General features: G+C 71.4%; 79 protein-coding genes, 3 pseudogenes and 1 riboswitch. Of the genes and pseudogenes, 43 read left to right on the top strand and 39 right to left on the bottom strand.

Annotation, left to right across the window (positions count from 1 at the left end; translation table 11 throughout):
• Window positions 1–81: 81 nt before the first annotated feature.
• On the bottom strand, window positions 82–285 hold the full coding sequence (locus tag ABZ532_RS19350) for a cold-shock protein (protein WP_210586179.1): 204 nt from the start codon (window positions 283–285) through the stop codon (window positions 82–84).
• A gap of 434 nt (window positions 286–719) precedes the next feature.
• Complete coding sequence (locus tag ABZ532_RS19345) at window positions 720–1,805, bottom strand: helix-turn-helix domain-containing protein (protein ID WP_361284646.1); 1,086 nt, start codon at window positions 1,803–1,805, stop codon at window positions 720–722.
• Window positions 1,806–1,904: 99 nt separating this feature from the next.
• Between ABZ532_RS19345 and ABZ532_RS19340 the strand changes: the two genes are divergently transcribed.
• The 4 genes from ABZ532_RS19340 to ABZ532_RS19325 all read left to right on the top strand — a co-directional run bounded on the left by ABZ532_RS19340 (window position 1,905) and on the right by ABZ532_RS19325 (window position 8,095).
• Window positions 1,905–3,146, top strand: coding sequence for an MFS transporter (locus tag ABZ532_RS19340; protein ID WP_361284643.1), 1,242 nt, complete (start codon window positions 1,905–1,907; stop codon window positions 3,144–3,146).
• Window positions 3,147–3,253: 107 nt separating this feature from the next.
• Window positions 3,254–4,012, top strand: coding sequence for a DUF817 domain-containing protein (locus tag ABZ532_RS19335; RefSeq protein ID WP_361284640.1), 759 nt, complete (start codon window positions 3,254–3,256; stop codon window positions 4,010–4,012).
• A 763-nt stretch (window positions 4,013–4,775) separates the two neighbouring features.
• Window positions 4,776–6,884 carry a bifunctional polysaccharide deacetylase/glycosyltransferase family 2 protein gene (locus ABZ532_RS19330; protein WP_361284637.1) on the top strand — a complete coding sequence of 703 codons (2,109 nt, stop codon included), beginning with the start codon at window positions 4,776–4,778 and terminating at the stop codon, window positions 6,882–6,884.
• Window positions 6,881–8,095 (top strand): LCP family protein, encoded by a 1,215-nt coding sequence (locus ABZ532_RS19325; RefSeq protein ID WP_361284634.1) that lies wholly within the window; start codon window positions 6,881–6,883, stop codon window positions 8,093–8,095. Before ABZ532_RS19330 ends, ABZ532_RS19325 begins: the two co-directional genes overlap by 4 nt.
• A gap of 117 nt (window positions 8,096–8,212) precedes the next feature.
• Here ABZ532_RS19325 and ABZ532_RS19320 read toward each other — a convergent pair whose 3' ends face one another.
• The 7 genes from ABZ532_RS19320 to ABZ532_RS19290 form a co-directional block, all read right to left on the bottom strand.
• Window positions 8,213–11,230 (bottom strand): hypothetical protein, encoded by a 3,018-nt coding sequence (locus ABZ532_RS19320; protein ID WP_361284631.1) that lies wholly within the window; start codon window positions 11,228–11,230, stop codon window positions 8,213–8,215.
• Window positions 11,230–13,092 carry an HSP90 family protein gene (locus tag ABZ532_RS19315; RefSeq protein WP_361284628.1) on the bottom strand — a complete coding sequence of 621 codons (1,863 nt, stop codon included), beginning with the start codon at window positions 13,090–13,092 and terminating at the stop codon, window positions 11,230–11,232. The genes ABZ532_RS19320 and ABZ532_RS19315 overlap by 1 nt, the downstream gene beginning before the upstream one ends.
• A gap of 113 nt (window positions 13,093–13,205) precedes the next feature.
• A complete protein-coding gene (locus tag ABZ532_RS19310) occupies window positions 13,206–14,183 on the bottom strand; it encodes a hypothetical protein (RefSeq protein ID WP_361284625.1) in 978 nt (325 codons plus the stop codon).
• A 68-nt stretch (window positions 14,184–14,251) separates the two neighbouring features.
• Window positions 14,252–14,938, bottom strand: a complete 687-nt coding sequence (locus tag ABZ532_RS19305) for a TIGR02679 domain-containing protein (RefSeq protein ID WP_361284622.1) — start codon at window positions 14,936–14,938, stop codon at window positions 14,252–14,254.
• Window positions 14,929–15,132 carry a hypothetical protein gene (locus ABZ532_RS19300; protein WP_361284619.1) on the bottom strand — a complete coding sequence of 68 codons (204 nt, stop codon included), beginning with the start codon at window positions 15,130–15,132 and terminating at the stop codon, window positions 14,929–14,931. The genes ABZ532_RS19305 and ABZ532_RS19300 overlap by 10 nt, the downstream gene beginning before the upstream one ends.
• Window positions 15,133–15,155: 23 nt before the next feature.
• On the bottom strand, window positions 15,156–16,781 hold the full coding sequence (locus tag ABZ532_RS19295; protein WP_361284616.1) for an SbcC/MukB-like Walker B domain-containing protein: 1,626 nt from the start codon (window positions 16,779–16,781) through the stop codon (window positions 15,156–15,158).
• Window positions 16,782–16,979: 198 nt separating this feature from the next.
• Complete coding sequence (locus tag ABZ532_RS19290) at window positions 16,980–17,402, bottom strand: YjbQ family protein (RefSeq protein WP_361284613.1); 423 nt, start codon at window positions 17,400–17,402, stop codon at window positions 16,980–16,982.
• A 54-nt stretch (window positions 17,403–17,456) separates the two neighbouring features.
• Between ABZ532_RS19290 and ABZ532_RS19285 the strand changes: the two genes are divergently transcribed.
• Entirely contained in the window at window positions 17,457–18,557 is a 1,101-nt protein-coding gene (locus tag ABZ532_RS19285; protein ID WP_361284610.1) for an NAD(P)-binding domain-containing protein, read from the top strand.
• Window positions 18,558–18,570: 13 nt separating this feature from the next.
• Here ABZ532_RS19285 and ABZ532_RS19280 read toward each other — a convergent pair whose 3' ends face one another.
• On the bottom strand, window positions 18,571–20,409 hold the full coding sequence (locus ABZ532_RS19280) for an ABC transporter ATP-binding protein (RefSeq protein WP_361284607.1): 1,839 nt from the start codon (window positions 20,407–20,409) through the stop codon (window positions 18,571–18,573).
• 139 nt (window positions 20,410–20,548) lie between these two features.
• On the opposite strand from ABZ532_RS19280, the gene ABZ532_RS19275 reads away from it, so the two are divergent.
• The 3 genes from ABZ532_RS19275 (at window position 20,549) to ABZ532_RS19265 (ending at window position 24,802) form a co-directional block, all read left to right on the top strand.
• Window positions 20,549–20,983, top strand: coding sequence for a MarR family transcriptional regulator (locus ABZ532_RS19275; RefSeq protein ID WP_361284604.1), 435 nt, complete (start codon window positions 20,549–20,551; stop codon window positions 20,981–20,983).
• 196 nt (window positions 20,984–21,179) lie between these two features.
• Complete coding sequence (locus ABZ532_RS19270; protein ID WP_361284601.1) at window positions 21,180–23,024, top strand: ABC transporter ATP-binding protein; 1,845 nt, start codon at window positions 21,180–21,182, stop codon at window positions 23,022–23,024.
• Window positions 23,021–24,802 carry an ABC transporter ATP-binding protein gene (locus tag ABZ532_RS19265; protein WP_361284598.1) on the top strand — a complete coding sequence of 594 codons (1,782 nt, stop codon included), beginning with the start codon at window positions 23,021–23,023 and terminating at the stop codon, window positions 24,800–24,802. Before ABZ532_RS19270 ends, ABZ532_RS19265 begins: the two co-directional genes overlap by 4 nt.
• Window positions 24,803–25,012: 210 nt before the next feature.
• On the opposite strand, the gene ABZ532_RS19260 is transcribed toward ABZ532_RS19265, so the two are convergent.
• On the bottom strand, window positions 25,013–25,804 hold the full coding sequence (locus tag ABZ532_RS19260; protein WP_361284595.1) for a metal-dependent hydrolase: 792 nt from the start codon (window positions 25,802–25,804) through the stop codon (window positions 25,013–25,015).
• Between the two features lie 121 nt (window positions 25,805–25,925).
• On the opposite strand from ABZ532_RS19260, the gene ABZ532_RS19255 reads away from it, so the two are divergent.
• Window positions 25,926–28,439: a DUF3516 domain-containing protein gene (locus tag ABZ532_RS19255; RefSeq protein ID WP_361284592.1), complete on the top strand. Its 2,514-nt coding sequence runs from the start codon at window positions 25,926–25,928 to the stop codon at window positions 28,437–28,439.
• Between the two features lie 78 nt (window positions 28,440–28,517).
• Window positions 28,518–29,003, top strand: coding sequence for a glutathione peroxidase (locus ABZ532_RS19250; protein WP_361284589.1), 486 nt, complete (start codon window positions 28,518–28,520; stop codon window positions 29,001–29,003).
• A 69-nt stretch (window positions 29,004–29,072) separates the two neighbouring features.
• Here the strand turns inward: ABZ532_RS19250 and ABZ532_RS19245 are convergent, their stop codons facing one another.
• On the bottom strand, window positions 29,073–30,305 hold the full coding sequence (locus ABZ532_RS19245; RefSeq protein ID WP_361284586.1) for an acyl-CoA dehydrogenase family protein: 1,233 nt from the start codon (window positions 30,303–30,305) through the stop codon (window positions 29,073–29,075).
• Window positions 30,306–30,493: 188 nt separating this feature from the next.
• On the opposite strand from ABZ532_RS19245, the gene ABZ532_RS19240 reads away from it, so the two are divergent.
• Window positions 30,494–31,150 carry a TetR family transcriptional regulator gene (locus ABZ532_RS19240; protein WP_361284583.1) on the top strand — a complete coding sequence of 219 codons (657 nt, stop codon included), beginning with the start codon at window positions 30,494–30,496 and terminating at the stop codon, window positions 31,148–31,150.
• Between the two features lie 40 nt (window positions 31,151–31,190).
• On the opposite strand, the gene def is transcribed toward ABZ532_RS19240, so the two are convergent.
• Window positions 31,191–31,757 carry a peptide deformylase gene (gene def / locus ABZ532_RS19235; protein ID WP_361284580.1) on the bottom strand — a complete coding sequence of 189 codons (567 nt, stop codon included), beginning with the start codon at window positions 31,755–31,757 and terminating at the stop codon, window positions 31,191–31,193.
• A 138-nt stretch (window positions 31,758–31,895) separates the two neighbouring features.
• Between def and ABZ532_RS19230 the strand changes: the two genes are divergently transcribed.
• The 5 genes from ABZ532_RS19230 (at window position 31,896) to ABZ532_RS19210 (ending at window position 36,521) form a co-directional block, all read left to right on the top strand.
• Complete coding sequence (locus tag ABZ532_RS19230) at window positions 31,896–33,143, top strand: MurT ligase domain-containing protein (protein WP_361284577.1); 1,248 nt, start codon at window positions 31,896–31,898, stop codon at window positions 33,141–33,143.
• 46 nt (window positions 33,144–33,189) lie between these two features.
• The gene (locus ABZ532_RS19225; protein ID WP_361284574.1) at window positions 33,190–33,918 is read left to right on the top strand and encodes a glutamine amidotransferase; all 729 of its coding nucleotides are present in this window, start codon (window positions 33,190–33,192) and stop codon (window positions 33,916–33,918) included.
• Window positions 33,919–34,117: 199 nt separating this feature from the next.
• Window positions 34,118–35,143: a 6-phosphofructokinase gene (locus tag ABZ532_RS19220; protein ID WP_361284571.1), complete on the top strand. Its 1,026-nt coding sequence runs from the start codon at window positions 34,118–34,120 to the stop codon at window positions 35,141–35,143.
• Between the two features lie 137 nt (window positions 35,144–35,280).
• On the top strand, window positions 35,281–36,252 hold the full coding sequence (locus tag ABZ532_RS19215; RefSeq protein ID WP_361284568.1) for a cytochrome c oxidase assembly protein: 972 nt from the start codon (window positions 35,281–35,283) through the stop codon (window positions 36,250–36,252).
• Window positions 36,253–36,362: 110 nt separating this feature from the next.
• On the top strand, window positions 36,363–36,521 hold the full coding sequence (locus tag ABZ532_RS19210; protein WP_361284565.1) for a hypothetical protein: 159 nt from the start codon (window positions 36,363–36,365) through the stop codon (window positions 36,519–36,521).
• Between the two features lie 4 nt (window positions 36,522–36,525).
• Here the strand turns inward: ABZ532_RS19210 and ABZ532_RS19205 are convergent, their stop codons facing one another.
• The 3 genes from ABZ532_RS19205 to ABZ532_RS19195 form a co-directional block, all read right to left on the bottom strand.
• The gene (locus tag ABZ532_RS19205) at window positions 36,526–37,893 is read right to left on the bottom strand and encodes a polysialyltransferase family glycosyltransferase (protein WP_361284562.1); all 1,368 of its coding nucleotides are present in this window, start codon (window positions 37,891–37,893) and stop codon (window positions 36,526–36,528) included.
• 3 nt (window positions 37,894–37,896) lie between these two features.
• Window positions 37,897–38,862, bottom strand: coding sequence for a glycosyltransferase family 2 protein (locus ABZ532_RS19200; protein WP_361284559.1), 966 nt, complete (start codon window positions 38,860–38,862; stop codon window positions 37,897–37,899).
• Window positions 38,863–38,962: 100 nt separating this feature from the next.
• Window positions 38,963–41,464: a YfhO family protein gene (locus tag ABZ532_RS19195; protein WP_361284556.1), complete on the bottom strand. Its 2,502-nt coding sequence runs from the start codon at window positions 41,462–41,464 to the stop codon at window positions 38,963–38,965.
• 333 nt (window positions 41,465–41,797) lie between these two features.
• On the opposite strand from ABZ532_RS19195, the gene ABZ532_RS19190 reads away from it, so the two are divergent.
• Window positions 41,798–42,517, top strand: coding sequence for a lysophospholipid acyltransferase family protein (locus ABZ532_RS19190; RefSeq protein ID WP_361284553.1), 720 nt, complete (start codon window positions 41,798–41,800; stop codon window positions 42,515–42,517).
• A gap of 27 nt (window positions 42,518–42,544) precedes the next feature.
• Here ABZ532_RS19190 and ABZ532_RS19185 read toward each other — a convergent pair whose 3' ends face one another.
• The 7 genes from ABZ532_RS19185 to ABZ532_RS19155 form a co-directional block, all read right to left on the bottom strand.
• A complete protein-coding gene (locus tag ABZ532_RS19185) occupies window positions 42,545–43,288 on the bottom strand; it encodes an urease accessory protein UreD (RefSeq protein ID WP_361284551.1) in 744 nt (247 codons plus the stop codon).
• Window positions 43,285–43,974, bottom strand: a complete 690-nt coding sequence (gene ureG / locus ABZ532_RS19180; protein WP_361284548.1) for an urease accessory protein UreG — start codon at window positions 43,972–43,974, stop codon at window positions 43,285–43,287. Before ureG ends, ABZ532_RS19185 begins: the two co-directional genes overlap by 4 nt.
• 21 nt (window positions 43,975–43,995) lie before the next feature.
• On the bottom strand, window positions 43,996–44,685 hold the full coding sequence (locus tag ABZ532_RS19175) for an urease accessory UreF family protein (protein ID WP_361284545.1): 690 nt from the start codon (window positions 44,683–44,685) through the stop codon (window positions 43,996–43,998).
• 20 nt (window positions 44,686–44,705) lie between these two features.
• Entirely contained in the window at window positions 44,706–46,490 is a 1,785-nt protein-coding gene (locus ABZ532_RS19170) for an urease subunit alpha (protein WP_361284542.1), read from the bottom strand.
• Window positions 46,483–46,794: an urease subunit beta gene (locus ABZ532_RS19165; RefSeq protein WP_361284539.1), complete on the bottom strand. Its 312-nt coding sequence runs from the start codon at window positions 46,792–46,794 to the stop codon at window positions 46,483–46,485. Before ABZ532_RS19165 ends, ABZ532_RS19170 begins: the two co-directional genes overlap by 8 nt.
• Window positions 46,795–46,809: 15 nt before the next feature.
• A complete protein-coding gene (locus ABZ532_RS19160) occupies window positions 46,810–47,112 on the bottom strand; it encodes an urease subunit gamma (RefSeq protein ID WP_361284536.1) in 303 nt (100 codons plus the stop codon).
• Window positions 47,113–47,253: 141 nt separating this feature from the next.
• Window positions 47,254–47,526, bottom strand: coding sequence for a hypothetical protein (locus ABZ532_RS19155; protein WP_361284777.1), 273 nt, complete (start codon window positions 47,524–47,526; stop codon window positions 47,254–47,256).
• A 45-nt stretch (window positions 47,527–47,571) separates the two neighbouring features.
• Here ABZ532_RS19155 and ABZ532_RS19150 point away from each other — a divergent pair.
• Window positions 47,572–48,117: pseudogene (locus tag ABZ532_RS19150) on the top strand (ABC transporter permease); the annotation flags it as partial.
• Between the two features lie 89 nt (window positions 48,118–48,206).
• Here ABZ532_RS19150 and ABZ532_RS19145 read toward each other — a convergent pair.
• A complete protein-coding gene (locus ABZ532_RS19145) occupies window positions 48,207–48,500 on the bottom strand; it encodes a type II toxin-antitoxin system Phd/YefM family antitoxin (protein WP_361284533.1) in 294 nt (97 codons plus the stop codon).
• A 56-nt stretch (window positions 48,501–48,556) separates the two neighbouring features.
• Here ABZ532_RS19145 and ABZ532_RS19140 point away from each other — a divergent pair, with 56 nt between their 5' ends.
• The 4 genes from ABZ532_RS19140 (at window position 48,557) to ABZ532_RS19125 (ending at window position 51,149) form a co-directional block, all read left to right on the top strand.
• The gene (locus ABZ532_RS19140; RefSeq protein WP_361284530.1) at window positions 48,557–49,192 is read left to right on the top strand and encodes an ATP-dependent Clp protease proteolytic subunit; all 636 of its coding nucleotides are present in this window, start codon (window positions 48,557–48,559) and stop codon (window positions 49,190–49,192) included.
• 7 nt (window positions 49,193–49,199) lie between these two features.
• Complete coding sequence (locus ABZ532_RS19135; protein ID WP_361284527.1) at window positions 49,200–49,508, top strand: hypothetical protein; 309 nt, start codon at window positions 49,200–49,202, stop codon at window positions 49,506–49,508.
• 338 nt (window positions 49,509–49,846) lie between these two features.
• Window positions 49,847–50,004: riboswitch (cyclic di-AMP (ydaO/yuaA leader) on the top strand.
• A 2-nt stretch (window positions 50,005–50,006) separates the two neighbouring features.
• Entirely contained in the window at window positions 50,007–50,483 is a 477-nt protein-coding gene (locus tag ABZ532_RS19130) for a C40 family peptidase (protein ID WP_361284524.1), read from the top strand.
• A gap of 78 nt (window positions 50,484–50,561) precedes the next feature.
• On the top strand, window positions 50,562–51,149 hold the full coding sequence (locus ABZ532_RS19125) for a DUF6328 family protein (RefSeq protein ID WP_361284521.1): 588 nt from the start codon (window positions 50,562–50,564) through the stop codon (window positions 51,147–51,149).
• 4 nt (window positions 51,150–51,153) lie between these two features.
• Here the strand turns inward: ABZ532_RS19125 and ABZ532_RS19120 are convergent, their stop codons facing one another.
• The gene (locus ABZ532_RS19120) at window positions 51,154–52,299 is read right to left on the bottom strand and encodes an 8-amino-7-oxononanoate synthase (protein ID WP_361284756.1); all 1,146 of its coding nucleotides are present in this window, start codon (window positions 52,297–52,299) and stop codon (window positions 51,154–51,156) included.
• A 157-nt stretch (window positions 52,300–52,456) separates the two neighbouring features.
• Between ABZ532_RS19120 and bioB the strand changes: the two genes are divergently transcribed.
• The 5 genes from bioB to ABZ532_RS19095 all read left to right on the top strand — a co-directional run bounded on the left by bioB (window position 52,457) and on the right by ABZ532_RS19095 (window position 56,902).
• Window positions 52,457–53,689: a biotin synthase BioB gene (gene bioB / locus ABZ532_RS19115; protein WP_361284518.1), complete on the top strand. Its 1,233-nt coding sequence runs from the start codon at window positions 52,457–52,459 to the stop codon at window positions 53,687–53,689.
• Window positions 53,682–55,007, top strand: coding sequence for an adenosylmethionine--8-amino-7-oxononanoate transaminase (locus ABZ532_RS19110; RefSeq protein WP_361284515.1), 1,326 nt, complete (start codon window positions 53,682–53,684; stop codon window positions 55,005–55,007). Before bioB ends, ABZ532_RS19110 begins: the two co-directional genes overlap by 8 nt.
• Before the next feature lie 47 nt (window positions 55,008–55,054).
• Window positions 55,055–55,771 (top strand): dethiobiotin synthase, encoded by a 717-nt coding sequence (bioD, locus tag ABZ532_RS19105; RefSeq protein WP_361284512.1) that lies wholly within the window; start codon window positions 55,055–55,057, stop codon window positions 55,769–55,771.
• Window positions 55,772–55,775: 4 nt separating this feature from the next.
• Window positions 55,776–56,129, top strand: a complete 354-nt coding sequence (locus ABZ532_RS19100; RefSeq protein WP_361284509.1) for a VOC family protein — start codon at window positions 55,776–55,778, stop codon at window positions 56,127–56,129.
• A 65-nt stretch (window positions 56,130–56,194) separates the two neighbouring features.
• Window positions 56,195–56,902: a class I SAM-dependent methyltransferase gene (locus tag ABZ532_RS19095; RefSeq protein WP_361284506.1), complete on the top strand. Its 708-nt coding sequence runs from the start codon at window positions 56,195–56,197 to the stop codon at window positions 56,900–56,902.
• Window positions 56,903–56,945: 43 nt separating this feature from the next.
• Here the strand turns inward: ABZ532_RS19095 and ABZ532_RS19090 are convergent, their stop codons facing one another.
• Both ABZ532_RS19090 and ABZ532_RS19085 read right to left on the bottom strand, forming a co-directional pair.
• The gene (locus tag ABZ532_RS19090; RefSeq protein ID WP_361284503.1) at window positions 56,946–57,317 is read right to left on the bottom strand and encodes a fic family toxin-antitoxin system, toxin component; all 372 of its coding nucleotides are present in this window, start codon (window positions 57,315–57,317) and stop codon (window positions 56,946–56,948) included.
• Window positions 57,314–57,568, bottom strand: coding sequence for a toxin-antitoxin system HicB family antitoxin (locus tag ABZ532_RS19085; protein WP_361284500.1), 255 nt, complete (start codon window positions 57,566–57,568; stop codon window positions 57,314–57,316). Before ABZ532_RS19085 ends, ABZ532_RS19090 begins: the two co-directional genes overlap by 4 nt.
• A gap of 150 nt (window positions 57,569–57,718) precedes the next feature.
• Here ABZ532_RS19085 and ABZ532_RS19080 point away from each other — a divergent pair, with 150 nt between their 5' ends.
• From ABZ532_RS19080 to ABZ532_RS19070, 3 genes are all read left to right on the top strand, one after another.
• A complete protein-coding gene (locus ABZ532_RS19080; protein ID WP_361284497.1) occupies window positions 57,719–58,147 on the top strand; it encodes a GNAT family N-acetyltransferase in 429 nt (142 codons plus the stop codon).
• Window positions 58,148–58,344: 197 nt separating this feature from the next.
• The gene (locus ABZ532_RS19075; protein WP_361284494.1) at window positions 58,345–59,742 is read left to right on the top strand and encodes a hemolysin family protein; all 1,398 of its coding nucleotides are present in this window, start codon (window positions 58,345–58,347) and stop codon (window positions 59,740–59,742) included.
• Window positions 59,739–60,761 carry a hemolysin family protein gene (locus ABZ532_RS19070; RefSeq protein WP_361284491.1) on the top strand — a complete coding sequence of 341 codons (1,023 nt, stop codon included), beginning with the start codon at window positions 59,739–59,741 and terminating at the stop codon, window positions 60,759–60,761. The genes ABZ532_RS19075 and ABZ532_RS19070 overlap by 4 nt, the downstream gene beginning before the upstream one ends.
• Here ABZ532_RS19070 and ABZ532_RS19065 read toward each other — a convergent pair.
• A complete protein-coding gene (locus ABZ532_RS19065) occupies window positions 60,749–61,006 on the bottom strand; it encodes a holin (protein ID WP_361284488.1) in 258 nt (85 codons plus the stop codon). The genes ABZ532_RS19070 and ABZ532_RS19065 overlap by 13 nt on opposite strands.
• A gap of 107 nt (window positions 61,007–61,113) precedes the next feature.
• Here ABZ532_RS19065 and ABZ532_RS19060 point away from each other — a divergent pair, with 107 nt between their 5' ends.
• The 4 genes from ABZ532_RS19060 to ABZ532_RS19045 all read left to right on the top strand — a co-directional run bounded on the left by ABZ532_RS19060 (window position 61,114) and on the right by ABZ532_RS19045 (window position 65,518).
• On the top strand, window positions 61,114–61,950 hold the full coding sequence (locus tag ABZ532_RS19060; RefSeq protein WP_361284485.1) for an SGNH/GDSL hydrolase family protein: 837 nt from the start codon (window positions 61,114–61,116) through the stop codon (window positions 61,948–61,950).
• 59 nt (window positions 61,951–62,009) lie between these two features.
• Window positions 62,010–63,443: an adenylosuccinate lyase gene (gene purB, locus ABZ532_RS19055; protein WP_361284482.1), complete on the top strand. Its 1,434-nt coding sequence runs from the start codon at window positions 62,010–62,012 to the stop codon at window positions 63,441–63,443.
• 62 nt (window positions 63,444–63,505) lie between these two features.
• Window positions 63,506–64,009, top strand: coding sequence for a G/U mismatch-specific DNA glycosylase (gene mug / locus ABZ532_RS19050; RefSeq protein ID WP_361284479.1), 504 nt, complete (start codon window positions 63,506–63,508; stop codon window positions 64,007–64,009).
• 102 nt (window positions 64,010–64,111) lie between these two features.
• Window positions 64,112–65,518: a pyridoxal-dependent decarboxylase gene (locus ABZ532_RS19045; protein WP_361284476.1), complete on the top strand. Its 1,407-nt coding sequence runs from the start codon at window positions 64,112–64,114 to the stop codon at window positions 65,516–65,518.
• Window positions 65,519–65,525: 7 nt separating this feature from the next.
• Here the strand turns inward: ABZ532_RS19045 and ABZ532_RS19040 are convergent, their stop codons facing one another.
• Window positions 65,526–65,966: a hypothetical protein gene (locus ABZ532_RS19040; protein WP_361284473.1), complete on the bottom strand. Its 441-nt coding sequence runs from the start codon at window positions 65,964–65,966 to the stop codon at window positions 65,526–65,528.
• 102 nt (window positions 65,967–66,068) lie between these two features.
• Here ABZ532_RS19040 and ABZ532_RS19035 point away from each other — a divergent pair, with 102 nt between their 5' ends.
• Window positions 66,069–67,235, top strand: coding sequence for an ROK family protein (locus ABZ532_RS19035; protein WP_361284470.1), 1,167 nt, complete (start codon window positions 66,069–66,071; stop codon window positions 67,233–67,235).
• Window positions 67,236–67,256: 21 nt separating this feature from the next.
• On the opposite strand, the gene ABZ532_RS19030 is transcribed toward ABZ532_RS19035, so the two are convergent.
• Together ABZ532_RS19030 and sigJ are read right to left on the bottom strand one after the other, a co-directional pair.
• Entirely contained in the window at window positions 67,257–67,973 is a 717-nt protein-coding gene (locus ABZ532_RS19030; RefSeq protein ID WP_361284467.1) for a GntR family transcriptional regulator, read from the bottom strand.
• Window positions 67,974–68,142: 169 nt separating this feature from the next.
• Entirely contained in the window at window positions 68,143–69,021 is an 879-nt protein-coding gene (gene sigJ / locus ABZ532_RS19025) for an RNA polymerase sigma factor SigJ (protein WP_361284464.1), read from the bottom strand.
• Window positions 69,022–69,121: 100 nt separating this feature from the next.
• Here sigJ and ABZ532_RS19020 point away from each other — a divergent pair, with 100 nt between their 5' ends.
• Both ABZ532_RS19020 and ABZ532_RS19015 read left to right on the top strand, forming a co-directional pair.
• On the top strand, window positions 69,122–69,952 hold the full coding sequence (locus ABZ532_RS19020; RefSeq protein WP_361284461.1) for an alpha/beta fold hydrolase: 831 nt from the start codon (window positions 69,122–69,124) through the stop codon (window positions 69,950–69,952).
• A gap of 367 nt (window positions 69,953–70,319) precedes the next feature.
• Window positions 70,320–71,789: a GNAT family N-acetyltransferase gene (locus ABZ532_RS19015; protein ID WP_361284458.1), complete on the top strand. Its 1,470-nt coding sequence runs from the start codon at window positions 70,320–70,322 to the stop codon at window positions 71,787–71,789.
• Here ABZ532_RS19015 and ABZ532_RS19010 read toward each other — a convergent pair.
• The gene (locus tag ABZ532_RS19010; protein ID WP_361284455.1) at window positions 71,674–72,936 is read right to left on the bottom strand and encodes a PLP-dependent transferase; all 1,263 of its coding nucleotides are present in this window, start codon (window positions 72,934–72,936) and stop codon (window positions 71,674–71,676) included. The two genes, ABZ532_RS19015 and ABZ532_RS19010, sit on opposite strands and share 116 nt — an antisense overlap.
• 59 nt (window positions 72,937–72,995) lie before the next feature.
• On the opposite strand from ABZ532_RS19010, the gene ABZ532_RS19005 reads away from it, so the two are divergent.
• Window positions 72,996–73,478, top strand: a complete 483-nt coding sequence (locus ABZ532_RS19005; RefSeq protein WP_361284452.1) for an Lrp/AsnC family transcriptional regulator — start codon at window positions 72,996–72,998, stop codon at window positions 73,476–73,478.
• Between the two features lie 85 nt (window positions 73,479–73,563).
• Complete coding sequence (locus ABZ532_RS19000; RefSeq protein WP_361284449.1) at window positions 73,564–75,342, top strand: DUF885 domain-containing protein; 1,779 nt, start codon at window positions 73,564–73,566, stop codon at window positions 75,340–75,342.
• A 65-nt stretch (window positions 75,343–75,407) separates the two neighbouring features.
• Here the strand turns inward: ABZ532_RS19000 and ABZ532_RS18995 are convergent.
• Window positions 75,408–75,662 (bottom strand): annotated as a pseudogene (locus tag ABZ532_RS18995) (rhodanese-like domain-containing protein); the annotation flags it as partial.
• Window positions 75,663–75,679: 17 nt separating this feature from the next.
• Here ABZ532_RS18995 and ABZ532_RS18990 point away from each other — a divergent pair.
• Window positions 75,680–75,868 (top strand): annotated as a pseudogene (locus tag ABZ532_RS18990) (hypothetical protein); the annotation flags it as partial.
• On the opposite strand, the gene ABZ532_RS18985 reads toward ABZ532_RS18990, so the two are convergent.
• From ABZ532_RS18985 to ABZ532_RS18975, 3 genes are all read right to left on the bottom strand, one after another.
• Window positions 75,813–78,965 carry an SMC family ATPase gene (locus ABZ532_RS18985; RefSeq protein ID WP_361284446.1) on the bottom strand — a complete coding sequence of 1,051 codons (3,153 nt, stop codon included), beginning with the start codon at window positions 78,963–78,965 and terminating at the stop codon, window positions 75,813–75,815. The pseudogene ABZ532_RS18990 and the gene ABZ532_RS18985 sit on opposite strands and share 56 nt — an antisense overlap.
• On the bottom strand, window positions 78,962–80,128 hold the full coding sequence (locus tag ABZ532_RS18980) for an exonuclease SbcCD subunit D (RefSeq protein ID WP_361284443.1): 1,167 nt from the start codon (window positions 80,126–80,128) through the stop codon (window positions 78,962–78,964). The genes ABZ532_RS18985 and ABZ532_RS18980 overlap by 4 nt, the downstream gene beginning before the upstream one ends.
• 126 nt (window positions 80,129–80,254) lie before the next feature.
• Complete coding sequence (locus tag ABZ532_RS18975) at window positions 80,255–80,881, bottom strand: YigZ family protein (protein ID WP_361284440.1); 627 nt, start codon at window positions 80,879–80,881, stop codon at window positions 80,255–80,257.
• A gap of 77 nt (window positions 80,882–80,958) precedes the next feature.
• On the opposite strand from ABZ532_RS18975, the gene ABZ532_RS18970 reads away from it, so the two are divergent.
• Window positions 80,959–81,372 carry a CoA-binding protein gene (locus ABZ532_RS18970; RefSeq protein WP_361284437.1) on the top strand — a complete coding sequence of 138 codons (414 nt, stop codon included), beginning with the start codon at window positions 80,959–80,961 and terminating at the stop codon, window positions 81,370–81,372.
• Window positions 81,373–81,390: 18 nt separating this feature from the next.
• On the opposite strand, the gene ABZ532_RS18965 is transcribed toward ABZ532_RS18970, so the two are convergent.
• Window positions 81,391–81,963 (bottom strand): XRE family transcriptional regulator, encoded by a 573-nt coding sequence (locus tag ABZ532_RS18965; protein ID WP_361284434.1) that lies wholly within the window; start codon window positions 81,961–81,963, stop codon window positions 81,391–81,393.
• Between the two features lie 93 nt (window positions 81,964–82,056).
• Here ABZ532_RS18965 and ABZ532_RS18960 point away from each other — a divergent pair, with 93 nt between their 5' ends.
• A complete protein-coding gene (locus tag ABZ532_RS18960; RefSeq protein ID WP_361284431.1) occupies window positions 82,057–82,923 on the top strand; it encodes a DMT family transporter in 867 nt (288 codons plus the stop codon).
• An 80-nt stretch (window positions 82,924–83,003) separates the two neighbouring features.
• Here the strand turns inward: ABZ532_RS18960 and ABZ532_RS18955 are convergent, their stop codons facing one another.
• Window positions 83,004–83,759, bottom strand: a complete 756-nt coding sequence (locus tag ABZ532_RS18955; protein ID WP_361284428.1) for an acyltransferase — start codon at window positions 83,757–83,759, stop codon at window positions 83,004–83,006.
• 111 nt (window positions 83,760–83,870) lie between these two features.
• Between ABZ532_RS18955 and ABZ532_RS18950 the strand changes: the two genes are divergently transcribed.
• Window positions 83,871–85,097 carry an aromatic acid exporter family protein gene (locus ABZ532_RS18950; RefSeq protein WP_361284425.1) on the top strand — a complete coding sequence of 409 codons (1,227 nt, stop codon included), beginning with the start codon at window positions 83,871–83,873 and terminating at the stop codon, window positions 85,095–85,097.
• Between the two features lie 102 nt (window positions 85,098–85,199).
• Here ABZ532_RS18950 and ABZ532_RS18945 read toward each other — a convergent pair whose 3' ends face one another.
• The gene (locus ABZ532_RS18945) at window positions 85,200–85,373 is read right to left on the bottom strand and encodes a CsbD family protein (protein ID WP_361284422.1); all 174 of its coding nucleotides are present in this window, start codon (window positions 85,371–85,373) and stop codon (window positions 85,200–85,202) included.
• Window positions 85,374–85,586 lie beyond the last annotated feature (213 nt).

Below are 85,586 nucleotides of genomic sequence, written 5' to 3'. Positions count from 1 at the left end.
TAATTACATCAAAAAAAAAACCCCCCCCCTGGGGGGCCCCCCCCGCCGGGGGGGGCCCCAGCTACGTCCTACGCTTCAGCGTCAGGCGGGGGTGATGTTCTCCGCCTGCGGGCCCTTCTGACCCTGCGTGACATCGAAGTTCACCTTCTGGCCTTCCTGAAGCTCACGGAAGCCCTGAGTGGCGATGTTCGAGTAGTGAGCGAAGACGTCGGGGCCGCCGCCGTCCTGCTCGATGAAGCCGAAGCCCTTTTCCGCGTTGAACCACTTGACGGTGCCAGTAGCCATGCCATATCTCCTTCGGGGCAGTACCCAGGGGATCACACCGTGTGAACCCTTGCGTTGCCACAATGAGCCCCGTCCGGATAAGCACCGGATATACAAAAGCACCCGGTGGCATGCAGCCACCGAGGCACTTGAAGTTTCGGGAACCACAACTGCAACTGCTGCTGATTTTAGCACGACACATACACCCGCACTACCTTTCGCTGGCAGTACAGGATCAGCGGGGCATACCTGCGCGAACCCAAATACACGCGAAGGTTAATTTTCAGATCGTACAAGGTGCGGCTGCGGGATGCCGTCCGCGCCCCTTCCTCCTCGGTGGCCCGTGCTCGGGCGCCCGACCGGGGGCCCGGCCGCTTTCGGAGGTTCACCGGGTCGGCCGATGCGGCGAGGCCTGCGTTCGCCCGCGTGGATTCGCCCGCTTGGTTCGGAGCCGCTCAGCGCAGTACGGCCGCCAGCAGGTCGGTTCCCAGTGCCGTCACGTCCGGCAGATTGACCGTGTACCGCACGTAACGGCCGTGTCGGCGGGCTGTGAGCAGACCCGCGCGACGCAGGACGGCGAGGTGCCGGGAAGCCTCCGGTGGTGAGAGTTCCCAGGTATGGGCCAGCTCACGGGTGGTGTGCGGGCCACGGGCCAGGGTGCGCAGCAGGCGCAGCCGTACCGGATGTGCGAGTGCCTCCAGCCGGAGGGTGACCGTTTCCAGCGATACCGGCTGCGACGGACTCGGCTCGGCCACGGGGTACTGCACCACCGGCTGCCACCCGGGCGCGTGGACCGCCACCAGGTGCGGGCGGCCGAAGACGCTGGGGATGAAGGTGACCCCGGCACCGTGGGCGGTGGTCGCCTTGTCCTGCAGCTTGTCCACGATGATGCAGGCACCGTCCGGTGCCAGGCTGACCGCGCCGGAGACCGAGGCGAGCGCCGGCCCGATGCCCTGGCGCTTCAGCAGGTCGTTCTTCAGGCGCAGGTCGGTTGCCAGTCGCACGGCCACCCCGGCCCAGGCGGCGTCGAAGAATGCTTCGGCGCACTGTTCGAGCGTGTGGCGCACCCGCGTTCGCACACTGGCCGGATCTGCGAGCAGCCGTTCCGCGAAGGCCTCTTGCCGCGCGCCGCGGGCCAGGGCCAGATCCAGGGCCCTCTCGCGCGCGGTCGCGTCGGTGAGCGGCGACGGCGCGGCGAAGTGGACCCGGTTGCTGCCGCACGTCGTGACGAGCGCGGCGGTCACATACGTCTCGTCGTCGATCCGGTCCACGTCGTCCAACTCCTCGGCGAGCGTGGGCCGAGGCCGGGCGGGGATCAGAAAGTCGGCTTGTGAGGAACGCCAGAGGAACTCCGCCTCGCGCAACCGCTCGGCGAGCTCCGGCCGCAGCCCGGCCCAGACGTCCGCGGCCCATCCGGCGAGCTGCGGATGATGCCCGGGTTCGGCCAGAACGTGCAGCATCGCGGTCAGCTCGGCCAGCGGGGAGGCGGCGAACCGCAGTCGTCCGGACGGCAGGCCGCTGATGTCGATCCTCAACGTCACCCCCTCATCATCACCCACCGGATGGCCGACGACGGCGTCGGTTGACGGTGTCCGTCAACCGACGTCGTCCCCACCACGGTCGAACGCACCGTTGGCGCCATGGCATCCACCACCAAGATCCAGCCGCGCGCCCTCGTCCGTGCCGCAGGAGGCCCCCGCTATGCCGTCGCCCTGGCTGTGGACGCGCTCGGCACCGGGCTGCTGCGGCCGTTTCTGCTGCTTTACGGGGTGACCGTGCTGAGGTTGTCCGCGCCGGTCACCGGCATCGCCATGACGGTCGGTGTCATCGCGGGCCTGGCGTGCATGCCCGCAGTGGGCCGATGGCTCGACCGGGGCGCGCGCAGCACGGTAGTGGCGGCGTCGATGCTGGTGCGGGTGCTGGGCGTGGCGCTGCTGCTGGCCACCCCGGCGGGGAACGTGTGGCTGTTCGCGACGGCGGCCCTCTTCCTCGGCATCGGCAATCAGGCATGGCCGGCCGCCCACGCAGCCCTCGTGGCCACGGTCGCCCACGGCAGGGCACGCGACGCCGCTCTCGCGGGAGGCCGCGCCCTGCGCAACGCCGGGCTGGGCGCGGGTGCGCTCCTCGCGACCGCATGCCTGGCGGGTGGCACCGCCGCACTGCAGGCGCTGGCAGCCGTCACCGGGCTCGCGTATCTCGCCGCGGCTGCCCTGGCGTGGTCGGTCCACCTGCACGCGCGTCCGGCAGCCCTCGCGACCAGGGACGGGAGCGAAGGGCCCGCACCACGGATGCGCGCGCTGCTGGCCGCCAACGTGGTCTACGTCTTCTGCCTCAACGTCCCCGAAATCGCGCTCCCTCTGGTCCTGGTGACTCAGTTGCACGCATCCCCGGTGTGGTCGGCAGCCATCTTCGTGGCCAACACGGTGCTGGTGGTCACTCTGCAGGTGCCGGTCACCGTCCTCATGTCCCGTTTCCCCCGGCGCACCGTGCTGGCGTTCGCCGGGGTGGTTCTCACCGTCTCCTACCTGGGCTTCCTCGCGGCCGCCTCACTGGGGCACGGCTGGGGCGCCCCGGCCGTCGCCGCGGTGTCCGTGGTCTGCACCATCGGCGAGATCGTCTATGCCGGAAGCGCCACGGCGCTCGTCACCGCGCTCGCCCCGGCGCATGCCCTGGGCCGCACCCTCGCCCGTTTCGAACTCTCCTCGGGCTTCGGCCTCGCCGTCTCCCCGGCGGCCATCACCGCTCTCACACCCCACGGCCCAGCCGCCCTCTGGGGCAGCCTCGCCACTGCGACGCTCCTCTCCGCCTCCGCGGTCGCCGGTGAAAAGGACCGGGGAGCACGGCTCAGCGGTGACTGCCACCGGGCCCGAGCGGACTCGTGAGCTCGGCGATCGCGCTGCCGACGGCCCGGCCCACGGCGGGCGACCTGGATCGTCGCCGCGTACGAGACCGCGCAACCTCTCACGGGCCCGGGTACGTCTGTCCCGGCATGGCCGCGTTCACCGCCCCCGCACGTCAACTGCTGATCTTCACCCGACTCCAGACGAGGTGCTGCGCCTTCGCTGCCGCGCTGCTCTCGGGCGTGGCGCTGTCAGCACTGCTGCCACAGCTGCCCGTCGCCAGATACGACCTGTTGCTCGGCTACGGCCTACTGCTCACGCTCATCTTCCGCATGAGCGGATGGGAGAGCGGACGGGATCTCGCCGTCATCGCCGTATGCCACGCGATCGGGCTGGCCTTCGAACTGGTCAAGGTCTCCCTCGGCTCGTGGAGCTACCCCGAACCGGCGGTGTTCAAGGTCGCCGGCGTGCCCTTGTACGGGGGATTCCTCTACGCCGCGGTGGGCAGCTACGTCTGCCGGGCCTGGCGCCTGCTCGACCTCGAACTGACCGGCTACCGCCCACGGGCCACGGCTGCAGTGGCAGCCGCCGTCTACGCGAACTTCTTCACCCACCACTGGCTGCCCGATTTCCGCTGGCCGCTCGCGGTGCTGCTCGGGTGCGTCACCTTCGGCACATGGGTGAGCTTCCGGGTGGGCGACGCCCGCTACCGGATGCCCCTGGCGCTCTCCTTCGCGCTGATCGGCCTCTTCCTGTGGCTCGCCGAGAACATCGCCACGTATCTGGGAGCGTGGAGCTACCCTCATCAGCTTCACGGATGGCAGCCCGTCGGTATCGACAAGTTCGGCGCGTGGTCGCTCCTGATCAGCGTCACCGTCGTGCTGGTGGCCATGGTCCGGCGCAGGTGAGACCCCCGGCAGTGCCCTTTTCCCCTACTACGGCGGCGCCTGCCGGCACACTTCCGTGAACATCCGTGGACAGCCGTGGACCCGGCAGCCGGACGACCAGGCGGTCTCCTGGATGAGGACGTCCGGCGTGCGGGCCAGATCAACCGACGGTGCCACGAAGCCGCTTGCGGAGGGGCGTCCGCTGTTTCCCTGATGTTGCCGGACGGTGCCCGGAACACAGAAAAGGAAAGAGCCTGATCGGGTTCTGTGCAGATTCGCGGGACGTTCCGTGCTGTGATTCATCCCCGCCGGCCCCTCTGCGGGGCAGTATTCCCGTTCCCGCTACGGTTCCTGCTCGTCAAGGCCCCCCTTCAGCCGGTGAAGTGGCCGTGCTGACAAGCTTATGAATCTAATTAGACTCACCCCCCATGTATCTCACCCCCCACGGTAAGACGCAGATCGAGCAGAGTAACCGCCCCATATTCATCGAACGCTCAGGAAAACGAAGGCAGGTGCTGCGGTGCACGGCAGTAGCTCTCGGTGGCGCCTGCGGGGCCTACTTGGTGTTCGCTGCGATCATCATGGCCGGACTCTGGCAACCCACCGGACAGCAGCCACCCGGCACCGGCGTTCGGCTCCCCGCGGCCCCGGCAGGCCACCAGGCAGGATCGGGGGCAGTGGAACGCTCCGGGAGCAGCCGGCCGCCGTCTCCTCCACCGGCAGCCCCTCCATCCCGACCACAGAGCGGCGCCACCTCGCCTGATCCGGACGAGGTCACGCCCGGATGACACCCCGGCACGCATTGCGCCGTCCCCCACGCGGGCACTGGGTGCTGTTGATCCTCATCCTCACCGTCGTCGTGGTCACCCTCCTCTTCGAGGGGTGGACCACACACGAGGTCGACGCCGCGCGGACCAAACGCCCCTGCGCCGAACCCATCCCGCGCAGCGCGGACACCGGACGCCCCGTGCTGAGGTTCGGCGACGCCGGTGTCGAGACGGCCGCCATGCCGCCGGGCACGGCGGCCCTCACCTTCAACGGCGGACCGGATCCGGTGTGGACACCACGCCTGCTGGACCTGCTGACCGAGCACAAGGCACACGCCACGTTCTTCGTGTACGGCAAACAGGCCGCGCAGTACCCGGACCTGGTCCGCCGTATCCGCGCCGAGGGACACGAGATCGGTTCCTACACCTACACCGGAGGCGATCTGGGAGCGGCTTCCCGTCCCCGTGCCCGTATGGAACTGGGCTTCACACAGACGGTACTGGCGGGCGTGACGGGTGAGCACACCCGGTTGCTGCGGCTGCCCCACACCACCACGGCGGACACCCTGTGCGGCGCCGAGTGGCCGGCCGCCCGCCGCGCGGCGGGCCAGGGCTACCTCATCGTGGCCGCCGACCGGATGAACCGGAAGGCCGCCGAGGGCGTGGTACGCCAGTACAGCCACACCGACCTCGGCTTCCGGGAAGCGCGGTCGCTGCTGCGCAACCCCCGGGTGGAACGGTTCACCACCGTGTCGGAGGGGCTCGGGCAGCCCGAGTCCACCAGCCGGGCGCCGCTCGCCGAGCGGCTGAAGGGCAGGGGGCTCACGCACGTCCAGGACCTGGGACGGGCCTTCTCCCGTGGCATGGCATGGGCGTTGGTCGTGGCGGGCGCGCTGGGTCTGCTGCGCCTGGCGATGCTCGTCTGGTTCGCGCGGGTCCATGTGCGCCGACGCGGCAGGCTTCGGCAGGGCAGCCCCCGTTTGCGCGCGGTGACGGCTCCGGTGACCGTCCTGGTGCCCGCGCACAACGAGGAGGCGGGAATCGCCGCCACCGTCCACTCACTGCTCGCCTCCACCTACACGTGCCTTGAGATCGTCGTGATCGACGACGGTTCGACGGACGGCACGGCGGCGGCGGTCGCCGCCGTCGACGATCCGCGGGTGATGCTCGTACGCCAGTCAAACACCGGAAAGCCGGGAGCCCTGAACACCGGGCTCGCCTACGCGTCGCACGACATCGTGGTGATGGTCGACGCGGACACCGTGCTGGAACCGGATGCCATCCACCATCTCGTCCAGCCACTGGCCCATCCCGCGATCGGGGCGGTCAGCGGCAACACGAAGGTGGGCAACCGCCGTCATCTGCTGGGCAAGTGGCAGCACCTGGAGTACGTGCTCGGGTTCAATCTCGACCGGCGCATGTTCGAGGTGCTGGAATGCATGCCGACCGTGCCCGGTGCCATCGGCGCGTTCCGCCGGGATGCGCTGCTGGGCGTCGGCGGGGTGAGCGACGAGACACTCGCCGAGGACACCGATCTGACGATGGCTCTGTGGCGCGCCGGATGGCGTGTCGTCTACGAGGAGTCGGCCGTCGCGTGGACCGAGGTCCCGCACACGATGAGGCAGTTGTGGCGGCAGCGCTACCGCTGGTGCTACGGCACACTCCAGTCGATGTGGAAGCACCGCCGGGCCGTCACCGAGCTCGGCACGGCAGGTCGGTTCGGCCGGCGAGGGCTCAGCTACCTGGGGCTCTTCCAGGTCGTCCTGCCGCTGTTCGCGCCCGTCGTGGACGTCTTCGCGCTGTACGGCGTGTGCTTCCGCGACCCGTCCGAGGCGATCGTCGTCTGGCTGGCGTTCCTCGTGGTCCAGATGGGCACGGCGGGGTATGCACTCCGGCTGGACGGCGAGAAGCTGCGGGCCCTGTGGTCGCTGCCGCTACAGCTGTTCGTCTACCGGCAGATGCTGTATCTGGTCGTCCTCCACTCGGTGATGACGGCGCTGCTCGGCAGCCGTCTCAAGTGGCACCGCATGGACCGCACCGGCAGCGCCGATCCGTACCGGCTCGACGATCTGCCGTCGGCCGATCGCGTCCTGGCACTCGACAACGCGAAGGGAGAGCTGCGATGACCCACCCGTTCGACCACACCGGCGGCGCTCCGGACCCCTGGAACGGACAGCTCGGCCCGCTCGGCCCCGACCGGCCCGCCGGCCGCCCCGTACCGGACGCGCACGTGACGCTGGACGCAGACGTGCTGGTGCCCGACGCGCGGGCGGCTCCCGTGCGGCGAGAGGCGTACGGCTGGCGTGGGACCACACCGCGGCCGCTGCGCCGTTCCCGCGCCCGGCCGCGTCGCGGGCGCCGGGCGGTACGCACCGTGCTCGCGCTGGCGACCACCCTGCTGCTGACGGCGTGCGGTACGTACGCCTGGGCGGAGACCGAGCTGAACCGGGGCGTTGACCTAGGCCGATTCGGCCACGGCCGTGCGTCGGGAGAGGGCACGAACTACCTGATCGTCGGCTCCGACAGCCGGGAGGGCCTCTCGGATTCGGATGTCCGCGACCTGCGCGCGGGTGGCGGCGGCGGGCGGCGCACGGACTCGATCATCGTGCTGCACACCGGTGCCCAGGGCGCGGTCATGCTCAGCCTGCCGCGCGACTCGTGGGTGACGATCCCGGGCTTCCACGATCCGGCGACCGGGAAGCAGGTGCCGCCGGCCAAGGACAAGCTGAACGCGGCGTTCGCGTACGGCGGACCGGAACTGCTGGCGCACACCATCGAGCACAACACCGGGATCCGCATCGACCACTACGCGGAGATTGGTTTCGCCGGATTCGTGAAGGTCGTGGACGCGATCGGCGGGGTGCGGTTCTGTCTGGACCGGGACGTCAAGGACGAGAAGTCGGGCGCGGACCTGCGCAGCGGCTGCCGGACGCTGAACGGCAGGCAGTCGCTGGCGTTCGTCCGCCAACGCCACCAGGAGGCCGAGGGCGATCTGGGGCGTTCGCGCAACCAGCAGCGGTTCCTCTCGGCGCTGGCGGACAAGGCGGCCACGTCCAGGACCTTCCTGAACCCGTCGCAGGTGTACCCGGCGCTGGCCGCCGGACTCGACACACTCGTGGTGGACCGGGACATGGACCTGCGGCAGCTGGTGCGTATGTTCCGTGACCTGCGGGGCCCCGGCGGCACGGCGAAACAGGTGACCATGCCGGTGGACGCGGTGGGCCTCCCCACCGCGAAGGGCAACGTCATCCGCTGGGACGCGGATCGCGCCGCACTGCTGTTCCAGCAGGTACGCGAGGACCGGCCGGTGACGGTGCCGGGCGGCCGGGGGGACTGAACAGCTGCGTCCTCTCGTGATCGTCGCGATCGATCCACCGGATAAGGCACGCCGTCCGCAGGCTCTGACGTCGCGTCAATCGTCCCAGGGCCCCGGGGCGATTGACGCGACGTCGACTCAACGGCCTTCCGTCAGCCGCGACATGTAGTCCTGCCGCAGCGCGTCGAGGATCTGCGCTGCCTCCGAGAGGCCGGCCTTCCGGCAGCGTGCCGCCGCCGTCGTCAGCCGGGCGATGGCCTCCTTGAACCGGCGCAGCGCGTTGCCCTCGATCAGCGCGGCGATCCGGACCGCCTCGGCACGCGCCGACTCGCCCTCCTCGCCTCCCTGTTCGTGGGCGGCGATTGCGGCCTCCGTCTCGGCCAGGGCCTCCTCGAACCGCTCCGCCTCCGCCAGGACGCGGCCCCGGCGGTAGTGGACGGTGCCCCGCTCGAACCAGGGCACGAAGCCCTCCGTACCTTCCGGCACGGATGCCGCCAGCGCGTCTGCCTCGGCGAGATGCTTCAGCGCCGTCTCCACGCCTTCCAAGCCCTGCGCCTTCATGACCAGACGCGCGAACTCGCACATCATGTGCATGAGCAGGGACGGGTTCGGCGCCTGCGCGTGCGCCGCCAAGGCCCGCTCGTACGCCGTGCCCGCCGCGTCCCAGCGGTCCGCCAGCGCCAGCGCGATGGCCGTGTCAGCGGTCACCAAGGTCTGGATAGGGGCGTCGTCCTCCCAGCCGGAGACGGCGTCCGCCAGCCGCAGGAACTCCTCGGCCGACGGCAGGAACTCCTCCAGTTCCCGCAACCCGCGCGCCAGCATCAGCCGAGCCTGGGCGACCATCCGCTCGTCGAGCGCGGCCGCCGCCTCCTCGGCGACCAGCGACTCCAGGACCGCGACCGCGTCGGCCTGCTGGCCCGTCCGCATCAGGACGTCGACCAGTTGCAGCCGCACGTCCGCCGCCTCGTCGGACGCTCCGGACTGATCGAACCGCACGGCCGCCTCCGACAGGTGGCGCACCGCGCCCGCGTGGTCGCCCATGTGCGAGACCGCGTGGCCGAGCATCGCGTACGTCGCCGCCATCGGGAAGTCCACGTCGTCGTAGCGCACCGCGTCCGCGATCGCCTGGTGCAGCAGGTCTACCGCCTCCTGCGGTCGCTCCTGTGCCATCAGGATCTGGGCGAGCAGGGCGCGCGGGCGTGAACCGCGCCACGGCCGCTCGGCGGCCTCCAGGTCCTTCAGCGCGGCGCGCAGCCCCTCCTCGGCGCGCACGAGGTCGCCGTGGCGGCCGGCCACGTCCGCGACGAACTGCCGTGCGTTGGCGACCTGGTGAGGGGCGGACAGCCGCTCCGCCTCGGTGTGCAGGGCCTGGACGCACGCCTCGAAGCGCTCGACGGCGCCTGGGGAGGCATCCCGACCGCTGCGGCCCAGCACCCGGTAGGCCGCGTACGTGCGCGCGTAGTACACCGTGAGGTACGCCAGCTTGCGCTCCAGCTCCAGGTCGCCGCCGGCGGCCGCCTCGGCCGCCCCGAGGGCCTCGCCCGTGAACGGAACCTCGGTGCACAGTCGTCCGGCCTCGCGGAGGAGTCCGTCGAGGGCGTCCCGGATCCCGTTGGAGTCCAGCCGCTCGGCTCCCCCGGCCGGCTCGGCGTCCCCGTCGGCCGACGGGTTCGTCCAGGCGAGGGCGCGGGCACGCATGGACAGCGCCTGCCACGGCATGCCGAGCCGCTCGTACAGCTCCGCGGCCTGGCGCGCCTCCACGGTGGCCTCGTCGTCGCGGTCCGCCATCGTCAGCTCGCCCGCCCGCTGCTCGGCGAGTTCCGCCCGCAGCAGCTCCTGCGGGCCGAGCACGTCGTCGTGCACCGCGCTGCCGTCGGCCAGACGCCCGGCGATCCGGGTCCACAGCCGGGCGTCCCCGGGGTGACCCGCTCTCGCCAGCCGCCGTGCCTCACGCACCAGGGTCACGAAGTCCTCGGGGGGCGCGACGGCCGCGGGAGCCGCGGTGGCGGGAGCCGTGACCGGCGCAGCCGCGGCCGTCGCCGGGCGGGTGACGGACGTCCTCAGGCCCAGCGGCAGCGGCGCGTCGAGCAGCGGACGCTGCGACAGACGCTCCCGGCGACGGTCCCCGACCGCCGTCGTGCCGTTGCGGGCGTCGAACGCCGCCGTCAGCCGTTCCGCCTCGGCGCGGACGTGCGCGAGCAGTTCGTCCGCCGTCCAGCTCCGTCCCGGCGGGCCCGCGACGCCCGTGTCGGCATGCCCGTCCTCCACGATCCGGGCAAGCAGCAGCTCGATGCCGGTCAGGAAGTCCAAATGGGCCAGCGGAGCGCTGGTCGCCTCGAACAGCGGCCGGTTCTCGGCGAGGATCTCCAGGCCGCGGCCCTCGTTGCGGGACAGCACGCAGAACTCCAGGTGCCGGCCGACCCAGGCCTGCATGCCGGTCTTACCGCGGACCTGGCGGTAGCCAGTCAGGTGGTGCGAGCGGGCCTCGTCGAGCCGGCCGGAGCGCAGTAGCGCCCCAAGCGCCAGCGCCTGGCTCATCTGCGGCTCCTCGGTGCAGCCGATCGCGTCGTCGAGGACCGGCCGCAGCGTTTCGAGCGCCCCGGCGTCGTCGCCCCCGTTCATCCGATGCGCGGCCAGGTGCCGGGTCTCGCACGCCTCGCAGTCGCTCAGCTCGGTACGCGGACGGGTGACCCACAGGTCGTACGCGTCCGCCACCCCGACGCCCGTGTGGACGGCGACGTGGTAGCGCATCGCGGCCACCGGCTGCATGCCGTGCTCGGCCTTCTCGTACCGGCTGCGCATCTCGTCGATCCAGCCGCGGATCGAGGCCAGCGGCACCTCGGGAACGTCGAGCAGCGAGGTCGCCACCCACTTGAAGCGCCAGTAGACCTGGTGGGCCTCCCACTCGCTGAATTCCTCGGGAGACTCGTCCCACAACTTCAGCAGTCGGCCGAAGACGACCGGCGACTTGCGGTTCTCGCCGGTGAACTCGTACGCCGACATGAGCTCCAGCAGAGCGGTGACCAGGACGTCCGGCTTCTCGAACTGACCGGCCGCTTCGACGAGTTCTTCGGCGGTGACGGTGCGCTGCGGACCGTGCGGGCGGTCGTGGTTCTCACGCAGTGCCTCGATCACGGCCTCGGGGGTGTCCAGCATCAGATGTCCTTCCGGGGCCCGGAGCCGTCCGCGTCCGTGCCGGGGTTGTGCATGGCGTGGGTGAGCAGGCCGATGAAGGCCCGGTTCAGCAGGGCGCTCTCGCTCGCCTTCAGCGGGCGGCGGCTGAGCAGCAGGGCCTGCCCGTACAGCGCCTCGGCGGTGGTGACGGCCAGACCGCGCTCGGAGATCGTGATCGCCTGGCGCACCAGCGGGTTGAGGTGGTTCAGGACCAACTGGGCGCGCGGCGTCTCGCGCCGCAGAGAGCCCAGGATGTCGGCCCACAGACCGTCGCTCTCCGCGGCGAGGCTCGACCGGGTCCGCTCGTGGCGCGCCTCCCGGTTGTCGAGCAGCAATGCCGGGGCGGTCACCGGCTGGAAGTCGCGCAACACGACGTCGCAGTCGTGCACGCCGATCGTCTCCCGGGCGACGAGCAGGAATGCCGCCGCACGCAGTTCGGCCGTCGGGTCCACCGCGTCCAGATGTGCGGTGACCGTGGCCGGGTCGATGTCGCTCACGGAGGTGCCGGGACGGATCTCCGGCAGCCGGTGCACGAGATCGCGGTCGTAGGTGTAGCCGCCGTTGACCACGCCCAGGCCGGCCGCCGCGGCGATCGGGGCGATCTGTCGGAATTCCTCCACACTGCGGGTGACCAGCAGCGTCGGGTGCGTACGTGCGAACTCCTCCAGCGTGACGTTGCCGTCGGTGGTCTCGAACGGCAGCCACGGCAGCACCACCCGCAGCAGTTCGTCGTCGTAGCGCGCCAGCGCCTTCACCGCGAGGTGGTGGGTGTCGATGAACCGGTGCAACAGCGCGGGGTCCCTGGCCGCGAGCCCGGTGAGCCAGTCGCGGATCCGGTCGCCCAGGGCATCCCGTACGGCGGACAGCGTGCCGTCCTCGTACAGCGACTCGCGCGAGGCCGTCGGTCGCAGGCTCGTGGTGTCGACCACGCAGCGCACGAAGAACGCCCAGTCCGGCAGCAGCTCGGGCGCCTGGTCGGTGAGCAGCATGCCCTTCAGGTGCACCCGGTGACCGGCGCGCTGCGCCGGGCTCACGGCCGTCGGCAGCACATACGCGACACCGCGCAGCCCGGCCGCCGGAAGGTCCAGCTCGATGGTGTCGAGCGGGGTGAAGTCGAACCGGTCGCGGCAGTACGCGGTCAGCGCCTCGCGGTGGGCGAGCGGTGAGCGGTGGGTCTGCTCCCAGGGCGGCGTGTCGTTGATCCGCTCCTTGTCGCCGTGCGGGTCCACGACAGTGACCTCGTGCCGCAGCAGGCTGCCGTAATGCCGGGCCAGGTCCACGACCCGCCGCGGGCTCGTCCACTCGGCGTTGTCGGCCCGGGGGACGAGCCGCACGGTGGTGCCGGGCTCCGGCACGGCCGAGGGTGGCAGCGTACGGATCGTGTACCGGCCGTCGGAGTGACCGCGCCACTCGACCGCGGGCGCCGCAGGGTCGGCCGCCGACCGGCTCAGCACGGTGATCTCGTCGGCGACGACGAAGCACGCGAGAAGACCGATGCCGAACTGGCCGATGAACTCGCCGCGGGCGGAATCGAGTCCGGCGCCGTCCAGGTCGCCTTCGGCGGTCCGCTTGGAGCTGCGGCCGATGGTGGCGAGGAAACGGTGGACGTCGGCCTCGGTCAGTCCGATGCCGGTGTCCGTGACGGTGAGCGTGTCACCGGTGCGCACGGTGATCCTGCCGGGAGCCTCCGGGGCGACGGCCTGACGGGCGGTGATGGCGTCCACGGCGTTCTGCAGCAGCTCGCGCAGATAGACGCGGGGACTCGAGTAGAGGTGGTGGGAGAGCAGGTCGACCAGGCCGCGCAGGTCGACCTGGAAGGTGTGGGCGGTCTCAGAAGGGGACACCGGACGGAATCCTTCACTGGCGCGCCCGCGCCGGCGAACGGCACGGGCGGGAAAACGGGCGAAAGGGGGCAGGGGCGGGCGTGGCGCTCGTCTCGGCGTACACGCCCAGCGGGTCAGCGCCCGGCGGCCGAGCGGTGCTTGCGGTAGGCCGCGACGGGGTCGGAGCCGTTCAGGTAGTCCCACGGGGACTCCGTGACCCGCCCCTGCGTGGCCTGGAAGCACTCCCGCGCGGAGGCCCGGTCCCCGGCCAGCGAGAACGCCATCGCGAAGCTGTTCAGCAGCCCCAGCCAGGAACCCTCCTGTACGAAGTCCGGATGCCGGTACGAGTGGTCCGCCGCCTGCCTCAGCGACTCCGCCACCTCGGGCCGGCGCATGTACGCGGCGTCAGGGCCCGAGTCGAGCGACAGCCACTCCTCGACGTGCGCGTCCGGCACCAGCCGGCCCAGCGGCGTGCCGCCAGGAGCCTTGAACACGGACTCGCGGGCGAACGCGTGCATCTCCTCGTGCGACCCGCCCCACTTCTTGCAGATCTGCTGCAACTGCTGCGTGTGCGCCCCCAGGTGGTACGGGTCCCGGCGCACGGTCGCCTCGAACCGGCGGCGCGCCGTGACCTGCCCGACCTGCAGACCGCGCCCAGTGACTTGGAGGACGTACCAGGGTGAGGTCCAGCCCGGCTCGAGCTCGGCAGCCTCGTACAGCCACTCCTCGGCCTGGCGCAGCCGGGAGTGGAAGACCTCGAACTGCTCGCGCGAGACGTCCTTCGCGCGCGCCGACGTCCGGGCCTCCCAGCCCCAGCTGACGTAACGGATGCCCGCGACGGTCAGCGCCAGCGCCGACTCGGGCTCCGTCTTCAGCACGTCGCCGATCCACCGCTCGACGCCGGCCGTGTCGCCGACGGCCCACAGGAGCTGCGTACGGTTCTGGTTCCCCGGTCGCGCCTCCAACAGGCCCCGCACGGCGGCCCAGTCCGCCGCGGCGGCCGCCTCGCGCACCCCCGCCACGTCCGGATCGCTGGAGTCCTTCTCCAGCCGCGCCCCCGGCCGGCCGGTCCATCGTCCCAGCGTGAGCCCCCGATCACGGAGCAACGCCATAGTCCCCACCCCTTGGTGTCTCTCACAGGGAGGCAAGTGATCAGCCCCCCTCGTGGAGGTAGTGACTATCACGCGCGACCGACATTCGCACATCCGTTTGGTGGCGCCGGGCCGCGCGCCCGATCCAGAAGAGGTGGCCGGCGCAGAGGAAACCCAACGCGACGCTCGCACCATGGGTCACCAGGTTCGCGGTCGGCGCGATGCCGGGGGTGCGGAAGTTCCGCCTTATCGGGCCGTGGTGCGGCGCCCATCCCTGGCGGAAGGACGGGAACCCGGTCACGGCCTTCGAAACGGCCCGCGCCACGGCCGCGAAGCTGTAGCTGGTCCCGTACGAGTGCCTCAAGTGGTGTGTACGCCCGATCCCAGGCGGCTTCCTGCTCGGCCCTGATCTGGGCGAGCGGGGTGACGGGGCCGGTGAGCGCCGTGACGGCGGCGGCGAGGCCGTCCGGACTGATGCCCGACCGGCGCAGCACGGCGTCGACGGCCTCCAGCCGTACGGTGAGGGAACGGCCACCACCTGGTGGTCGGGCAAGCAGCCGTTCGACCGCGGATCGCTGCCCCGGAGTGGGGGTGGCCAGGGAGACGGCACCCGTCAGGGATTGCCCGGCCACGAGCCGTCCGCGCACTCGCTCCACGAGCCACTCGAGTTCCGGCACGCCCAACAGGCGGCGCAGTCGGGGGTCATCGAGTGCGGCGCGAGTGACCGCCTCCGGTACGGCACCGGGCGCCGCGTGCCCGTCGTGTGTCAGCTCCACTGTGGCTCCTGTTCCGGCCTGCCCGCCGCGTCCGGTGCCGGGTGCCGCACGGGGTCGTCGCGGCGCTGTCGTCTTGTGCCGTCCCACTCCCAGCGGGTGACGAGGACCGCTGCCAACTCGTCGATCCGGGACGGCTGGGCGACGGCGATGCCGGGGACCTGTGGATCGCAGGCCCACTCCCGTTCGCTGGTCATCACCACGTCGAGGTCGAACGCGCTCAGCAGGCCGAGGCCTTGGCCCGCGAGTCGTCGTCAACGCCCGCGAACGCCTCGTCCAGGGTGACCAGGCGGGGCGCGTGCGGGCTGCCCGCGCTGGCGTAGTGCGAGGAGGCGGCGGCGAACAGCGGCACGGAGACGGCGAGGACGCGTTCGCCACCGGAGGCGGGGCCGGTGGCCGGGACCCAGCGCCCGTGCTGGTGGCGTTCGACGCCGAACTCGTGCCAGGAGCGGTAGTCGAGCGCGGCGGTGAGGTGTTCGAGCCAGCTGCCCGAGCCGCCGTCGGACTGCTGGCGGGCGATCTGGGCCTGGAGGAGCTCGCCGACCGCCATACGCTCCTCGGCGGTCCAGGCGTCGGCGGACTGGCGCAACCGCTCGCGGGCCTGGGCGAGTCCGGGCGGGGCCTTACGCGAGAGCCGCCACACCAGCCGGAGTCTCATACCGGTGGAAGTGGGGCGGTCCTCCGGCTCGGTGTTCATGTCCCGCACCTGGCGCTCAGCCGCACCGATGAGTTCCTGGAGGGTGCCTGCGACCTCGGTGATCAGGTGGGTTTCGAGGATCTCGCGTTCGTGCGCGGACAGGATGCGGGTCAGCTCGCCGACCTCCTTGGCGAGTGCTTCGGCGAGTTCGGGTACGGCCCGGTCGCGGCCCTGGTACACGATGTCGACGACCACGCCGTCCACGACCATGCGGGCGGAGGCGCTGTGCCCGTGCCGGGACAGGGTGTCCTGCAGAGTCTTGAGTTCTTCGCTGAGCCGACGCTGGACGCGTTCCCAGGCGGCGTCCGTGTCGTCGACCGACGAGAGGCCCGTCTCGATGGTGCGGGCGAGCGCGATGGCCGGCGTGGCAGCCCAGGGGCCGTCGTCCAGGGCGGGGATCGCGAGATCGGGCAGCGCGACCGCCACCAGGTGGGTGGCTGTGAAGCGCTGGAGCGCGGCGATGGCCTCCGCGCGCGCCGACGACTTCCGTGAGGTCCTTCTCCAACTGCTCGATCCGCCCCTCGGCACGGCCGGCCTCCCGGCCCGCCTCCGCGTGACGCCGTTGGGCGGTCGTCTGGTCGGCCTGGCAGATCCGCTGTGCCTCGGCGGCCTCGGCGAGAGCCGTTCGAGTTCGGCGACGGCCGCTCCGACGGTGGAGCGCAAGGTCTGGTGGTGCTCGTCCGCAGCTGCCGCCTCACGTTCCGCGTCTTCGGCCCGCTGGGCGAGGTCGATGGCCCGCCGCTCCGCGTCGCTTGCCTCGGCGTGCTCGTCGTCCACCTGACGTGCGGCCTCGCCTTGTTCGCGTACCGCGGGCCACAGGGCGGCCAGGTCGGCGGCGAAGGAGCCGAGGGCGTGACGCACGGCGGTGAGTCCGGCCCGGTCTGCGGGCAGCCTCAGATCGGTGGCGGTCTCGGTGAGCTCGGTGGCGGCACTCTCGGCTCGCCCGGCCGTCTCGACCACCTCGGCGGCGCGCTCCTCACGCCGCGTGCGGGCCTTGCGTACGGTGTCGATGGCGGCGCTCACGAGCGCGTGTGCCCGGGTGAGCGGCGACTCGTCGGGTACGGAGGCGAGTTCGGCATCGAGTGAGCGACGGCGGGCTGTGATCGCTTCGGATCGGGCCGCGGCGGCTTGCGACTCCTCGCGCAGCAAATCGAGTTCGATACCGAGCGCGGCGACGCGGGCCCCTGACGGTCATCGTCGGCCATTCCCCCCCCAGGCGCTGCCCCCACCGGCAAGGACCCAAAGGACCGGGCTGGTTCACGCCGTCGCGATCACTGCGAAAGAGGAGCGACGCTGAACCGCTTGGTGCGGCCGGATATCCCGCCTACAGTCCCGCAGTACCTGCCGCTACCCGAGAAACGACAATCGAACCTGACGCTCCGGATTGTCCCTGTTCGTATCCACGAGGCACACGGACTGCCAGGTGCCGAGCTCCAGGCGTCCGCCGACGACGGGCAGCGTGGCGTATGGGGGCACGATCGCCGGCAGGACGTGGTCGCGGCCGTGGCCCGGGCTGCCGTGGCGGTGCCGATAGCGGTCGTCGGCGGGGAGCAGGTCGTGGAGCACGGCGAGCAGGTCCTCGTCACTGCCCGAGCCGGTCTCCAGTACCGCGACTCCAGCGGTTGCATGGGGCACAAAAACATTCAGCAGGCCGTCGCGGCCGGCAGCCGCCTCGTCGAGGAAGATCTGGCAGTCACGGGTCAGATCGGTCACGGTCTCGGTCGCGCCCGTGGAGAGGCTCAGGACTGTGGTGGTGAAGGCTGTAGGCATAAGGGCATCGTCCCGTGCGGGAAGATCCTGGGCACCCCCACAGTTAGTGGAAGCGTGAACAACTTTGGGGAGCAAGGCGCCGCGCGAGCCGTCGACGTGGTGGTCATCGGTGCCGGACAGGCCGGTCTCTCCGGCGCCTACCACCTGCGGCGCGTCGGGCTGCGCCCGGATGAGGACTTCGTGGTCCTCGACCACGCTCCGAAGCCGGGTGGCGCCTGGCAGTTCCGCTGGGACTCGCTCACCTATGCCAAGGTTCACGGGATGCACGCGCTTCCCGGCATGGAGCTGGTCGGCGCCGATGGGGGCCGCCCGTCGTCCGAGGTCATCGGCGACTACTTCGCCCAGTATGAGCGGACCTTCGATCTTCGGGTGCACCGCCCTGTGGACGTGCGCGCGGTGCGTGACGGCGAGGGCGATCGACTGCTGGTGGAGTCGTCGGAGGGTGTGTACGCCACCCGCGCGCTCATCAATGCCACCGGCACCTGGGACCGCCCCTTCTGGCCGCGCTACGCCGGTCAGGAGACCTTCCGGGGGCGCCAGCTGCACACCTCGGACTACCCGGGGCCCGAGGCCTTCGCCGGGCTGCGGGTGGTCGTGGTGGGCGGGGGCGCGTCGGGTACCCAGCATCTGATGGAGATCGCGGAGTTCGCCGCGGAAACCACCTGGGTGACGCGGCGCCCCCCGGTCTTCCGTGAGGGCCCTTTCGGCGAGGTCCAGGGACGCGCGGCGGTCGCCATGGTGGAGGAACGGGTGCGGCGTGGGCTGCCTCCGCTGAGTGTGGTCTCCGTGACCGGACTGCCGCTGAACGATGCGATCAGGCAAGCGCGCGCCGAGGGGGTGCTGGACCGGCGGCCGATGTTCGATCGGATCATCCCGACCGGTGTGGCCTGGGACGACGGGCGCAAGGTCGACGCGGACGTGATCCTCTGGGCCACGGGCTTCCGTGCCGCGATCGACCATCTGGCCCCGCTCAAACTGCGCGAGCCCGGAGGCGGTGTCGCCGTGGACGGCACCCGCGCGGTGCATGACGAGCGCGTTCATCTGGTCGGCTACGGTCCTTCGGCTTCGACCATCGGCGCCAATCGCGCGGGCCGGGCGGCGGTACGTGATATCCAGCGGCTGCTGGATCGTGAACCGGCCGCGATGCCGCTCTAGGACTCGCTCGGCCTCAGGCCGTGGCCACCGCTGTGGCCGGTTCCGCATCCCGCCGCACCAGCGCCGCATAGCGCCCGTCCTGGTCCATCAGCTCGGTGTGGCTTCCGCGTTCCGCGATCCGGCCCCCGTCCAGTACGACGATCTCGTCGGCATCCCGCACCGTCGACAGCCGGTGGGCGATGGTGATGGTGGTCCGTCCGGCCGAGAGGGCGTCGATGGCCTGCTGCACCGCGTGCTCGGTACGGGTGTCGAGGGCGCTGGTCGCCTCGTCCAGGATGAGCACCGGTGGGTCGCGCAGGATGGTGCGCGCGATGGCGAGGCGCTGCTTCTCGCCGCCCGAGAAGCGGTAGCCGCGTTCGCCGACGAGGGTGTCATAGCCCTCGGGCAGCGACGCGATGTGGTCATGGATCTGGGCCGCACGCGCCGCCGTCTCTATCTCCTCGTCCGTGGCATCGGGTTTGGCGAAGCGTAGGTTGTCGCCGACGGACGCATGGAAGAGATAAGTCTCCTGGGAGACCACGCCCACCGCCTCAGCGAGGGTGTCGAAGGCCAGTTCGCGTACGTCGACGCCGTCGAGGGTGACCCTGCCACCGGTGACGTCGTACAGCCTCGGCACCAGATAGCTGAGCGTGGACTTCCCGGAGCCGGTCGGTCCGACTACGGCCAGGGTGCCACCGGCCGGAACGGTGAGATCGATCCCGCCGAGCGTCGGCTCGCGCTTGGCGTCGTAGCCGAATTCGACCTGCTCGAAGTGCACTTCGCCGCGCACCTTCTCCAGCCGGACCGGCTGGTCGGGCTCGGTGATGTCCACCGGAAGATCGAGGTACTCGAAGATCCGCTGGAAGAGCGCGAGTGAGGTCTGTATCTGCACACCGGTGGACAGCAGGCTCACGGCCGGACGGAACAAGCCCTGCTGGAGTGAGACGAAGGCGACGAGGGTGCCGAGGGAGATCGCCGCTCCCCCGCCCTGGAGGGTCAGTCCCGCCGCCCAGTACAACAGCGCGGGCATGGCGGCCATGACGATACCGATGGTGGACATCCGCCATCGTCCGGCCATGCTGGAGCGGACCTCCAGATCGACCAGTCGCTCGGACTCATCGGCGAACGAGCGGGTCAGCGAGTCGGCACGGCCCATGGTGCGGCCGAGCAGGATCCCGCTCACCGACAGCGATTCGGTGACCGTGGCGGCCATGGTGGCCATCTGCTTCTGCCGCTGTGTGGTGATGGTCTTGCGCTCCCGCCCGACCCTGCGGCTGATCGCGACGAACGCCGGGAGGAGGACGAGCGAGACGGCGGTGAGCCGCCAGTCGAGTGCGAGCATCGCGACGATCGTGGCGACCACGGCGGTGAGGTTGGACACCAGCGAGGTGGCGGTGGAAGTGACCGTCGCCTGCATGCCGCCGATGTCGTTGGCGATGCGGGACTGGACCTCTCCGGTGCGCGTCCTGGTGAAGAAGGCCAGAGGCATTCTCTGGAGTTGGGCATAGACGCCCGTGCGCAGGTCATGCATGACGCGCTGGCCGACGGTCGTCGAGATCAGCGTCTGGAGGACGCCGAAGACGCTCGTCGTGACGGCGGTGAGGATCATGCCGAGGGCGAGCAGCGAGAGCAGACCGGTACGGCCCTGCGGGATCGCGGTGTCGAGGATTTCGCGGAGCAGGAAGGGCGAGGCGACGGAGACGAGAGACGAGGCGCCGACGAGCAGACCGACGAGGGCCAGCCTGCTGCGGTACGGCCTGAAGAGGCGCAGGATGCGCCGGAGCTCCGCGGGCCGGCGCTCCGGAGACGCGGTGGGTGAGGGATCGACGGGGCGGTCGGATGGTGTCCACGAAGGATCGTCGTGAGGGCGCATGGGCTCCTTCCGGAGGCTGTTCACAAAGGGTGCACCGACGGCATGAGCAAAGGCGGGGCATGATCGCCGCGCCACATGGGGAGCATAGCTCATTGTTACCTATGCTCACAATGAACCAGGTCCTGATAGTGTTTCCCGCATGAGCACCCCCGTGCCCGCCCCCGACGCGGACGGCCTGCTGGCCGAGCAGTTGCTGCGGCTGACCCGACGGCTCCACCGGATCCAGAAGCGGCATCTGGAGCCGGTCGGCATCACCCCGGCGCAGTCCCGGCTGCTGCGGGTACTCGCCCACTACGAGGGAGCGCCCCGGATGGCGGACCTCGCCGACCGCCTCGAGGTCGTCCCGCGCGCGGTGACCACGCTGGTGGACGGTCTCGAGTCGAGCGGCCGGGTGCGCCGCGTCCAGGATCCGGCCAACCGCCGCGTCGTACGCGTCGAGCTGACCGAGCTCGGGCGCGTCACACTCAGGGAGCTGCGCAGCGCCAGGCGAGCGGCGGCGGAGGACATCCTGGCCCCGCTGGACGCCGAACAGCGCGAGACACTCGGCGGGCTGCTGTCCGCGCTGGTGTCGTGACGGCCCCCGTCCGCCCAGGCAGCCCCGGCGCATAGACGATCAGCCCTCCGGGCACCAGCCCCGCGCCGCTGACCGGCGCGGGCCCGGCCGGTTCTGCGCCGAGGCCGGAGGAAGCGGAAAAATCGGTTGCCCCGCGTCACCGCGGCGAGCGAGCCTTGCAGGCCCGAGCCGGTTTTTCCGAACGATCTGGGATGTCATGCAGATTCGCGACCTTCCGTACGCCGATCCAGGCTCACCGGATGTCCGCTCCGGCCTCAGGTTCCTCATCTGGCTCGGGCGCGGGCAGCTCGGCGGGCAACTCCGCGCGCTCGCGTGGGGCCTGGTGCACTTCGGCGCCGTGATGACCCTTCCGTACGGCGTCGGCTTCGCCGTGCAGGCCGTGGTCGAGCGCTCCGGCGGCGGGCTCGCCCTGGCGGGCGGGCTGATCGCGGTAGCCGCGGTCGCCATCGCCCTGGGTGACACGCTGCTGCACCGTGCCGCGGTCACCAACTGGATCACCGCGGCCGCCCGGACACAGCAACTGCTGGCCCGGAGGACCGCCGACCTGGGCTCCGCGCTCACCACACGGGTCGCGGCCGGTGAGGTCGTCGCGGTGTCCACCGGCGACGTGGAGAAGATCGGCTGGTTCGTGGAGGCGTTCTCACGCTTCCTCGCCGCGGCTCTGACCATCGTCGTGATGGTGGTCGGACTGCTCTTCTACCAGCCGGAGCTCGGCCTTCTGGTGGCGGTCGGGGTTCCTGTGCTGGCCCTCGGTGTGCTGCTGCTGCTGCCCCGTGCCACGCGGCTCGCCGATGTGCAGCGCGAGAAGGCGGGCCGGGCCACCGAGCTGGCTTCCGACACCGTCGCGGGGCTCCGGGTGCTGCGCGGAGTCGGCGGCGAGGAGCTGTTTCTCACGCGCTACCGGCGCGCTTCCCAGGAGGTGCGCAGGGCGGCCGTGCGCAGCTCCCGTATGTGGTCGCTGATCAGCGCGCTCCAGGTACTGCTGCCGGGGGTGCTGCTCATCTGGGTGGTCTGGTACGGCATCGGGCTGGTGTCCGCGGGCCGGATCGAGGTCGGTGAACTCGTCGCCGTCTACAGCGCGGTGATGCTGCTGTCGTATCCCCTGCGCCCCTTCGAGGAGGTCGCCATGGCCTACAGCTTCTCGCAGCCGTCGGCGCGACGGGCGGCGAGGGTGCTGTCGCTGGAGCGGCCGACGGGCGGTTCGGCACAGGTGTCCGGTGACCTGCCGGGCGGCGACCTGTACGACCCGTACAGCCGGCTGCTCGCCCCCGCCGGAGTGCTGACGGCCGTCGTGTGCGGGGACCCGGACGCGGCGGGGCGGCTGGCCGAGCGTCTCGGCGGCCATCCCGCGGACGCCGGTGGACTTCCGTCCGTGCTGCTCGGCGGGGCCGCACTGGACGACTTGCCGCGTGACACCGCTCGCACGGCGGTGCTCGTGCAGGACAAGGACCCGGTGCTGCTGTCGGGAAGCCTGGCCGAACTGCTCGATGTGCCGTCGTCCGGTACGGTCTCGGCGACCGCGGCGCTGACCGCCGCCGAATGCGGTGATGTGCTGGACGCCCTGGCCCAGGCTTCACTCGACGGGGATCCGATGGCCGCGCCCATCACCGAGCGCGGACGCTCGCTCTCCGGCGGGCAGCGGCAACGCCTGGCGCTGGCCCGGTCGCTGATCACGGACCCGGAGGTGCTGGTGCTCGACGAGCCCACATCGGCCGTCGACTCGCATACCGAGGCGCGGGTCGCCGTTGGCGTACGGGCGCTGCGTGCGGGGCGTACGACGGTCGTGTTCACCTCGTCGCCGCTGCTGCTCGACCGGGCGGACCGGGTGGTCCTGGTCCTCGACGGCGAGGTCGCGGCCGTGGGTGCGCACCGCGAGTTGTTGCTCAGGGAGCCCCGCTACCGCGAGGTGGTGACCCGGGAATCCGATGAATCCGCCGACGCCACCGGTGTTCCCGCCCCCGGGCGGTTCACCGAAGCGCCGTCCGAGCGACCTTCCGATGATCTGACCGACGCCGCAGTCGACCTCGAGGAGACCGCATGATCGGCGTGCCACCGCCGGAGTACGATCCGGCCGCACCCCGTGAGGCGACCACGCTTCCGGTGGGGACGCCCGCCACGGTACGCGCCTATGTGCGCGAGCTGCTGCGCCGGCACCGGGGCGCCTTCACCTTGCTGATCGCCGTCAACACGGTCGCCGTCGTGGCCTCGATGACCGGTCCCTGGCTGCTCGGCACCCTCGTTCAGCAGGTGGCCGACGGGGCGCGCGAGATCCCTCTCGAGCGCACGGTGGCCCTGTTCGCCGTGGCGCTGCTCGTGCAGGCCGTGTTCGTACGGCTGGTGCGGCTGCGCGGCGCGATGCTCGGCGAGCAGATGCTGGCGGATCTGCGCGAGGACTTTCTCGTACGGTCGGTCGGCCTGCCTCCCGGTGTGCTGGAGCGAGCCGGTACGGGCGATCTGCTGTCGCGTATCACCACCGATATCGATCGTCTGGGCGACGCGATGCGCGAGGCCGTGCCACAGCTGACCATCGCGGTGTTCTGGGCGGTGCTGCTGCTCGGCGGGTTGACGGTGACCGCCCCGCCGCTGGCGCCCGCGGTACTGCTGGCCGTGCCGCTGCTGGTGGTCGGGTGCCGCTGGTACTTCAAGCGGGCGCCCAGGGCCTACCGTTCGGAGGCCGCCGGATACGCGGCGGTGGCGGCCGCGCTCGCCGAGACCGTCGACGCGGGCAGGACGGTGGAGGCCCACCGCCTCGGGCCCGGCCGGGTCGCGCTGTCGGAGAAGCGCATCAAGGAGTGGACGGCCTGGGAGCGGTACACCCTCTGGCTGCGGTCCGTGCTGTTCCCCGTCATCAACTTCACGCACATGACGGTGCTCGGTTCGGTGCTGCTGATCGGCGGGGTGTTCGTGCTCCAGGGCTGGATCGGCGTCGGGCAGCTCACCACGGCCGCGCTGATCGCGCAGATGATGGTCGATCCGGTGAACCTGATCCTGCGCTGGTACGACGAGTTGCAGGTGGCCCAGGTGTCGCTGGCCAGGCTGGTGGGCGTACGCGAGATCGAGCCGGACGCGGGTGACGCGGCGGTACGGCCCGAGGGGCGCGTGGTGAGCGCGGACGAGGTGCGCTTCGGCTACCGCGAGGGTGTCGATGTGCTGCACCAGGTCTCGATGCGGGTGCCGCCCGGTACCCGGGTGGCGCTGGTCGGGCCGTCCGGTGCGGGCAAGTCGACGCTGGGCAGGCTGCTCGCGGGGATCTACGCCCCGCGGACCGGCCGGGTCACCCTCGGCGACGCCGAGCTCTCCCGGATGCCCGCGGAGCGGGTACGGGAGCATGTGGCGCTGGTGAACCAGGAGCACCATGTCTTCGTCGGCGCGATGCGTGACAACCTCCGGCTGGCCCGCGCGGACGCCGAGGACACCGAACTGTGGGCGGCTCTCGGTGCGGTGGACGCGGACGGCTGGGCGCGGGCCCTCGACGACGGCCTCGACACCGAGGTCGGCTCCGGCGGCCTCGCGCTGACTCCGGCGCAGGCCCAGCAGATCGCCCTGGCCCGCCTGGTGCTCGCCGACCCGCACACCCTGGTGCTGGACGAGGCGACCTCGCTGCTCGACCCGCGTGCCGCCCGCCATCTGGAGCGCTCACTGGCCCGGGTGCTCGACGGTCGTACGGTCGTGGCCATCGCCCACCGGCTGCACACGGCGCACGACGCCGATGTCATCGCCGTGGTGGAACAGGGGCGGATCAGCGAACTGGGCAGCCACAGCGAGCTGGTGGCTGCGGGCGGGGCGTATGCGGCGCTGTGGAGGTCCTGGCACGGATAGGTCCTGCCCGGGCGACCTCTGCGACGAGCCCGCTGCGTCAGATGCATGAGGCCTCCCCGGCCATCCGGGGCCGTACTCCGGCGGCTCCGACAACGCAGCGTGGGAGAGACCACCCCGCGAAGCCAGGGGGAGCGCCACAGCCGGCGTCGAGGGCCCGAGAAGGTCGCCAGGACAGGACCCAGGACCCAGGAGGTGGGCCCTGGGTCAGGCTCAGATGAAGTTGAGCGCCGCCGCTCCGCCCACCCCTCCGAGCAGCATGAACACCGGCATGAGGACCTTGAGCTCGACCCAGCTGCCGGCGCGGAAGCGCATGGCCTTCGGCGGGCCCACCTGGTACCAGCGCTTGTTGCCGACGGGGATCGGCCACAGGATCGGGCAGCCCGACACGGTGATCGCATCCCCGATGTCGTGCACCAGGGCGCCGAGGACCACCGGCAGACCCAGCCAGACGTACTCCTGGCCTGGGCCGGTGAACAGCCAGTCCGCTCCGTTGCCGGGCTGGTCCAGGATGCCCGCGAGGATCCAGGCGCTGGTCGCGCCGAGCAGCCACACCAGCACATCGCTGGAGACCCGGGCGGCCCGCCACAGCAGGCCCTCCACGGCGAGCACCAGATGGACGAAGAGGATGGCGAGGACGGCCCAGCGGCCACCGGCCATGGCCAGCGCAGATGTGCCGCCGCCGATCAGCACGGCCCAGAGCCAGGTGTGGGTGAGCGTGCGGTGGCCGCCTGTCCTGCGCTTGTCGCCCGGCTTCTTCGTCGCCTTGTAGACCGCGTACGAGAGCTTGTCGACGACCTCGCACAGCCCGCGCGAGACCGGTCCGAAGGCCCGGGAGATCGTAGCCGCCTTGTGGTCGAGGTCGGGCGCTAGTGCCGCACCCGCGCAGATCAGCGCTCCGACGACGAGCACGGGCCACGGCATGGCATGGCCCGCGGCGGCGGTCGCCGCACCCACCCCCAGCCAGGCCGCTGCCCCGGACAGGGAGTGCGCCGGTCCCATCATGCTCGTTCCCGCCCCATCTGCTGTTGTCGTCCACCCCAGTTGACGGCACAGCGTAGCGGTAGCGATCTTCCGGCCGGCAGCCGGTTCCCTGTCAGGGCCGGAAGCCAGGCAAGATGGGGGCGTGACCCTTATCGATCAGCTGCCGCAGGATGCCGACCCCGATGCCCTCTTCGAGGCCTTCTCGTCATGGGCCGAGGGCCGGGGGATCTCGCTCTACCCGGCTCAGGAGGAAGCGCTGATCGAAGTGGTCTCCGGGGCGAACGTGATCCTCTCCACACCGACCGGCTCCGGGAAGAGCCTGGTCGCGGCGGGGGCGCACTTCGCGGCGCTGGCCCGTGACGAGGTCACCTTCTACACCGCGCCGATCAAGGCCCTGGTCTCGGAGAAGTTCTTCGATCTGTGCAAGCTCTTCGGCACGGAGAACGTGGGCATGCTCACCGGCGACGCCTCCGTGAACGCGGACGCCCCCGTGATCTGCTGCACCGCCGAAGTACTGGCCTCCATCGCGCTCCGTGACGGCAAGGCCGCGGACATCGGCCAGGTCGTGATGGACGAGTTCCACTTCTACGCCGAGGCGGACCGCGGCTGGGCGTGGCAGATCCCGCTGTTGGAACTGCCTCAGGCCCAGTTCGTGCTGATGTCGGCGACGCTCGGCGACGTCTCGATGTTCGAGAAGGACCTGACCCGCCGCACCGGCCGGGAGACGTCCGTGGTGCGCTCGGCGACCCGGCCGGTGCCGCTGTCGTACGAGTACCGCACGACGCCGATCACCGAGACGCTGACCGAGTTGCTGGAGACCAGGCAGGCGCCGGTCTACATCGTGCACTTCACCCAGGCCCAGGCGGTCGAGCGGGCGCAGTCGCTGATGAGCATCAACATGTGCACCCGCGAGGAGAAGGACCAGATCGCGGAGCTGATCGGCAACTTCCGCTTCACCACCAAGTTCGGCCGCAATCTCTCGCGCTATGTACGGCACGGCATCGGCGTCCATCACGCCGGCATGCTGCCCAAGTACCGGCGTCTGGTCGAGAAGCTGGCGCAGGCCGGTCTGCTGAAGGTCATCTGCGGTACGGACACCCTGGGCGTGGGGGTCAATGTGCCGATCCGCACCGTGTTGTTCACCGCGCTGACCAAGTACGACGGCACCCGGGTCCGGGTGCTGCGCTCGCGTGAGTTCCATCAGATCGCCGGCCGCGCGGGCCGGGCCGGCTTCGACACCGCCGGTTTCGTGGTCGCTCAGGCCCCCGAGCATGTGATCGAGAACGAGAAGGCCCTGGCCAAGGCGGGCGACGACCCGAAGAAGAAGCGCAAGGTGGTCCGCAAGAAGGCCCCCGAGGGCTTCGTCGGCTGGTCCCAGAGCTCCTTCGAGAAGCTGATCGCCTCCGACCCGGAGCCGCTGACCTCGCGTTTCAAGGTCACCCACGCGATGCTGCTGTCGGTGATCGCCCGGCCCGGCAACGCCTTCGAGGCCATGCGCGAGCTGCTGGAGGACAACCACGAGCCGCGCAAGCAGCAGCTGCGGCACATCCGCCGGGCCATCGCGATCTACCGCTCCCTGCTGGACGGCGGGATCGTGGAGCGGCTCGGGACCCCGGACGCTCAGGGCCGTATCGTGCGGCTGACGGTCGACTTCCAGCAGGACTTCGCGCTCAACCAGGCGCTGTCCACGTTCGCGCTCGCCGCCTTCGACCTGCTCGACCCCGAATCTCCGTCGTACGCGCTCGACATGGTGTCCGTCGTGGAGTCGACCCTGGACGATCCGCGCCAGATCCTGGCCGCCCAGCAGAACAAGGCACGCGGCGAGGCCGTCGGCGCGATGAAGGCGGACGGGGTCGAGTACGAGGAGCGGATGGAGCGGCTCCAGGAGATCTCCTATCCGAAGCCGCTCGAAGAGCTGCTGTGGCACGCGTACAACGTCTACCGGAAGTCGCATCCCTGGGTGGGCGACCACCCGGTGTCGCCGAAGTCCGTGATCCGCGACATGTACGAACGGGCGCTGACGTTCACCGAGTTCACGTCCGTCTACGAGCTGGCCCGCACCGAGGGCATCGTGCTGCGCTATCTCGCGAGCGCGTACAAGGCCCTGGACCACACGATCCCGGACGATCTGAAGACCGAGGATCTGGAGGACCTGATCGCCTGGCTGGGCGAGATGGTGCGGCAGGTCGACTCCAGCCTGCTGGACGAGTGGGAGCAGCTGGCCAACCCCGAGGTGGAGACCGCCGAGCAGGCTCAGGAGAAGGCCGACCAGGTCAAGCCGGTCACCGCCAATGCCCGTGCCTTCCGGGTGCTGGTGCGCAACGCGATGTTCCGCCGGGTGGAGCTGGCGGCGCTCGACCAGGTCGCCGAGCTGGGCGGGATGGACGCCGAATCGGGCTGGGACGAGGATGCCTGGGGCGAGGCGATGGACGCGTACTGGGACGAGTACGACGATCTGGGCACCGGTCCTGACGCGCGGGGACCGAAGCTGCTCTCCATCGAGGAGGACCCCCGGCACGGTCTGTGGCGGGTCCGCCAGACCTTCGCCGATCCGAACGGCGATCATGACTGGGGCATCAGCGCGGAGGTCGATCTGGCGGCGTCCGACGAGGAGGGCAGGGCCGTGGTCCGGGTCACGTCCGTCGGTCAGCTCTGACCGTGCGCCGGGTCGCTTGGGTGCTGTGCGAGCAGGCGTGCGAGAGTGGCGCGGAAGACCGTCACCGAGGAGAGACTGATGACTCTGCACGACATTCCCCTGCGCACCCTGAGCGGCGAGCCCACCTCTCTGGCCGCGTACGCGGACAAGGCGGTGCTGCTGGTCAATGTGGCGTCGAAGTGTGGTCTGACGCCGCAGTACGAGGGGCTTGAGCGGTTGCAGCAGCAGTACGGCGACCGTGGTTTCACGGTGCTGGGTGTGCCGTGCAACCAGTTCATGGGCCAGGAGCCGGGGAGCGCGGAGGAGATCCAGACCTTCTGCTCGACCACGTACGGGGTCTCGTTCCCGCTGCTGGAGAAGACGGATGTGAACGGCGACGGCCGCCACCCGCTGTACGCGGAGCTGACGAAGGCCGCGGACGCCGATGGCGAGGCGGGCGACGTGCAGTGGAACTTCGAGAAGTTCCTGATCTCGCCCAAGGGCGAGGTCACCCGTTTCCGGCCGCGTACGGAGCCGGAGGCCCCGGAGGTCGTGGCCGCCATCGAGGCGCAGCTGGGCGCCTGACGGCAGTAACGAGGTGCGGGGTACGTCAGCTGCCGTACCCCGCACCTCGCGTATGGCCCGCGTGTATGCCTATCGGATGGGCATGCCCGCGAGGGTGCGGGCGATCACCAGGCGCTGGATCTCGCTCGTGCCCTCGAAGATGGTGTAGATCGCGCTGTCGCGGTGCATGCGCTCCACCGGGTATTCGCGGGTGAAGCCGTTGCCGCCGAGGATCTGGACGGCCTGGGCGGTGACCTTCTTGGCGACCTCGCTGGCGAAGAGCTTGGACATCGAGCCCTCGGCCGCCGTGAAGGGCTTGCCGCTCACCGCCATCCAGGAGGCGCGCCAGACCAGCAGCCGGGCGGCGTCGATCTGGGTGCGCATGTCGGCGAGCTGGAAGGCGACGCCCTGGTTGTCGATGATCGGGCGGCCGAACTGCTCGCGGTTCTTCGCGTAGTCGAGCGCGTAGTCGTACGCGGCCCGTGCCGTGCCGACGGCCATGGCGCCGACGGCCGGGCGGGAGGCCTCGAAGGTGGCCATGGCGGCGTTCTTGACCCTCTCACCGGCGTTGCCCGCCCTGGCCCGCTCGTGGGCGCGGGCGAGGCGCTCGTCGAGCTTCTCCTTGCCGCCGAGCAGGCAGCTGCCGGGGACGCGGACGTTCTCCAGGACGACCTCGGCGGTGTGCGAGGCGCGGATGCCGTGCTTCTTGAACTTCTGGCCCTGGGACAGTCCGGGGGTGTTCGGGGGGATGATGAAGGAGGCGTGGCCCTTGCTGCCGAGCTCCGGGTCGACCACGGCCACGACGACATGGACGTTGGCGATTCCGCCGTTGGTCGCCCAGGTCTTGGTGCCGTCCAGCACCCACTCGTCCTTGGCCTCGTCGTAGACAGCGCGGGTGCGCATCGAGCCCACGTCGGATCCGGCGTCGGGTTCGGACGAGCAGAAGGCGGCGAGCTTGACGTCGTCGACGTCCCCGTACATCTGCGGGATCCAGGTGCCGATCTGCTCCTCGGTGCCGTTGGCGAGCACTCCGACGGCGGCGAGTCCGGTGCCGACGATGGACAGGGCGATACCCGCGTCTCCCCAGAAGAGCTCCTCCATGGCCACGGGGACGCCGAGGCCGGTGGGGTCGAAGTACTGCTGGGCGTAGAAGTCCAGGGAGTAGATGCCCACCTTGGCGGCCTCCTGGATGACCGGCCAGGGGGTTTCCTCGCGCTCGTCCCACTCGGCGGCCGCCGGGCGGATCACATCCCGGGCGAAGCCGTGCAACCAGTCACGGACCTGCTTCTGCTCGTCGTTGAGATCGAGCGCGAACTCGCTCATAGTCCCCTCCTGATGTGCACCGGCCCGCGTGCTGCCAGCCGTGCCGCAAGCGACGTTACTAACGGTAACAACAGTCTGTTACCGCCGGGTAAGCGCTGTCAACCGGAACCAGCGCGTCGACGGCGCATCCCTGCGGAGTGTTACTTTGCGCAGGCCTCACGGAACACGCACGGGCGGGGAGAACCACTATGGACAGCACCACTCAGCAGGCCGATCAGCAGCGGTCGGCGGAACAGCGGCGGCGCGAGCTGCTCGAAGCCGCGGACCGGGTGGTGCTCCGGGACGGGCCAGGCGCCTCGATGAACGCGATCGCGGCGGAGGCCGGGATCACCAAGCCGATCCTCTACCGTCACTTCGGCGACAAGAGCGGGCTCTACCGGGCCCTCGCCAAGCGTCACACCGACGCCCTGCTGGAGGCTCTGCGCGCCGCGGCCGACGCGCCAGCGGACCGGCGCGGGCGGGTCGAGAACACCATCGACACCTATCTCGCGACGATCGAGGCGAGGCCCCAGGTCTACCGCTTCCTGATGCACCCGGCCGAGGACTCCAGCGCCGCCGAGCAGTCCGCGCGCGGCTTCGACATCGGCCGCCACTCCGCGCCTCTGCTGCGCCGCCTCGGCGAGGAGCTGGGCAAGCTCATCGAGGACCGCGTGGACCTCGGGCCCGGCGGCAGCGAGCTGGCCAGGGTCTGGGGACACGGGATCGTCGGCATGATGCACGGGGCCGGCGACTGGTGGCTCGGCGAACGACCCTGCTCCCGCACCCAGCTCGTGACCAGCCTGGTCGACCTTCTCTGGGGGCGGCTCGCCGAGGTGGAGGACCGCGGCGCGGGTACCGGGCTCTGAGCCCCGGTCCGCCGGGAGGCCGGGCCGGCCTCCCGGCGGACTACGTCAGACTCCCGGGAAGCACCCGGCCCCGTGCCCACGGCGCCCGCCGCACCGCCCTCAGGGCGCGGCTGCGGCGCAGACCCGTCACATGGTCCAGGTAGATGCCGCCCTCGAGGTGATCGCACTCGTGCTGGAGGCAGCGGGCGAAAAAGCCCGTGCCTTCCACCCGCACGGGATCCCCGTCCATCGTGACGCCCTCGACGACGGCGTGGTCGAAACGGGGTGTGCCCGCCTCGACACCGGGCAGCGAGAGACAGCCCTCGGGTCCTCTCACCGTCACCCCGTCGGCCGTGACGAGTCGCGGATTCACCACATGGCCGAGGTGGCGGACGTCCTCGTCGTCCGGGCAGTCGTAGACGAACACCCGCAGGGGCACGCCGACTTGGTTCGCCGCGAGGCCAACGCCCTGGAAGGCGTACATCGTGGCGAACATGTCCTCGACGAGCGCCGCGAGCGACGGGCCGAAGTCCGTGACGGGCTCGCACGGGGTGTGCAGCACTGGCTCCCCGAGCAAGGTCATGGCTCGCAGGAGTCCGGAACTGCCGGGGATCGAACGCTTTGGCATGGCGGCAAGCCTACTTTCCGCACCGCCCTGGGCCCTCTCCCCCGGTGACCTCCTGGTTTCGCCGTGGAGCCGGGGTGCGGGCCGTCGGCCGGATCTCGATAGGCTGATGTCCGACCGACGCAAGGAGGATCTAGGACGATGGCAGGACACCCTGGCAACGCAGAGCCACTGTCACCGCGCGCCAAGCTGGCCGTGACGGCAGGCAAGGCCGCAGCGGCGGTGTCGCGCGCGGCGGGACGCGGCAGCGGATCGGTGATCGGCGGCCGGGTGGCGCTCAAGCTCGACCCGGATCTGCTGAGCCGACTGGCCCAGCACCTCGACGTCATCCTGGTGTCGGCGACGAACGGAAAGACCACGACCACCCGACTGATCGCCGAGGCGCTGCGCGCCAGCGGACCGGTGGTCTCCAACGCGCTGGGCGCGAACATGCCCGCGGGCATCACCTCCGCGCTCGCCGGTGGCTCCGACGCCCGGTACGCCGTGATCGAGGTCGACGAGAAGTACCTGGCGGGTGTCGCCCGGGACACCACCCCCAAGGCCATCGCCCTGCTCAACCTGTCCCGGGACCAGCTCGACCGGGCCGCCGAGACCCGGATGCTGGCCGAGAAGTGGCGTGAGGGCCTGTCCGGCAGCAAGGCCGTGGTCATCGCCAACGCCGACGACCCGCTCGTCGTATGGGCCGCCTCCTCCTCCCCCACCGTGGTCTGGGTGGCCGCCGGTCAGGAGTGGAAGGACGACGCCTGGTCCTGCCCATCGTGCGGCGGTGTGATGCAGCGCCCCGGCGACGACTGGTTCTGCGGCGAGTGCGGCTTCCGCCGCCCCGCCGTGAGCTGGGCGCTCCGCGGGGACCACGTCCTCGACCCGCACGGCTCCGCCTGGCCGATCCACCTCCAGCTCCCGGGCCGCGCCAACAAGGCCAACGCCGCCACCTCCGCCGCCGTGGCGGCCGTCTTCGGTGTGCCACCGCAGATCGCCCTCGAGCGCATGTACCAGGTGCAGGCCGTCGCCGGCCGCTACGACGTGGTCTCCTTCCTGGGCCGTGACGTACGGCTGCTGCTGGCGAAGAACCCGGCCGGCTGGCTGGAGACCTTCTCGCTGATCGACCCGCCGCCGACACCGGTGATCCTCTCCGTCAACGCCCGCGGCGCCGACGGCACCGACACCTCCTGGCTGTGGGACGTCGACTACACCCGGCTCGCCGGTCACCCGATCTTCGTGATCGGCGACCGCAGACTCGACCTGGCCGTACGCCTCGAGGTCGCCGGACTGGACTTCCGGGTCTGCGACACCCTCGACGCCGCCGTGCAGGCCGCACCGCCCGGACGGATCGAGCTCATCGCCAACTACACCGCCTTCCAGGACGTCCGCCGCCGTGTCGGCAACTGACCCCCACTGACCGCGGACACCGCAGAGGATGCAGAGGAACACGAGCATGAGCGACAGCAGCCTGCGCCTGGTGTGGGTCTACCCGGACCTGCTCAGCACGTACGGGGACCAGGGCAATGCCCTGGTCGTGGAGCGTCGCGCCCGGCAGCGCGGACTCGACGTCACACGCGTGGACGTCCGCAGCGATCAGCCGGTACCGACCTCCGGCGACATCTATCTGATCGGCGGCGGCGAGGACCGGCCGCAGCGGCTCGCGGCGGAGCGGCTGCGCCGCGACGGCGGGCTCAGCCGCGCCGCCGCCAACGGTGCGATCATCTTCTCGGTCTGCGCCGGCTACCAGATCCTGGGCCATGAGTTCATCAACGACCTGGGCCAGCGCGAGCCCGGTCTCGGTCTGCTCGATGTCGTGTCGACCCGCGGCGAGGGCGAGCGCTGCGTCGGTGACGTCCTGGGAGACATCGACCCGCGGCTCGGCCTGCCCCAGCTCACCGGGTTCGAGAACCACCAGGGCATCACCCATCTCGGCCCCTCGGCCCGGCCGTTCGCCCGCACCGTGCTCGGCAAGGGCAACGGCACCGGAGACGGCACCGAGGGCGCGTACAACGACACCGTCTTCGGCACGTACATGCACGGTCCGGTGATGGCCCGCAATCCGCATATCGCGGACCTGCTGCTGAAGCTGGCCCTCGACGTGAACGCGCTGCCGCCGACCGACGACCGCTGGTACGAGGCACTGCGCAGCGAGCGGATTCTCGCTGCGACCCAGCCCTCCTGAGCGCTCCTCTGAGCGGCACACATCACGAATGGAAACGAACGGCCCGGCGCTCATCCGCCGGGCCGTTCGCACATCTGCGCCGGTGTCCACTGGGCGGACTTCCGGTTCGGCTCAAGGGGTCCCGCGCCGGTAGGGTGGCGGAGATCCCACCGGACGACGTGGTCCGGGAGTCAGCCCACGTTGCAAAGGTGTTCGGGCTATGCGCATTGGTGTCCTCACCTCCGGCGGCGACTGCCCCGGTCTGAACGCGGTGATCCGTTCCGTCGTGCACCGCGCGGTCGTCGACCACGGCGACGAGGTCATCGGTTTCCACGACGGCTGGAAGGGCCTGCTGGAGGCCGACTACCGCAAGCTCGACCTCGATGCGGTAGCCGGCATCCTGGCGCGCGGCGGAACCATACTCGGCTCATCGCGCGTCCAGCCCGCGCACCTGGTCGACGGTGTCGAGCGCGCCAAGGGCCATATCGCCGAGCTCGGCCTCGACGCGATCATCCCGATCGGCGGCGAGGGCACACTGAAGGCCGCCAACCTGCTCTCCGAGGCGGGGCTGCCGATCGTGGGCGTGCCGAAGACCATCGACAACGACATCGCCTCCACCGACGTGACCTTCGGTTTCGACACGGCCGTGGGTGTCGCGACCGAGGCCCTGGACCGGCTGAAGACCACGGCCGAGTCGCACCAGCGGGTGCTGATCGTCGAGGTCATGGGCCGGCACACCGGCTGGATCGCCCTGCACTCCGGTATGGCGGCGGGCGCACACGCGATCGTGGTTCCCGAGCGTCCCTTCGACATCGACGAGCTGACGAAGCGGGTCGGTGAGCGCTTCGAGGCGGGCAAGCGGTTCGCGATCGTCGTGGTCGCCGAAGGCGCCAAGCCGCGCGCCGGCTCCATGGAGTTCGACGAGGGCGGCAAGGACGTGTACGGCCACGAGCGCTTCGCGGGTGTCGCCCGGCAGCTCTCCGTCGAGCTGGAGGACCGGCTCGGCAAGGAGGCACGGGCGGTGATCCTCGGGCATGTGCAGCGCGGTGGCACGCCGACCGCCTACGACCGTGTCCTCGCGACCCGCTTCGGCTGGCACGCCGTGGAGGCCGCGCACCGCGGCGAGTTCGGCATGATGACGGCCCTGCGCGGTACGGACATCACGATGGTGCCGCTCGCGCGGGCCGTCGAGACGCTCAAGACCGTGCCGGACGAGCGCTACGCCGAGGCCGAGTGCGTCCTGTGACGCGGCTGCCGGTCGGCTGATCGGCCCGAGTGACCACGGATATCCACGGAACCGCCCCCGGCCGCAGCTGCGGCCGGGGGCGGTTCTAGTCTGGTGCGGACAACAAGCGCGAATCGGGACGCTCCAGGAGTACACAGATGGATCACAGCGGGCACGGCGGCGGCCATGGCGAGCACGGTATGCCGATGGACCTCCCGCCGTTCACGCTGGGGCGTGGGCTGGAGCTGTCCGCAGATCCGGTCTTCCTTATCGGCTGCCTGCTCGCCCTCGGACTGTACGGCTGGGGCGTCGTCCGGCTGGTGCGCCGTGGTGACGCCTGGCCGGTGGGCCGCACGGTCGCGTTCGCCATCGGCGTGCTGAGCATCGCCCTGGTGATGTGCACCAAGCTGAACGACTACGGCATGCTGATGTTCAGCGTGCACATGGTGCAGCACATGGTGATCAGCATGCTCTCGCCGATCCTGCTGCTGCTCGGCGCCCCGATGACCCTGGCGCTGCGTGCCCTGCCGGTGGCCGGGCGGGGGGCCAAGGGGCCGCGTGAGCTGCTGCTGGCGCTGCTGCACAGCCGCTACATGCGGATCGTCACGCACCCCGCGTTCACGATCCCCATGTTCATCGCGAGCCTGTACGGGCTGTACTTCACCCCGCTGTTCGACTTCCTGATGGGTTCCAGGGCCGGGCACATCGCGATGATGGTCCACTTCCTGGCGGTAGGTCTGATCTTCTTCTGGCCGATCATGGGCATCGACCCGGGTCCGAACCGTCCCGGCTACGTGATGCGGATGCTCGAGCTGTTCGCGGGCATGCCGTTCCACGCGTTCTTCGGCATCGCGCTGATGATGGCGAGCGAGCCGATGGTGCGGACGTACGCGGATCCCCCGGCGAGCCTCGCGATCAGCGCGATCTCCGACCAGAACGCGGCGGGCGGGATCGCGTGGGCCTTCAGTGAGATCCCGTCCGTGCTGGTGCTGATCGCGCTGGTGTACCAGTGGTACCGCTCCGAGCAGCGTCAGGCGGTGCGCACGGACCGCGCGGCCGACCGCGACGGCGACAAGGAGCTGGAGGCGTACAACGCGTATCTCGCCTCGCTCCAGGCGCGGGGGCGCTGAGCTCCCCGGCCCGGTGCGGTCCGGATCGCCGTGCCGGAGAGTGGCGCGGTGCCCGTTCCAGGGGTCACGATGGCTGCACGGCCACAGCGCCGGCCTGGAGGAGGACGCGTATGTCCGGATCCACTAAGACGATGGGTGTGCTCACCGTCATCAGCCTGGTCGTCATCACGGGCTACACGGTCGCGCTCGGCAGCAACGGCTGGCTGTGGTTCGCCTGGGTCGTGCTCGGTCTGGTCACCCTCGGGCTGCTGGCATCCAAACCGACCTAGGCCGTCAGCCGCGTCTGTCGCGCACCATGCTCCCGCGCAGCCGGGAGCCCGGAGACGGTGCCGTGCCACCGGGCAGCCCCAACTCGGTCAGCCGGTCGCCCGGGAAGTAGCGGGAGGCGCAGCCCGCGTCGCCGGCGGCGGTGAGCAGTGCGGCGGTCTCGTCTCGCAACAAGGGGTGGGTTTGCGGCTGCATACCGTAGCCGACCGCCCGCACCAGTGGCCCCAGGGTGGACGGCGCGGCTCCAGGCACCGCCGGGGCGGCGCATTCAAGGTCGGGCACCAGGTGGTCCACGACGACCAGCGGAATCCGGTTGCTGTTCGCGTAGGGCGCCAGCCGCTCCAGGACCGTCGAGGTGCCCACGCGTGCGATGGGGATGCCGTAGTAGGCGGATGCGGTGAGCATCGCCGTGGAGAAGCAGCCGACGACCAGGCCGGGGCGGCAGCGCTCGTAGAGGGTCTCGGCGAGCAGCTGACCGTGCAGGACGGTCAGCTGCACCCCGGCCGCCGCCGCGGCCTCGCTCAGCCCCAGTGAGTAGCGGGCGGGCGCGGTCGGGTGCGGTTTGAAGGCCACCGACCGGTGTCCCGCCGCCGCCGCGCCCCGCAGCATCCGGGTGTGCAGGTGCTCCTCTTCGTCCGCCGTGAGGATGCCCAGAGCTGCGAGGTACTGACCCAGCATCAGGGCGGTAGGGGCGGCCTCGACGGCCTTTGTCACCTGGGGGTCGTCGGCGGCGCTCACGGCGATCTCGGCCAGCACCGCACGGAAGGCGCCGTCGGGTACGAGCTCGGCCGGGACGTCGTACTCGGACAGCAGCAGCGGGCGCAGCCCGGGGACGAGATCGAGGTGCAGCAGCCGCTGGATTCGGCAGGCGATGGACTGCGGGACCTCGGAGCGGGTCGGGCCGTAGCTCATCAGCCCGTCGGCGTAGACCTGCACGGGGCTGTCGGCGAAGATGGCGGCCAGCGCCTTGGCGGGGTTGACCTGGATGGATTCGACGATCAGCTCGACCGGACCGCTGCCGAGCCTCCAGGCGGTGCGCAGTGCCCGCTGCCACAGAGGGGTCTCGTCCGGGCGGGGACCCCAGGTGGCGGGATGGTTGGGGCGGATGGTGCGGTTCCATTCGATCACCGTGTCGAAGCGGCCCGCGATCCGTTCGTAGCCGGCCATGGTGTCGAGCCGCGGAGCGGTCTCCGGGATCTCGGCGTTGTTCGAGACCAGGAGGATCCGCCGGATGGTTCCCGGTGCGGCGCCGGACCGGCTGGAGGGGCCGGGCCGTCCGAACTGGCCGACGTCGATCGCCGCGGCCAGGGTGGCCGCGCCGTAGAGCGTCGACACCTGGAAGATCTGCGTCCTCGTGTGCTCCCGCGTGCCCATGGGTCAGGCGGTCCTTCCCGTGTCGCGCAGGCGCCGCAGCAACGTGCTCCGCTTGGTGTCCATCGTCGCCAGGGTCTGGTCGAGCACCTGCTGGGGCATCCGCCGCAGCGCGTCGGCGACGTCGTGCCGCAGGCGCTTGGCGACGGCGGCCTCGTACCGGTCCGACTTGTTCGTATGGAAGGCGATCATGGCGCAGTAGGTCCGCACCGCCTTGGGCATGAACCGGTCGGATTCGGGGTCCGCGGCGACTTCTTCGAGCAGCAGGTCGTAGGAGGGGATGAAGTCGAGCTGGCGGTTGTCCGGGATCTGCGTCAGGGAGGTCGCGACTCCGCGCCGGTAGAACGCGCCGTGCAGGGCCAGGGCCGCGTACGTCCGCGCCGTGAGGTGGAGCCGCCAGATCCACAGTCGGTCTTCCGCGGTGCGGAGTCCGGTCTCGAATCGCGATCGGCCGTTTCCGAAGAGCCGACCGCTGTAGATTCCGAACGGGACGAAGGGATAGTCCACCATCGTCACCATGCCGGCGGGTGCGATTCCGTCCCGTGGATCCATCACCACGTGGCGCTGCCGGGCCGGGGCATAGCGGATCTGCCGGGTCCTTCCGGTGGCCAGCACATGGTCGGTCCGTGCGAAGTCACAGCCCAGCTCCTCGATTCCGGCCACCATGGCGCGCAGATGGCCAGGGGCGTACCAGTCGTCTCCGTCGAGGAAGGTGAGGTAGTCGCCGGTGGCAGCGTCGATTCCGGTGTTGCGCGCCTGGGCCACGCCTCTGTTCGTTTCGTGGCGGATCACCCTGGCGCCCGGAATCCGCTTGCTCCAGTGGTCGAGCACATCCGGTGTGGCGTCGGTCGAGCAGTCGTCGACGAGCAGGAACTCGAATTCCGGGTCCGCGTTGCGCGCGAGGCTGCGCATGGTGTCGGGAGCATAAGCGCCGACATTGTGGAGCGGCACGACGACGGACAGTTTCGGCACACGCAATCCCAACACTCGGGCGGTTCTTCGCCGCACCGTATCCACCCTGATATCCGGTCGAGCGATGCGGATTTGCACTCCAGGTGAACTCTTGTCGTCCTCAGGAGAAACCCGTGTCGGCTCGTCGTCTGCGCGTTCGCGCGATGGCCGCGAGGACCGCGAGGACCGCCAGGGACGCGGCGCCGATCGCGCCGCCCAGCCGCAGCCCCGGGGGCCGGAAAGTGCAGCCGACCGATGCCGACTTGCCGTCGAGGGAGACGGCGAGCAGCCCGAGGTGGCCGCGCGCGGGCACCGGTTCGGCATGGCCCGCGGCGCAGGTCCAGCCGGAGATCCGCGGTACGGCGAAGACGGCGGTCCCGGTGCTGCCGGGTGGCAGTTCGGCGGTGAGGCCGTGCCCCGTGGTGCGTACGGCGGTGGCTCCGGTCTCCGTCAGATTCCGTACGGCCGCGTCGAGGCGCTTCTGGTCGAGGCAGCCGATCGGTTCTCCGGGCAGCCGGAGCGCGCCCTTGCCGGGATTCCGGGGGCGGAGCTCGATGCGCAGCGCGCCGGATGCGGGGACGGTGCCGAGTGGCTGCATGGCGGCTCGTACGGCAGGGGGTTTCCCGTCGAACTCGACCGGCCGCTGCCCTTCGAGTGCGGCCGTGCCCTGGTACTCAGGTGCCCAGAAGTAGGCACGGCTGCCCGCGGGGCAGCCGGCGCCGAGGGTGGCTGCCGTGGCTCCCTCGCCCCGTGTGACGTCGCGGGGCATGTCGTACACGTCGGCGCCGAGCAGCAGTTCCTGGTTGACGAAGGCGGAGTCCCCGAGCTGTGCGCCGTGCTCCCGTAGCCGGAGCCCGGGTCGTACGGTGACCAGGGGCGGTACGGGGCTGCGTGTGGAGGTGACGGTGGCCGTGGGGGGTTCGTCCATCCGCACCGGGGCCGTGGGGGTGGAGTGCACGCGGGCGCCGATGGAGAAGATCGCGTCGGTCACGGGATTGTCCAGGCCGACCGGGTGCCGTCCCTTCGCGTAGTAGCCGAAGCCCAGGGACGACAGGGTGCGGGAGTAGCCGTCCGACGTCAGGCTGCTGTAGTAGTCGGCGCCCTGACCCCCCACCAGCAGGACGTCGTTGCCACCCGGGACCTCGCCGGGTTCGGTCCGGTACCGCGGCCAGTCCGCCCTGCGCGCGGTCTCCTGTGCCACGGCCTGGTGCCAGGGACCGATCCGCGGCGCCCAGGAGACCTCTCGTAGCTGCTGCTTCTCGATACGCGCGCCCGTGACCGCAGCCTCGCCCGCCTGTGCGGCGACAAGGAGGGTGACGGCCAGGACCGGCAGCGCCCGGCCGGCGGCGGTGTGGCGCCCGTTGAGCAGGACGGCGGCGGCAGCCGTCGCCGCGAGCAGCACCGCGGCGGTGAGCGCGGGGTAGGTCCACCGGTCGGTGTCGGCGCTCCCCCGGGTCAGGACCACCACGAGGGCGAGCGCCCCGCAGGCCCAGAGCAGCGCGGGCGCCCGGGGCAGGCCCTGCGCCGTGGACAGCCAGGCGGCGATGAGCAGCAGTCCGCAGAGTACGAAGGTCTGCCGGTAGGGGATGCCGTTGGGCGATGCTCCCGCGTGCCACAGCAGATGGGTGGGCTCCCACTGGAGCGACATCGCCACAAGGCAGATCGCGCAGGCCCAGACCGCTCGGACGCGTGGAGCCAGGGCGCGGTTGAACGGCAGGGTCAGTGCCAGCAGCAGGGCCGGGGTCCCGATGTAGAGGGCGGGGGTCGCCACGCTCGCTGTCGCCGGCAGCAGCCTGACCAGCACCTCGGTCCAGGGGACGGGTGCGAAGGCCACCTCGGGTGTGGGGTCGGCGACGCGGGTGGCGGCGTAGACCACCGTGACCACCGGGGCGGCGAGGCCGACGCCGATGAGCACCGTGCGTGCGGCGCGAAGGAGTCCGGCGAGCCGCTCGCGGCCCGGCTCGTCGGAGGTGAGCACCCGGACGGCGAGCACGATCGCCGCCCCGATGGTGGCCATGTACGCGGTGTAGAAGTTGGCGGTCCATGCGAGCGCCACGACCAGCGGCCCGAGCAACGGCCGGCGCCCGCCGCGCGCCCATTCGCCGACGAGGCAGAGCAGGGGGAACGCGAGCAGGCCGTCCAGCCACATCGGCACGGTGGCACCGTAGTTGAAGGTCCAGCCGCTGACGGCGTACGCCGCGCCGAGCACGGCTGCGACCGGCGGCGGTCCGTCGCCGCGGAGTCTCAGCAGCAGGGCGGCCATCGCGGCACCTGCCGCGCTGACCTTGGCGGCGGTGATGACGTAGAGGGCCAGCTCGATGCGGTCCGCCGGGAACAGCACGACCAGCAGGGCGAAGGGGCTGCCGAGGTAGGTGCCGAAGTCTCCGAGGAAGTTGGAGCCGTAGCCCGAGGTCCAGTTGAGGAACAGATCGCCGTCGGCGTCGCCGAGCAGCAGCCTGCGCCAGTAGGCGTGGTACGACAGGTACTGCTGGCCGAGGTCGACGGTGTTGCGGGTAGCCGGACCGAAGGGCCGGCTGCCGGCCAGCAGCCCGCTCAGGCAGAAAACCACACCGGAGAGCAGCGCGGCACCCGCCACCGCTCGTGCGGTGCCGCGTCCGCGCACGGCTGTGTCCTTTCCGGACCTCGGGCGCCCCTCCGAGCTCCGCGTACGCGCTTCGCCCCGGGCAGGCACGGCGTCGGTTGCAGGGGGCACTCGTCCTCCGGGGCAGGTGGCGCTGGGGGGTGGCAAGGGGCCGGGTCGTCCGGGCCATTAGGGCCGAGCCGGGCGACCCGTCTCCGATCACCAGGAGGATCCGGGACATACCGGAGGTGAATTCGGGGTACCGCGCCCACGAGGAGTGTCATCACTCGGGGGACCTCGTCGGCTCAGGGACGGGACGTCGGGCTGTTGTGCGAGGCGCCCCGGAGCCGAGCCGGTCAGAGTTGGGAGCGCCCCGTGTTCTACTACGTGCTCAAATATGTCGTCCTGGGCCCGCTGCTGCGGCTGCTGTTCCGGCCCCGGATCGAGGGCCTTGAGCATGTCCCTGCCGACGGGGCGGCGATCGTCGCAGGCAACCACCTGTCGTTCTCGGACCATTTCCTGATGCCGGCCATCATCCGACGCCGTATCACCTTCCTCGCCAAGGCCGAGTACTTCACGGGTCCGGGCGTCAAAGGCAGGCTGACCGCGGCGTTCTTCCGCAGCGCGGGTCAGATCCCGGTGGACCGGTCGGGCAAGGAAGCCGGTCAGGCGGCAATCCGCGAGGGGCTCGGGGTGCTGGGGCGCGGCGAGTTGCTGGGCATCTACCCCGAGGGCACCCGCTCGCACGACGGGCGGCTGTACAAGGGCAAGGTCGGTGTCGCGGTGATGGCGCTCAGGGCGCGGGTGCCGGTGGTCCCGTGTGCGATGGTCGGCACGTTCGAGGTCCAGCCGCCGGGACAGAAGCTGCCGAAGATCAAGCGGGTGACCATCCGTTTCGGGGAGCCGCTGGACTTCTCGCGCTACGAGGGCTTGGAGGACGAGAAGTCGGTGCTGCGTGCAGTGACCGACGAGATCATGTACGAGATCCTCGCCCTGTCGCGACAGGAGTACGTGGACGAGTACGCGGCCACCGTGAAGGCCGAGGAGGCCGCCGCGCAGAAGCAGGGCAGGCGGTTCCCCCGGTTGCGGCGCTGAGCAAGGGCTCCCCCGCCGGGCAGGCGGTCAGATGCTGCCGCAGCCATGGAGCGCGGCGTCGAGCGTCCGGCGCAGCGCGAGGGCGTCCGGCGCCACGGCGGTGACGAGCGCGGCGGGCCCCGCGAGCGGGGTGAGCACCGCGGTCTCCGCGAGTTGCCGCGGCCGTACCGGGTGCTTCTCGAACTCGGGGTCCACGATGAGGAGTTGCCCGACCGCGCGGTGGCCGCCGAGCACGGCCGGGCCGTCCCAGCCATCGGGGGCGGCCGGTCCGTAGGACAGTTCCTGGTCGAGCAGAGGGCGCTCGGCGCGGTGCACGGTGAGCCGGGTGGTGAGACTGCCGGTGTCCTCCGCGTGGCGTCCGAGGATCTGCTCCTCGCGCAGCACCAGGCGCGCGGTATGGGCGAGCCGCACCAGGGTGCGCATCCGCAGCTCGCTCCCCCGGGCGCTGATCAGCGGCTCGGGCAGCCAGCGCAGCTCGGCGTCGTCGCCCACGTCCAGCGTGATGCCGTAGTCGGCCGGTGCGGGCGTGGGGCCGGGCAGGGCGACGGTCGCCGCGGCGGAGTCCACGTACAGCCGGGCCCCTTCGCGGACGTCCGCCTCGATGGCCAGCCGGTCGCCGCCGAGCGGTGCGCTCATCGCCCCGACGACGGTGACTCGGGTGTGCGCTCCATCCGCCCGGGTGCGGCGCAGCGCGAGCGGCCCCGCGCTCTCGAGTACGGGCAGCCCGCCGTCGCGGGTCGCGACGATCCGTGCGGTGGCGTGGACGGTCACGCGGCGGCGTTCCAGGCGGAGAGCCGCGCACGCACCCATTCGGCGACGGGGCCGACGCCGTCCTCACCGGTCAGGGAGGTGAAGGCGACGGGGAGTTCGCCGCGCTGCTCCTTGGCGTCGCGGGCCATGCGTCCGAGGTCGGAGCCGACGTAGGGGGCCAGGTCGGTCTTGTTGACCACGAGGAGATCGGCGGTGGTGACACCGGGGCCGCCCTTGCGGGGGATGTCGTCGCCGCCGGCCACGTCGATGACGAAGACCTGGGCGTCGACCAGGCCCTTGGAGAAGGTGGCCGTGAGGTTGTCGCCACCGGACTCGACGAGGATCAGATCCAGGGGGCCGACCCCGTCCTCCAGGTCCTCCACCGCTTCGAGGTTGGCGGAGATGTCGTCGCGGATGGCGGTGTGCGGGCAGGCCCCGGTCTCGACGGCCTGGATCCGCTCGGGCGGCAGCACCGCGTTGCGCAGCAGGAACTCGGCATCCTCGCGGGTGTAGATGTCGTTGGTGACGACCGCGATGGAGAACTGGTCGCGCAGGGCGCGGCAGAGGGCGGCGACGGTGGCGGTCTTGCCGGAGCCGACGGGCCCGCCGAGGCCGATCCGCAGGGCACGCAGGGTGCCGTCGGGGCGCAGGGCGCCGGCGCTCACGGCCGACGGGCCGAGGTGGTCGTGGTCGTGGTCGAGGTGCATGGGGGGCGGCTCCTTTGGGTGCTATGAGGCGAAGAGGCGTACGGACCAGGCCGCGTGCTGCTCGGCGGTGACGTCGAGCAGGGGCGCCGAGGCCGCCGGCAGCTCGTCGATCCCCTTCGCGGCGGCGGCCGTGGCGCGGTCCGCGACCTGGTCCATGGCCGGTGCGAGGCGGGCGAGTACACCGGTGGCCTCGAAGGGATCCAGGCCGAGCAGGCGTACGGCGGCCGACGCGGATGCGCTGACCGTCTCGTACACGGCGCAGTACGCGGCGTCGCGTTCGGTCAGTCCCGCGGAGCGGGCGGTGAGTCCGAGCACCACCGGCTGGTGTGCGCCCTTGGGACGTGCGGCGGCGAGTGCGTCGAGCTCGGGCGACGGCCAGACGGCCCGGGCCGCCCGCATCAGCTGGCGGCCGAGTCTGCGGGCGGTGGTGCGCAGTGCCGGTGAGGCTGTGCGGGCGTCGGCTGCGGCGTCCAGGGCGAGCGCGTCGACACCGGCCGCCGCGGCCGCGGCGAGTGCGGCGGCGGTCAGGCCGGTGGTGTGCAGCCTGCCGTGGCAGAAGGCGCCGAGCCCGGCGGCGTCCCGGATCCGGCCGGCCTTGACGGCCGCCTCCACACCACCGGAGTGGGCGTGCCCGCCCGCCGGGAAACGGCCGTCCGCGAGGATGAGCAGGGCGGCGCGGGCGGACCCGGCGGAGCCCGTGCGGCTGTTCACGTCGTGCGTCTGCGGGGGCATCAGAACAGGAAGTAGCGCTGGGACATGGGCAGTTCCTCCGCAGGTGCTGGTTCGACGGCTTCGCCGTCGATCGTCACCGTGAAGGTGTCGGCGTCGACCTCGACGCGCGGCAGGGCGTCGTTCTCCCGCATGTCCGCCTTGGTCACCCGGCGGGTGCTGCGGATCGGGGTGAAGCGCTTGCCCAGGCCGAGGCGCCCCGGAAGGTCGTCCTCGATCGCCTGCCCGGTGGTGAAGTTGACGGAGTTGGTTGCCGGGGCTCGTCCGGTGGCGCCGAACATGGGGCGTGGCAGCACCGGTTGAGGTGTCGGAATCGACGCGTTGGCGTCTCCCATCTGGGCGTAGGCGATCTGACCGCCCTTGATGACGAGCTGTGGCTTGACGCCGAAGAAGGCGGGCTCCCAGAGGACCAGATCGGCGAGCTTGCCCGGCTCGACCGAACCGATCTCGTGGTCCATGCCCTGAGCGACAGCCGGGTTGATGGTGTATTTGGCGACATAGCGACGGGCCCGGAGATTGTCGGCGCGGCCGTCGCCGGGCAGCGCGCCCCGGCGCAGCTTCATCACGTGCGCGGTCTGCCAGGTCCGCAGGATCACCTCTCCTATGCGGCCCATGGCCTGGGAGTCCGAGGAGATGATGGAGATCGCGCCGAGGTCGTGGAGGACGTCCTCGGCGGCGATGGTGGAGGGCCGGATCCGTGACTCGGCGAACGCCAGGTCCTCGGGGACGGCCGGGTTGAGGTGGTGGCAGACCATCAGCATGTCGAGGTGTTCCTCGATGGTGTTGACGGTGTGCGGCCGGGTCGGGTTGGTGGAGCTGGGCAGCACATACGGCTCGGAGACGACCGTGATGATGTCCGGAGCGTGCCCGCCACCCGCACCCTCGGTGTGGTAGGCGTGGATGGTGCGGCCCGCGATGGCCGCGAGTGTGTCGCCGACGAACCCTGCCTCGTTCAGGGTGTCCGTGTGGATGGCGAGCTGGGCGCCCGACTCGTCGCAGACGCTGAGGCAGGCGTCGATGGCGGCGGGCGTGGCCCCCCAGTCCTCATGGATCTTGAAGCCGATGGCGCCGCCGCGCAGTTGGGCGTGCATGGCCTCGCGCGAGACGGTGTTGCCCTTGCCGAGCAGCCCGATGTTGACGGGGCTGTTCTCCAGCGCCTCGAACATCCGGGCGAGGTGCCAGGAGCCGGGGGTGGTCGTGGTGGCTTTGCTGCCCTCGGCGGGCCCGGTGCCGCCGCCGACCAGTGTGGTGATCCCGGAGGACAGCGCCTGGTCGACCAGGGTCGGCGAGATGAAGTGCACATGGGCGTCGATGGCCCCGGCGGTGACGATCTTCCCGTTGCCCGCGATGATCTCGGTCTCGGGCCCGATGACCAGGTCCGGGTGGACGCCGTCCATCGTGTCGGGGTTACCGGCCTTGCCGATGCCGGTGATGCGGCCGTCACGGACACCGATGTCGGCCTTGACGATCCCCCAGTGGTCGATGATCACCACGCCGGTGATGACGGTGTCCGGCGCCCCCTCGGCGCGGGTGGTGCGGGACTGGCCCATGGACTCCCGGATCACCTTGCCGCCGCCGAAGACGGCCTCGTCCCCGGCGCGGCCCGGGCCGCCCGAGCGGTCCTCCTCGATCTCGACCAGCAGTGCGGTGTCGGCGAGCCTGATGCGGTCCCCGGTGGTGGGCCCGAAGAGGTCCGCGTACCGGGCGCGCGACAGCACGGTGGCCCCGGCGCCCTCGGAGCTCTCGGCGTTTCCGGAGTTCGCGGCGCGCTCAGTGTGCTCAGCCATCGAGCGGACCTCCGGTCTCGCCGCGCAGGCCGGGCACCACGCGCAGGCCGGCGATCGGCACCAGTGCGACCTCGACAGGGATGCCGGGCTCGAAGCGCACCGCGGTACCCGCGGCGATGTGCAGCCGGCGTCCGTGCGCGGCGGCCCGGTCGAAGCGGAGGCCGGGGTTGGCCTCGGCGAAGTGGTAGTGGGAGCCGACCTGGACGGGCCGGTCGGCGGCGTTGAGCACGGTCAGCCGGGTCACGTCGCGCCCTTCGTTGAGGACGACGGGCTCGTCGGCGTGGAGGATCTCCCCGGGAATCATCGTCGGCACCCCCGGTCAGACGATCGGGTCATGGACGGTGACGAGTTTGGTGCCGTCCGGGAAGGTCGCCTCCACCTGGACGTCGTGGATCATCTCGGGGATGCCCGGCATGACGTCGTCCCGGGTGAGCACCTTGCGTCCGGAGGCCATGAGTTCGGCGACGGTGCGGCCGTCCCGGGCGCCTTCGAGGACGTGCGAGGTGATCAGGGCCACCGATTCGGGGTGGTTGAGCTTCACCCCGCGGGCCCGGCGCTTGTCCGCGACGTCCGCGGCGACATGGATGAGCAGGCGTTCCTGCTCGTGCGGGGTCAGTTGCACGCTTCCACCTCACAACTCGATCCGGTCGGGGCCCGTTCGGCCGGCAGCCGAGCGCAGCCCTCCACACCAGCAGGCATCGGCGGCGGCGTGGTGCTTCGTGACCAGGAGTTTGAACGTTAGGGCGGAAGTTTTTCCGGCACGTTAACTGATCTTTGGCGGCTGCATGGACATCAGCCCGCGCAGCCCGTTCTCCAGCACCTTCACGTCCGCGTCACCGAGCAGGGCCTTCTGGGCGATGAACCCCTGGGCGGTGGCCATCAGAGTCTGGGCCAGGTCCTCCGAAGGCACGTCGGCGTGCAGGAATCCGCTGTCCCGGTAGGCGTCGACGAGCCGCACCCACGCCCCGCGCATATCGGCGAAGGCACCGTCCAGCATCCGGCTGAGGCGCTCGTTGCGGAGGGTCTCGGTCCACACCTGGATGATCAGGCCCGCGGATGCCTGCCGCCCTCCCCCTGGGGCATCCTGCCGCTCGCCCTGGCCGGAATCGCGGTCGGCGCCGCGGTGACCCTGCTCCGGCTGCGCGGATGGCAGGCGGCGACGGCGCTGACCGGTACCGCCGCGCTCGCCGGGCTCGTCGCGACCGCCATCGCCCACAGCTGGCTCGGGGCGCTGACCGGCAACTGGTGGGCCGAGGCCGGGGTGCTCACGCTCACCGTGGGCGCCGTGGGCGCGGGCGTAGCGGGGCTCGCCGCAGTCACGGGACGGGCCGGGATCGGCCTCGGCGCCCTGCTGATCGTCCTGATCGGCAATCCGTTCTCGGGCGTGGGCACCGCACCGGAACTGCTGCCGGAGCCGGCCGGCCTGATCGGCCAGTGGCTGCCCCCGGGCGCGGGCGGTTCACTGCTGCGGTCGGTGACCTTCTTCGACGGCGCCGGGGCCGTGTGGCCCGCGGTCACCCTGACCCTGTGGGCCCTCCTCGGGCTGAGCGCCGTCCTGGCCGGCGGACGCCGGCGGGTCCCGAGCTCAGCACCCGAGGCGGTTCCGGTGCCCGCTACGGCGGGCTGAACCGCCCGAACGACCCGCGCGCCTGAGCGCCCCCACACCGGCCGCGTGCCCCTGATGTAGCGGACAGGAGCACGCGGCCTTCTCGCGCCTCAGGACCGGGCGCCAGGGTCGCGGTGTTCCGCCGCGATACCGAACCTGCCCCGTTCGCCGGTAGCGGACGGTGCGGGTGTGTGGAGCGTCGAGACCGAGGCCGCCGCCGACTCGTCCGCCGGCACCTCCGCATCCTCGAGACCCTTGAGTCGTTCCAGGTCAGCGGCGGAGACCAGAGCGACGAGCGGCTTTCCATGACGGGTGACGACCACCCGTTCGCCCCCGTACACGACGCGGTTGATCAAATCGGCGAGCTCTGCCCTCGCTTGCGTCACCGGAATCTCGTAGGCCATGCTCCCCATCATAACGGCCTGTACGTCCTGTACATTTTTTACGGATGGGGGTATCCGTGAACCATCTTCACGCCCGCTATGTCCTTCCTGAGTTCAGCGAGCGGACCAGTACCGGGGTCCGCACCCTCGACCCCTACTCGAAGCTGCTGGGTGAGCGCATCGTCTTCCTCGGCACGGCCATCGACGAGACCTCGGCCGGTGACGTGGTCGCCCAACTCCTGTATCTCGAATACGCCGCTCCCGACCAGGACATCCACCTCTACATCAACTCCCCTGGCGGCCCTGTCAGCGCGATGACCTCGGTATACGACACCATGCAGGTGGTGGGGTGCGATGTGGCCACGACCTGCCTCGGGCAGGCCGCCTCCACCGCCGCCGTACTCCTCGCCGCAGGCACTCCCGGCAAGCGCATGGCTCTGCCCGGCGCCCGGGTCGTGGTCCAGCAGCCCGCGCTGCCCGATCCCGTGCAGGGCCAGCCATCCGATCTGGACATCCAGGCACGGGAGTTGCTGCGGCTGCACGAGCAGATCGCGGAGCTGCTCGTGGCCCACACCGGACAGAGCGAGGAGCGCGTCCGCGGTGCGCTCGACCGGGACACGGTCCTCGACTCCGCGTCCGCGAAGGAGTTCGGTCTGATCGATCACGTCATCAGGAACCGCAAGGCGTCGGCCGCTTCACCCGGAACGCGGTGAACGGGCCGTGCTGCCGCCCGAGCTCCCGCCGCTGCCCGCACTGACGCGCGCCGAAAGCGAGTTCATCGACCGCTATCTCGAAGTCGTCGACCAATTGGGACGGATCAACCCCGCCCGCGGCACGCACACCTACGGAGCCCTGCGCGCGGCGCAGGCATTGGCCGCCCGGGCGGGCGCACTCCGGGACGCGCTGACGCTGATGCACGCGCGCGGCGAGAGCGAACTGCACGCACCCACGCTGGCCCGCGCCTTGCGGGTGCTCGACGGGGAGCGGCGCACGGCCAGGATCACCGTCCCCCCGGAGCAAACGAGTTGAGGGCGCCGCCGCGGCACGCGCGCGTACGAGTGGGTGTCAGCCAACCGGACCAGTCGTCTCTTCCGCTTACGTGCCGCGCGAGTTGCGTTCCGCGATGGGCCATCCGGTGGACGGCGGCGTGACGTCGCAGGTACGGCGCTTGCCGCGACGCCACCCCAACTGGGCCGAACGGGGCCCTCCACCTGAACGGATCAGTGGTGATGAGCTTCACAAAACGTCGTTTCGGGTCGGAAATCCGGCAGTTCATGCGTCAAGATCGCTGGGACGACAAGCCCCCGCCACCACGGCGGGGCGGTCCGGGCGGACGCCGAGTCCTGCCGCCGCACCGGATGCCTGAGTCGACATGAGTGCTTTCGGCAGGAGTGGAGGACCCAGGCAGTACGGTCCGGCCGCCCTATCCGGCCGGATCTTGGGGTGAAGCCGCTCACGCGGCCGGGCACCTTCGCCAGCCCGAACCCGACAGGTCATCCTTCACAGGCGGCTGACGAAGGGTTGCGCATGACTGCGCATGCATACAGTCCGTCCCTGTTCACGCGGACGGGTGCCGTCTCCGCTGTCACTCTCGCCGCCGTCGGCGGTTCCCTGATCGTGCCGGGCGGCGCCCCCGAGGCCCATGCCGCCTCCGCGTTCGCGGCCAAGGCCCTGAACGTGGCCGCGTCCAAGAAGGGCGCACCTTACCGGTACGGCGCCATCGGTCCCAGCCGGTTCGACTGCTCGGGCCTGGTCCTCTACTCGTACCGGAAGGCGGGCCGGAGCCTGCCGCGCACGGCACAGGCCCAGTACAACCGCACGAGCCATGTCCCGGCGTCCGGCCGCCGAAAGGGTGACCTGGTGTTCTTCCACCACGGCGGGCAGGTCTACCACGTCGGGATCTACGCGGGCGGGGGCAAGATCTGGCACTCCCCCAAGTCGGGCTCGGTGGTGAAGCTGAGCAAGATCTGGTCGAAGGGTGTCCGGTACGGTCGCGTGGGGTGACGGGTCGCGGGACCGCGGATTCAGCAGATCATCCCGACAACAGGACACGAACCGCGCAATGTGGGTTACTCGTACCAAATGAGTAACGAGGAATCCCGCATGGCGCGGGACGAGACCGAGACCGAGCGGGCGGACCGCAATTTCGCCGAGCTCCTGCAAGAGCTGCGGGTCATCCAGACCGGCGTCCAGATCCTGTTCGCCTTTCTGCTGACCCTCGCGTTCACGGCCCGGTTCCCCTCACTCGACTCGTTCCAGCGCGGCACCTACGTGACGACGCTGATGCTGTCCGTGGTGGCCGCGGCGCTGTTCACCGCACCTGCCGCGGTGCATCGGGGGCTGTTCCGCAAAGGCGCCAAGAAGGAGATCGTCTCGGTCTCCTCCCGCCTGGCGGGGACGGGGCTCGCCGTCCTCGCCCTGGCGCTGACCTCGGCGGTGCTCCTCGTGGTCGACGTGGTGCACGGTACGCCCGAGGGGATCGTCGCCGCCGCCGTCACCCTTTTCGTCTGCACCATGCTGTGGGGAGCCCTGCCCCTGGGCATGGCGCGGAGGTTCGACCGGCGGGGGCGGCAGACGGGCCGGGCCGCCCGGGGTCCGAACTCCCACTCGGGCCCCGGTTCGGACCCGGGTTCGGACCCGGGTTCGGACCCGGGTTCCCGCCGGCCCTGAGAGCTCAGCGGCCCGGCGCGGTGCGCAGGATGGTGGTGATCGCCTCGTCGAGCTGCCGGTCCGTGAGGTCGGCGCGTGCGGTCAGCCTGATCCGTGAGATGCCGTCGGGCACCGACGGCGGCCGGAAGCAGCCGACGGCCAGCCCCGCGGCGCGGCAGTCGGCGGCCCAGCGCACGGCCGACTCGGGCGAGGGCGCCCGCACGGAGACGACCGCGGCGTCCGGGCGGGCAGCCGTCAGCCCGGCGTCCGTGAGGCGTTCGTAGAGCGTCGCCGCCACCGCGCGGGCACGCTCCGCCAACTCCGGCTCACGTCCGATCAGACGCAGACTCGCCAGTGCCGCGCCCACCGCTGCCGGGGCGAGGCCGGTGTCGAAGATGAACGTCCGCGCGGCGTTGACCAGATGGGCGATGACCCGCGCGGGGCCGAGCACCGCGCCACCCTGGCTGCCCAGGGACTTGGAGAGGGTCATGGTCGCGACGGCATCGGCCGCGCCCGCGAGCCCGGCCGCGTGCAGCGCGCCCCGGCCCCCGTCGCCCAGCACCCCGAGCCCGTGCGCGTCGTCGACCACCAGCGCGGCGCCATGCGCACGGCAGGCCGCGGCGAGCTCGGCGAGCGGCGCCGCGTCGCCGTCCACCGAGAAGACCGAGTCGGTGACGACGAGCGCCCGCCGCCCGGGGTGCGCGTCGAGGGTCTTGCGTACGGACTCCGGGTCGGCGTGCGGGACGACAGCCGTCTCGGCCCGGGCCAGCCGGCATCCGTCGACGATGGAGGCGTGGTTGCCCGCGTCCGAGACGAGGAGGGAGCCGTGTGCGCTCAGCGCAGTGAGAGCCGCGAGGTTGGCCGCGTAGCCGGAGGAGAACACCAGCGCCGCCTCGAAGCCGCAGAACCGTGCCAGCTCCGCCTCGAGTTCGGCGTGCAGGGCGGTGCTCCCGGTGACCAGGCGCGACCCCGTGGCTCCCCCGCCCCAGCGGTGGGCCGCTTCGCCTGCCGCAGCGGTGACCTCCGGCCTGCGGGTGAGCCCCAGATAGTCGTTGCTCGCCAGATCGAGCAGGACGTCGTCGGCGGCACGCGGACGCAGCGCGCGGACCAGACCGGCGTCCGCGCGCGACCGCGCCGCTTCGTCGATCCACTCGAACGGATCCTTGAGCATGGCCTGAGGCATGGCAGTGCGGTCCTTTTGTAGGCAGCGAACAGACCCTAGCGTCGTGCCGCAAAGGTCAGAGTGTGGCCATGCACACACATCAATCCGCGTGTGTTGTCCAGTTCCTCCTTGGCCGAGGGGTGCCCGGTAAGCGAGGATCTCCGCCATGGACCTCCTGAACACGCTGGTGGACAAGGGCCTGCGGCGTGAGCTGCCGACCCGCGAAGAAGCCCTCGCCGTACTGGCGACTTCCGACGACGATCTGCTCGATGTGGTGGCCGCGGCCGGCAAGGTGCGCCGCCAGTGGTTCGGACGGCGGGTGAAGCTGAACTATCTGGTGAACCTCAAGTCCGGTCTGTGCCCCGAGGACTGCTCGTACTGCTCGCAGCGCCTCGGCTCCAAGGCGGACATCCTCAAGTACACCTGGCTGAAGCCCGATGAGGCGTCGAAGGCCGCCGCCGCGGGTGTCGCCGGCGGTGCGAAGCGGGTGTGCCTGGTGGCGAGCGGCCGGGGACCGACCGACCGCGATGTCGACCGGGTCTCCAAGACGATCGAGGCGATCAAGGCGGAGAACGAGGGCGTCGAGGTGTGCGCCTGTCTGGGGTTGCTGTCCGACGGACAGGCGGAGCAGCTGCGCGAAGCGGGCGCGGACGCGTACAACCACAACCTCAACACCTCCGAAGGCACATACGGGGACATCACCACGACGCACACCTACGCGGACCGCGTGGACACCGTCCAGAAGGCGCATGCCGCGGGGCTTTCGGCCTGCTCGGGGCTCATCGCCGGCATGGGCGAAAGTGACGAGGACCTGGTCGACGTGGTGTTCGCGCTGCGCGAGCTCGACCCGGACTCGGTGCCGGTGAACTTCCTGATCCCGTTCGAGGGAACGCCGCTCGCCAAGGAGTGGAACCTCACGCCCCAGCGGGCGCTGCGGATCCTCGCCATGGTCCGTTTCGTCTGCCCGGACGTCGAGGTACGGCTCGCCGGGGGCCGCGAGGTGCAGCTGCGCTCGCTCCAGCCGCTGGCGCTGCATCTCGCCAACTCGATTTTCCTGGGCGATTATCTGACCAGCGAGGGGCAGGCAGGCCAGGCGGACCTCGACATGATCGCGGACGCCGGCTTCGAGGTGGAGGGCGCGGACACCACCACGCTGCCCGAGCACCGGGCGGACGCGGTCGCGACCGCGGGCGGCGGCTGCGGCTCGTCCCACGGTGACGGCGGCTGCGGTTCGTCCCACGGTGACGGCGGCTGCGGTTCGTCCCACGGCGGTGGCTGCGGGCCCTGCGGTGACGGAGCGTCCGCATCCGCACCCGCATCCGAGACCTCTGCCGCGCGTCCGGATCTGGTGGCGGTGCGGCGCCGTGGCACCGGGACGGACCTCGCGCCGAATGCGTAGCGACGAGGTACGCCGGCTCGTCGAACTGGACCGGGCGCATGTCTGGCATCCGTACGGCCCGATGCCGGGTCGTACGGACCCCCTGGTCGTCGAGTCGGCGTCCGGGGTGCGGCTCCGGCTCGCCGAACCGGCCCACGGCCGGCGGGAGCTGGTCGACGGCATGTCCTCCTGGTGGTCGGCGATCCACGGCTACAACCACCCCGTGCTCAACGAGGCGGCGCGCGGCCAGCTCGACCGGATGAGTCATGTGATGTTCGGCGGGCTCACCCACGAGCCCGCCGTCCGGCTCGCCGCCCGACTGGTCGAGATCACCCCGGAACCTCTGCGGCACGTCTTCCTGTGCGACTCCGGCTCGGTCGCGGTCGAGGTCGCGGTGAAGATGTGTTTGCAGTACTGGCGTTCGGTGGGACGGCCGGAGAAGCAGCGGATGCTGACCTGGCGCGGCGGGTACCACGGCGACACCTGGCAGCCGATGGCGGTGTGCGACCCGGACGGCGGGATGCACCACCTGTGGTCGGGAGTGCTGCCGCACCAGGTCTTCGCGGACGCCCCTCCGAACGGCTACTCCGATGCCGCCGGGGACTCCGGTGCCGCCGGCTACGAAGAGGCGTACGCGGACCATCTGCGTGGGCTCATCGCGCGTCATGCGCATGAGCTGGCGGCGGTGATCGTGGAGCCGGTGGTGCAGGGCGCGGGCGGGATGCGGTTCCACTCCCCCGAGTATCTCCGGGTGCTGAGGGAGGCCTGCGACGCCAATGACGTGCTGCTCGTGTTCGACGAGATCGCCACGGGCTTCGGGCGCACCGGCGCGCTCTTCGCGGCGGAGCACGCAGCGGTGTCCCCCGATGTCATGTGTCTGGGCAAGGCACTGACCGGAGGGTATCTGTCGATGGCGGCGACGCTGTGCACCGCCAGGGTGGCTGACGGGATCTCCCGGGGCGAGGTCCCGGTGCTGGCGCACGGGCCCACCTTCATGGGCAACCCGCTGGCTTCCGCGGTCGCCTGCGCGTCGATCGATCTGCTGCTGGGCCAGGACTGGGCGCAGGAGGTCAAGCGGATCGAGGCGGGTCTGCACACGGGGCTCGCGGAGGCGCGGTCGCTCCCGGCCGTACGGGACGTACGGGTACTCGGGGCCATCGGTGTCCTACAGCTCGACCACCCGGTGGACATGGAGGCGGCGACCCGGGCGGCCGTCCGCGAGGGCGTCTGGATCCGTCCCTTCCGCGATCTGCTGTACACCATGCCGCCGTTCGTCACGAGCGACGAGGATCTGGCGCTGATCGCGCGGGCGGTGTGCGCGGCGGCGGCCGCGGGCTGACTCGACCACGTCTGCGCGGCAGGGGAAGAACGAGAGCGAGGAACGGCATGGGTGTCATCGTCGTCAGCGGAACCGGGACCGAGATCGGCAAGACCGTGGTCACCGCGGCCGTGGCCGCCGTGGCCGCGGCCACGGGCCGGAAGGTGGCCGTGCTCAAGCCCGCGCAGACCGGGCTGGTGCCCGGCGAGCCCGGGGACGCCCACGAGGCGGCACGGCTCGCGGGCCCCGGAGTGACGGCGGTGGAACTCGCGCGGTTCCCCGAGCCGTTGGCTCCGAACACGGCCGCACGCAGGGCGGGCCTTGCGGCGGTGGGGCCGCGGGAGGTCGCGGAGGCCGCGGAGAAGCTCGCCACCGAGCACGATCTCGTGCTCGTCGAGGGCGCGGGCGGTCTCCTCGTGCGCCTCGACGACACGGGCGGGACGCTTGCCGACGCCGCCGGGCTGCTGGGCGCACCGGTGCTCGTGGTCACGGCCGCCGGGCTCGGGACGCTGAACGCGACACAGCTCACCACCGAGGCGCTGCGGGCGCGTTCGCTGGAACCCCTGGGAGTCGTCGTCGGCAGCTGGCCCGCCGCACCCGACCTCGCCGCACGCTGCAACCTCGCCGACCTCCCCGTCACGTCGGGCGCTCCGCTGATCGGTGCCGTGCCCGCGGGCGCGGGCGCGCGGGAGCCCAACGACTTCCGCCGTAGCGCGCCGTCCTGGCTCGCACCGGTGCTCGGTGGCGCCTGGGACGCGGACGTCTTCGCCACGGCGGTAGGCTGACCGGATGGGTCGGTTGGTGCCCGCGAGGGTCAGCGAGATCGTCTTCGACTGCGCCGAGCCGGCGGCACTGGCCCGGTTCTGGGCCGCGCTGCTCGGCGGTGAGCCGGTGGAGCGCGAGCCGGACTGGGCGTATGTCGACCCGCCCGGGTTCGTACGCATGGCGTTCCAGCGCGTACCGGAAGGCAAGCAGGTCAAGAACCGGCTGCATCTCGACCTGGAGGCGGACGGCATCACGGACGCGTCCGCCGCCGCCGTGCGGCTCGGCGCTTCGCTCGTCGGCGGCATCGTCAGCGACGAGCAGGGCTCGTTCCAGGTGCTGCGGGACCCGGAAGGCAACGAATTCTGCTTTTGTGAGTGACGGACCGGCTGATCCTGGCCGTCCGGGGGGAGAATCTCCGTACCGGTCGTCCGAGGAGGCCCACGATGCCGTTGCGCGCGCCGAACGTCACCAGGGATGCCGTCCACCACCCCCTGTTCGCCCGTTTCTACGCCCGGATGAGCGTCGCCGCCGACACCAGAGCCGGGGTCGCGGAGTACCGCGGTGAGCTGCTGTCCGGCCTTTCCGGCCGGATCATCGAGATCGGCGCCGGCAACGGGCTGAACTTCCCGCACTACCCGGCCGCCGTGTCCGAGGTCGTGGCGATCGAACCGGAACGTGTCCTGCGGCAGTTGGCGGTGACCGCGGCGCGGCACGCCGATGTGCCGGTCGATGTGGTGCCGGGCGCCGCCGAGGCCCTGCCGGTGAAGAGCGAGGCGTTCGACGGGGCCGTGGTGTCCCTGGTGCTCTGCTCGGTACGGGATGTCGCCCGGGCGCTCGGCGAGATCAGGCGGGTGCTGCGCCCGGGCGGCGAACTGCGCTTCTTCGAGCACGGCCGGGCGCCCGGACGGGTCATGGCCGGGGCGCAGCGCGCAGTCGACCGCACGGTGTGGCCCCTGCTGTTCGGCGGCTGCCACACCGCCAGGGATCCGCTTGCCTCGATGGAACGGGCCGGCTTCGAGATCGGCGCCTACCGGTCGCTGTACATCCCCGAGAAGGGGCCGCGGCTCCCCTCGTCGTTCACGATGCTCGGAGTGGCGCGCCGGCCCTTCACGGCGGACGGACCGGACGGACCGGAGCGGAACGAGCCCTGAGCCGCTCCGCTCCTCCCCGGGTCACCAGGGGCGGGAAGCGGAGCTAATCACTCCATTGCCGCAGTCCAGCGGCGATGGTCCGGACATCCGCCTTGCCCTGTTTGACCAGCCGGGCGAGGTCCCTCACCTGCTCGGGCGTGGTGGCCACCTTCAGTCCGCAGGCGACGAGATAGCCGTAGGCGACGGCGGAGGCGAACATGGCGTTGGAGTGCTCCAGAGCCGGTACATGCAGCAGAAGCTGGAGGAGGGACGCGGCCCGTGTGTGGGGGTCGCTGTAGACGGGCGTACCGAATATCTCCGCCTCATGGCGGCTCACGGCGGCCACGAGCGCGCCCCAGTCGGTGACCTGGGGGTCTCCAGGGGTCCTGTACTCGGCGACCATGAGGAGCCAGGCGAGGTCGATCGAGAGGGTCAACGCCCGCTCTCGTTCCCCTGCGACGCACCGCCCGGAGCGTCCGGCGCCCCGAACTCCTCGGTGAACACCGCCTCGTACTGCTGCATGAAGTCCGCCGCCGCCTCGACGAAGGTGCGCCCCACCTCCCCCGCGTCCTGCTTGACGAGCTCCTCGATGTAGCGGTTCACGCTCACGCCCCGCTGCTGGGCCCGCCGCCGAGCGGCCTCGGCGGTGCTCTCGTCCACGCGTACGTTCAGCTGAGTCTTCGCCACACTCTCAAGCTAGCGCCGGATCGCTAGCACCGGCAAGCACGGCTGTCCGGCCCGTTCGGCCTGTCCGCCCGGTCAGCCAGCCCGGTCAGCCCGGTCCACATGACGGAGTCCCGTCGACGGCTCGCAGGGGCCGGTGGTGGGATGACGGCCATGGACGATCTCCACATCCGCGCCGCGACGGCCGGCGATCTCGAGGCCGTACTCGGCTTCTGGAAGACGGCCGCCGAGGGCACCAGCATCAGCGACGACCGGGAGGGCCTCGAGCGGCTCGTAGCCCGCGACGCCGGGACGCTGCTCCTGGCGGAGCGGGACGGCGACATGGTGGGCACCGTGATCGCCGGATTCGACGGGTGGCGCTGCCATCTGTACCGGCTCGCGGTACTTCCCGGGCAGCGGCGGCGCGGTGTCGCCCGCGCGCTGCTCGCGGCGGCCGCGGAGCGGTTCGTTGAGCTCGGCGGGAGGCGCGCGGACGCGATGGTGCTGCATGACAATGAACCGGCGCACCACGCATGGCGCGCGGCGGGCTATACACCGCAGGCCGAGTGGGGGCGCTGGGTGAAACCGCTCGTCGAGGGGTGAGCCGGCACTCCCGGAAGAGCAAACCGGGGGTGGCCGTCACCGACCGCTTTGCCGGTCCTTTACCATAGGTGAACCTCCTTACCTTCGAACGAAAGGTGTGAGCGTCCGCCCATGGGCGAGCCTCCCAGTAGCAGTCATCACCTCGGAAACCGAGCGTTCCTCCTCCCACTGGCCGATCATGGGACGGAGGTGAACCGATGACCGAAGTGCTCCTGCTCCTGGTGGCGGTGCTGCTCTGCCTCGCCTGCGGAGCGTTCGTCGCGGCGGAGTTCTCGCTCACTACGGTCGAGCGCCCCGAACTCGAGCGCGCCGCCGAGCGGGGTGAGCGCGGCGCCGCCAGCGCGCTGAAGGCGGTCCGCGGGCTCACCTTCCAGCTCTCCGGGGCCCAGCTCGGCATCACCGTCACCAATCTCGTGGTCGGCATGCTCGCCGAGCCGTCGATCGCCAAGCTGATCGCGGGTCCGCTCGAGGCGATCGGCGTGTCCGAGTCCGTGGCCTCGTCTCTCGCGCTGGTCATCGGTACGACACTGTCGACGATCGTGCTGATGGTCGTCGGCGAGCTGGTCCCCAAGAACTGGGCGATCTCCTCTCCGCTCGCGGTGGCCAAGGTCGTCGCCACCCCGCAGCGGGTGTTCTCCGCGGCGTTCCGCCCGCTGATCGGCCATCTGAACAGCATGGCGAACCGCATGGTGCGCCGGTTCGGGTTCGAGCCGACGGAGGAGCTCGCCTCGGCGCGCACCCCCGAGGAGCTCATCGCCCTGGCCCGGCACTCCGCCAAGGAGGGCGCGCTGGAGGCGGACACCGCCGAGCTGTTCGTCCGCACCCTCAACCTCGCCGAGCTGACGGCGGAGAACGTGATGACCCCGCGCGTCCAGGTCACCGCCCTCGAAGCGCAGGCGACCGCCGAGGACGTCGCCAACGCCACCCGGGCCACCGGGCTCTCACGCTTCCCCGTCTACCGGGACAGCCTCGACACGGTCATCGGGATCGCCCACATCAAGGACGTCCTCGCCGTACCGGCCGACGAGCGGCACCGGCACCCGGTGGTCGAGCTGCTGCGGGAGCCGGTCCTGGTGCCCGAGACGCTGACCGTGGACCGGCTGCTGGACCGGCTGTCCGCCAAGCGGACGATGGCCGTGGTCATCGACGAGTACGGCGGCACGGCCGGAGTGGTCACCCTGGAGGACATCGTCGAGGAGGTCGTCGGCGAGGTGCGCGACGAGCACGATCCGCACGAGACCCCCGACCTGGCCCGCGCGGGCGAGGACGCGGACGGCCGGGCCCTGTGGTCCGCCGACGGGGCCGCGCGCACCGATCAGCTCCAGGCCATCGGGCTGCGGGTGCCGGACGGTCCGTACGAGACGCTGGCCGGTCTGATCGCCAGCACCCTCGGGCGGATACCGGCCGTCGGCGACACCATCGAGCACTCGGGCTGGCGGCTCGATGTCGTGGACGCGTCCGGGCGGCGTGCCGCACGGGTGCTGCTGCACGCGCCCCTCCTCCCGGCGGACGATGACGCCGACACCGAAACCGACACCGATACCTACACCGACGGGCCGGCCGGCCACGACGCCGACGGGAGGCCCGCGCGATGACCGCGATCCAGCTCTTCATCGCCTTGCTGACCCTGGTCGTCAACGCCTTCTTCGTCGGCGCCGAGTTCGCTCTGGTCTCGGTGCGCCGCAGCCAGATCGAGCCGAAGGCCGAGCAAGGCGACCGGAGGGCGCTCAGCGTCATCTGGGGCCTGGAACACGTCTCGGCCCTGCTGGCCGCGGCTCAGCTCGGCATCACCCTGTGCACGCTGGTGCTGGGCGTGGTCGCCGAGCCGGCGATCGCGCACCTGCTGGAGCCCGTCTTCGACGCCGTGGGAGTGCCGCACGGCCTGGTGTACCCGATCTCGTTCGTGATCGCGCTGGCGGTGGCGACGTATCTGCACATGCTGCTCGGCGAGATGGTGCCCAAGAACATCGCGCTGGCCGAGCCGACCCGTACGGCGCTGACCCTCGGTCCGCCGCTGGTGGCGCTGGCCCGGGCACTGCGTCCAGTGATCTTCACGATCAACGCTTTCGCCAACACCCTGCTCAAGCTGCTGCGGGTCGAGGTCAGGGACGAGGTCTCCGCGACGTTCTCGGACGACGAGCTGGCCCGGATGGTGCGCGACTCGGGGGACGCGGGACTCCTGGACGACCGGGCCGCCGAGCGGCTGCACGACGCGCTCGAGCTGGGACGGCGGCCGGTGCGTGAGGTCGTGATGCCGGTCGGGCGGGTGGTCTACGCACAGGTCGGCACCACGCCCGAGGAGCTGGAGCGGCTCTCCGCGGAGTCGGGCTTCTCCCGCTTCCCGGTCCTGGACGACACGCGCCAGATCCTCGGCTACCTCCACGTGAAGGACGCCCTGGACGAGGCTCCCCGCGATATGCCGTTCCCGGTCACGGCGCTGCGGCCGATCGCCCGCGTACATGGCGTGACCCCGCTCGACGACGTGCTGACCGCGATGCGCCGAAGCCGTACCCATCTCGCCGCGGTGCTCGACGAGGACGGCAAGCTGGCCGGACTGGTCACGATGGAGGACATCCTGCGGGAGCTGGTCGGCACACCGGATCAGGGCCGCTGAGGCGAGGGGGCGCGGTCCGTGGTCTCGGTGATGCCGGGGCCGCGCCCGCCCACGCCCGAGGCGCCTATCGCCGTGAGCACGGAGAGCAGGGTGGCCAGGCCGGCTGTCGCCAGCGCGGCGGGCCAGTCCACGTCGAAGAGGCTCGTCGCCTTGGCGACGAGCACGGCGGCGAGGGACTGGGCGAAGGTGCGGATGGCGCGTTCGGCGGTGGCGGCCCAGAAGGCACCGCTCAACAGGTTCGTCATGTACGGGACATTATCGAGCCGTGAGCGACCGACTACGACCGGTCCCCGACCGCCGGCCGGACACCCCCGGACCCCCATGGCATACCGCGCGGTATGATCGGCCCGCCATGGAGATGAATGCCGCGTACACCAGCTTTGTCGCGATCGGCGACTCCTTCACCGAGGGCATGTCCGACGGACAGCCCGACGGCACGTACCGGGGCTGGGCCGATCTCCTCGCGGCACGGCTCGCGGCCCGCACCCCCGGCTTCCGGTACGCGAACCTCGCGGTCCGCGGGAAGCTCATCGGCCAGATCGTCGATGAGCAGGTGGACCGCGCCGCCGGCATGAACGCGGACGTGGTGACCCTCGTCGGCGGACTCAACGACACCCTGCGCCCGAAGTGCGACATGGGACGGGTGCGGGGGCTGCTCGACGAGGCGGTGGAGCGGCTGGCGCCCTCGTGCGGCCGGCTGGTGCTGATGCGCAGCCCGGGGCGCAACGGTCCGGTCATGGAGCGCTTCCGCCCGCGCATGGAGGAGCTGTTCGCCCATATCGACATGCTCGCCGCCCGGCATGGCGCACTGGTGGTGGACCTGTACGGCGCCCCGGTACTCGGGGACCAGCGGCTGTGGGACGTGGACAGACTGCATCTGACCGCCGAAGGCCACCGGCGGGTCGCCGAGGCGGTCTGGCAGACACTGGGGCTGGCCGCCGAGGAGGACTGGCGAATTCCGCTGCCCCCGGCCGCACCTCCGGGATGGTCCACCCGGCGCGCGGCGGATCTGCGCTTCGCCCGGGAGCATCTGGTGCCCTGGATCGGACGGCGGCTCACCGGGCGTTCCTCCGGCGACGGCAGGCCGGCCAAGCGGCCTGAGCTGCTTCCGTACACCGCCCCGCTCATCGCGCAGCACACTGCCCCGCACACCGCCGCGACCGACGGGGAGACCGCGGGACTCTCGTAGCAAGCCACAAATCGGGGCGGGGCGCTGGCCTGCGTAAACCGCCAGTAGAATCCCTACACGTGACTGCCAAGCCCCGCATCCCCAATGTCCTGGCCGGCCGCTACGCCTCCGCGGAGCTCGCCGACCTGTGGTCCCCCGAGCAGAAGGTGAAGCTGGAGCGCCGGCTCTGGCTGGCCGTGCTGCGTGCCCAGCGGGACCTCGGGATCGAGGTGCCCGAGGCCGCGCTCGCCGACTACGAGCGCGTACTCGACCAGGTCGATCTGGCCTCCATCGCCGAGCGCGAGAAGGTCACACGGCACGACGTGAAGGCCCGCATCGAGGAGTTCAACGCCCTCGCGGGTCATGAGCATGTGCACAAGGGCATGACCTCCCGTGATCTGACCGAGAACGTGGAGCAGCTCCAGATCCGGCTCTCGCTGGAGCTGGTCCGCGACCGCACTGTGGCGGTGCTCGCCCGTCTCGGCGCGCTGTCCGGTCAGTACGCGGAGCTGGTGATGGCCGGCCGCTCGCACAATGTGGCCGCGCAGGCCACGACGCTGGGCAAGCGCTTCGCGACGGCCGCCGACGAGCTCCTCGTCGCCTTCGGGAGGCTGGAGGAGCTGCTCGGCCGCTATCCGCTGCGCGGTATCAAGGGACCGGTCGGCACCGCCCAGGACATGCTCGATCTGCTCGGCGGTGACGCGGCCAAGCTCGCCGAGCTGGAGCAGCGCATCGCCGCTCACCTGGGCTTCGCACAGGCCTTCACCTCCGTCGGCCAGGTCTACCCGCGGTCCCTGGACTACGACGTGGTCACGGCGCTGGTGCAGCTCGCCGCCGCGCCGTCCTCGCTCGCGAAGACCATCCGGCTGATGGCGGGACACGAGCTGGTCACCGAGGGCTTCAAGCCCGGCCAGGTCGGCTCCTCGGCGATGCCGCACAAGATGAACACCCGTTCCTGCGAGCGCGTCAACGGTCTGATGGTCATCCTGCGCGGCTATGCCTCGATGACCGGCGAGCTGGCGGGTGACCAGTGGAACGAGGGCGATGTCTCGTGCTCCGTGGTGCGCCGGGTGGCGCTCCCGGACGCCTTCTTCGCCTTCGACGGACTGCTGGAGACCTTCCTGACGGTGCTGGACGAGTTCGGTGCCTTCCCCGCGGTCGTCGCGCGTGAACTCGACCGCTACCTCCCCTTCCTGGCCACGACCAAGGTCCTGATGGGCGCCGTTCGCGCCGGAGTCGGCCGGGAGATCGCCCATGAGGCCATCAAGGAGCACGCCGTGGCCTCCGCCCTGGCGATGCGCGAGCAGGGCGCCGAGCGCAACGAGCTGCTGGACAAGCTCGCAGCCGACGAGCGCATCCCGCTGGACCGCGCCGGGCTCGATGCCCTCATGGCGGACAAGCTGTCCTTCACGGGCGCGGCGGGCGACCAGGTCGCGGCGGTGGTCTCGCGTATCGAGGAGATCACCAAGCAGCACCCCGAGGCCGCGGGATACGCCCCCGGGTCGATCCTCTGACTCGGACGCCCCGGTTCACGCCGGCTGAGCTGGAGGCCGCCCGCGATCGCCTCGTACCCGATGTGATCGCGGACGGCCTCGCCGTGCTGTTCTGCGGGATCAACCCCGGTCTGCTGACGGCGGCGACGGGCCATCACTTCGCCCGTCCGGGCAACCGCTTCTGGCCGGTGCTGCACCTCGCGGGCTTCACCCCACGGCAGTTGCGGCCGGACGAGCAGGACGAGCTGCTGACGTACGGACTCGGCATCACCAATGTGGCCGCCCGTGCCACCGCCCGCGCCGACGAGCTGGGTGCGGAGGAGTTCCGTGAGGGAGGCAGGATCCTGACGGAGAAAGTGGAGCGGCTGCGGCCCCGCTGGCTCGCCGTCGCCGGGATCACCGCGTACCGCACGGCCTTCGGGGAGCGCGCCGCGCGCATCGGCCCACAGGAGCGGACGATCGGCGGGACGCGGATCTGGGCGCTTCCCAATCCGAGCGGCCTCAACGCCCACTGGACCGTGCGGTCCATGGCCGAGGAGTACCGGCGGCTGCGGCTGGCCGCCGGCGTGGCCCAGCAGGCGGCCTGACTTCCCCGGGCACGCTGCCGCGTACGGGGCAGGGCCGCACCGCGCGAGGATCTCCCGGCGGCTGTGTTGCGGGCTCCCCACGCCAGGTCCATAGTCCGAAGCATGGACCCGCGAGGGGCGGCGGACCCGCGAGAGGCGGCGCTGCACCGGGCGTACGACCATGCCGTTCACTGGCTCGCGAGCCTGTCCGAACGGCGGATACCGGCCCGGGCGTCCGTCGAGGAGGTCGTACGCGCGCTCGGCACCGAGCTACCGGACGGTCCGAGCCCGCCCGAGGACGTGATCGAGCTGCTCGCCACCGCCTGCGAGCCCGGGCTCACGGGCTTCCCCAGCGGCCGTTTCTACGGCTTCGTGATCGGCGGGACCGAACCTGCTGCTCTGGCCGCCGACTGGTTGGTGAGCGCATGGGACCAGAACTCCGTGCTGCGCCTGATCTCCCCTGCGCACACGGCGGTGGAGGACATCGCCGAAGGATGGCTCCTGGATCTCCTGGGTCTGCCGCCGGGCAGTGCCGTCGGCTTCACCACCGGCGCCACCATGGCCAACTTCACCTGTCTCGCCGCGGCACGCGACACGGTGCTGAGACGGGCGGGCTGGAACACCGCCCGCGACGGTCTCAGCGGCGGCCCTGCGGTCCGGGTGCTCGCGGGTGAGTGCCGCCATATGACGATCGACCTGGCGCTCCGCTATCTCGGGCTCGGCGCACCGCGTCCGGTGGCGACGGACAGCCAGGGGCGCATCATCCCCGCCGCACTGCTGGACGCCCTGGCCGCGGGCACGGACGAGGGCGCCCGCTCGGAGCCACCGACGATCGTCGCGCTCCAGGCCGGGGAGATCCACACCGGAGCCTTCGACCCGTTCGAGGAGACGGTCGAAGCCGCCCGCGCCGCGGGCGCGTGGGTGCACATCGACGGAGCCTTCGGCCTCTGGGCCGCGGCGTCCCCCGAGTACGCCCGGCTGACCGCGGGCTGCGCGCGGGCCGACTCCTGGGCCACGGACGCCCACAAGACCCTGAACGTCCCCTACGACTGCGGTCTCGCCGTCGTACGGGACGCCCCGGCGCTTCGCGCGGCGATGGGCCAGCGCGGCGACTACCTCATCCAGCACGAACGGGGCGACCCGTTCGACAAGGTCCCCGAACTCTCCCGTCGGGGCAGGGCCTTCACCGTCTGGGCCGTGCTCCGTTCGCTCGGCAGGTCGGGTGTCGCCGCCCTTGTCGAACGGTTGTGCCACCATGCCTCGGTGTTCGCCCATGGCATCGCCGCCATCGAGGGGGCCCGGGTGCTGAACGACGTGGTGTTCACCCAGGTCTGCGCCGACTTCGGCGACGACGCCCGCACGGACCGGGTACTGGACCGGCTGCTCGCGGACGGCACGGTCTGGATCAGCGGCTCCACTTGGAATGGCCGCCGGGTGATGCGCATCTCGGTGTGCAACTGGTCCACGACCGACGACGACGTGGCCCGGGCACTGGACGCGATCCGGCGCGCGGCTGCGGCAGCCCCGTAGAGCCCGGTCAGGGAGGATCCGTCTCGGTGACCACGGCCAGCAGCTGGTACGGCAGCTCCGTGTCCCACTTCGAGATGCCGAGCACCACCCACAGCCCGTCCACACGCCACAGGTGCACATCCGGCACCGAGTTGCCGAGCACCCTCCAGGGCTCGGGTATCTCCTCACCGTCCTCGACGGACCGGGTGAACAGCGAGTACAGACCGAACACCTGCGGCTCCCCCCACCGTTCGCTGAGCAGCAGCGCCAGTGCCTCGCGCTCCGCCTCGAACTGCTCGGCCACGATCTCCATCCGGGAGCGGTCGTCCCAGAACCCCCCACTCGTGATCAGCTCGGTCGTGTGGAAACCGGGGCCGCTGTCGCCCACGTCAGACCGGCCGGCCGCCACGGGGAAGGGCCGTGAGCGCAGCAGGTCGATGGTCGCCAGATGCCGAGCGAGGGTGGTCATGCGCTCCAGTAAAGCCGTCCCCACTGACATATGGCGTGCCGTCAGGCGTCCCGGCAGCGAGTACGATCCGCCAGACACCCGCACGACCAGGAAGGACCCACCGTGGGGCGGCTGACCGGTGGAGACCCGTCGCTGCTGCGGCGCATCAACTCCGCAGTGGTGCTGGACGCGCTGCGGGGCGCCGGTACCGCCACGCTCACCGATCTGACCCGTGTCACCGGCCTGTCGCGCCCCACGGTCGAGGGAGTGGTCGAGGGACTGATCGGGGACGGGCTCGTCGCCGAGGTCGCGCCCGGGGAACCCGAGAAGGGGCAGACCAGGCGGCAGGGCCGCCCGGCGCGGCGGTTCCGGTTCCGGACGGAGGCGGGACATCTCCTAGGTGTGGAGATCGGCCCGCACCGGGTGGCCGTGCTGCTGTCCGGTCTTGACGGCGAGATCTCGGGCACCGGCTCGCGGGAGGTGGCTCAGACCGCGTCAGCCGATGAGCGACTGGAACAGGTGCGCGCGCTGGTCGCCCAGGTGCTGCGCCGCTCCGGTGTCGCCCGCAGCTCGCTGCGGGCCGTGGGCGTTGGCACCCCGGGCATCGTGGAGGCCGACGGCACCGTACGGCTGTGCACCGCGCTGCCCGGCTGGACGGGGCTGGCGCTGGGCGAGCGGCTGCGGCGGTCGTTCCGTTGTCCCGTGCTGGTGGAGAACGACGCCAACGCCGCGGCGGTCGCCGAGCACTGGAAGGGCTCGGCCACGGACTCCGACGACATCGTCTTCGTCCTCGCCGGGCTGAGCCCCGGCGCCGGCTCCCTGATCGGAGGACGGCTGCACCGGGGCTTCGGCGGTGCGGCCGGGGAGATCGGGGCCATGCATCTGCTGGGCCGCGAAGCCACTCCGGAGGCCCTGCTGTCCACCACCGGTGAGCCCCTGCCCCCGCTGGACGAGCAGGCCGTCGCGGAGGTCTTCGCCGATGCCCGCCGGGGCGACGAGCGTGCGCGTGCGGCGGTGGACCGGTTCATCCAGCGCCTGGTGCACGACGTGGCGGCTCTGGTGCTGGCGCTGGACCCCGAGTTGGTCGTGGTCGGCGGCTGGGCGGCGGGGCTGGAGGGTGTCCTGGATCCGCTGCGCGAGGAGCTGTCACGCTTCTGCCTGCGACCGCCCCGTGTGGCCCTGTCGGTGCTGGGCGATGCGGCGGTGGCGACGGGTGCGCTGCGCGTGGCGCTGGACCATGTGGAGGATTCGCTGTTCGCGCTGGCGGGGACGGTGACGGAACGGCGCTGACCGGTGCGCCGCCGCGCCGTTTCAGTCACCGAAGGTGAGCCGGCAGGTGTCCGCTCGATAGGTGGCGACGGAGACCGCGGCGGTGCGGTCGGCGCTGACGTAACGCGTGGTCACGACCAGTACGGGCGCGCCCGGCAGCCGGTCCAGCTCCTTGGCGTCGTCGGCGCGGGCCGAGCCGAGCTCCACGGCGCGGTCCTGCCCGTCCAGGGGGAGCTGCCGCAGTGCGCGCAGCACCTCACCGGCCCGAGCGGCGCCTGAGGAGGCGTCGGCGGTGCACACGAACTCGAAGGAATCACCGGGCACATAGAGCAGTTCGGCCGCGACGGGCTGACCGTGACGGACCAGCATCCGGCGCACCGTGTGGACTTCGTCGTCGCTGTCGGTAGCGAGCGCCATGGCAACGGCGGCCGGTGGCTGGGAGAACAGGCAGCCGACGGGCTCCCAGGCGTCCCCCGGCCCCCCGGGCCAGTCCTGCGATGACGTGGAGACATCGACGCCCATGCGGGGTGGCGCCACGGTGGTGCCCACGCCGCGGCGACGCTGCAACCGCCCTTCCAGCGTGAGCTGTTCCAGGGCCTGACGGAGCGTGGCACGGGCGACACCGAAGCGGGCGGCGAGCTCGCGCTCGTTGGGCAGGACCTCGCCGACCGCGAACTCGGAGTCGAGCGCCTCGCCGATCACGGCCTTGAGATGCCGGTACTTCGGCTCCGGCACCGCTTCCAGCTGCGTGGTCCCCACCCTGTCCTCCGTGCCTGCCTGTCCCGGTGGTTTTCCGTGGCTTGTTTATTAAAGGTTCCTGCACTATGTCTGCGACCATAGAGCGGCCCCATCGGCTGGTCAAGACCAATCCTTGGGCCCGCGGCGACCCGACGTCACCCTCTACGGGAGGCTGGGGATCCCGGATCGTTTACCGGAAGTTCGTGAGTTTGTCGGGGTTGCGCACCAGGTAGACGCACTGGATCCGCCCGTCCCTGACCTCGATCTGCACGAGGGTGTCCGGCTCCCCGCCCACGAGCAGCAGCAACCCGGGCGCCCCGTTGACCTGCATGAAGCGGTACTCCACCCCGGCCACTGACCCCGTGGCGACGGCCAGCAGGAAACGGCCCACCTTGTCCGCCGTCTCGATGACGCGCCGTGCCGCCTTGGCCCTGCCGCCGCCGTCGCTGACCAGCCGCACATCGGGGGCGAGCAGTCCGATCAGGGCGTCGAGGTCACCGCCGCCCGCAGCGGCCAGGAACCGCTCGGTGAGCTCACGGCGCTGCGCCGCGTCGACGTCGTACCGCGGCTTGCGCTCCCCGACATGGCGGCGGGCCCGCCCGGCAAGCTGCCGCACCGCCGCCTCGCTGCGGTCGAGGGCGACCGCGATGTCGGCGTACGGGAATCCGAACGCCTCCCTGAGCACGAACACGGCGCGCTCCAGCGGTGACAGCGACTCCAGGACGATCAGCACCGCCAGCGACACGGACTCCTCGAGCACGGCGCGCTCGGCGGTGTCCGGCGAGAACGGGCCGGACTCGGTCGCGATCGGCTCGGGCAGCCAGGGCCCGACATAGGTCTCACGCCGGGACTGCGCCTGCCGCAGCCGGTCGATCGCCAGCCGGGTGGTGACCCTGACCAGATAGCCGCGGGGCTCCCGGACATCCCCGCGCTCCTCGGCGGACCAGCGCAGCCAGGCGTCCTGGACCACGTCCTCGGCGTCGGAGAACCGGCCGAGCATGCGGTAGGCGACACCGGTCAGCACGGGGCGGTGGGTCTCGAAGACATCAGCGGCGGATTCGGCAGGCACGTGTGGCGCGCTTCCCCTTGAACTAGAGGCTACTGAGCGGTAATCCTGTGCTGACAAACCGTATCAGCGGGCGCGGCCGCCGAGTTCAAGGAGCAGCAGCATGACCTCGAAGGTCTCGTTCGACGTGGTTTCGGCCGGTGTGCGCCAGTCCCTGACCGTGGCCTATGAGCGCACGGGGTCCGGCGAGCCCCTTCTGCTGCTCCACGGCATAGGCCACCACTGGCAGGCCTGGGAGCCCGTCATCCCGCTGCTGGCACCGGAGCGCGATGTCATCGCCATCGACCTGCCCGGTTTCGGCACGTCCGCCGCGCTGCCCGCGGGCATGGCGTACGACCTGTCCACCGTGGTGCCCGTGCTCGGCGGGCTATGCGAGGCACTCGGCGTGGAACGACCGCATGTCGCGGGCAACTCGCTCGGCGGGCTGCTCGCCCTGGCCATGGGCCGCGAGAAGCTCGTCCGCTCCGTGACCGCGCTCTCCCCGGCCGGCTTCTGGACGGAGGCAGAGCGCCGCTACGCGTTCGGGACGCTGCTCACGATGCGGCGCGCCGCCCTGGCGCTGCCCCGGCCGATGATCGACGGCCTGGCCCGCAGCGCTCCCGGGCGCGCGGCCCTCACCAGCACCATCTACGCCCGCCCGGGCCGCCGCTCACCCGAGGCGGTGGTCGCCGAGACCCTTGCCCTCCGTGGCGCCACCGGGTTCCACCGGACCCTGGGCGCCGGTCGCGGGGTCCTGTTCACCGACGACGTACCCGGGATTCCGGTGACGGTGGCCTGGGGCACCCGCGACCGCCTGCTGCTACGCCGCCAGGGCGTCCGCGCAAAGCACGCCATCCCCGGCGCCCGTCTGGTGCGACTGCCCGGCTGCGGTCATGTCCCGATGAACGACGACCCCGCGCTGGTGGCCCGGGTGATCCTCGACGGCAGTCGCTGAGCCGGCGGGGCGGCGCCGGTACACCAGGGTCTCCCGGCGCGCGTCTCCACGACCCCACCGATGCTCGCCGCCGGACCACCGGCTTGCGGTGAACCGCCCCGCGCCATGGTCGACCTGACGATGGCCGCCGGCTCCGTGCAGCGCCCGGCACCGGCGGGCCGGTGCCCGGGTTTCGCCGACTCCCCGCGCGGTGTGGCTCATCACGCCCGGCGGCCCGTGCAGGTCGGCTGCTGGGCACGACCGACCGAAGGCCCGATCACCCTCAGACGGGAACGACCAGAACACACAAAGGCGCCCAAACGGACACTTAACCAGTCAGTCACAAGGCGTTCGTGATCACGCAACAACGCTCCGCCACAGTGATGGCATGACTGACACGACTTCCGCGAAGCATCCCCGCCGCCGGCATCAGTGGCGGCGGGACCTGGTCGAACTGGCCGCCCTCTTCAGTGCTGTCGCCGTGGCCGACGCCGTCGCGAACACGGTCGCCCACGGCCCCGACGGCCCGTATCTGCTGGCTGTCTCGGCTGTCGCGCTCGTCGCCACGGCCGTGTTCCACGCCTGGTGGGCACGCCGCCACGGCCACGCGCCTCCGACCGCGGATACCGGCGGTCCCGGAGCCGCAGCATCCGGGACCGCCGGCACCGACGCGACCCATGCCACGGGCACCACCGGGGAGCCGGGGCGGCCGGACGGGACCGCGCTGTGGCGCATGAGGACCACGGTGAAGGACCAGCCGGGCAGCCTCGCCGCCCTGTGCACCGCGCTCGCCCGCCACCAGGTGGACATCCTCACCCTCCAGACCCATCCGCTGGCCGCCGGCACGGTCGACGAGTTCCTGCTACGCGCCCCCGCCGCGCTCCCGGCCCAGCAGATCACCCGCGAGGTGGCGGCCGCGGGCGGCAGCAGCACCTGGATCGAGCGGGCCGACGCCCATGACCTGGTCGACATTCCGACCCGGCTGCTCGGCCTCGCGACCCGCGCGGCCCTCGACGCCGCCGAACTCCCGCTCGCCCTCCGCCAGCTGCTCGGCCGCTGCACCATCCACGCCCAGCCCGCGCTCACCCTCGGAGGCCGGCCGAACGGCGACCCCGTGCCCGTCGAAGGCGTCCTGGACGAGACCGTGCTGCGGCTGCGCGATCCGAACGGTGGCACGATCACGGTGGAGCGGCCGTATCTGCCGTTCACTCCCACCGAGTTCGCCCGTGCCCGCGCCCTCGTGGAGCTCGACGCCCGGCTCGGTCCGCGGGTCCCGCGCGGCCAGGATGTGCTGACCCTGCCGGAGGCGGGCGAGATCACCGTGCGCCGTGCCGACCGCGGCGACGTCCCCGCGGCCCGTGCGATGCACGACCGCTGCTCCGCACGCACGCTGGCGCTGCGCTACCACGGTCCGGTGGGCGACGCGGACCGCTATCTGAACCATCTGCTCAGCCCGAGCTTCGGCCGGAGCCTCGCCGTCGAGACGGCGTCCGGCCGGCTCGTCGCCCTGGGCCATCTGCTCTGGGACGGCGACGAGACGGAGGTGGCCCTCCTCGTCGAGGACGACTGGCAGCGCCGCGGTATCGGCTCCGAGCTGCTCGGCCGTCTGGTCGCGATGGCCGTCGACGCGGGATGCGAGAGCGTGTACGCCGTGACTCAGGCGTCCAACACCGGCATGGTCGCCGCCATGCGCGGGCTCGGCTTCCCGCTCGACTTCCAGATCGAGGAGGGCACCCTGGTGATCAGCGCACGGCTGGGCTCGGCTCCGCCGCCGTCCGGGCTCCCCCATGAGCTGCCGCGGGCGCCTGGCCGCGAGCCGCGGTCGCCGCTCCCGCACGGCCGGACCGCGCGGGGGTAGCGCTCAGCGCCTCGCGCAGATCGGCCCAGAGGTCATCCACATCCTCGAGACCGACCGACATCCGCAGCAGCCGGTCACTGACGCCTGCGGCGTGCCGGTCTCCCTCGGCCACGATGCGGTGGCTGATGGAGGCCGGGTGCTGGATCAGGGTGTCGACGCTGCCGAGGCTCACCGCGGGCGTGATCAGCCGGACACCGGCGATCACCTCGCGGGCGTCTCCATGGACCTCGAAGGCGACCATGGCGCCGCCGACGGCCGGGTAGTGCACCCGGGCGACGCGCGGGTCGGCGGCGAGCCGCCTGGCCAGCTCGGCGGCCGTCACCGATGCCGCGCGGATCCGCACCGGGAGCGTGGCGAGTCCCCTCAGCAGGAGGTAGCCCGCCATCGGGTGGAGCACCCCACCGGTGGCGAACCGCACCTGGCGCAGTGCGGCGGCGAACTCCTCGTCGCAGGCGACTACGCCACCCATCACATCGCCGTGTCCGCCGAGGTACTTGGTCGCGCTGTGCAGCACGATCCGTGCGCCCTGCTCCACCGGGCGCTGGAGCACAGGGGTGGCGAAGGTGCTGTCGACCAGCAGGGGCACCGAGCCGCAGGCGTGGGCGAGCGCCCTGATGTCGGTCTCGGCGAGCGTGGGGTTCGCGGGGGTCTCGACCATGACCAGTCCGGTGTCCGGCCTGATCGCGGCGGCGACGCCCGCCGGGTCGGTCCAGGTGACCTCGGTGCCGAGCAGGCCGCCCTCCAGCAGATGGTCGCTGCAGCCGTACAACGGCCGGACGGCGACCACATGACGCAGCCCCATCGAGGCCCTGACCAGCAGAACAGCGGTCAGCGCGGCCATTCCGCTGGCGAAGGCCACCGCATCGCCCGCGCCTTCGAGCCGGGCGAGTGCCGTTTCGAAGCGGGCCGTGGTGGGATTGTCCAGCCGGGCGTAGACGGGCGGTCCGTCGAGCCGGGCGCCGGTCGACGCGAAGGCGTCGATCCGCGCCGCCTCCTCCGCCACGTCGTGCGAGGGGTAGGTGGTGGACAGGTCGATGGGTGCGGCGTGCAGGCCGAGCGACACGAGGTCTTCGCGGCCGGCGTGCACGGCTTCGGTGGCGAGTGCCCGGCTGCCCGGGGTGGGGACGTTCGAGGCGACGTGATCCATGAGCGAAGAGTGAACAACTACCGGTGAGTAGCGGGGTCGCTCCGTGTTACGTTCGGGCCATGGCTTCATCCGTCGTACTGGACCCGGTCGATCTCCACATACTGCGCGTTCTCCAGAACGACGCCCGGACCACCTACCGGGAGGTGGCCGCCGAAGTGGGTGTCGCCCCCTCGACCTGTCTGGACCGGGTGGCCCGGCTGCGGCGCAGCGGAGTGATCCTCGGCCATCAGCTCCGAATAGATCCGGCCAAACTCGGCCGCGGGCTTGAAGCGCTGCTCTCCGTTCAGGTACGCCCGCACCGGCGCGAACTGATCGCCCCTTTCGTCGACCGGATCCGGGCGCTGCCCGAGACACGTGCTCTCTTCCATCTGACGGGCCCTGACGACTATCTGGTGCATGTGGCCGTTGCTGACACGGCCGATCTCCAGCGACTGGTGCTGGACGAGTTCACCTCGCGACCCGAAGTCGCCCGTGTGGAGACCCGGTTGATATTCCAGCAGTGGGACTGCGGGCCGCTTCTTCCGCCGGGAATCGAGGCCTGAGACCGGCCTGGGGACAGGCTCGTTTGTCAGCCGACTGAGATCGAACGGCGGTGACGGCGGCGCCCGCGCGTATCAGGATGAACGCATGCCAGAGACACCGAGCAGCGCACTGCCCCGCCAGATCGCAGACGCCTATGTAGACGCCCTCATCGATCTCGACCCGGTCGCCGGAACCTATCTGGGGGTTCCGGAGAGTGCGGGTCGGCTCCCCGATTTCTCCCCGGCCGGCCTGGAGGCCACGGCCGCGCTCACGCGCGCGACCCTGGCCCGGCTCGATCTGGCGGAGGGGCTGCCCGGCGCGGCCGCGGACCAGGAGCGGCGCTGTGCCCGGCTGCTGCGGGAACGTCTCACGGCCTCACTGGCGGTGCACGAGGCCGGCGAGGGGCTGCGCGCGGTCAGCAATCTGCGCTCCCCGGTCCATTCGGTACGCAGTGTCTTCACCGTGATGGCGACCGAGTCGAAGGCGGACTGGGCCGCGGTTGCCGAGCGACTGCGAGCCGTACCGGAGGCACTCGGTGGGTACCGGGCCGCACTGACCCTCGGTCTCGAGCGCGGTCTGCCCGCCGGGCCGCGGGCCACCGCGGCGGTCGTCGGCCAGCTCGCGAAGTGGTCGGGCGCGGCGGACGCAGAGGACACGAGGGCGACGAAGGGCGCGGCCGAGCAGGACGGATCGACGGCCGGCGCTGCGAAGCCACCGGCCGGAGGTGGACGGAGCTGGTTCGAGGATTTCGTCTCGGGGGGCCCGGACGATCTGCGCGCCGAGCTGGAGGACGCCGCCCAGGTGGCCACGGCGGCGTTCGTCGGACTGCACGACTGGATGCGCGACGTCTACGCTCCGGCGATCGCGAGCGCTCCCGACACGGTGGGGCGCGAGCGGTACGCCCGCTGGAGCCGCTACTTCCTGGGCATCGACCTGGACCTCGACGACGCGTACGCGTACGGCTGGTCCGAGTTCCACCGGCTGCTCGACGAGATGAGGACCGAGGCCGACAAGATCCTTCCCGGCGCGGACCCCTGGGAGGCCATCGCCCACCTCGACGAGCACGGCACGCACATCGAGGGCGTCGAAGAAGTCCGGCTGTGGCTCCAGAAGCTGATGGACGAGGCGGTCGAGGCGCTCGACGGCACCCACTTCGAACTGGCCGAGCGGGTGCGGAAGGTGGAGTCCCGCATCGCCCCGGTGGGCAGCGCGGCGGCCCCGTACTACACCGGTCCGTCGGAGGACTTCTCGCGCCCTGGCCAGACCTGGCTGCCGACCATGGGCAAGACCCGTTTCCCGGTGTACGACCTGGTGTCGACGTGGTACCACGAGGGCGTGCCGGGCCACCACCTCCAGCTCGCCCAGTGGGCGCACGTCGCCGACCAGCTCTCGCGCTACCAGGCGACCGTCGGCGGGGTCAGTGCGAACGTCGAGGGCTGGGCCCTGTACGCGGAGCGGCTGATGGACGAGCTCGGCTTCCTCCCCGACCCGGAGCGCCGACTGGGGTATCTGAACGCGCAGATGATGCGCGCCTGCCGGGTGATCATCGACATCGGTATGCACCTCGGACTCGCCATTCCGGCCGACTCCCCCTTCCACCCGGGCGAGCCCTGGACACCGGCCCTGGCCCAGGAGTTCTTCGGCCACTACGCCGGCCATCCGGCGGAGTTCGTGGAGAGCGAGCTGACCCGCTACCTCTCCGTGCCGGGCCAGGCCATCGGCTACAAACTCGGCGAGCGCGCCTGGCTCCAGGGCCGTGAGAACGCCCGTGCCGCGCGAGCCGCACGCGGTGAGGTGTTCGACGCCAAGGCCTGGCACATGGCGGCGCTCTCCCAGGGCTCGCTGGGCCTTGACGATCTGGTCGACGAGCTTTCCAGGCTCTGACCCGGGCACGCCCGGTACGAAGGGGCCCCGCCGCGCGGCCGTGCGCGACGGGGCCCCTGGTCCGCTCAGCAACCGCAGTCCCCGGCCTCCACCGGCGCGATCAGCGGGTCAGGGGCACGGCGGGCCGGGCCGGACGAGACGGATGCCGCGGATTCATAGGCGAATCCTTCCCGTACCCAGTACTCGAAGCCGCCGAGCATCTCCTTGACCTGGTAGCCGAGTTCGGCGAACGCCGGCGCCGCGCGCGCGGCGCCGTTGCAGCCGGGTCCCCAGCAGTACGTCACCACGGGCACTGTGCGATCCTGCAGCCGTTCGGCCTGCAGGGAGAGAGTGCCGTGGGGACGACTGCTTCGTCCTCGAGGTCGCCGCCCGGTCGATGCGGCATCTGGAGGAGATCACCGGGAGGATCGGCACACTCGGATCGGTGACCACGAGCGCCGTGTACTCGTCTCCCCTGCCCAGCCGGCCCGTCAGCCCCTCAGCGGCGCCGTGCGCAGCCGAACCCGGGAGCCGTGCCGCTCTTTGACGACCTCCAGCTGCACGGGGACGCGGCGACGCAGATCGGCGACATGGCTGACGATCCCGACGCTGCGGTCGCGTTCGCGCAGCGAGTCGAGGACGTCGAGCACCTCGTCGAGGGTCTGGTCGTCCAGGCTGCCGAAGCCCTCGTCGATGAAGAGCGTGTCCAGGCGTACGCCGCCTGCCTCGTCGGTCACCACGTCGGCGAGCCCGAGCGCGAGGGCGAGCGAGGCGAAGAACGTCTCTCCTCCGGAGAGCGTGGCGGTGTCCCGCTCCCGGCCGGTCCAGGCGTCGACCACATGCAGTCCGAGGCCGGCGCGTTTGCCGCCCGACCGGCTGTCCGAGTGGACCAGGGTGTAGCGCCCGGCGGACATCCGCTGCAGCCGGACGCTGGCCGCGGCGGCAACCTGCTCGAGGCGGGCCGCGAGGACATACGACTCCAGTCGCATCCTGCGCTCGTTCTCGGCGGACGTACCCGCGGTGAGCCCGGCGAGACGGGCAAGGCGGTCGTACTCCTCGCGCAGCGGCCCGAGGCGACGCACCTCGGTGGCCGCCTGTGCGGAGAGCCGGTCGACTTCGGCGCAGCGTTCCCGGGCCGACGCGAGCGCCGACGCCGCTCCACGCAGAAGCCGTTCGGCGTCGTCGTGGGCCCGCTGCGCGGCATCCGGGTCCGCGGGTGCGTGCTCGGCCGCATCCCGGGCCTCGGCCTCGGCGAGCCGGTCGGCGACCGCTGCCGCCTCCTGCTGCCAGGCATCGAGCCGGTGCTGCAGCTCGCGCTGCCCGTCGTCGCCCAGCAGCGCGGATGCGGCCTCTTCCGGCGTGCGGTACCCGGCGCGGAAGGCGGCGTCGGAGAGCCGGTCATCGGCTTGCTTCAGCCGCTGCGCGGTGTCCTCGGCGACCCGGGCGGCCTCGGCGGCCGCGCCGAGCAGTCCGATCCGCCGCTCAAGCAGCGCCGCCCGCTCGGCAACGCTCCCCGCGCCCCCGGTGGCGCGGGCCACCTCGGCGTCCAGCACCGCCAGCTCGCGGTCGAGCACCTCCCGCCGCGATGTCCGTGCCGCGGCCCGCCGCCCGGTCTCCTGACGCTCGGCAAGCCTCCCCGCGTGCTCATGCTCGGCCCTGGTCAGCGCCTCACGCGCCTCATGCGTATCCGCCGCGAGCAGATGCGCCTCGCGGTGCTCGCGCTCGAGCCGTAGGACGACGGCGGCCAACTCGCCCACGTCGGGGTCCGGCCCACTCAGGCCGCCGGGCTCGGCTCCGGCGTCGGACCCGGCTGACGTGCCGGGAAGCCCGGTCGTGCCCCCCGCACCGAGTGCAGTCTCCGTACCGCTCTCGCCGAAGGCTTCCCGGCCCTCAGGGAGCAGCGCCGGTTCCCGGGCCGCGCGGCGGGCGGTGGTCAGCGACTCGTGGATGACGGCGAGTTCGCGTTCCGTGTCGGCGCGCTTCGCGTCGGCCCTCGTATACGCGTCGTACGCCGCCTCTTCCTGCCCGCGGTCGATGGGCTGTTCCGCGGTGCGGGCCGGGGCCGGGTGGTCCGGAGAGCCGCATACGGTGCAGGGGGTTCCCGGGGCCAGCGCGGTGGCCAGTTCCGCCGCGATGCCGCGCAGACGGCGTTCCTTGAGGTCGAGCCAGGACTCGCGCGCGCCGTGGGCGTGGTCGCGGGCGGCGCGGAGGGTGTCCTGGAGCGCGTTGGCACGGCCGGCGAGGCGGTCGCGTTCACGGGCGGCGGCCGTACGGCGGCGGGCGCGGTCGAGCTGGGCCGCGAGGTGTTCGGCGTGGGTCGCCGCGTCCCGCGCCGTGTCGATACGGGTCCGGAGGTCGCCGCGCAGCGATTCCCACCCGGCGAGCCAGGTCTCCGCGTCGCGCAGGAGCTCCTCGTCCGCCTGGGACTGCCGGTCGAGCTCGGTGCGCTCGCGCCGGAGTTCGGTGGCGCGGGCTTCGGCGCGGCGCGCCGCGTCGAAGCCGCCCAGTTCCTGCCGCAGTTCGCGCTCCAAGGCGGTGAGCCGCTCGCCGCCCGCGTCGGCGAGCGAGCCGGGCAACGAGCCCCTCAGGCCTTCCCACGTGTGGTTCGCCGAGCGGTGCTCCCGCTCCGCGTCACCCCGCAGACGCAGGGCCGGGCCGACGAGCTCCGCCTTGCGCGCCCCGTCGAGCCGCGCCTTGACCCGGTCCCGCTCCGGCTCCGCGGCCTTCAGCTCGGCCAGGCGCCTGCGGGTCTGCGCGTACCGGTCCTGGAGCCGTGCGAGCTCGCGCTCCTCGTCCAGCGCGCGCCCTGCCACGTGCTGACGGCTCTCCGCTGCGGTAAGCGCGCACTCGGCAATGGTGAGGAACTCCCTCGATCCTGCCCGGGCCACGGCGGCCCAGTCGAGCACGGACGCGGCGAGGCCGGCATCGCCGGGCCGGCCGTCCGGGGCCGGCCAGCCCCGCCCCGCGCCGCCCGCCGCCTGCGCCAACCGGTGGGCGATGGCCAGCAGCCGCTCGTCACCCTCGCGTACCTGCTGCTCCGCCCCTCGCCGCAGTGCCGCGAGGCGCTCCTCGACGGCAGCGAAGCGCCGCGTGTCGAAGAGCCGTCCGAGGAGCCTCCCCCGCGCCTCCGCGTCGGCCCGCAGAAAGCGGGCGAAGTCGCCCTGCGGCAGCAGGACCACCTGGCAGAACTGCTCCCTGCTCATTCCGACGAGTTGGGTGACCTCCTCGCCGATCTCCTGGTGGGAGCGGCTCAGCCCCTTCCACTCGCCGACCTCGTGGTCGTACTCCCGCAGCCGGCTCTGGGCTTTCTCGGTGGTGAGGCCGGTGCCCTTCTTCTTGGGGCGGGTCTGCGCGGGCCGCCTGGTGATCTCCAGCCTGCGCCCGGCCACCGTCAGTTCCAGGCACACTTCCGTGGACGTACCGGATGCGGCGTGATCGCTGCGCAACGAGGTGCCGGGGCTCTGCCGGTCGCCCGGTACCGCTCCGTAGAGCGCGTAGCAGACGGCGTCGAGCACGGAGGTCTTGCCCGCGCCGGTCGGGCCGTGCAGCAGGAAGAGACCGGCCGCGCTGAGCGTGTCGAAGTCGACGTCCTGCCGGGCGCCGAAGGGCCCGAAGGCGGTCACGGCGAGTCGGTGCAGCCTCACCCGGTCACCTCGCGCACCGCCGCGTCGACCCGCACGTCGTCGAAGGCCCCGCGCAGCACCGCGCGTTCCCGCTCGTCGGGCACCGCACCGCCCCGTACATGGGCGACGAAGTCCTCGGCGATCTGCTGGTCGTCACGGTCACGCAGCCGCTGTGCGTAGCTGCCGTGCGGGTCCTCCTCGGCCCGATCGGGCGAGAACACCAGGTTGAGGACGTGTGGGAAGCGTTCGGTGAGCCTGGCCATGGGGTCGGCGGGGCGTACGGGGTCGGTGAGCGTCGCCTCGGTCCAGGAGTGCTCGTGGCGGGTCAGCCCGGGGTCAGCGAGGAGTTCCTCCAGTCGTCCGCTGATCCGGGCGAGCGGGCGGGGCACGGGGCAGTCGACGCGCTCGGCGGCGATACCGCCGTCCGGCCCCAGGTCGACCTGCCACATGGTCTTGCGGTGGTCGGTCTCGGAGAAGGAGTAGGCGAGCGGTGAACCGGAGTAGCGCACGCGCTCGTTGATGGTCTGGCAGCCGTGCAGATGCCCGAGGGCCGCGTAGTCGACGCCGTCGAAGACACCCGCGGGCACTGCGGCGACCCCGCCCACGGTGATGTCCCGCTCGCTGTCGCTCGGCAGGCCTCCGGTCACGAAGGCGTGTGCGAGCACCACGCTGCGGGTGCCGCGGGGGCGCTGGGCGAGGTCCTCGCGTACCCGGCGCATCGCGGCGCCGAGCACGGCCTCGTGACCGGCGTCGGCTGCCCCCAGCTCGTCCCGCACCAGGGAGGGCTCCAGGTAGGGCAGTCCGTAGAAGGCGACCTCGCCGTGTGCGTCGGCGAGCACGACGGGGGTGGCGCAGCCGCCGGGAGAGGTGCGCAGATGGATACCGGCCCGTTCCATCAGCCCGGCGCCGACGCCGAGCCGCCGTGCGGAGTCGTGGTTCCCGGAGATCATGACTGTGGGCACGCCCGCGTCCGCCAGCCGGTGCAGTACGTCGTCGAAGAGCTCCACCGCCGCAAGGGGCGGCACGGCACGGTCGTACACGTCACCTGCCACCAGGACCGCGTCGATGGCCCGCTCGCGGACCGTGGCCACCAGGTGGTCGAGGAAGGCCGCCTGGGCGTCCAGCAGGCCCACACGGTGGAAGGACCGCCCGAGGTGCCAGTCCGATGTGTGCAGAATCCTCACGAGCCCGCCCCGACCTGCATGTTTCCGTTCCCCTTTGCCCGCTCATACGGGACACCACGATCAGCAGCGACCACGCTACCGCTCCGACGGGCCCGGCGAGCCCGGACGCCGGGCACCGGTGCCGCCTCACGCCTCGCCGTAGGCCTCCCCGCCCAGCAGCAGCTCCGCTCTGCCCGCGGTGGTATCCGCGAGCCACGCCCGGAAGGTGTCCACATCAGCGTCCGGCAGCGCGATCTCGATGGTCACCGACTCGCCGTAGCGCACCTCCCGCACCAGACGCCCGGCCGCCCGGAGGTCGTTCTCCAGCCTGCCCGCCCGCTGGTGGTCGACCGTGACGCTGGCGAGCCGGAAGCGCCGGCTGGTGACGGTGCCCAGGGTGTCGAGGGCCTCGCCGACCGCGCCGCCGTAGGCGCGGATCAGTCCGCCGGCGCCGAGCTTCACCCCGCCGTAGTACCGCGTGACGACGGCCACGGCATAGCGGACCTCTCGGCGCATCAGCATCTGGAGCATCGGCACCCCCGCCGTGCCACCTGGCTCCCCGTCATCGCTCGCCTTCTGGATGGCGGCGTCGGCGCCGATGACGTAGGCATAGCAGTTGTGGGTCGCGGTGGGGTGCTCCCTGCGGATGCGTGCGACGAAGTCCTGGGCCTCCTGCTCGGTCGCGGCGGGCGCGAGCGCGCAGATGAAGCGCGATCGGTTGATCTCGGTCTCGTGCACGCCCTCACGGGCGACCGTCTGGTACTGCTCCTGCATCCGGCCAGCCTATGCGGCGCTGCGGAGCGCGAGGAAAGCCGGGGAATGGGCGGACCCACCCGCCGGTTGTGCCCGGCATGTACGCAGACGCAGACGCAGACACGGTCCGCAAGATCCTCACGGAGTCCGGAGACACCTGGGCGGTGGTCGGCCTTTCGAACAACGAGTCCCGCGCGGCCTACGGCGTCGCCAGGGTGCTCCAGCGGTTCGGCAAGCGCGTGGTGCCGGTGCACCCCAAGGCGGAGACGGTCCACGGGGAACCCGGTTACGCCTCGCTCGAGGAGATTCCCTTCCCGGTCGACGTCGTGGATGTCTTCGTCAACAGCGGGCTTGCCGGGGCCGTCGCGGACGAGGCGGTCACCAAGGGCGCGAGGGCCGTGTGGTTCCAGCTGGGCGTGATCGACGAGGAGGCCTGCGTGAGGACCCGGGACGCCGGGCTCGACATGGTGATGGACCGCTGCCCCGCGATCGAGATCCCGCGCCTGGGCTGAGGGGACCCCGCCCCGGCTTCAGCGGGCGGGCGGCACGGCGACCGTCATGGTCATCTCGACCGTCTCGGGGCCCTCGTTGCGATAGGTGTGCGGCACGCCGGCCTCGAAGCTGGCCGAGGTGCCGGCCGGTACGGCATGGGATTCGCCGTCGATGACGAGGGTGAGTTCACCGGCCGTGACATGCAGCAGTTCCACCGTTCCGCCCGGATGCGGGTCGGATGCGCTCTCGTCGCCGGGCATGAGCGTCCAGGCCCACATCTCCAGGGGCCCCCTGGCGTCCGCACCCACCAGCAGGGTGGTGGAACTACCGGCCGGGGTCGACCACATGCGGACCGCCTGCTCCGGCGGGACCAGGCGGACCTGCGGGCCCTGCTCGAAGTCGAGGAGGGTGGTGATGCTGACCCCGAGTGCATCGGCGAGCTTCACCGTGGTACCGACGCTCGGGTTGGTCCGTGCCTGCTCGATCTGGATGATCATGCCGCGGCTCACGCCGGAGCGGGCAGCGAGGGCGTCGAGGGTGAAGCCCCGCTCACCGCGCCAGCGCTTGAGGTTGCGGGCGAGCGACTGCGTGAGCTGGTCGAGGTCCGACACGTTCCGTCCAATATTTTAATTGATAGAGTTCAACAGGCTGCACTACGCTGAGCTGCACCCCATCGTTCATCACACTGTACTGCGAGGCTCCCCATGACCGCGCTGTTCGCCCTGGCCACCAGTCTCCTGTGGGGGCTGGCCGACTTCGGCGGCGGTCTGCTGACCCGGCGCATCCCGGCCCTCACCGTCGTCGTGGTCTCCCAGGCCATCGCCGTGGTCGTGCTCGGTGCGGTCGTGCTCGCCACCGGGGGTCTTCACGAAGCGGGGCCGGAGCTCTGGTACGCCGTGGCCGCCGGTGTCGTCGGGCCGGTCGCGATGCTCAGCTTCTACCGGGCCCTGGCGCTCGGCCCGATGGGCGTGGTGTCGCCGCTCGGCTCGATCGGGGTCGTCGTACCGGTCTCCGTGGGGCTGCTGCTCGGGGACCGGCCGGGTCTCATGCAGTTCGCGGGCATCGGCGTGGCCGTGGTGGGTGTCCTGCTGGCCGGCGGCCCCGAGCTGCGCGGAGCCCCGGTGCAGCGGCAGTCGATCCTGCTGACCCTGCTCGCCGCCTTCGGCTTCGGCTCGGTGATGGCACTGATCTCCGAGGCGTCGACCACGCTCACCGGGCTCTTCCTGGCTCTGTTCGTCCAGCGGGTCACCAATGTCGCCGTCGGCGGCGCGGCGCTGTTCGTTTCCGTCAGGAGGGGCGGCCGGGCCCTTCCGGAACAGGGCGGCTTGGGGGTCGTCCGCGGCTCGCTGCCCGCGCTCGCCTTCGTCGGACTCGCGGATGTCGCCGCGAACGGCACCTACTCGATCGCCGCGCAGTACGGTCCCGTGACCGTGGCCGCCGTACTCGCCTCGCTCTACCCGGTGGTGACGGCACTGGCCGCGCGAGGCGTGCTCAAGGAGCGGCTGCGTGCCGTGCAGGCGGCCGGCGCGGGGCTCTCGCTCATCGGCACCGTGCTGCTCGCCAGCGGCTGACCCTGCCTCGACGCTCCAGGGGCAGTTCCCTCGCCGTCGGGTCCAGCGGCAGTTTTCCTCGCCGTCGGGCCCAACGGCCGTCAGGTCTCGTCCGGCTCCAGTTCCAGATCGAGCTCGGCGAGCGCCCGCAGATCGTCCGGAGTGACACCCTCCGGAATCGGCACCGGCGCCGGCGTCCGCAGCGGCGGCTGCCAGCCGCGCTCGGCGTCCCAGCGGCGCACGACCCTGGCGGGCGCCCCGGCCACCACCGCGTGGTCGGGTACGTCACCGCGGACCACGGCACCCGCGGCGACCACCACGTTGCGCCCGAGGCGCGCTCCGGGAAGGATCACCGCGCCCGTGCCCAGCCAGCAGCCGGGGCCGATCTCGACCGGGTCGGTACGGGGCCACTGCTTGCCCACCGGCTGGTGCGGGTCGTCGTAACTGTGGTTGGTCGACGTGATGTAGACGTAGGGCCCGCAGTAGGTGTCCGACCCGATGGACACCCTGGTGTCGGCGATCACATGACTACCGCGGCCGAGGACCACACCGTTGCCCAGAGTCAGGATCGGGTCCGGCCCGAGGTCGAGATCCGGCATCATGCCCGCGGTCAGGGTGACCTGCTCGCCGATGATGCAGCACTCCCCCAGTTCGATCCACGGCGCACCGAACACCGTGCCCTGCGGAAACGCGAGCCGGGTGCCCGCCCCGATGCTCCGGAAGCGCAGCCGCCCGGGGCTCTCAGCGGTCACCGCTCCCGTCCGCTGCACCCAGCGCCAGCCGCTCTGCACGGCGCCGGCCAGGACACGCCGACGCCAGGCGGCGAACGATGAGAACGTGTTTCTGTTCTTGGGCACTCCGACACGGTAGTCGGCGGTGACCTGACCAGTCAGAACGGCGGGCTGTGATCTTCGCCCCACGGCCGCGCCGTCCCACGTACGCGGCCCCGTGCACGGCAGTCTGGTGGGGTGTCGGAAGCCACGGAGCCACTGCGCCAGTTCGTACGGCGCCATCGTGAACCGGCCGTCGTCCAAACGGCGCGGTCGACCGCCGCGGCGGTCATCTCCTATGTCGTCGCCCTCCAGCTCAGCAGTGAGCCCTTGCCGCTGACCGCCCCCCTGACCGCGCTTCTCGTCGTACAGGTCACCCTGTACTCGACCCTCACCACCGGCATCCGCCGGGTGAACGCGGTCGTCGCCGGAGTGCTCATCGCCATCGGGTTCAGCTCGCTGGTGGGGCTGACCTGGTGGAGCCTCGGGCTGGTGATCCTCGCCTCGCTGGTGATCGGGCGGTTCGTGAAGGTCGGCGAGTTCGTGCCCGAGGTCGCGATCAGCGCCATGCTCGTGCTGGGCGTGACCCAGGTGACGGCGACGGCATGGGACCGCGTGCTGGAGACCCTGATCGGTGCCGTCGTGGGCCTGCTGTTCAACGTGCTGCTCGTACCGCCCGTATGGGTGAATGACGCGAGTCAGGCCATCGACGGACTGGCCTCCCGGATGCGGAACCTACTGACTCACATGTCCGAGCAGCTCGGCGAGCACACGCCCGTGGAGCGGGCGGCGGCACGGCTGCACGAGGCCCGCCGTCTCGACCATGACATCGCCCATGTGGACGCGGCGCTGCGCCAGGCGGAGGACAGCCTGCGCCTGAACCCCCGGGTCAAGGAACCGGTGCTCTCCCGGCTGGTGCTCCGCACCGGCCTCGACGCGCTGGAGATCTGCGCGGTGATCCTGAGGGTGTCCTGCCGTACGCTCACCGATCTCGCCAAGACGCAGCCGTCGGGCACGCTTTTCCCCCCACCGCTGACGGCCTCGCTCCAGGAGCTCTACGGGCACCTGTCCACCGCCATCGGGGATTTCGTCGTACTGATCACGTCGCAGGTCGCGGAGAACGCGGAGGAGGCGGAGGAGCGCCTCGCCACCGAGCTGGCCGCGGGCCGGCAGTGCCGGGAACGGGTGGCTCTGCTACTGCTGGGCGTCCGGGCGGAGACCGCGCACTGGCAGCTCCATGGGGCGCTGCTCGCCGAGGCGGACCGGATCCTGGACGAGCTGGACGTGGAGAAGCGCAGCGAGCGCCTGATCGAGGAACTCGACCGGCATTCGCGGACCCGCTCGGCGGGCCATCAGTGGCTGGGCGACCTCAAGCGCCGGGTGCGGGGCAGTGTGCGGCGGGGCGGCGGGGAAGCCGGCCAATAGCAGCCGGCAGCAGCGGACAGCGGCCACGCAAGGGCGGCTGCACCCGCGGTGGCAGGTGCAGCCGCCCTGGCCGGACCATTGGCCCGGCGCTGGTCACCGCATTTACCGCGCGGGCCGCTTCATCCGCTCGGCCGTGTTCTCCGCGGTCTCCTGGGCCTTGCCCGCGGCCTGTTCGCCACGGCCCTCGGCCTGCATGGAGCGGTCGCCCATGGCCTTGCCCGCGGTCTCCTTCATCTTGCCCTTGGCCTGCTTCGCCTTTGCCTTTGCCTTAGCCATGACGGCGGTCCCTTCACGTGGGGGTGGACTGGCATATCCACCTTGCGCCGATCACTCAATGTCCGCAATCGGTGACGCTGAGCGCATGGTCAGTCGGGGGGCTCCGGCACCGGCCGGGTGCCCGGCTCCGGCTCTCCCGGCGGCTCGTGACCGGGTTCGGGAGCAGGCGGCGAAGGCTGTGGATCGCGGGGTACCGGTCGCGGACCGCTGGGC

The sequence above is a fragment of the Streptomyces sp. NPDC019396 genome (assembly GCF_040632375.1).
GTDB lineage: Bacteria > Actinomycetota > Actinomycetes > Streptomycetales > Streptomycetaceae > Streptomyces.
This window is presented reverse-complemented; position numbering and strand designations above follow the sequence as displayed.

Excerpts from the sequence above, each read along its gene's own strand:
- ABZ532_RS19240 (WP_361284583.1), top strand. The coding sequence starts at position 30,494 with ATGGACAGCACCACTCAGCAGGCCGATCAGCAGCGGTCGGCGGAACAG.
- ABZ532_RS19290 (WP_361284613.1), bottom strand. The coding sequence starts at position 17,402 with ATGCCTACAGCCTTCACCACCACAGTCCTGAGCCTCTCCACGGGCGCG.
- ABZ532_RS19210 (WP_361284565.1), top strand. The coding sequence starts at position 36,363 with ATGTCCGGATCCACTAAGACGATGGGTGTGCTCACCGTCATCAGCCTG.
- ABZ532_RS19080 (WP_361284497.1), top strand. The coding sequence starts at position 57,719 with ATGGACGATCTCCACATCCGCGCCGCGACGGCCGGCGATCTCGAGGCC.
- ABZ532_RS19010 (WP_361284455.1), bottom strand. The coding sequence starts at position 72,936 with ATGGATCACGTCGCCTCGAACGTCCCCACCCCGGGCAGCCGGGCACTC.
- bioB (WP_361284518.1), top strand. The coding sequence starts at position 52,457 with ATGGACCTCCTGAACACGCTGGTGGACAAGGGCCTGCGGCGTGAGCTG.
- ABZ532_RS19325 (WP_361284634.1), top strand. The coding sequence starts at position 6,881 with ATGACCCACCCGTTCGACCACACCGGCGGCGCTCCGGACCCCTGGAAC.
- ABZ532_RS19125 (WP_361284521.1), top strand. The coding sequence starts at position 50,562 with ATGAGTAACGAGGAATCCCGCATGGCGCGGGACGAGACCGAGACCGAG.
- ureG (WP_361284548.1), bottom strand. The coding sequence starts at position 43,974 with ATGCACCTCGACCACGACCACGACCACCTCGGCCCGTCGGCCGTGAGC.
- ABZ532_RS19270 (WP_361284601.1), top strand. The coding sequence starts at position 21,180 with ATGCAGATTCGCGACCTTCCGTACGCCGATCCAGGCTCACCGGATGTC.
- ABZ532_RS19245 (WP_361284586.1), bottom strand. The coding sequence starts at position 30,305 with ATGAGCGAGTTCGCGCTCGATCTCAACGACGAGCAGAAGCAGGTCCGT.
- ABZ532_RS19020 (WP_361284461.1), top strand. The coding sequence starts at position 69,122 with ATGACCTCGAAGGTCTCGTTCGACGTGGTTTCGGCCGGTGTGCGCCAG.
- ABZ532_RS19170 (WP_361284542.1), bottom strand. The coding sequence starts at position 46,490 with ATGGCTGAGCACACTGAGCGCGCCGCGAACTCCGGAAACGCCGAGAGC.
- ABZ532_RS18945 (WP_361284422.1), bottom strand. The coding sequence starts at position 85,373 with ATGGCTAAGGCAAAGGCAAAGGCGAAGCAGGCCAAGGGCAAGATGAAG.
- ABZ532_RS19225 (WP_361284574.1), top strand. The coding sequence starts at position 33,190 with ATGAGCGACAGCAGCCTGCGCCTGGTGTGGGTCTACCCGGACCTGCTC.
- ABZ532_RS19340 (WP_361284643.1), top strand. The coding sequence starts at position 1,905 with ATGGCATCCACCACCAAGATCCAGCCGCGCGCCCTCGTCCGTGCCGCA.
- def (WP_361284580.1), bottom strand. The coding sequence starts at position 31,757 with ATGCCAAAGCGTTCGATCCCCGGCAGTTCCGGACTCCTGCGAGCCATG.
- ABZ532_RS19215 (WP_361284568.1), top strand. The coding sequence starts at position 35,281 with ATGGATCACAGCGGGCACGGCGGCGGCCATGGCGAGCACGGTATGCCG.
- ABZ532_RS19015 (WP_361284458.1), top strand. The coding sequence starts at position 70,320 with ATGACTGACACGACTTCCGCGAAGCATCCCCGCCGCCGGCATCAGTGG.
- ABZ532_RS19060 (WP_361284485.1), top strand. The coding sequence starts at position 61,114 with ATGGAGATGAATGCCGCGTACACCAGCTTTGTCGCGATCGGCGACTCC.
- ABZ532_RS19075 (WP_361284494.1), top strand. The coding sequence starts at position 58,345 with ATGACCGAAGTGCTCCTGCTCCTGGTGGCGGTGCTGCTCTGCCTCGCC.
- ABZ532_RS19220 (WP_361284571.1), top strand. The coding sequence starts at position 34,118 with ATGCGCATTGGTGTCCTCACCTCCGGCGGCGACTGCCCCGGTCTGAAC.
- ABZ532_RS19330 (WP_361284637.1), top strand. The coding sequence starts at position 4,776 with ATGACACCCCGGCACGCATTGCGCCGTCCCCCACGCGGGCACTGGGTG.
- ABZ532_RS19165 (WP_361284539.1), bottom strand. The coding sequence starts at position 46,794 with ATGATTCCCGGGGAGATCCTCCACGCCGACGAGCCCGTCGTCCTCAAC.
- ABZ532_RS19065 (WP_361284488.1), bottom strand. The coding sequence starts at position 61,006 with ATGACGAACCTGTTGAGCGGTGCCTTCTGGGCCGCCACCGCCGAACGC.
- ABZ532_RS19350 (WP_210586179.1), bottom strand. The coding sequence starts at position 285 with ATGGCTACTGGCACCGTCAAGTGGTTCAACGCGGAAAAGGGCTTCGGC.
- ABZ532_RS19230 (WP_361284577.1), top strand. The coding sequence starts at position 31,896 with ATGGCAGGACACCCTGGCAACGCAGAGCCACTGTCACCGCGCGCCAAG.
- ABZ532_RS19100 (WP_361284509.1), top strand. The coding sequence starts at position 55,776 with ATGGGTCGGTTGGTGCCCGCGAGGGTCAGCGAGATCGTCTTCGACTGC.
- ABZ532_RS19045 (WP_361284476.1), top strand. The coding sequence starts at position 64,112 with ATGGACCCGCGAGGGGCGGCGGACCCGCGAGAGGCGGCGCTGCACCGG.
- ABZ532_RS19300 (WP_361284619.1), bottom strand. The coding sequence starts at position 15,132 with ATGACCAGCGAACGGGAGTGGGCCTGCGATCCACAGGTCCCCGGCATC.
- ABZ532_RS18975 (WP_361284440.1), bottom strand. The coding sequence starts at position 80,881 with ATGCAGGAGCAGTACCAGACGGTCGCCCGTGAGGGCGTGCACGAGACC.
- ABZ532_RS19310 (WP_361284625.1), bottom strand. The coding sequence starts at position 14,183 with ATGGCGTTGCTCCGTGATCGGGGGCTCACGCTGGGACGATGGACCGGC.
- ABZ532_RS19110 (WP_361284515.1), top strand. The coding sequence starts at position 53,682 with ATGCGTAGCGACGAGGTACGCCGGCTCGTCGAACTGGACCGGGCGCAT.
- ABZ532_RS18960 (WP_361284431.1), top strand. The coding sequence starts at position 82,057 with ATGACCGCGCTGTTCGCCCTGGCCACCAGTCTCCTGTGGGGGCTGGCC.
- ABZ532_RS19250 (WP_361284589.1), top strand. The coding sequence starts at position 28,518 with ATGACTCTGCACGACATTCCCCTGCGCACCCTGAGCGGCGAGCCCACC.
- ABZ532_RS19145 (WP_361284533.1), bottom strand. The coding sequence starts at position 48,500 with ATGGCCTACGAGATTCCGGTGACGCAAGCGAGGGCAGAGCTCGCCGAT.
- ABZ532_RS19205 (WP_361284562.1), bottom strand. The coding sequence starts at position 37,893 with ATGGGCACGCGGGAGCACACGAGGACGCAGATCTTCCAGGTGTCGACG.
- ABZ532_RS19265 (WP_361284598.1), top strand. The coding sequence starts at position 23,021 with ATGATCGGCGTGCCACCGCCGGAGTACGATCCGGCCGCACCCCGTGAG.
- ABZ532_RS19000 (WP_361284449.1), top strand. The coding sequence starts at position 73,564 with ATGCCAGAGACACCGAGCAGCGCACTGCCCCGCCAGATCGCAGACGCC.
- ABZ532_RS19005 (WP_361284452.1), top strand. The coding sequence starts at position 72,996 with ATGGCTTCATCCGTCGTACTGGACCCGGTCGATCTCCACATACTGCGC.
- ABZ532_RS19260 (WP_361284595.1), bottom strand. The coding sequence starts at position 25,804 with ATGATGGGACCGGCGCACTCCCTGTCCGGGGCAGCGGCCTGGCTGGGG.
- ABZ532_RS19280 (WP_361284607.1), bottom strand. The coding sequence starts at position 20,409 with ATGCGCCCTCACGACGATCCTTCGTGGACACCATCCGACCGCCCCGTC.
- ABZ532_RS19120 (WP_361284756.1), bottom strand. The coding sequence starts at position 52,299 with ATGCTCAAGGATCCGTTCGAGTGGATCGACGAAGCGGCGCGGTCGCGC.
- ABZ532_RS19335 (WP_361284640.1), top strand. The coding sequence starts at position 3,254 with ATGGCCGCGTTCACCGCCCCCGCACGTCAACTGCTGATCTTCACCCGA.
- ABZ532_RS19275 (WP_361284604.1), top strand. The coding sequence starts at position 20,549 with ATGAGCACCCCCGTGCCCGCCCCCGACGCGGACGGCCTGCTGGCCGAG.
- bioD (WP_361284512.1), top strand. The coding sequence starts at position 55,055 with ATGGGTGTCATCGTCGTCAGCGGAACCGGGACCGAGATCGGCAAGACC.
- ABZ532_RS18970 (WP_361284437.1), top strand. The coding sequence starts at position 80,959 with ATGTACGCAGACGCAGACGCAGACACGGTCCGCAAGATCCTCACGGAG.
- ABZ532_RS19320 (WP_361284631.1), bottom strand. The coding sequence starts at position 11,230 with ATGCTGGACACCCCCGAGGCCGTGATCGAGGCACTGCGTGAGAACCAC.
- ABZ532_RS19070 (WP_361284491.1), top strand. The coding sequence starts at position 59,739 with ATGACCGCGATCCAGCTCTTCATCGCCTTGCTGACCCTGGTCGTCAAC.
- ABZ532_RS19130 (WP_361284524.1), top strand. The coding sequence starts at position 50,007 with ATGACTGCGCATGCATACAGTCCGTCCCTGTTCACGCGGACGGGTGCC.
- ABZ532_RS19095 (WP_361284506.1), top strand. The coding sequence starts at position 56,195 with ATGCCGTTGCGCGCGCCGAACGTCACCAGGGATGCCGTCCACCACCCC.
- ABZ532_RS19040 (WP_361284473.1), bottom strand. The coding sequence starts at position 65,966 with ATGACCACCCTCGCTCGGCATCTGGCGACCATCGACCTGCTGCGCTCA.